Genomic DNA, 114,332 nt, shown 5'->3' with positions numbered 1-114,332 from the left:
TGCGCCGGCTCGCTCAGGACCGCGAGATACGTTTCCTCGTGGACGACGACGAGCTGGTCTGCGGCGACGCCGAGCGCGCCGGGTTCACCGTCGTCCGGGCCCGCTGGGCCGCGCGGTCCGAGGCGCTGCTGGAGGCCCAGGAGCGGGAGGGCCGCACCTGAGGCGAGAAGGGGCCGGCTGTCATCCGGTCTCGTCCTCGATGCGGAAGCCCACCTTCAGACCCACCTGGTAGTGCTCGATCCGTCCGTTCTCGATCTGTCCGCGGACCTGGGTCACTTCGAACCAGTCCAGATTGCGCAGGGTCTGGTCGGCGCGCGCGATGCCGTTCCGGATGGCCTGGTCGATGCCCTCGTGCGAGGTGCCGACGATCTCGGTCACCCGGTAGGTGTGATTCGACATGAGGTGCTCCTCTCGTGTCACGCCACCCTCCACCGTGCCCCATCCCGGTCCGGCTCGCCCCTTGACCCTCCGTATTGGTCCATACCAAAATCCAGCACACCTGTACGAGCATCCCGCTCGTCCCCCCACGTCGGCCCCCCAGCCCTGTCCGCACCCTTTGCCAGACAGAACAGGAACCACCGAGGACTTCGAGCGCACCCACCAGGGTCTGCGCCTCGCCGTCCGCATCCAGGACTGGACCGGCATCGTCGGCAAGGTCCGCAAGGCGCTCGCGGACGACTCCGGCGACGGACCCGATGTCATCGAGGTCGGCAACACCCAGGTGCCGCTGTACGCGGACGGCGGCCGGCTCGCCGACCTCACACTGGAGTCGATGCGGGACTGGGGCAAAGACCGGTGGCTGCCCGGCCTCGCCGAGCCCGGCAAGGACGGAAACGCCCCGTACGGCATCCCCTGGTACGCGGCGAACCGCGTCGTGATCTACCGCAAGGACCTGTTCGAGGCGGCCGGCATCACCCGCCCGCCGAGGACCCGCGAGGAGTGGCTGGCGGATACCGAGCGGCTCAACTCCGCAGGCAACCAGGGTATTTATCTCGCCGGCCAGTACTGGTACACCCTCTCGGGGTTCATCTGGGACGAGGGCGGCGACCTGGCCCGGCAGCAGGACTACCAGTGGACGGGCGCCCTCGACACCCCGGCCGCACCGCGCGGCATGGCCTTCTACCGGCGGCTGCAGGCGCTGGGCCGGGGCCCGGTGGGCGCCGACGAGGAACACCCGCCCCAGGCCGGGGTGTTCGCGGGCGGCAAGGTGGCGCAGATCGTGGCCGTACCGGGGCTCGCCCAGGCGATCGTGCGGCAGAATCCGGACCTGAAGGGCAAGCTGGGATTCTTTCCGGTGCCCGGGTAGACCGCCGCACGGCCCGGCACCGTGTTCACCGGCGGCTCCGACCTCGTCGTCCCGGGCCACACCAGGGACCAGTTCGCGGCGACCGCCGTCGTCGGGGCGCTCGCCGGCGCCACGTGGGACACCGAACTGGCCCACACCATGAACTACGTGCCCAACAAGACCACGCTGGCGAGCGCGGTCGCGGGTGAGGAGGGGGTCGCCGCCATGGCCGCGGGCGCGGCGCACGGCCGGGCGACCCCCAGTACCCCTCAGTGGGCGGACGTCGAGGCCGACAACCCGGTCAAGGAGTACATGACCCGGGTGCTGAACGGAGCGGATCCGCAGGCGGAGGCCCGCCGGGCCTCCGCCAAGATCACCGAGGAACTCGCGCCGGACGTCTGAGTCAGCGCACCACGCTCAGCGACAGCGCGAAGCGGCCCTCCGTGTCCGTCCACCAGTGGGTCAACTCCAGCTCTGCGGCGGCCAGTTCCGCGGTCACTCCGTCCCTGCGGAACTTTGCCGACACCTCCGTGCACAGCTCCTCGCCCGCCGCGAAGTCCACGGCGAGGTCCAGCGCGGGCACCTTCACGGTCTGCGCGACACGCGAGCGCAGCCGCATCTCGATCCACTCCCGCTCGGCGTCCCACAGTGCCACGTGGTCGAAGGCGTCCGGGTCGAAGTCGGCGCCCAGTTCGCGGTCGACGACGGCCAGTACGTTCTTGTTGAACGCGGCCGTCACCCCGGCCGCGTCGTCGTACGCCCGGACCAGCACCCGCTCGTCCTTGACGAGGTCCGTGCCGAGCAGCAGCCCGTCGCCCGGCAGGAGCAGCGAGCGCACGGAGGACAGGAACTTCGCGCGCTCGTCGGGCAGCAGGTTGCCGATCGTGCCGCCGAGGAACGCCACCAGCCGCGGCCCGGGAGTGGAGGGCAGGGTGAGCGGAGCCGTGAAGTCGGCGATCAGGGCGTGGACTTCGAGGTCCGGGTGGTCCTGGACGAGCGCCTGCCCGGCCTGGGTCAGGGCGCTCTCGCTGACGTCGACCGGGACGTACGCCGTGGGCGCGAGCGCGTCGAGGAGATGACGGGTCTTCTCCGAGGAGCCCGAGCCGAGCTCGATCAGCGTACGGGCGCCGCTCGCCGCGGCGATCTCGCCGGACCGGGTGGCCAGGATCTCCCGCTCGGCACGGGTGGGGTAGTACTCGGGCAGCTCGGTGATCTGCTCGAACAGCTCGCTGCCGCGCGCGTCGTAGAACCACTTCGGCGGCAGCCACTTGGGCTGGTCGGTGAGGCCGTTCAGGACGTCGGCGCGCAGCGCGGCGTCCGTCGCGTCCTCGGGGAGAGTGCGGGTGACAAGAAGGGGGCTCACGTACAGGGCTCCTTCGATGGTGCGGATGCCGGTTCCTCCAGCGGGGCGAGCAGCACGCCGGCGCGGCTCGCGGTGAGCAGGGTGCGGTCGGGGACCTCCTGCCAGAGCTGGTCGTCGTCGTAGGGCTCGGAGGCGACGACCGTGCTCCGGCCGGGCTCCGTGCGGTACCAGAGGCTGTCGCCCCAGGCGGTGGCGGCGATCGTGGTGCCGTCCGTCAGCAGCAGGTTGAGCCGGGAGGCCGGGGCCGCCGCCGTCAGGCGGAGAACCGTCTCGCCAAGAGCTTGCTCCAACTCGTCGCCGGCCCGCAGCCGGTGCAGGACCAGGGCCCAGACGAACGCCGAGTCGGTACGGGCCTCCAGCGACAGCAGCTCGACCGGGGGCAGCTCGGACACCAGCGGGGCCGCCGAGTCGGGCCAGCCCGCGACGGCGCCGTTGTGGCTGAACAGCCACCGCCCGGACGCGAAGGGCGCCGCGGCAGCCTCGCCGTCCGCGCCGGCGAGCGTCGCGTCCCGTACGGCGGCGAGTACGGCGCCGGAGCGCACCACCCGGGCCAGGTCGGCGAAGGACAGGTCGGCCCAGATCGGCCCGGCCCGCCGGTAGCGCGCCGGGACCGGGTCGTCAGGGACGTACCAACCGACCCCGAAACCATCGGCGTTGACGGTCCCGTAGCGCTGCCGCCGGGGCGCGTACGACTGGCGCAGCAGGCTGTGCTCGGGCTCCACGAGGAGCCGGCCGAGCGGCTCCTCGGGCCCCAGATAGGCCAGATGGCGGCACATCAGACGACCTCCGAGCGGGCGGTGCGGAACCCGGAGAAGATCTGCCGCCGGATCGGATAGTCCCAGTTGCGGAACGTACCCCGGCAGGCCACCGGGTCCACGGCGAACGAACCGCCGCGCAGCACCTTGTGGTCGGAGCCGAAGAACACCTCCGAGTACTCCTTGTACGGGAAGGCCGTGAAGCCCGGGTACGGCAGGAAGTCGCTCGCCGTCCACTCCCAGACGTCCCCGATCAACTGCCGTACACCGAGCGGGGATTCACCGGCGGGGTAGCTCCCGGCGGGGGCGGGCCCCAGGTGCCGCTGGCCCAGGTTGGCGTGTTCCGGCGCCGGGTCCGCGTCGCCCCACGGGTAGCGCGTCGAGCGGCCGGAGGCCGGGTCGTGCCGGGCGGCCTTCTCCCACTCCGTCTCGGTGGGCAGCCGGCGCCCGGCCCAGCGGGCGTAGGCGTCCGCCTCGTACCAGCACACGTGCAGCACCGGCTCGTCGGGCGGGACCGCCTCGGTGACCCCGAAGCGCCGCCGCAGCCAGCGGTCGCCGTCCCGGCGCCAGAACTGCGGCGCCGTGATCGAGTGCCGCTTGATGTGCGTCCAGCCCTCCGGCGTCCACCAGCGCTCGGTGTCGTAGCCGCCGTCCTCGATGAACGCCTGGTACGCCGCGTTCGTCACCGGAGTCGTGTCGATCCAGAACGGCGCCACCTCCCGGACGTGCGCCGGGCGTTCGTTGTCCAGCGCCCACGGCTCGGTCGAGGTGCCCATGGTGAACGGGCCGCCGGGGACCAGGACTTCGGCCGGTCCGGTGAACGGCGGGGCCGGCTCCGGATCCGGGGCGGTCAGGGCCTGCGGGCCCTTTCTCAGCTGATGGGTGATCAGCATGGTCTCGTCGTGCTGCTGTTCGTGCTGGGCGATCATCCCGAAGGCGAAGCCCGCCTCGGTCAGCCGGGTGCCGTGGAAGTCCGCGCCCGCGAGCAGGTCCATGACCCGCCCGCGCACCTCGGCCGCGTAGTGGCGGGCCTCGGCGGGCGCCAGCAGCGGCAGCGAGGGCCGCTCGGCCCGCGGATGCTCGAAGGCGTCGTACAGGGTGTCGATCTCGGGCCGCATCGCGTCCCGGCCCCCGACCGCCCGGAGCAGCCACAGCTCCTCCTGGTTGCCGATGTGCGCGAGGTCCCACACCAGCGGGGACATCAGCGGCGAGTGCTGGGCGGTGAGGTCCGGGTCCTCGACGCAGCTGGTCAGCAGCGTGGTGCGGGCACGGGCGGCGGTCAGCGACGCGAGCGCGCGCTCGCGCAGCGCCTCGGTGTCCACCTCCTTCGGCTCTGTCGGCTTTTTCGTCGCCGTCGTCGCGGTGTCGGTCTCGGGGGCGGTCATGTACGGACGTCCTTCCTCCCGTGGGCGGTGGGGGTGCCCCCGGTACGGCCGGGCCGGGCCGACGGCGGTTCGCTGCCGTGCAGCCGGTCCAGCAGGTCGTCGGCCGGGCAGCGGCCCCGGTCGACATAGCGGTCCCGGTACGCGGCCACCGCCTCGGTCACCTCGGCGGTGGCGCCGAGCCGGGGCAGAGCCTCCAGCGCCGCCGCGAAGCACACGGCGGCGACCTCGCGCAGCTCCGGGTCGGCGAGCCCGCGGCGGGCCGCGTCGGTCCACAGGGGGTTGTGCGGGGCGGGCAGGTTCAGGGCCCGCTCCGCGAGCGGTTTCACGCTCCGGTACGCGGTCTCGGCGGCCTGTGGATCGTCGAACAGTGCCGCCGTCACCGCGAGCGGCACGATCCAGCCGTCGTCGCCGGGCTGCGCGTCGATCATGCGCAGCTCCAGGTGGCCGCGCGGCCGGACCGGCGGGAACAGGGTGGTGAGGTGATACTTCAGGTCCGCGCGGGTGGGCGGCCGGGGCGACCGGGAACGGGTCCACTCCCGGAACGTGAGCCCCTCCGGCACGTCCCACGGCCCGCTGTCCCGCCGTACGCACATCACCGGCGAGTCCAGCACATGCCGGGCCCAGGCGGCCCGTGGCTCGCCGTCCAGCGGAGGAGCGCCCGCGCGGCCGGCGCCGATCTCCGTCCACATCAGCTGCCGGGTGGACTGCCAGCCCGTGGGCTCGTGCCCGAGCAGCGGGGAGTTGGCGAACGCGGCCACCAGGACCGCCCCCAGCTGATGGGCCAGCCACCAGCGGCGCGCATGTCCGAGCGGACCGGGTTCCTCGTGGCCCGCGTCCACGCACACCTGCACGGACGCGGAGGCGCACATCATGTGCCGGCCCGCCGGACCGGTGCGGTCCAGGCACGTCTCCATCGCGTCGTAGCGCGGCTCGTGCAGGAATCTGCGGGGCGTGTGCCAGGGGTCCTGGCCGAAGCCGACCAGACCGAGACCCTCCGCGGCGACGATGGCGCGGACGGTGTCCAGGTCGGCGGAGATCGTGCCTATGCACTCCATCAGGGAGGCGGAAGGCGGCGAACTCAGCTCCAGCTGGCCGCCGGGCTCGACGGTGAGCGGCGAGCGCAGGGGCACGGCCCGCAGTGCCGCGTAGACCGTCTCGAGTCGTTCGGGTGTCACGGGGAGCTGCGGAGTCTGCAGCTCATGGATGAGCCACTCCAGTTCGACACCGAGCGCGCGGGGCGGCCCCGTCTTGAAGCAGATGCCCCGGACCAGGGCCTCCACCTCGGCTTCGGTGACGGCGGTGCGGTGGTCCGTACAGTCGCCACCGTCACTCTGTGAATCGGACATGTCGGGATCCTCCTGAGATTCCACCATGCCGGCGGCCCGGATCGATCGTCGGGCCGGCCAGACATCCGTTACACCCAAGACCCTCGAGCCGATTCGCACAAGGGTGCCCCGGCGGACGTTCCGCTTCGGTCACCTCCGTTTCCGTACGTGTTCGCGGACCGTTCCGGGTGCGGGAAACTCCGTTGCGCCGTCTCACCAGCATCGCCCAGGATGCCTGCATGAGCACGACGGGGGAGACCGCGCCGGCCGCGGGTACGGAGCCGACGGGGGTGGCGCCGTGAGCGCGCGCCTGCGCGGGATCGCCGCGGAGACGGAACGGATCGTGGCGGCGGGCCGCTACCGCACGCCGGACGGCCGGGAGGTGTCCCTCGCGGCACGGATCGAGGCCGCCCTCGCCGGTACGCGGATGTTCGGCCCCGAGCCGGTGCCAGTACCGGTGCCGGTGTCCACGGACGCGGAAGCGGAGCCGTTCTTCGAGGTCACCGGCGAGAGCAGTCTGGAGGCCGCCCGCCGGCTGGCCGGCACCCCGGTCGCCGTCCTGAACTTCGCCTCGGCCCGGAATCCGGGCGGTGGTTACCTCAACGGCGCGCAGGCCCAGGAGGAGGCCCTGTGCCGCGCCTCCGCGCTGTACACCTGCCTGCTGACGGCCCGCTCCTTCTACGACCACCACCGCGCCCACCGCGACCCGTGCTACACGGACCGGGTGATCCACTCCCCGGCCGTCCCGGTCTTCCGCGACGACCGGGGCCGGCTGCTGGCCGAGCCGTACTGCGTGGGCTTCCTGACCGCGGCCGCCCCCAACGCGGGCGTCCTGCGGCGGACCGACCCGGCCCGCGCCGCCCGACTGCCGGGCGCCCTCGCAGTACGGGCCGAGCGGGTGCTGGAGACGGCCGCCGCCCTCGGCTACCGCCGGCTGGTGCTGGGCGCCTGGGGCTGCGGCGTGTTCCAGAACGACCCGGCGCAGGTGGCGGGCGCGTTCCGGACGGTGCTCGGCCCCGGCGGCCGGTTCGCCCGCACCTTCGAGCACGTGGTGTTCGGCATCCTGGACCGTACGCCCGGGGCGACGGTCCGGGAGGCCTTCCTGCGGGCGTTTCCGGAGGGTGTCCGCACGGCAGCGCCGTGACGCGCGTCAGGTCCAGCCGTAGCGCTCGTGCAGCCGCTGCCGGACGAGGTTGAACCGCCCCCGGTCCAGCGCGCACGCCTCGCGGCGCATGCCCTCCTCGTGCAGCCGCAGCACCCGGTCCACGTCCACCCACGAGTCCCGGTCGGACCGGTCCCACGGCCCGCTGCCGATCGCCACGTAGTCCCGGTCGCCGTCGTGCCGTTTGCTGGTCAGCTGTACGGCGAGGAAAGTGCCGGCCGCCTCCCGGGCGACGACCAGCACCGGGCGGTCCTTGCCCCGGCCGTCGTTCTCCTCGAACGGCACCCAGGTCCACACGATCTCGCCGGGGTCCGGGTCGCCGTCGTGGGCCGGGGAGTACTCGGTGCGCACCCGTCCGACCTCGCGCGGGTCGGCCTCGGTGGTCGCGTGGCGGCCGTACCGGCCGGGGACGATCTCATCGGTATACGTGGTCACGCAGGCACCTTAGGCGAGAGCCGACGGGGCGCGAGCCCAAGGGTCCTGGGTACGGGTGAAACGGCCGTCAAGGTACGGGCGAAAGGCCGTCAGGCGGCCCGTGTTGTCGAGGCGGGCTCCGGTGGCCACCGTTCGTGCCAGCGCAGCTCCGCCTCCAACTGGGCGGCAACGGACACCAGCAGCGGTTCGCTGTCGGCGGGTCCGAGCAGTTGTGCGCCCACCGGGAGACCGTCGCCGACGCATCCGGCGGGCACGTTCACCCCCGGCCAGCCCAGCACGTTCCATGGCCAGGCGTACGGGCAGGCGGCGATCATCGCGCGGTCCGTGGCGAGCCCGCGCAGCCGGTACAGGGCGCCGATCCGGGGCGGGGGAGCGGCCGTCGTGGGCGCGAGGATCACGTCGTAACGCCCGAAGAACGCGCCGATCCGCCGGTGCAGCACCGCCTCCGCGCGCCGGGCCGCGCGCAGCGGGACCCCGCCCAGGAACCGGCCGAGCCGGGCCGCGTCCCGGGTGCGTGGATCGAGCAGCGCCCGATCGGGGGCCTCGCGGACCCGCTCGGCGATGCCGGCGGTGGCGCGCGGCACGAAGGTCAGCCCGATCTGCCCGTACGGCGGATCGGCCTCCTCCACCTCGTGCCCCAACGCGGCCAGTCTGTCCGCGAGTTGGACGACCCGGGTGCGGATCTCCGGGTGCAGCCGGGCCGGTACGGCGGTGAACGGCGGCTTGAGGGAGAGGGCGATGCGCAGCCGGCCCGGGTCGCGGCCGACCGCGTCCGCGACCGTCAGCGCGGGCGGCCGGTGCGGATCCCGGGCGTGGTTGCCGCTCGCCGCGTCCAGCAGCAGGGCCGCGTCGGCGACCGTACGGGCCAGCGTGCCGTTGACCGTGATGCCCTGGAACGACTCGCCGTGCGGCCAGGTCGAGATACGGCCGCGCTGCGGCTTGATGCCGATCAGGCCGGTCCACGACGCCGGTATGCGCACCGAGCCGGCGCCGTCGGAGCCCAGCGCGGCGGGGACCAGCCCGGCGGCGACGGCGGCGGCCGAACCCCCGGACGAACCCCCGGGTGTGTGCCCGGTGTGCCACGGATTGCGGGTGTCCCCGAACGCCGGGCCCTCGGTGAACGGCCACTGCCCCAGCTCGCACGTGTTCGTCTTGCCGACGATCACGGCCCCGGCCGCGCGCAGCCGTCGTACCGCCTCTCCGTCCACGGCGACCGGCGGGAACGCGCCTGCGCAGCCGAACGCGGTCGGCTCCCCGGCCACGTCCATGTCGTCCTTCACCGCCACCGGCACCCCGAGCAGCGGGCGCCGCGCACCGCTTGCCAACTCCCGGTCGGCGGCGTCCGCTTCGGCGAGCGCGGCCTCGGCCCGCACGATCCGGAAGGCGTTCAGCGTCCCCTGCGTGGCCTCGATGCGGGCCAGCGCCCGCTCCACCAGCGCACGGGAGGTCACCTCCCCGTCGGCGAGCGCGCGCCGCGTCTCCACGAGACCGGCGGCACGGTCGGTCGTCATGGGCGAGTACCTCCGGGCGGCTCGGGGAGCACTGTCTACCGAACGGTAACGTCCGCGGGGGTGCGGCCATAGGGGTTTCGCCCGGAAGTCTTCAGCAGCGGTGCCTCATGGCTTGACCGCGACGATGACATGCAGGCCGCGCGGCCCCTCCGCACTGTGCCGGACGTCCAGCCCCAGGCCGGCGCTGCACTTGGCGAGCCACGCCGCGCCGATGCGGAGCTTCGGATGGGCGCTGATGCGGAGTCCCCAGGTCGCACCGGTACGGGTGTGGATCAGGTCGTGCACCATGACCGTCTCGTCGTCGACGTACTCCAGGGCGCAGGTCATGATCCGGTCGTCGGTGGCGCGCACCGGAAGGAAACGGTCGGTGCCGGTGCGCGGTGGGGTCAGATCCCGGTGGCTGAGGACCAGTTGGCCTCCGGGGGCGAGGCACCCGGCCGCGTCGGCCGGCAGTGCCGTCACGTCCGCCGTGCTCGGCAGATGGGTCGGGGTGTCGCCCATGCACACCACCGCGGCCAGGCTCGACGGCTCGGCGTGTTCCCCCAGCGCCGTACGGATGTCGGCGTGGAGGGGGCGGATGACCGAGGAGTGCCCTGTGTGTGCGGCGAGTTCGGCGAGCAGCGGTTCGCCGGTGTCGACGGCGAGGACGGGCGAGAAGCCCAGCGAGGCCAGGGCCAGGCTCTGCGGTCCGGGCCCGCAGCCGAGGTCGACGGCGAGCGTCCCGGCCGCCCCGGGGCGGCCGGGACGCTCGCTCAGGAGGCGCGCCTGGCCTTCGGCGACAGCGGCGATGTCGCCGCCGGGCATCCAGGTGTAGTGCTCGGCGAGGAGCCGCGCGTAGTGGCCGATGGCGGTGGTCATGGGGTCCACGGTCCCCTAGAGCTGAGGCAGGGGCCGGCGGGAGGCGGCGCGCAGACGTCGCCGGGCCGTCCCGGCGGCGGCCCGCGCGGGCGTCAGACCCCCGCGTCGCGCGACGTCGAGCAGTTCCCCGACCGTCTGTTCGATGGTGAGGACGCGTGCGCGGGCTTCGTCGGGTCCGGCGTGGTGGAGTTCGGTGCTGATGGCGTGGACGACTCCGCCCGCGCCGGTGACGTAGTCGGGCACCCAGACGATGCCGTGACGCTGCATCAGGTCGGCGACGTCCGGCGTGGCGAGCTGGTTGTTCGCCGGTCCCGCCACGGCCCTGCAGCGCAGCCGCGGCACCACCTCCCGGGTGAGCAGTGACCCGAGAGCGGCTGGTACGACGACGTCGACGTCCTGGGTGAGGATCTCCTCCGGGCTGCGCCAGACCGCGCCGAGCGCCTCGGCCGTGGCCCGCCTGCCCGGCTCGATGTCGGTGACCGCCAGCTCCGCCCCCTCGGCCGCCAGCAGCCGCGCGAGGTGCTCGCCGACCCGGCCCAGGCCGATCACGGCGAGGCGGCGGCCGTCCAGGGCGGGCGTGCCGTGCAGACGCCGGCTCACGGCGCGCAGCGCGGCGAGCGTGCCCAGCGCGGTGTGCGGGGACGAGTCGCCGCTGCCGCCCGAGGCCTCGGGCCGGCAGAACACATGCGGGGTGCTCTCGCCGATGACGGCCATGTCGGCAGGCCCGGTCCCGACGTCCGGCCCGGTCGCATACGCCCCGTCCAGCGAGGCGATGACGTCGGCGACGTCCTGGAGCACGGCCCGCCGCCGGCCCGGGTCCAGGGTCGTGCCCTCCTGCAGGGCGACGACCGTCTTCCCGCCGCCGCTGGACAGCCCGGCCACGGCCATCTTCAGGGTCATGCCCGCCGACAGGCGCAGCGCGTCGGTGAGACCGTCGCGCCAGTCCGGGTAGTGCCAGATCCGGAGCCCACCGGCCGCCGGGCCCAGCGCCGTGGAGTGAACGGCCAGGATCACCGGCAGACCGGACCGGCGCCCCACTCGGATGACAACCTCTTCGTGATCGAGCACCGGCTCGACCTCCTTCCGTTCGTACGGGACACGACGGAGACTCTCGCGCAAACGAATCGTCTGTGGGTGGTGTGCCGAACGAATGAATGAAAGAGGGTACGGTTCGCGTCCATGGACGAACTTGATTCGGAGATCGTGCGGCTTCTGCAGTCGGATGCGCGGCAGTCGAACCGTGAACTTGCCCGGAAACTCGGTGTGGCGCCCTCGACCTGTCTGGAACGGGTCCGGGCGCTCACCCGACGGGGAGTGATCCGCGGCTACCACGCCGACATCGATCCCGCCGCCCTCAACCGTGGCGTCCAGGCGCTGGTCTCGGTGCAGGTGCGCCCGCTCAACCGCACCGTGATCGACACGTTCAAGGGCTTCGCCAGCTCGCTGCCGGAGGTCCTCCATGTCTTCGTGCTCTCCGGCGGCGACGACTTCCTGCTCCATGTCGCCGTACAGGATCTCGACCGGCTGCACGCCTTCCTCGTCGACCGTCTCAGCAAGCGCGCCGAGATCACCGGCTTCCGCACTTCGATGATCTTCCAGCAGGTCAGCAACACCACGCCGCCGTCTCTGCCGTCCTGAACCACTCAGAAGGGAGTCCGGGGTGCCGGTCGGCGGCCGGACCGTGCTCCGAGGTGCCGTGCCAGGCCCAGCGCCGTCAGCAGCGCGACCAGAGCGCACACCCCGGACCAGCCTGCCCACGTGTACGCGCGGGCGGCGAGCCAGGAACCGAGGCTGCCGCCCAGGTAGGCGCAGGTCATGTAGGCGGTGTTGAGGCGGCTGCGGATGTCCGCGGCGAGGGCGTAGACACGCACCTGGTTGGCGACCATGCCGGACTGCATGCCGACGTCCAGCAGCAGCGTGCCGATCACCAGGGACAGCAGACCGGGGGTGCCGCCCAGGCCGCCGAGGGCGAGGAACGCCGCGGACGCGAGGACCACGAGGAAGCAGACCAGGTTCACCGCGTCCGGCCCCCGCCGGTCCACCAGCCGCCCCGCGACCGGCGTCACGACCATGGTCACCGCGTTGACCAGCGCGAGCAGCCCGACTGCGGCTGCGCCGAGCCCGTACCCCGGACCCGTCAGCAGCAGCGCCACCCCGGTCCAGGCGGCGGAGAAGCCGGCGAACACCGTCGCCTGGTAGAAGGAGGAGCGGCGCAGGGCCGGTTCGGTGCACAGGAGGCGGACGGGCTCGGCCAGCAGGCGGGCGTAACGCTGCCGGGACGGCGGGGCGGCGGACGGGAGCGTGCGGGCCAGGAGCAGCGCGACCAGGAAGGTCAGCAGGGCCGCCAGGACGTATGGAGCCCGCCAGCCCATGCGGTCGCCCAGGGCGCCGCCGGCCGTGCGGGAGAGCAGCATGCCGGCGAGGGAACCGCTCAGCAGCGTGCCGCCGACCACGCCCCGCCGCTCGGCCGGGACCAGCCCGGCGGCCAGCGGGCCGGCCAGCGGGGCGGCCACCGTGGCCACGCCGACCAGCGCGCTCGCCACGAGCAGCGGTGGCAACGCGGGCGCGGCGGCAGCGGCGCACAGGCCGGCGCCGGTCACGGTGAGCAGGGTGACCAGCAGCGGGCGGGGCGGGAGCCGGTCGCCGAGCGGGACGAGCAGGAAGATACCCGCCGCATAGCCGAACTGGGTCGCCGTCACGACCCCGGCCGCCGTACCGGGGGAGACGCCGAGGCCCGCCGCCACGAGCGGGGCGACGGCCTGCGGGAAGTACACGTTGCCGACCGCGACCCCGCAGGCCAGCGTCAGCAGCGCGACGAGCCGGGAGGATCCGGGCGCAGGCGGGGTACGCTGCCCGGTGTGGTGATCCGTCATGTGCCGAAGTCCACGCCCTGCGCGAACAGTTGGCGAAGGATGTAGACGGGGGCTCAATGATCAGCTTCCGGCTCGGGGTCGACGACCTCGCCGACACCCGGTTCGCCATCTCCCCGCTCGGCGAGCTGATGGAGAGCCTGCGCGTCCTGCGTGCCCCGGCCCTGCACCCCCTGCACCGCGGCTGGCGCGGTACCGTGCTCGCCGCCCTCGCCCCCGCCGACCTGCCCCTGCTGTCGGCCCTGGTCGGCCCGGCCCTCGCCCTGCCCGACTTCCTGACACCCCGGCCCCTCGCCTACGCCCCCACGCTCGACGAGGAGCTGACCGTCGTACGGGCCACACCCCCGGAGGTCGTACGGCGCGACCTGCGTGCCGCGCACGCACCGCGCCCGCTCCCCGGCGCGCTGCGGCGGGCCGACGCGCCCGGTGACGGCCCGGTCGCTGAACTCCTCGACGCCCTCTGTGCGTTGCTGCACCGCTACTGGCAGACGGCGCTGCTGCCGTACTGGCCGCGGATCCGGCTCGTCCTGGAGGCCGACATCACGCACCGCGCGGGACAGCTGGCCAGCGGCGGGGCGCGCTCGCTCTTCCCCGGTCTGCATCCGAACCTCGGCTGGCGGGACGGGGTGCTGACGGTCCAGAAGATGATCGGCCGGCACGCGGTGGACGGCGCCGGGCGGGGCCTGCGGCTGGTCCCGTCGGTGTTCGCGCACAAGCCGGCACCGCCGATCAGCGCCGAGGCACCGCCCATGCTCGCCTATCCGGGCCGGGGCACGGCGACCCTGTGGGAACCGGAACCCGCGCCGGACGCCTCCGCACTCACCGCCCTGCTCGGCGCCCCCCGGACCACCCTCCTGCGGATGCTCGCGGAACCCCTGCCCACGGTGGAACTCGCCCGTCGGCTCGCCGTGACCCCGAGCGCCGTCTCCCAGCACCTGCGCGTGCTGGCCGCCACAGGCCTGGTGACCCGCGCCCGGGACGGCCGCCGGGTCCTGTACCGACGCAGCGCGCTGGCCGAGCGACTGGTATCGGGCTGACGCCCGGCTGTTGGGGACGGACCACTACGTCCGGTACTTCCGGATCGAGTTCTTCGACGGAGTCACCCGAGCGCGGGAACTGGCCTCGGCTCGGTCACCCGACTGCGGGGAGCCGGACTGCGTGAACCGGACTGCGAGAACCCGACTGCCTCATGCGCCTGCGACAAGGGGCCGGACGGATCCGGCCCCTTGCGCGGTGCGTACGGCTCAGGCGGCCGCGACCTCGCCGATGGTGCCGTGCAGCCGGGCGACGACCTCGGTCAGCTGCGCGGCGACCTCGGCGTCGTCGACCGGGTGGGTCTCGGCGAAGCGGGTCACCGAACCCGGGATGGACAGCTTGATGTCCTCGATCACCTTGCCACCGGCGATGCCCACGGCCTTGCGGGTCTCGTCCTGCGCCCACACGCCGCCGTACTGGCCGAAGGCGGTGCCGATCACGGCGACGGGCTTGCCGCCGAAGGCGCCGGCACCGTACGGACGGGACAGCCAGTCGATGGCGTTCTTCAGGACGGCCGGGATGGTGCCGTTGTACTCCGGGGAGAAGAGCAGGAAGGCGTCGGCGGCCTGCGCGGCCTCACGCAGCTTCGTGGCGGCGGCCGGCACGCTGCCCTCGACGTCGATGTCCTCGTTGTAGAAGGGGACGTCGGCCAGGCCCTCGTACAGCACGACCTCGGCGCCCTCGGGAGCGAGCTTGACGGCCGCCTCGGCGAGCTGACGGTTGTGCGAACCGGCGCGGAGGCTGCCGACGAGCGCGAGGATGCGAACAGACATGGGAACTCCAAAGGGGCTGAAACATCGCTGTTACGATCCGGACCGAGGTCCGTTTAACTTTCTAGCACCTTAAACGGACCGCGGTCCAGTTCTGTTCCCCATGCTTTACGCTGTCTTCATGTCCCGCGCCCTGCCGCCCTTCCCGCCGCACCAAGAGCCCTTCGGCGAGCCCGAGTTGCTCGAAGTGGGCGTGGCGGCCGAGGAGCCGTGCCTGCGTGCCGACGCGGCGCGCAACCGGGCCCGGCTGCTGGAGGCCGCCGCACGGCTGATCGCGGAACACGGGGTGGCCGGAGTCACCATGGAGGCGGTCGCGGCGGCGGCCAAGGTCGGCAAGGGGACGGTCTTCCGCCGCTTCGGCGACCGTACCGGACTGCTGATGGCCCTGCTCGACCACTCGGACCGCACGCTGCAGGCCGACTTCATGGGCGGGCCGCCGCCGCTGGGGCCCGGTGCGCCGCCCCTGGACCGGCTGCGGGCGTTCGGCGTGGCCGTGCTGTACCGCTACGCCGAGCAGCTCGACCTCCTGCTGGCCGCCCAGACGGAGCCCACCCGCAGGCTCTCCCACCCGGCGGTCACCGCGCTGCGGACGCACGTGTCGATGCTGCTGCGGCAGATCGTGCCGGACGCCGACTGCGAACTGCTCTCCCAGACCCTGCTCGCCTCCCTCGACCCGGCGGTGATCCACCACCAGACCAGGCAGTGCGGGATGCCCATGGAGCGGCTGGAGGCGGGCTGGATCGACCTGGTCGCCCGGGTGACCGGAACCGAGCCGCCCCGACCGGCTGAGCCGTCCCGGTGATCGCCGGCCGGCCGCCGCGATCCCACTGAGCTGTCGCGCATGCCGGTGCACTGGAAGCCGGAGACGCCGGTGCCCCGGATTTCGTCGAACGGTGAACCACATTGCCCCGGCGCCGCCCGGTCCCCGCACCTCTGCCAAGATGCGGTCTGTCATGGTGCAGATACCGAACACGCCCACGAGTGCCGATGTGGCCCGCCTGGCCGGCGTCTCGCGCGCGACCGTGTCCTACGTCCTCAACAACACCAGCGCCGTACGGATCAGCGAACCGACGCGCCGACGCGTGCACGAGGCCGCGCGGGAACTGGGGTACGTCCCGCACGCCGCCGCCCGCAGCCTGCGCGCCGGACACAGTCGCATGGTCCTCATGCCCGCCCCGGCGATCCCGGTGGGCTCCCTCTACAGCGGTTTCATCAACGAGCTCCAGTGGGCGCTCGGCCGCCTCGACTACACCGTCGTGCAGTACGGCACCGTAGGCCTCCAGGGCGACGAAGCCGCCCGCGCCTGGGCGGAGCTGCGGCCGGTCGCCGTCCTGGTGCCCGGCGCGGAGCTCGGGCCGCAGGGCGTCGGCGTCCTCAAGCGCTCCGGCGCCCGGGCCGTGGTCACCCTCGGCCCCGAACGCGTCGAGGGCGCCCACGCCCTGCTCATGGACCACGACGCCGTCGGCCAGTGCGCGGGCGCCCATCTGTACGCCCGGGGTCGGCGCCGGATCGGTGTCGTGGTGCCCGAGGAGTCAGGGCTGGAGGCCTACTCCCGGCCCCGGCTCGCCGGCGTGCGCCAGGCCCTGCACGGCACCGACGCCGCCGTGACCGAGCTGCCGCTCGCGTACACCGAGGAATCCGCCGCCCAACTCGCCGCGCACTGGTGGGAGTCGGGGCTGGACGCGGTGTTCGCCTACAACGACGAATACGCGATGCTGCTGATGCGCGCCCTGCAGGACGAAGGGGTGCGCGTCCCCGAGGACGTCGCCGTGATCGGCGCCGACGACCTCATGCTCGGCCGACTGCTGCGGCCCCGCCTCAGCACGGTGCACATCGAGCTGCCCTCGGGCCGCGACCTGGCCGAACTGGTCGACCGAGCGGTCCGCGACCCGGGCGGCGAACCGGAGCTGCACAAGGTGCTGGGCGCGTCCGTGGTGCACCGCGAGTCCAGCTGACGGCCGCACCTGCGTGACGGCGCGCCCCCGGACCCGCCGCACGGCTTACTGGGCGCTGCCCTCCTGGGCCTCCTGGGCCGCGATGCTCCTGCGGACCTCGTCCATGTCCAGCTTCCGGGCCTGCCCGATGACGTCGGCCAGCGCGGCCTCGGGCAGGGCGCCCGGCTGGGCGAAGACGGCGACCTTGTCGCGGACGATCATCAGCGTCGGGATCGACTGGATGCCGAAGGCCGCGGCCAGCTCCGGCTGGGCCTCGGTGTCCACCTTGCCGAAGACCAGGTCGGGGTTGTCCGCGGCGGCCTTCTCGTACACCGGTGCGAACTGCCGGCACGGCCCGCACCAGGAAGCCCAGAAATCGATGAGAACGAACTCGTTCTCGCTGACCGTCTCGTCGAAGTTGTCCTTGGTCAGCTCCATGGTGCTGCTCATGGCGTGGGTCCCTCTTCCTGGTGTGGGGTGTGCCGAGGGCGGAAACACGGCCTTCGGACCGCCTATTCCACTCGTGCACGTCTGTCGTTCGGCGCGCGTACCCATGTGGCCGTCGCGCACACCACCCACCAGACTGACCCCATGACGGAAACGGAATCCATCGCGTACGACGTCGTGGTGCTCGGGGCCGGACCCGTGGGGGAGAACGTCGCCGACCGCACCCGCGCGGCCGGTCTCCGCACCGCGATCGTGGAGAGCGAACTGGTCGGCGGCGAGTGCTCCTACTGGGCGTGCATGCCCAGCAAGGCCCTGCTCCGGCCGGTGATCGCCCAGGCGGACGCCCGCCGGCTGCCCGGCCTCGCCCAGGCCGTCCAGGGCCCGCTCGACACCCCCGCAGTCCTCGCCCGCCGGGACGAGTACACCTCGCACTGGAAGGACGACGGCCAGGTCGCCTGGTTGCACGGCATCGGCGCCGACCTGTACCGCGGCCACGGGCGGCTCGCCGGCCCCGGCACGGTCACCGTGACCGCCCCCGACGGCACGGTCACGGCCCTCACCGCCCGGCACGCCGTCGCCGTCGCCACCGGCACCCGCGCCCAGCTGCCCGATCTGCCCGGCCTCGCCGAGGTGAGGCCCTGGACCAGCCGCGAGGCCACCAGCGGCAAGGCCGCCCCGGGCCGGCTGATCGTCGTCGGCGGTGGTGTCGTCGCCACCGAGATGGCCACCGCCTGGCAGGCCCTGGGCTCCCGGGTCACCCTCCTGGTCCGCGGCAAGGGCCTGCTGAACCGGATGGAGCCGTTCGCCGGGGAACTGGTCGCCGAGGCGCTCACCGAGGCGGGCGCCGACGTCCGCACCGGCACCTCCGTGGAGTCCGTCACCCGCGAGAACGGCACCGTCGTGGTGACCACCACGGCAGGCGACCGGCTGGAGGCCGACGAGATCCTCTTCGCCACCGGCCGTGTCCCGCACACCGACGACATCGGCCTCGACACCGTCGGCCTGGCACCCGGCTCCTGGCTGGACGTCGACGACACCCTGCGCGTCACCGGCACCGACTGGCTGTACGCGGTCGGCGACGTCAACCACCGCGCCCTCCTCACCCACCAGGGCAAGTACCAGGCCCGGGTCGCGGGCGCCGCCATCGCCGCCCGCGCGGCCGGCGACCCCGTGCTGGACGAGTCCTGGGGCGCGCACGTGGCCACCGCCGACCACCATGCCGTACCCCAGGTCGTCTTCACCGACCCCGAGGCCGCCGCCGTCGGCCTCTCCCTCGCCGAGGCCGAACAGGCCGGCCACCGGGTCCGCGCCGTCGACGTCGCGTTCTCCTCCGTCGCGGGCGCCGGTCTGTACGCAGACGGCTACCAGGGCCGCGCCCGCATGGTGGTCGACCTGGAGGACGAGATCCTGCGCGGCGTCACCTTCGTCGGCCCCGGCGTCGGCGAACTCATCCACTCCGCCACCGTCGCCGTCGCCGGCCGGGTCCCGGTCAGCCGGCTGTGGCACGCGGTCCCGTCGTATCCGACGCTGAGCGAGGTGTGGCTGCGGCTGCTGGAGGCCTACCGCGACAACTGACCGTTGATGAAAGGAAGTTACGGCAATTCGAAGCCGAGGGCGTCGGCCGCCGCCTGCGGGGTCGGCTGGTTCCAGAGCGCGGTGACCGCCTCGTTCGTGGACAGGGAGCGCGGTTCGGCGCGGTCCAGATAGAGCGTGCCGTCCAGGTGGTCCGTCTCGTGCTGGACGATCCGGGCGGGCCACCCGGTGAACAGCTCGTCCAGTACGCGGCCGTGCTCGTCCGCGCCGCGCAGCCGCACCTCGGCGTGCCGGGCGACCACGGCCTGCCAGCCCGGCACGCTCAGGCAGCCCTCGAAGAACGCGGCACGGGCGGTGCCCACCGGCTCGTACACCGGGTTGACCAGGACACGGAACGGCTGCGGGACCCGGCCCCGGACCACCGCGACCTCCTCGGGCACCGGCGCCGGGTCCTCGATGACCGCGATCCGCAGGGGTACGCCGACCTGCGGTGCGGCGAGGCCGACGCCGGGCGCGGCGTGCATGGTCTCGCGCAGGGCGTCGACGAAGCGGGCGAGCAGGGCGGGACCGAGCTGGCCCTCGTACGGCTCGGTGGCGCGCCGCAGTACCGGCTGCCCGGCGGCGACGATGGGCAGGGGGCCGCCGGCGGCGAGGAGTTCCTCGACCCGCTCGGCGAGCGGTGCGTGATCACGGGGAGGTGCCATCGCGTCAGGATGCCATGCCACCCCCTCCGCCCCTGTGGCACAGCTCACCAACACCCCGGGGAACTCAGCCCCTTCGCGGTCCGACCACTGGACCGCCAGCTCTTCCGCACCGAGCCCCCGGAGCAGCCTCTCCATGACCACCGCTCCCTCCACCGCCCCGGCCGAGGCGTCCCCACCCGCGGCCCGCGGCCGCTGGGCACCCCTGCGCCCGCTCGTCCTGCGCCTGCACTTCTACGCCGGCGTGTTCGTCGCCCCCTTCCTGCTGGTCGCCGCCGTCACCGGACTGCTGTACGCGGGCTCGTTCCAGGCCGAGAAACTCCTCTACGGCCATGAGCTGACCGTCCCCGTCGAGCGGACCGAACTGCCCCTGTCCACCCAGGTCGCGGCCGCCCGCAAGGCCCATCCCGAGGGCACCGTCGCGGCCGTACGCCCCGCACCCGAGGCCGGCGCCACCACCCGCGTGCTGCTCTCCGGCGTCAAAGGCGTCGACCCCGAACGCACCCTCGCCGTATTCGTCGACCCCTACACCGGCCGGGTGCGCGGCGCGCTCGAACAGTACGGCTCGACCGGTGCGCTGCCCCTGCGCACCTGGATCGACGGACTCCACCGCGATCTGCACCTCGGCGACACCGGCCGCCTCTACAGCGAACTCGCCGCCAGCTGGCTGTGGGTGATCACCGTCGGCGGGCTGGTGCTCTGGTTCTCCCGCCGCCGCGCCCTGCGCAGGGTCCGCGGGACCCGCGGACGGCGCCGCACCCTCGGCCTGCACGGCGCCGTCGGGGTGTGGACCGCCGCCGGCTTCCTCTTCCTGTCCGCGACCGGCCTTACCTGGTCGACGTACGCGGGCGCGAACATCGACGCACTGCGCACCTCCCTGGGCCAGGCCACCCCGTCCGTCTCGGCGTCCGTGGCCGGCGGCGCACACGAGGGCCACGGTACGGCGGCCGGCTCCGGCGGCGGCGCCGAGCACGGCGTGGGCCTGGACCGGGTGCTCGCCGCGGCCCGCGCCAAGGGCCTGAGCGACCCTGTCGAGATCGTGCCGCCCGCCGACGAGCACAGCGCCTACGTGGTACGGCAGATCCAGCGCACCTGGCCCGAGAAACAGGACTCCGTCGCCGTCGACCCCGCCACCGGCAAGGTCACCGACGAACTGCGCTTCGCCGACTTCCCGGTCCTCGCCAAGCTCACCCGCTGGGGCATCGACCTGCACAGCGGCGTCCTCTTCGGGCTCGTCAACCAGATCGCCCTCGCCCTGCTGGCCCTCGCGCTGATCCTGCTGATCATGTGGGGCTACCGCATGTGGTGGCAGCGCGGACGCGGCTCCGCCTTCGGCCGGCCCGTCCCACGCGGAGCCTGGGCCGAGGTGCCGCCGTACCTCCTCGTACCGGCGCTCGCGGCCATCGCCGTACTCGGCTATTTCGTACCGCTGCTCGGCATTCCGCTGGCCGCGTTCCTCACTGTCGACGTGGTCCTCGGCGAGATCGCTCACCGGCGGGGCCGTCGTACGTACGGGAGGGCCACCGCAGCTCAGGAGCATGGTGGCGACGCGGTGAAGTAGCGTGGTCGGACACGCGGATGCCGAAGGGACACGGGAGACATGGCGCGGGAAGGCGGCCGGGCCCGGCGGCGCGGTCAGGGTGAGCTGGAGGGCCAGGTCCTCGGCGCGCTGCGCGAGGCCGACGGACCGGTCAGCGCGGCCTGGGTGCGGCAACGCCTCGGTGGCGACCTCGCCCACACCACCGTCGTCACCATCCTGACCCGGCTGCTCGCCAAGGACGTCGTCGCCCGCGAACGCCGGGGCCGTGCCTTCCTGTGGACGCCGACCGCCGACGTGTCCCGGCTCGCAGCCCTGCGCATGCGCCGCCTGCTGGACGGCGAACGGGACCGCGAGGCGGTCCTGGCCAGCTTCGTCACCGCCCTGCCACCCGGCGACGAGCAGGTCCTGCGCGCCCTTCTCGACACGGCGGACACCGAAGCGCCGGACTCCACGGACACGAGGGACGGCCGTACGACGGACAGGAGGCGCGGCGGTACGGAAGACTGACCGGCCATGGGGGTCTTCGTCTTCCTGCCACCGCCGCCACCGCCGCCACCGCTCGTCCCGTCACCCGGACGGTACGACCGTCGCAGTGAGGCTCACTCCTGCGGGAAGTCCCCGGCGAGCGCCGAGGCGATCCGCAGCTGCCGCTCCGCCTCCTCGTGCCGGGCCTGCCGCTGGAGCGTACGGCCCAGCAACAGCCGGGCGTAGTGCTCCACCGGGTCACGCTCCACGATGACCCGCAACTCGGCTTCCGCGCGGTGCAGTTGGGCCGAGTGATAGTAGGCGCGGGCCAGCAGCAGCCGGGGTCCGGTCTGTTCCGGCACCTCCGCGACCAGCCCGGCCAGCACCCGCGCCGCGCCCGCGTAGTCCTTGGCGTCGAAGAACTGCCGCGCACGCTCCCAGCGTTCGGCCGGTGTGCCGTGGTCGTAGTACGTGGGTTCCGGCTGGTACATGGACTCCCCTCGCGTCTCCACTCGTGACCTCCTTCGAAGCCCACAACGGAACCGAATCGTTTAATATTCCACTAACTCGGAGCTAAGGGGTGTCAGGGGCCGCCGGCTGCGGCTGGCGGTCGGTATCGGTGGTGGGATCCTTCGGGCGGTCGGGGCGTGTCAAGAAGCCGCGTTCGTGCAGTGCGGGCAGACGGAGGCGCGCGCCGGTGTCCTCGTCGAAGTCGTCGAGGAAGCCGTGGAGGAGATCCGCCAGGCGGGACAGCGGGTCGATGGCGTACAGGACCGGTTGGTAGCCGGCGATCTGGACGGGCATGCGCAGCAGTTCGGGGATGTCGAAGGGCCGGATGCGGGCGCGTCGGAAGCGGCCGAGCTCGCCGTAGGACGACAGCAGCGCGGCTCCGTACGCCTTGGGACGGCCGCCCTCCCAGGCCACACCGTATTCGAGGGTGAACCAGTACAGGCGGCTGATCAGATCAAGGGCGTCGCGCGATTCCACCCGGGCGGCGGCGCGGCCGACCGTGCGGTACAGGTCGGCGAACCAGGGGTCGCACAGATGGGTGCCGTGGCCGAACACGTCGTGCAGGACGTCCGGTTCGGGGGTGTACAAGGGCATCGCCGGGTGGCGGACGTACTGCACCGCGTGGAAGTACCCGTCGGCCATGGATCCCAGGAACCGCTTGTTCGGCACGATCCCGCCGGCCAGTGTGAACCGGAAGCCGGTCAGCACCTGGAGGTGGTCGGAGATCTCCTCGTGCTGCGGAATCCGGTCCCCCGGGATCCGGGCCCTCTCCCGGGCCCGCAGGACGGCCCGGCAGGCGCGCTCCCGATGCGCCTCGATCAGCGCCGCGTGGACGGTGCGCCAGGTGGCGTGCTCGGCCTCGGTGTACTCCACGGTCGGTGACGGGGCGCCGACGCGGTGTCCCTCGGCGGCGGCCACCAGGTGATCCCGGCGGCGCAGATAGGCGGCATCGGCGAAGGCGGGGTGCCTCTCGGCCGGGCCCAGCCGTCTGCCGTGCGCGTCCAGTGGCGTGCGGCTCAGCCAGTCGGTCACAGGTCTCCTCCGTGCGCTCGGCCATCCTGACAGTGGTGCCGCAGGGCACGGCGCGTCACCTGCGGCTTCACCCAGATCTACCCAGTCGAAGGCCGCGTCCGTACCTGGAGCGCCGCCGGGTTCTCCCGAACGCCGCGGGGTGGGGGGGATGCGGACAGGGTCGGCCGGATCATCGCCGCGCGGAAATTCGCTCAAAAGTGGATGAAAGCTTTCAGGCGGTGGTGAACTGCTTACTATCTGTCGCATGCCGCAGGAATCGGTGGCCGGGCGCGCTGGGAGGCGTAGGCCGGCCCTCGCCCTCCTCGTGGGCCTGACGCTGTTGATCGTGGCCCACGTCATCTCCTGCGCGCTGCACCACGCCGACGGCCACGCGCACACCGCGGCGCGGGCCGAGTCGACGAGGAGTGGGGCCCACGGCGTCGACGCCCCGGTGCTCGCCTCCGGCTCCGCGGGCCGGCCGGCGGGGCATGACGCGGACGACCACCCCGATCACGACCCCACCTGCTGCGACCCGGCCGACCGGCCCGCGGACCTTCGCGCGTCCACGGCGGCCCTGGTCCTGGCGCTGCTCGTGCTGGTTCTCGCACGTAGAGACCTGGCGGGCCCGTCGGCGCCCGGCGCGCCGGGGCGCGCCGGGCCGGAGCCTCCGTCGGCCTGTGCCGGGGTTCCTCTCCTGCGTTTCGTCTGCGTCAGCCGTACCTGACGGGCCACGCCCGGCTCGCGCACCTCCGGGTGTTCCCGGAGGAGAACCGGCGCGCCGGGCTCCGCGCACGTTCCCCACGGCACCCGCACGGCGGCCCACGACAGCCACCGGGCCGCAGAAAGACGACTTCATGAGCACAGCTCTGCGCAGCATCTCCTCGCGCGACATCAGCTCCTTCCTCGCCGCGCACGAACTCCCGGAGCCGGCCGGAGCCCCGCGCCGCTCAGCGGCCGGCCTGGTCGGCAACACGCCCGTCCTGTGGGTGGGGGAGCCCTTCAACCCGCCGGGGCGCGGCTTCTGGGCCAAGCTGGAGGGCGCCAACCCCGGCGGCCTCAAGGACCGCCCGGGCCTGTACATGGTCGCCGCCGCCCGCAAGCGCGGCGCACTCGCACCGGGCGCCCCCGTCATCGAGTCCACCAGCGGCACCCTCGGCCTCGGTCTCGCCCTGGCCGGCATCACCTACGGCCATCCGGTCACGCTCGTCACCGACCCCGGCATGGAGCCGCTGATGGTGCATCAGCTGCGCGCACTCGGGGCGCGCGTGGATGTGGTCACCGAGCCGGCCCCGGTGGGAGGCTGGCAGGAGGCGCGCAGGCAGCGGGTGCGCGCACTGCTCGCCCGTACGCCGTCGGCCTGGTGCCCCGACCAGTACAACAACCCCGACAACGTCGCCGCCTACGCACCGCTCGCCCTGGAACTGACCGTCCAGCTCGGCCGGATCGACGTCCTGGTCGCCGCCGTCGGCACCGGCGGGCACTCGGCGGGCATCGCGGGCACCCTGCGCGCCTTCAACCCCGAGCTGAGACTCGTCGGCGTCGACTCGGTGCACTCCACCGTCTTCGGCCAGCCGGCGGGCCCGCGTCTCATGCGCGGCCTGGGCAGCAGCATCCACCCGGGAAACGTCGACCATGCGGCCTTCGACGAGGTGCACTGGGTGGCTCCCGGCGAGGCCGTGCGGGCCTGCCGGGAGCTGGCCCGGGGCCACTGTGCCGGCGGTGGCTGGAGCGTGGGTGCCGTCGCCCTCGTGGCCAACTGGCTAGCCCGTACACAACCGGAACCGACCCGTATCGTGGCGATCTTCCCGGACGGCCCGCACCGCTACTGGAACACCGTCTACAGCGACGACTACTGCCGCGCCCACGACCTGCTGGGCAGCGCGCCGGCCGCCGACCCGGACGAGATCGCACGGCCCGATGAGCGGGTGGTCGAGCGATGGACCCGCTGCACCGACGTCACCGTGCCGCCCGACCGCGCCGAGGAGGTGACGGTGCGATGAAGTCCCTTACCGCACAGTTCCGTTCGTTCAACGGATGCGTCCGGCTGCTGATGGTCCAGCAGTTCACCATCAACACCGCCTTCTACATGCTCATGCCCTATCTGGCCGTACACCTGTCGGACGACCTGGGCCTGGCCGCATGGGCGGTCGGCCTGGTGCTGGGCGTGCGCAACTTCACCCAGCAGGGCATGTTCCTGGTCGGCGGAACACTCGCCGACCGGCTCGGCTACAAACCCGTGATCGTGGCGGGCTGTGTGCTGCGCACCGTCGGCTTCGGCCTCCTCGGATGCGTCGAGAACCTGCCCGCTCTCGTGGCGGCGTCCGCGGCGACCGGGTTCGCGGGGGCGATGTTCAACCCGGCCGTGCGCGCGTATCTGGCCCAGGAGGCAGGGGAGCGGCGGGTGGCGGCCTTCGCCGCCTTCAACGTCTTCTACCAGGCCGGCATGTTCGTCGGCCCGCTGGTCGGACTCGCGCTGCTGGCCGCCGACTTCCGCCTGGTCTGCTCCGTGGCGGCCCTGCTGTTCCTCGCCCTGACGCTCCTTCAGCTGCGGCTGCTGCCGGCCCGCAGCGGTACGCCCTCGGCCGAGCCGGGCGGCGTCCTGGCCGACTGGCGGACCGTCGTCCGCAACCGCCCCTTCGTGCTGTTCTCCCTCGCGATGATCGGCTCGTACGTACTGTCCTTCCAGGTCTATCTGGCGCTGCCGCTCGAGGCCCGCCGCGTGGCGCCGGGCAGCGGTGACGCGGTGACCACGGCACTGTTCGCGATCTCCGCCGCGGTGGCGGTGGCCGGGCAGCTGAGAATCACCGCATGGGCGCGGGCCCGCTGGTCCCCGCAGCGCGCCATGGTCTACGGCATCTCCCTGATGGGCGCGGCCTTCCTGCCCCTGCTGACGGCCGGCTCGACGGTCGACGGGAGGTCGGGCTTCCTCGACTGGGCCGTGACGCTCGGCCCCCTGCTCCTCTCGGTGGCCCTGCTCGGGCTGGGCACGGCCGCGGTGTACCCCTTCGAGATGGACACCGTCGTCCGCCTCGCCGGCGGCCGGCTCGTCGCCACGCACTACGGGCTCTACAACACCGTCTCCGGCCTCGGCATCACCCTGGGCAACCTCACCACGGGCGCCGTCTGGGACGCCACCGACCGCCTGGGCCACCCGGAACTGACCTGGTGGCTGCTCGCCGTGACGGGCACGCTCTGCGCCGGATGCGTCGCGCTGCTCGCCCGCTCCGGCCGCTTGCCTGCCGAGCCGGAGCCTGAACCGATGCCGGTGGCCTCATGATGAAGGGCAGGCCGGCGCGGCGCGCCGTGTCGCCGACGGCGAACAGGCCGGGGACGGTGGTCTGCTGGAAGTCGTCGACCGCCACGGCACCGTCGTCGACGTGGTCGCAGCCCGAGCTGCTCGGTGATGTCGCCGTCGCATGTCGCCGAACGTCGCCGGCCCGTCGGTGCACACCACCAGGTCGACAAGGTCCCGACCGCCCGCCGAGAGTACGGAAGCACGTCGCGGACGAGGTGGCCGCACACATGTCCCGCTGCCGCACGGCGTTCCGGGCCGGCGGCTGACTGTGCGCGGATTTGTTCGGTCAGCCGACTTGTGCGGTCGTTCGGGGCAGCCCTGTGATCAAGATGGCCGTCCTTCTACGTCTCGTAGTAGCTTGAACGGTCGAAGACGGCCTGGCCGAGCAGTGAGGGAGGTGCCAGGTGACAGTCGGCAAGGACGGCCGGCAGGAGGCCCGCAGACGTGCGCGGGGAGAGCTGGAGGGCGAGGTGCTGGCCGCTCTGTGGGCGGCCGGCGCCCCGGTGGCCGCGGCGGTGGTCCAGGAGCAGGTGCCCGGTGCCGCGTACACGACGGTCCTGACGATCCTGACGCGGCTGTGTGACAAGGGGTTGGTGACGCGGCAGCGCGAGGGGCGCAGTCATGTCTACGCGCCCGTGGACGACCAGGCCGGGCACGCGGCGGCGGGCATGCACTCGCTGCTCGACGAGGGCGGGGACCGCGCGGCGGTGCTGGCCCGGTTCGTGTCGGAGCTGTCGGCTGAGGACGAGCAACTGCTGGAACAGCTGCTGCACGGTGACTTCCCCGACCGGGGGTGAGGCGTGTTCTGGCCGGTGCCGATGTATCTGCCGCTGCTGGTGAGCGCGGTGCTGGCGCTTGTCGCCCCGAGGGTGGGGCGCCGGATGCCGCCGAGTGCCGGGGCGTGGGCGATGGTGTGCGCGGCGGTCGTGGCGGCCGGTACGTGGGTGACCGAGATGGCGATTCTGGCGTTCACCGCGATAGGCCAGGTGCCGCTGGTGGCCGAGCAAGGACCGTGGTCGGTGAGCGTGCTGGCGGCGGAGGATCCGGTGAGCCGGAAGATCGCCGCGGTGTGCGCCGGGGTGGTCCTGGTCGTGGTGGTGAGTCTGACCGTGGCGTCCTGGCGCCGGGGGCGGGCGCTGGTCGATGCCTGGCGGGAGTGCCGGGAGGTCGCCGCGGGCGGGGATCTGGCGGTGGTCGATGACCCGGTGCCGGCGGCGTTCGCCGTGCTGGGCATGCCGGGACGGGTGGTCGTTTCCTCCGGGATGCTGCGGGTGCTGGACGAGCCGGAGCGGCGGGCTCTGCTCGCCCATGAACGGGCGCATCTGCGCCATCGCCACCACCTGTTCTCGCTGCTGCTCCATCTGGCGGCGGCGGTGGATCCGCTGGTCCGGCCCGTGGAGCGGGCCGGAGCGTTTGCCGTGGAGCGGTGGGCGGACGAGGAGGCCGCGGCCATGGTCGGGGACCGGCCGCTGGTGGCGCGGGCGATCGCGCGGGCGGCCCTGGCGTCGAGCCGGGCCAGGAAGGCGGCGCTGGCCGCCACCGGGGGGCCGGTGCCCCAACGTGTCCGAGCGCTGCTGGCTCCGCCGGTGCGCCGCCGCAACGGTGTGACGGCGGCGTTCGCGGCACTGATGGCGGCGTGCTGTGCGAGCCTGGCGGTCACCGCGCACGACACGGAGCGACTGTTCGAGGCCGCGATGCACGCCCACGCCGCCGGGGCGCACCTGCGTACGCGGTGACGGGTTCGACGGAGAGGGGGGCCCACAGTGGTCCGAGTGTGTGCCATGCGGGCGGGGCCGGTCTTCGGTCCCGCCCTCGGCGAGGAGTGTGTTCGGCGCGTTGCTGATTACCGGGCGTGCGGGGCGGTGGCGGGTTCGGCGGTCAGCACCGGGCGCAGCGCGCCGCGGGTCAGGGCCGCGACCAGTGGGGTGGCCCAGCGGCGCAGGGCCAGGCTGGTGAGGTAGGCGACCGGAAGGGCGAGGATCGCGGAGCCGAGGACGTCGTGCGGGTAGTGGGCGCCGACGTAGACCCGGGAGAAGCCTTCTACGACGGCGAACACGGCGGCGATGGCGCTCAGGCGGCGGTCCAGCAGGAAGAGGGCGGCCACGGTCGCGGCGGCGACCGTGGAGTGGCCGCTGGGGAAGGCGTAGTCCGACGGCGCCGGGCAGGAGTCGACCAGGTAGGCGTGGGGCATCGACCGGCAGGGCCGCACCTCGCCCACGATCTTCTTGACCACCTCGGCGGCGGCGAAGGCGGTCAGGACGGCGACCGGTGCGGCCAGGGCGACGGTCATCGCACGGTCGCCGCGGTGGCGAGCCTTCCACCAGCCCATGACCATGAGGACCGCGAACACACCCAGGCCGAGGTTGGTCCACAGCTCCATCGGTGTGTTGAGCCACTTGGTGTCGCGGGCGAAGCCGGTGACGGAGGTGAACAACGAGCCGTCGATACCGGATCCGTCGAAGGCCAGTTGAGCGGTGGCGGCCGCGGTCATGGACACGTCCTTCCAGGTGAGCACGAGGCGACGCGGAACGGCCCGGCGCCGCCGGTCAATCCCCACGCCCGCGATGGCATGCTGGTGTCATCACGGTGAACAGGTGGTGGCCGTCAGCCCAATCTACTACATGTTGTAGAAGTGATGCTCACGAGGCGGAGGCCGGTGACGTCGCTGCGGTCCTGCGGCGCGGGCGACTCGCCTATCCGCTTCACTCGGCGAGCGGCAGGGCGTTCACCTTCGAGACGGGCGGCGCCGTACGGCAGTGAGTGCGGGGCCGAGTGCGAGGATGATGCCGAGAACGGCGTAGCCGTGGGCGAGGGTGGTGAGGGTGGCGACAGTCGCGACGAGCAACGGGCCGCCCGCGTCGCCGAGTTCGCGGCCGAGTTCGGCGGCGCCCATGGTCTGGCCCAGGCGTTCCTGCGGTGTCGACGAGGCCAGGGCGGCGAAGCCGAGCGGGGTGATCAGACCGGTTCCGGCGCCGATCAGGGCGGCGCCGGTGAGGATGCCGGTCAGGCCGGGCAGCATCGCGCAGCCCAGCCCGGCGGCGGTGAGCAGCAGTCCCGCCGTGATGCCGGACCGGGTCGTGAGGCGTCCGTCGTCCAGGGCTCGCCCGGCCCGCGGCTGGACCACGGCCGCGCAGGCGGCCAGCAGCGACACGGCCGCGCCCGTGGCCACCGTGCCGAGTCCGGCCACCCGGCCCGAGACCGGCAGGAACCCCACCCCGACCGACAGGGCGGCGGTCGCCGCCGCCAGCGCGGACGTCGGGACGAGGAAGGCCGGGTCGGCCAGCCGCCGGGCCAGGTCCAGCACCGTCTGCCGGGCCCTGGGCAGCGGTGGTACGACCGGGACGGCGAGCGCCGCCCACACGGCGACCGCCGCACCGAGCACCGCCAGGACCAGGAACAGCAGCCGCAGCCCGCCGGCCCACACCACCACCCCGCCCAGCAGCGGACCGAGGGTGTAGCCGATCGACTTGTAGAAGCCGTAACTGCCGAAGGCCCGCCCGTGCTTGGCCGCCGGGTTGAGGCGGGCCACCAGCGCGGATGCCGCCGGGGAGAAGGCGGAGGCTGCGGCGCCCTGGCCGAGGCGGGCGGCCCACAGCCAGCCGGGGCTGTCCGCGACGGCGTACACGGCGGAGGCGGCAGCGAAGGCGATCAGTCCGCCGAGCAGGACCGGGCGTGCGCCGATCCGGTCGGCGAGCGTGCCGAACACCGGCTTGAGCAGCACCTCGGCACCGTCGTACAGCGCGAGCAGGCCGCCGAGTACGAGCAGCGAGGTGACCGCGCCCTCGGCGTGTGCGCCGAGGCTGGCGGCGATCCCGTGCGCGCCGAAGGCGGTGGTGAAGCCGGCCGCGTACAGCGGCCACATCTGCCGGGCCGGAGCGGAGGTGGCGGTCGTGGGCGCGCTCACCGCTCGGTCTCCGTCGACCGGTGCAAGGCCGCGAAGACCCTCTCCGCATAGTCGTCGCAGGTCGCGGCGCACTGCTTGAGCCGCAGTCCGGCCTCGGTCGCCTCCGGGGCGCCGAACACGTCGCGCGCCGTCAGGTCGCGGTGCCAGCGCCGCAGCCGTTCCAGCGACTGTTCCTCTTCCTCCAGCTCGGCCAGCGTGAACTTGGCGATGCGGATCTCCTTGGCGATCTCCGCCTCGAACTTGCCGCAGTCGGCCAGGAATTCCGTCCAGTCCGCGGACCGGGCAGCGGTGAACAGTGCCTGGAAGCGGGCGGCGTCCCCGGCGCTGCGACCCGCGGCGTTCAGGGTGACCACCTGGCCCGCGGCCGCGTTCGTCAGTTCCACCGCCCGGGCGACGCCCTCGGCGAAGACCAGCACGTCCGGTACGGCCCACACGCCCTGACCGAGCGAGAGGGCGCCGATCCTGCGCAGCTCACGCCAGACGGCCACCCGGTGCCTGGACGGCTCGGCGGGCAGTTTGATCACGAGGACGAGCCAGTTGCCCGCCGGTTCCGTGTGCGCCACACTCAAAAATGTATCAGGCGTTACATCTCACACCGTGTGCTTGTGGTCCGACTCTGCCGCGCGGCTCTCGCGGCGGGCGCGCAGGAGTTCCAGGGCCAGCGGCAGCAGCGAGGCGACGACGATCAGTCCGACCAGGGGCAGCAGATAGCGGTCGACGTTCGGGATGCTGGACCCGAGGGCGTACCCGCCCAGGACCAGGCCGGCCGTCCATGCCAGCCCGCCGGTGACCTGCCAGAGCGCGAAGGTGCGGGTGGGCACGCCCACGATCCCGGCGAGTGGATTGAGCACGGTGCGCACCACGGGGATGAACCGGGCCAGCACGATCGCCTTGCCGTGGCCGTACCGGGCCAGCAGCTCCTCGGCCCGGGTCACCCCGTTCGCCAGATGCCGGTTGGTGGTACGGGCCACGAACGCCCGGCCGGCGCGGCGCCCGAGCAGGTGACCGACCTGGGCGCCGAGCAGCGCTCCGGCCGCGGATGCGGCCAGCACGGCGGGCAGCGAGAGATGCACACCGTCGCGGGTGGTCGTGCACAGCAGCCCTGCCGTGAACAGCAGCGAGTCACCGGGCAGGAAGAAGCCGATCAGCAGGCCGGTCTCGGCGAACAGCACCAGGAACACGCCCGCGGTGCCGAGCGTCGTCAGCAACGAGGTGGCATCCAGCGGATTGAGGGCCTGGAACACCCGGGGTCCTTTCCTGCCACGCGCCGCCGCGGGGTTACCCGGTGCGGGAGCGCATGGCACGTCTCAGGAGAGAGCGAATCTCGGAGCGGCTCGGCCGAGTGGCCGCCGGTCAGCCGATGGTGAAGTAGACCAGGCTGCCGAGCCCGGCCAGGGTGCAGTAGACGGCGAACGGGATGAGGGTCCGGTTCTCGAAGTAGCGGACCAGGAACTTGGTGGCGAGGTAGGCCGCGATGAAGGCGGCGACGCTGCCCGCCAGGAGCGGCCCGCGCAGGCCGTTGCCCTCGGGGCCGAGCAGCGGGGGCAGTTTGAGCAGTGCGGCTCCGCCGATGACCGGTGTGGCGAGGAGGAACGCGAAGCGGGCGGAGTCCTCGTGGTTGAGGCCCTTGAAGATGCCCGCGCTGATGGTCGATCCGGAGCGGCTGATACCCGGCAGCAGGGCGAGGATCTGGGCGGCGCCGATGGTGAGGGCCTGGCGGATGGTCATCCGGGTGATCCGCAGGTCCGACAGCTCGTCCGGGCTCAGGTGTTCCTCGCCCGGCGCGACGGCGTCCCCGGCCCGCCTGCGGCCCGTGCCGCCGCGGCGCAGCTTTTCGGTGACGAAGAGGACGATGCCGTTGAGGGCCAGGAAGATCGCGGTCGGCACGGGCCGCCCGAGCGTCGTGCGAAAGACCTTGTCGAGTGCGATGCCGGCGACGCCCACGGGGATGCAGGCCGTGATGATCAGCCAGGCGAGCCGCTGGTCCACGGTCTGGATGCGGCGTTGGGTGATCGAGGTCCACAGTCCGCGGGTCACCCTGACCCAGTCGCGCCAGAAGAAGACCACCAGCGCCAGAGCGGTGGCCAGGTGGAGGCCGACCAGCTCATTGAGGTACAGGGAATCCGCGGCGGAAACGTCCAGGTCGTGTTTCCAGTGCCCGCCCAGGAGGGCGGGGATGAGGATGCTGTGCCCGAGGCTGGACACGGGGAACAGCTCGGTGACGCCTTGCAGCAGGCCGACGCCTATGGCTTCGGGGTAGGTCAGGACGGACATCGATGGCCTTCGACTCGGAATCCAGGCAGGGTGAGGCTTCGGGGAACGCTCGCAGCGGCTCCGGCCAGTCAGAAAACTACTACATCTTGTAAAACCTGGGGGGCCGGCGCGAGGTGTTCATCTCGACGACGCGCAAGGTTCACCGTGCACCGGCCCCCCTCTACTGATGTCTACGGATGCCGCCCGGGGCGGGAGGGGCTGGGCGTGGGCGAGGTGCCGCCTCCGGCGGTGCCGCCGTTGGTTGTACCACCGCCGGTGGTACCGCCGTTCGTGCCGCCGCCGATCAGCCCGCCGTCGCCCGCGCCGCCGGTCAAGCCGCCGCCGGTGGTGGCGCCCGAGGTGTCGGTCGGGCTCGGATCGGGGCAGTTCTTCTTCCGGTGGTGGCACGGGCCGGCGGAGGGGCTCGGCGTGGCCGATGCGGACGAGGTGGCGTGCGGGGTGCTCGCGGTGGGGGAGGGAGTGGGCGACGGGGCGCCGTACTCGTTGGTGCTCTGGCCCAGTTGCGGTGCGGGCGGGAACTGCTGGACGGGCTGGCCCTGGAGAGCAGCGGTCATGTAGCCGGTCCACACCTCGGTGGGCATGTCGGCGCCGAAGACCTTGGAGAAGCCGCCGACGCCCTGCATCGACTGCAGGCCGGAGTTCTTCGGGTCCTCCTTGAACATGCTGACCGCGGTGGTCAGTTGGGGGGTGTAGCCGATGAACCAGGCCGACTTGTAGTCGTCGGTGGTTCCGGTCTTGCCCGCCGCCGGGCGGCCGAGGGCCTGGGCGTTGGTGCCCGTGCCGTTCTTGACGACGTCCTGAAGGACGTCGGTGACGGTGTCGGCGGTCGAGGCGGGCATGGCCGTGGTGCCCTTGGGTTTGCCGAAACCGGGCAGCTGCCGGCCCTCGGTGACGACCTTGGTCACCGAGTACGGCTCGTGCTGGACGCCGCTGTCGTCGAAGGTGGCGTACGCGTCGGCCATGCGGATCGCCGAGGGGGTGGAGGTGCCGATGTAGAAGCCGGGGGTGTCGTACTGCAGGCTCTTGCGCAGCAGGCCCGCCTTGAGGGCTTCGCCCTCCACGTTGTCGTAGCCGACGTACTCGCCGAGCTGGACGTAGGGGGTGTTGACCGACTGCTCCATCGCCTTGCGCAGGGGGATGTAACCCCATTTCGTGGGAACGTCGTTGCGCTGGTGGAGGAGCCCCGTGGGGTCGTTCGAGTCCGGCAGTTCCTGGCCCTGCTGGTTCTTGATGGTGATGCCGTCGTTGCCGTTGAACTTGGATGCCGGGGTGATCGGTGAGGCCGGCTGGCCCGGGGAGAGCACGGCCCCGTGGTCGAGGGAGGCGGCCAGGTCGATCGGCTTGAAGGTGGAGCCGACCGGCACACCGGTGGCGTCCGCGTTGTCGGTCCAGTGGCCCTTGTCCCAGCCCGCCCCGCCATACAGGGCCACGACCGCGCCGGTCGACGGGTCGATGGACGCCGCGCCGACCTGGACGTTCTTGTCGGCCGACCGGTGCTTCGGATCGAGGTGCTTCCGCTCCATCGCCGCGACGGACGCCGAAAGGGCCTTCACCTTCTTCTTGTCGAAGGTGGTGTAGATCTGGTAGCCGCCGTGGCCGAGCTGCTGGTCGGTGAGGGACGAGTGGGCCTCGACGTACTTCTCCGCGGTCTGCACCAGGTAGCCGGTCTGTCCGGACATCCCGGCCGACGGCGTGTAGGGCTTGGGCGTGGGGAACCCGGCGGCGAGATACTGCTGTTCCTGCGCCTGGCTGATGTTGTGGGTGGTGACCATGCGGTCCAGCACGTACTTCCAGCGCGCCGTGGCCTGGGCCTTGGCCTGCGGGTCGGTGTCGGCGAGCATCATCACGCTCGGCTCGTTGACCGTGGCCGCGAGGAACGCGCCCTGGCTGACGGTCAGCTGGGAGGCGTGCACGTGGTAATAGATGTTGGCGGCCGCTTCGATGCCGTAGGCGTCGCGCCCGTAGTAGCAGCTGTTGAGATAGCCCTGCAGGATCTGCTGCTTGGACAGCTGGTTGCCGATCTTCAAGGAGATCAGGATCTCCCTGAGCTTGCGGGTGACCGACTGGTCCTGGGTGAGGTAGGTGTTCTTCACGAACTGCTGGGTGATGGTGGACCCGGACTGCACCTCACCGCCCGTGGCCATGTGATAGACGGCGCGCAGCATGCCCTGTGTGTCGATGCCGGGGTCGCTGTAGAAGGTGGCGTTCTCCGCGGCGAGGAAGTCCCACTGCACCAGCTTCGGGACCTGGGCGAGGTCGACGTTCTGCCGGTTGGTCGACCCCTGCGTGGTCATCACCGAGCCGTCGGACCAGTAGTAGGTGTTGCTCTGCTGCTGGGTGCTGGGATTCGGACTCGGGATGGTCGTGGTGGCGTAGGCGTACGAGAACAAGGCCAGTATGCCGCCGATGAACAGCAGGAAGGTGCCGAGCACCTGCTTCCACGAGGGCAGCCACCGGCGAAGGCCCCGCCTGCCCGCCCGCGGGTAGTCGATGAAGCGGCGCGGGGCTCCGCGCCCGGCGCCCGCGGTGCCCGGGTCCGCCGCGCGCCTGCCGGGGCGTCCGGCGTCCGCACGCCGTGCGCCCTGCGCACGGCGGCCTCGTCCGCCGTCGCCCCGGGCGGCCCTGCGCGCCTCGGCCCTGCCGCCGTGCGGTATGCCGTCCGTGCCGGACGGCCCGGTCCGCCCCGATGTCCGGCGCCGGTGTTCACTCATACTCGCCACTCCTCAGCCAGGCACAGACCCGCCCGCCGCTGCGAAGTCGGCCGGCCCCGCCGTGCTGCGCGAGGGGGGCCTGGCCTGGGGGGACTGACGCTCCCGGAACCTACTACAAGCTGTAAGACTAAGCGGTGCCCGGCGTGCGAAGGCAACCGGCCCCGAGCAAAGTCCGACGGCCCGCTGGTTCCGCCGTTCCAGAACCGGCGCGATGCCACCGGCGCCGCAGGACTCCTCGCCGGTCGCTACGACGCGACGGTCTGGGTCCTGGCCGGGCGGTCCTCGGTGTGGAGGGGATGGGCGGGGCCCTGGGCCCGAAGATGGACCTGGCTGCCGACCGCCGGCGGCGGGGCGTCCAGGTAGACGACGAGACGCTCGGGCAGGTCCAGGCCGGACTCCGGGGCGCACTCGACGCGGTGGTCGTGCCCCCGGAACAGGCAGGCGGTGACCTGGGCCCGGACCGTGTGCGGGCCGGGTTCGGACGTCATCCGGAGCTGGTGGGGACGGAGCATGACGACACCGTCCTGCTGCGTGTCGGTGGTGAGGGGCAGGGGTCCGAAGGCGGTGGTGGCGTATCCGTCGGCGGGTTTGGCGGGCAGCAGGTTGGCCTCGCCCAGGGCTCTGGCGGTGCCCGCGTCCGCCGGCTGGTGGTAGAGGGTGTGGGGAGTGCCGGTCTGCACGATGCGGCCGTCCCGCATCACGGCGATGGTGTCGGCGAAGGCGAGTGCCTCGTCCACATCGTGGGTGACCAGGATCGCGGTGGCGCCCGCCCGGCGCAGGGTGGCGGCGACCTCCGTGCGCAGTTCGGTGCGCAGCGCGGCGTCGAGGGCGGCGAACGGTTCGTCCAGCAGGAGGAGTTGGGGACGGGGCGCCAGGGCCCGGGCCAGCGCCACGCGTTGCTGCTGGCCACCGGAGAGCTGATGCGGATGGCGGTCGGCGAGGCCGTCGAGCCCGACGAGGCCGAGCATCTCCGCCACGCGCTCGCGGCGGGCGGCGCGGGGGAGGCCGAAGCCGATGTTGGCGGCGACGGTCAGGTGCGGGAAGAGCGCCCCGTCCTGCGGTACGTACCCGATGCGCCGGCGCTCGGCCGGGACCCTGGTGCGGCCGTCGTCGAGGCTGCGGCCGTGCAGGGTGACCTGGCCCCGGGTGGCGGGGTGGAAGCCGGCGACGATACGCAGCAGGGTGCTCTTGCCGCAGCCGGAGGGGCCCAGGACACAGGCGAGCGCCCGGTCCTCGACGGTGAGGTCGAGCCCGGTGAGCACCGTGCTGCGGCCGTGTGCGGCCGTCAATTGCCTGATCCACAGGCCCGGCTGGCCGGTCATCTCAGTTCTCCCTTGGGGCGGTTGCGCGAGTGCCGAGCGTGCGGCGGGTGAGGATCAGGACGGCGGGCACGGACAGGGCGACCATCACGGCGGCGTACGGCGCCGCCGCCCCGTAGGAGAGCCCGGTGGTGTAGACCCAGAACTGGGTGGCGAGGGTCTCGGTACCGGTCGGGCGCAGCAGCAGCGTGGCGGTGAGTTCGGTGCTCGCGGTGAGGGTGACCATCGCGAAGGCCGCGCCGAGGCCGGGCAGGATCAGCGGCAGGGTGACCCGGCCCAGAACGAGGATGCGGCGCACACCCAGCGAGCGCGCCACGTCCTCGACGCCGTGCGGCACATGGGCCAGCGAGGCCCGTACGGAGGTCAGGGCGAGCGGGAAGAACAGCACCACATACCCGGCCACCAGCAACGACGGCTGCTGGTAGAGGGGTTGGGCGTAGCGGATCGCGAAGTACACCACCGACAGGGCGACGGCGATGCCGGGCAGTGCCCTGGTCAGGTAGGCGGCGCGTTCCACGGTGCGGGCCAGGCGGGTGGGGCGGCGCCAGGAATAGAGCGCCACCGGCACCGCGGCGGCGGTGGCGAGGGCCGCCGCCGTCAGCGCGTACCCCAGGGTCGTCGCCGTCTCGGTCACGATGGAGGCGGACGGCAGGGTGGTGGAGCTGCCGCGCACCAGCCAGTGGACGAGCGCGAAGACCGGCACCCCGAGAGTCACCCCCACCACCGCCGCCAACGCGCCTGCGGCGACCGGCTTCCAGTGGCCCAGGGCCACCGGAGCGCAGCCCCGCCCGGTGGTGCCCTCACGCACCACCCGGCCGCGCCGCGCCGCACGCGCGTCGAGCGTCACGAGGAGCAGGGCGAGACCGACCAGGGTGAGGGTGAGCAGGCTGGCGGAGGCCATGTCGAAGCTGGTCTGGAACTCGTTGTAGATCGCGGTGGCGAACGTGGTGTAGCGCAGCATTGCGAACGCGCCGTATTCGCCCAGGAGATAGAGCGACACGAGCAGCGCGCCGCCCGCCAGGGCGGGGCGGGTGAGAGGCAGCGTGACCCGCCACAGGGTCGCGAGCCGGCCGCGGCCCAGGCTGCGCGCGACCTCCTCGGCCGCGGCGTCGGCGTGCCGCAGTGTGGCGGCCACCGGCAGGAACACCAGCGGATAGAGCGAGGACGTCATCACCAGCACCGCACCCCAGTACCCCTGTACCCAGGGGAACAACGAGACCCAGGAGTAGCCGTGGACGAACTCCGGCACGGCGAGCGGCATCGCCAGCGCCACGGTCCACGCCCGGCGCGCCGGAAGGTCGGTGCGTTCCACCAGGTAGGCGGCAGTGAAGCCGAGCACGAGCGTGCCGGCGGTGACGACCGTGGTGAGGGCGACGGTGTGCCACAGCAGCGTGCCCACCACAGGCCGGGCCAGCAGGCGGTGTGCGGTGTCCCCGCCCGCCTGTGCGGCCTGCAGCCCGACGAACACCAGCGGCGAGGCGACGAGCAGCGCGACCAGACCCGCCACCAGCGGCAGCGGGCCCGGCGCCGTACGCAGCGTCCTCACAGCAGGCCGACGGTCTGGAGGAGCTGCAGCGCGTCCTTGCCGTCACCGAGGTCACCGGCCCGCACGACCGGCCCGGAAGCCGTCAGCGCCCGGCTCACCTTGCTGTTCTTCACCCCGGCGGCGAGCGGATACTCGTAGCTCTCGGAGGTGGCGATGATCTGCTGGGCGGGCTTGCCGGTCAGATAGGCGAGGAACGCCTGAGCTGCCGCCTGGTGCTTGCCGTGGGAGAGGACGGCCGCTCCGGAGACGTCCACCAGCGCGCCGGGGTCGCCCTGTGCGAAGTAGCCGAGTGCGCTGTGGATGTGGGCGGCACCCTGTTCGTCGCGCAGCCGGTACCAGTAGTAGTGGTCGATGACGCCGCCCTCGACCTCGCCCCGGTTCACCGCGGCGACCAGGTCCTCGTTGCTGCCGTAGACCTTGCTGTTGGCCTTCAGCCCCGCCAGCCAGCTCTTCGCGCCGGCCTCGCCCGCTGTCCTGATCATCCTGGTGACGATCGGGGTGAAGTCCGTCTCGCTCGGCGCGATGCCGAGCTTCCCCTTCCAGGCCGGGCCGGCCAGGTCCTTGACGCCGGCGGGCAGTTGGGCCGCCTTGAGCTTGCCGGTGTCGTAGACGAACGCGGCCTCGCGGGCGGAGACGCCCACCCAGTCGCCCTTGGCCGAGCTGTCGGCCGACGGCACGGTGGCCAGGGTGGCGGCGTTCACCTTGGCCAACAGGCCCTTGTTCTCCAGGGTGGTGAGCGCGGGCGGGTTCTCCGCGAAGAACACGTCCGCCGGGGAGGCAGGCCCCTCGGTGAGAATCTGGTTGGCCAGCTCCGCCTCGTCACCCGAGCGGACATTGGCCTTGATGCCGGTCCGCGCCTGGAAGTCCTTCACCAACGCGCTGACCGTCTGCTCGTGCTGACCGCTGTAGACGGTGATCGTCTGCCCCTTCAGCGAACCACCCGACGCCGTGTCCGACGCACCCCCGGAGTCGTTCGAACCGCTGCACCCCGCCAGTGCCAGGGCCGACAGCGACACCGCCGTCGCCAGCACGGCGGACCGGCGCGCGGACCGCAGGACGACACGAGACATGGGACCTCCGAAGTGAGACACACGGGCCGCCGACACCGCCCCCACGGCACCCGCCCGTCAGCAACAAAGCACGGCTACCGTACTTAGGTAAGCCTTGCCTGAAAACACGCCCTCGGGGCGTCGACAAGTCATCATTCGGCCACTCTCGGATCCTGAAAGTGATATTTTGACCGGCTTTCAAGGTGCATTTTTGACCACCTCATAGCCTGCTCATAGCGTCCTCATGACAGCCTCATCACCGTCGGCCGCACCAACGGTTACCAAAGCGTGACAGCGGGTGCTCGAAGGGGAGGCCGTGACCGACGGAGTACGGTGAAGGTGCCGAGGGCTCTTCGCGCGTCTGTCCCACACGGCGCCGTTCTCGGCGGACGACGACTCCGGGCCGGCTCCGTCCGGACCCGGGACAGGATGCGGCTCATGACCGTGCACGGGCCCGACCGGAGAGGTCGGCAGGGGCCGTCCCCCCTGGAAGGGGAGCGCATCCGCCCGCTGTCGCGATGGCAGATCGAAGACCGGCTGGAGGAACTCGGCGACCTGTACGCGGAGACCTCCGGAGGCGATCCAGGGGCCCGTGACCAGGACCGCGAGCTGTTCTTGAGGCGCCTTGCCGCCGAGGTACAGCGGCCGGGCTTCACCCTGCTGGTCGCGGAGCGGATTGTGCTGGAGGAACTGCCGGAGGCGGCCGGCACCACGGGGGCCGAGGACACCGCCCGCCACGGGGAAGGCGCCGTGGTGACGGGATGCGCCTACGGCTTTCCGGTACGCGCGTCCGGGCCCTGGTGGCGAGGTCTGGACGAGCGTCTCCCGCGGGAGTTGCTCCGGTTCGCCGCGTCCGGGAGGCTCTTCGCCATCTCCGGTCTCGTGGTCCAGTCCCGGGTGCGCACCCAGGACCAGGGCCGCGACTGGAACCTCGCCCGGCGTCTGCAGCGGAGGCTGCTCGCCGATCACACGGCCGTGCTCGACGGCCACCCCGCCGTGCTCGGTGTCACGGTGGTGGACCGCGGCGACGCCGCGGCCCTTCGGACACTGCGGTCCTGGGGGTGGTGCCTCGTCACACCCCGCTCGGCGCCGTGGTGCGCCCTGACCATCGGGCAGTGACGGACTCAAAATCCCTCCAGGACCCCGGCATTGAGCTGCCATCATGGCGTCGTCGCAGATCGGGACCCGGGGGGAACGCCACCATGACAGCTGCCGACGTCTACGACCGGCCGCCCTACCGCGCCGACGCGCCGCCCCAGTCAGGTGGACCTGCCGCATGGGTGCTCGACGTCTTCCTCCCGTGGCGACTGGCCCGCCGCATCTACGGGCCGTTCCGCCTCTTCCGGTTCACCGCCGCTGACATCGTGAGCCTCGCCGGAGCGGGAGCACTGCCCGGGAGGTACGGCCGGCCGGTCGCGTCCGCCGTCGCCGAGCAGGCGATCGATCCCGTCATCGAACGACTGCTCCTGCCGCGCGTGCTGCTGGGCCTCGGCCTCCTCGTGTTCGTCATCCGGCTGGCGACCGGCACCGGCATGAACGGCGTGATCGACGACGCGTTCGGTGACAGTCTCCTGATGCTGGGCACCGGGCCGGTGTCACTGCTGCTGGCCTGTGTGCCGCTCGTCGCCCTGGCCCGCCCCGGCACGAGAGGGACGGTCGCCCGGATGACCACGCGCCCCCTGGCCACCGCGTTCATCACAGCGGCGTTCTGCGGCCTCTTCGTGTACTGGGCCAGTCACGGCGGGGCCAACTACCACCCGGATTCGGTCACCACGCTGCTCGTCTCACTGATCCTCGGCCCCTGGCTCGCGGCGTTCTTCGGCTCCGTCCTCTACCTGATCCACCGCAACGCCTTCAGCGTGGGCGGCCACCCCCTCGTCCGCCCCCTGGCCTGCGTCCCGCTCGCCTGGCTGACCGCGGCGGGCCACGCCCTCTTCATCGACCTCGCCTACGCCTACCCCCACGCCGACCCGCCCCCGGCCTACTTCGTGGCCCTGTTCGCCGGTCCCGTCGGCGTGACCGTCACCGCCGTGATCGAGGTGATCCTGCTCCGCCGCCGGCACGGGGTCGGTTTCCGGGGGCCGCTTCCGGGCTGGACCCCACCGCGTCCCCGGATCACCCCGGTCCCCGGCGACCTGGTGGCACGCCTGCGCGCCGACGTGGCTCGCGGCCACGCGTACGGCTGGCCGCACGTCACGGACCGGAACGGCGTCGTATGGGCCGTCACCCCCGCGACCTGGGCCCGGCAAACGGTCATGTGGCCCTACGTGCCCTCCTTCACCGGCGAGACACTCCCCATGCTGCACTCGGACCTCGAAGCCACGGCCGGGCCCCTGACCCCGACTGGTTACGGAACTCGGGGCTGAGCGCGGACAGTTCGCCGACGCGGGGCTGTCGCCTCAGTTCCGGGGGTTGCAGTCGTAGAGGGCGAAGCTGCCGTCGGTGTGGCGGCCGTAGGCGGTCGGCCGGATGCGGGTGCAGTGGGACTTCACCCACTTGGTGGCGGCAGTGGTGGGGCGCTGGGTGGTGAGCAGGGCGTAGCGGAGCTGGTGCGTGGCGACGAGAGTGCCGAGCTGCTGGGCGGTGGGGAAGGGGGTGTTGCCGGTGAAGCCTCCCATGACGAGGAGGGGCTCGGACTTCGCGCGCAGCAGGGGCTCGGCGGTGTAGGCGGCCTGGGTGGCGAGCAGGTACTTCTCGCCGTGGCGGTGCGTGGTGAGGTAGTCGAGCAGGGCGGTGTCGCGGGCGCTGGGCCGGTCGAGTCCGGTCCGCCGCGGAGCGTGGCGGTGATGGGTGCCGTCGCGGAACGCGCTGCCGACCGGACCGGTCACCGGCGAGGTGGCGGGGCCCGCGTAGAGCGGGTTGAGGCTGGACGCGGCCCAGCCGGCCGGTACGACCAGGGTGGCCGCGATCCCGGCGGCGAGGGCGCCGTGGACCATCCGCGGGGAGGTGCGCGGCCCGCGGCTCCACAGGCCCGCCACACCACACAGCGCGAGCATCACAGCGACCGGCAGCAGCCAGGAGACGAATCGGGTCGGCCAGTCCAGCACCAGCGCCCACACCACCGTCAGCACGATCGCAGCCGGCAGCGCCAGGTGCCGCCGGCCGCCCGCCTCGTGCTCCGCCTTCTGCCCCGACTCGTACCCCGACTCGTACCCCGACTCGTACTCCGATCGGAAGAGTGCGAGCCCGCCGCCGGTGAGCGCGGCGAGTGCCGGGGCGATGACGGCCGTGTAGTAGGCGTGGTTGCCGTTGGAGGAGCTGAACACCAGGGCGTGCACGGCCAGCCAGCCCCCCCACATCAGAAATCCCGCGCGCAGCAGGTCGGTTCGAGGCCGGCTGGTGCGCCAGACGACGCCCAGGACCGCGGCGAGCACCGCGAGCGGCAGGAACCAGGCGATCTGCGGGCCGATCGTGTGGTTGATCAGCATGTCCCAGCCGGTGTTGCCGGTGGTGCGGCTGGCGGCGGTGCCCGCGACGGCGCCGAACGCGGTGGAATCGCTGCTGAAGCGGCTCAGGCCGTTGTAGCCGAAGACCAGGGCGAACGGATCGTTGCCGGACGTCCCGTCGAGGTACGGGCGGTCGGCGGCCGGTGTCACCCAGGCGATCAGCACCCAGGAGCAGGAGACCGCCAGGGCGACCGCACCGGCCAGCAGGACGCGCAGGGCGCGGTTCAACCGGGTTCCGGGCGCGGCGAGTTGGTAGACCGCGGCGAAGACCGGGAGCACCAGCCACGCCTGCAGCATCTTCGTCTGGAAGGCGAGCCCGACCCAGATCCCGCAGGTGATCAGCGGCAGCAGCCGCTCGGTGCGCACCGCCTTCTGCAGCGCTCCGGCGGCCGCCACCAGGAGCAGAGTGAGCGCGGTGTCCGGGATGGTGGCCCGGTTGAGGACCACGGTGACCGGGGTGAGGGTGAGCGTCAGCGCGGCGATGAGCGCGGCGAACGGCCCTGCCCAGGCCCGTACGATCCGGTGGAGCAGCCAGACGGTGAGCACGCCCTCGACGACCTGCGGCAGCGCGGCCGCCCAGGTGTGCGGGCCGAAGAGCCAGACGGAGACGGCGTCGGGCCAGAAGGCGCCGGGCAGTTTGTCGATGCTGATCGAACCGCTGGCGTCGAGCCCGCCGAAGAAGAAGGCCTGCCAACTGCTCGCCATCGACCGTATCGCCGCACCGTAGTAGGGGTGGAGCGCGGCTTGCCCGATGCCCCAGCCGTACAGCAAGGTCGCGACGACCAGCACTGTGGCGAGCGCGGGGCGCTCCCAGCGCGGGGCGTCTTCCGGCATGCCGAAGCGGCGGGTCGCCGCCCGGCGGCCTCGGTGCGCGCCGGTGGGCTGGACGGCGGGTATGGCGGTCATGGCAGTGGTCCTCGGATCAGCAGGTCAGGTGAAGCGGCGGTGCACAGGCGGCGGGATCATCGGGCGGCGGGTTCACAGGCGGCGGGCCGCCCGGAAGCCGCGGGCGTAGAAGTCGGTGCCGTCCAGCAGCGAGCGGCCCGACAGGTCGCCCAGGGTAGGGCCGTCGGCGGCGGACCGGCTGGAGTAGAACCGGTGCCGGCCCTGGTCGTCGAGGCCCATGTACATGCCACAGTGGTCGATGAAGTTCGGCCGGTCCTTGATGATGGCGAAGAAGACCAGATCACCGGGTTGCAGGCTCCCCAGACCGGTGGGCTGCTCGCCGGTGTCGGGAATCACCAGGCGGCCGGGACCGTAGGCGGCGATGGCGAAGGCGCGGCGCGGCAGGCCGGTGCCCCGGGCGTTGGTGTTGTGGAGGGGGATGCCCATGCGGTAGCCCCACACCAGACGCTGGAAGCCGGAGCAGTCGACGTCGCCGTAGCGGGCCTTCTCCGGCTGCACGCGCGTGCCGTCCGGGAAGGTCCAGTCGATGCCCAGATAGTCGTAGAAGTCGGACTGTTCGTCGTGGTAGGCGAAGTCCAGCGGGTTGTTGACCTTGGCGTTGCGCGGGCCGAAGTGCGCGGTGCCCGCGTAGCGCACGCCGGCGTTGTTGTGCTTATTGGGCGCTCCGGCGCTGCTGTACTGGAACGCCACCGCGAAGACGTCGGGGCTGGTGTCGCCGAGAGCCTTGCGGAACCAGCCCTTGAACCAGGCGGACTTCTCCATGCCCCGCTGCCACTCGTGCGGCAGCACCCGCACCCAGGCGTCCGTGGTCACGCTGGCCTCCGTGGTCCGCGGCTCGCTGAAGCTGCGGGTGGGCCCGGTGAGTACGGCCGTACGGGCGCCGTCGGTGAAGGTGGCGAGCGTGCCGCCGTCGGCGGCGCGGACCACGGTGCGGTCGGGGGCGGACAGCCGCTCGAAGGTCTGGCCCGCGGTGGAACGGGCGCCCACACCGGTGCCCGTGCCGTCGGCTGCCGTACCGCCGCGGTCGTCGCTGCCTGCGCTGCCGTGCCCGAAGCGGTCCCAGGCGTACCCGCCCGCAACCCCGGCGGCCGCCACGCCCGCGATCGTCCCGAGCAGGGCGCGGCGAGTCGGGCGGCTGCGTCTGCCGACGGGTTGGGAGTACATGGCCGGTCCTCCTGGAAGTGCGAGGTGAGAGTGCGGTGGGCAGGTCAGCCGGTGGGCAGGACACCGATCAGCAGACCGGAGACCAGCACCACGTACGTGGCCAGCGTCACCGCCGTGGTCGAGATGAGCGTGGCCGCCATCGGCTGGCGGACCATCTGGTAGGAGACCAGGCCGGGGACGATGAAGCCAAGAGTCTGTGACGTGTACAGCAACGGAAACTCATGGCTGAGGGCGAGCATCACGGTGGTCTGCATCAGCACCGCGCACAGCACCACCGCGGCGAACAGCCGCTTGCCGTAGAGAATCACCGTGCGCTGCACGAGCTTCGTCGCGAAGTACGTGAGCGCCGCCACACCGACCATCAGCGCGGCCATCTGTACGTCGGTGACGAGCGTGAGGGCGATCCAGCCCGGGGTGATCATCCCGCCGGGGGAGAGGTTGGTGGTCAGATAGCAGACGAGCGAGAAGATCAGCCCGAGGGCGATCCCGAGTGCGGCGGTCTGTGCGGTGAGGTTGGCGGGGATCACGGGTTCCTCGTGGACTGGGACGGATCGTGGGACTGGTACGGGTCGCCCTTGGCGTTCTCGCCATCGGGCCGGCCCTGGCGGGCGGCGAACCGGCGGGCGAGTTCGCGCTGCTCCGGGATGTGGAAGCCGTACGCCGGTGTCTCCAGCGGTGCCACCCAGCTGTACGGCTCCGGCTCGGGCGGCCGGGCCACCGCGATCCGCGGCCGGGGCAGCGCGATCTGCATGGTCTCCTGGTCCAGGCCGTCGCCGTCGGGTACGGCGTCCAGCGGGTCCTCGGATTCGTCCAGCGGCAGTTCGGCGAGGCATTCCAGGAACAGTTCGCCCTGGCCGTGGATGTTGCCGATCGCCACCAGCGAGGAGGCCGGGCCGAGTTCCGCGAGGATCGCCTCGGTCAGCTCCGCGGCGTCCCGGCGGTCGCCGCCCAGATCCACCACCCGCCCGGTGAAGCCGGCCGGAATGGCGTCGCGGGCGCTCTTGGTCGGGTGGCCGATCAGGAACACCGTCTCGGCGGCGAGGTCGGGGACGATCGCGCCCATCTGGCCGTTGCGCTCCACCCGGTCCGGGCGGCAGTTGATGACCACGTTGAGCGGCCGTCTGATCGCGCCCAGATCCTCCAGCTGCTGGACGTTCATCAGCGTCGACTCGGGATCGTTGGCCGCGAAGACGTTGGCGAACCGCAGCCGCTTGCCCTCGGGGGTGACGTAGCGCTCCACCGACAGCACGCCCGGGTCGGGCGGCGCGTCCCACATGCCCTGCATCGCGGTCTGCCGGTCCACGCCGAGCAGTTCGGCGACGGTGAGCGCGATCGCCACGTTCTCCTTGAAGGTGAACCAGCTGAAGCCGCGCAGCTCCTCGTCGGTGACCGTCTCCGGATCGGCGTAGACGAGCTTGCAGTTACGGGCGTCGGCCTCCTCCTGGAGGATGTGGAAGCGGTCCTTCTCCGCCGTCACGCACACCCCGCCCACCGGCATCGAGCGGGAGAGCGAGCGGGCGACGTCGTCCAGCGTCGGCCCCATCTCCTCCAGATGGTCCTCGCGGACATTGCACAGCACGCCGATCGTGGAGCGGATCAGCTTCTCCTGATTGATCTCCTGCAGCGCGGGCATCACCGCCATGCACTCGATCACCAGCGCGTCCGGCCGGTAGGTCGCCGCCCGCCGCACGATGCCGATCTGCTCGACGATGTTGGACAGCCCGAACTTGCGGTACACCGGCTCCTCGGTGGCATCCGGGTGGATGAACCGGGCCGCGGTGCCGGTGGTCTTGGCCACCGTGACCAGGCCGCCGCCGCGCAGGGCGCCCGCGCACAGCCGGGTGATCGAACTCTTGCCGCGGATGCCGTTGACCAGCACCCGCGTGGGTATCTGCTCCAGCGAGGCGAAGTGCCGCTGCTGCTCCATGATTCCGGCGATCCACAGCGCGGCGCAGCACAGCAGGACTATGACATAGAGGAAAAGCACGCGATTCCGTCCTTCTACCGCTGGAGGGTGGTCTCACGCAGGGACCGGGAGAGCCCGGCGGCATGGCCGGATCTGGCCGCCCGGTCGCGTTCCGCCAGGGCCTGGCGCATCAGCTCCAGGCCGCGGGTGACCGAGCCGACCTCGTCGTGGTTGACAGGGTGCAGCACGGTACGGCGGTCTCCGCCGGCGAGCCGTTCGATGAGCACGGCGACCGCACGCAGCGGCCGGATCACCACGACATGCAGCCAGCCCAGGCAAGCCGCCCCCAGGGCGAGGCCCAGGATCCCGGCGAGCACGGTGCGCTGCTCGGCCTGCACCGCGGGGATCTGCAGCGCCGCCGCGGGCTCCGTGGTCACCACGTGCCAGCCGAGGCGTGCCGTCGGGCCGCTCTGCGCCAGCGGCGCGGCGGCGTCCACCGACGGGCCGGAGGACGAGCGGAGCACCGCCGAGGTCGCGGTGCCCGCGGTCCCCGGGGCGCCCTGGGTGGCGCGGGCGAGCCGGGTCAGACCGGAGTCGGGCAGCGACTGGAAGGCGCGGTAGCCCACGCTCGCCGCCAGCACCTTGTTGTCGCCGTCCGTCACCCAGACGCTGCCCAGCTTCGGCCTGGGCAGAATGGAGTTGAGCGCCTTCACGTCGATCTCGCCGAACAGGACCACCCCGGCCGCCGGGGCCTTGCCCTTGACGGCCCGGACCTGGGAGTAGGCGGCGATCGCCGGGATCCGGCCCGAGGTGTTGACTTTGGTGATCCCCCCGCCGTCGGGCACGTGGACGAGAGTGCGCAGCGGTGTGTCGCCCACCCTCAGTGCGATGCCGCCGGAGCGGTCCAGGAGATACAGCGAGCGGTACTGCTTGTGGTCGGCGAGGGTGCGCCGCAGCACCTCGGTCTGGGCGGCCCGGCTCCTGCCCGGCAGCCCCGCTGCCACGTTGCTCAGGTCGGTGTACGACTGGTCGAGGGACTGCCGGATCCGGTTGGCCGCGCTCTCGGTGCGCGCCTGCTGATTGGCGAGGACCGGAGCCGGCACCGCGGTCGCGGTGTCCGCCCGGTTCAGCAGGAAGATCATCGGCACTGCCCAGCAGGCCACCACCAGCACGCAGGCCACGGCCAGTGCCCGGTAGCCCGGTCCGCGCCGGGCCGGGAACTCCTCCGGGCCGCTCTCGCCGAGCAGTTGCCGGCGCAGTGACTCCAGTGCCCGCCCGATCCGGGTCAGTTCCCCGAAGCCATGCACCGGAACCGGCCGGGACAGCTCCCCCCACGCGGCCGGACCGTCCTCGGTCGCACCCCGGGCCAGGCGGCCGGCGGACAGGTACAGCCGCAGCAGAGGCCGCTGTACCAGGAAATGCAGTGCCAGCCCGAGCAGCAGCGCGAGCCCGGCCAGCGCCCCGGCGGCCTCAAGCGCGAAGCGCGAGTAGTCGGCGGCGGCGGTCGTGGTGGGCACCGCACGGGAGGTGAGCACCACCAGACCGAGGTTGTTGGTGTCGCCCGGACCGGTCGTCGAGGCGACCTGGGCCCAGCCGACCACCGTGCGCCGGCTGCCCGTGGCGGCGCCCAGCAGGCTTCCCGAGGCGTCGGTGTCCCGCCCCGATTCCCTCGCCGCGCGGGACGCCGCGGCGGGCAGACCGCTGTCGGCGGCGGCCGGCGATGCCATACCGCTGGCCGTGGTGGCGAGCGCCGTGCCGTTCGCGTCCAGCACTGCGGCGCCGCGTCCGTCGCCGTACGTCGTGAGGACGGGGAGCGTCTCGGAGACCACGAGCAGCCACTGCCGGTCGGGCCGGCCCGGGACCTGGTTCTGGTCCTGGTTGGCGTCCTCCTGCTGCGCGGGCAGCGTGACCCTGGCGAAGTACAGCAGTTGCCGCGTGCCGCCGGACGTCACCAGCCGGGGCGGAATCGCCCCGTGCCCGGACGCCGTGCCGGGGACGTCCACCCCGGCCAGCGGCACCGGCTTGCCGCCGGCTGCCAGCAGTCTGCCGGTGTGCGGGTCGAGCAGCGCACTGCCGAGGACCGCCTTCCTGGCGGAGGTCAGCGCCTTGAGCGCGGTCGCGGGGGTCGATGTGCTCGTCGCCGGGTACGCGGCCGCCGTACGGCGTACCGTGCTCGACTCGACGTCGATGGCGGTGCGCACCGACAGTGCGGTGTCCGCGGCGATCTGCTGCTCGCCGTTCAGTACGGCCTGCGGTATGGGCTCGGACTGGATGCCGTCGAGGCCGATCACGGTCAGGGCGGCGACCACCAGCAGGAGTACGACGAGGGAGGCTATCGGCGGGCGCACCCCGCCAAGCATCGGCATGTCGGCGCGGCGGCGGATGCGGTGTCGGCGCGGCGCCCGGGGTGCGGAGGGCAGGGCAGCGGATCCTTTCTCAATTTGCGGCGAACGCCGGAATGTTCGACAGGACGAACACTCTAGCCTCATTCGATCACATAACCATCACACTTTCGTCCCTGTGTCGTACGTGCGCACGGGATATTGGGTGACGGTCGACGTATGCGGGAGCGGCCCCCGGGCAGGCCGAAGGGCGGACCCGGGGACAGGACCCGCCCTTCGGGCGTCCGGTCAGCGGACGAAAGAGATCTCCGGGTACTGCTCGGCGGGCCCGTCGAGCAGGGAGCTGTGCCGCTTGCGCAGCTCCTGGTCGAAGAAGGCGGCGAGGTACTCGCGCTGGATCTGGACCGCCCGGTCCGGGTCGATCGTGCCGAACATCTGCTGGAGCTGATCCTGGGAGAGCCCGAGGAGGCCCGCCTCCTGTGGCACCATCCACTCGTTGTCGCTGAACGACAGGTGGGCCGCGCCGTGGAGCTGGATGTCGACCCGGTATCCCTTCAGATGCGACCACAGCGTGCGCCACGAACCGTCGTTGTTGCGGTTGTGGGTGCCGGAGCTGAAGAGCATGAAGGGGCGGTCCAGGTCCTTGCTCGGCGCCGAGCCGAAGAACTGGCCGTCCAGGTCGGCACCGGCGGCGATGCGATGGTCGAGCTGCATGGCGGTGTCGACCGCCGCGCCGCCCAGCGACCAGCCGAACATCCCGATGCGGGACATGTCCACGGACTGCGACAGCCCGGAGGGGAGCGTGGCGTGGCCGGCGTCCGGGTCGCCGCCCTTGCTGATCGTGCCGAGCTGGTTGATGACGAACCGGATGTCGGCCGCGCGCACCTTGAGCGTGTCGGAGGAGTGGGCGCCCGGCGGCATGGCGTCGACCTCGAGCCGGTTGCCGGGGAACTGCACCTCGTTGGCGTCGTGGGTGTGGTCGACGGTGACGACGAGATAGCCGCGGCTGGCGAGGTCCTGGGCGAGCGCGGTGCCCATCGCGCGGTCCGAGTGCAGCCCGGTCGAGTACAGCAGGACGGGCAGCTTGCCGAGCTTGGTGTTCACCGGTGCGAGGACATGGCCCGCGGTCGTCGGCAGGGTCACCTGCTGCGGCGACAGCCCGCGCGAGGCGAGGAAGTGGGCGCCGGAGATCGACGGCATCCACGGAGCCTGATAGTGCCCGGACGTGGCGGTGGCCGGATACCAGAGCGAGACCATCAACTCGCGAGAACTGCTGCCGGGTATGTACGGATCCGTACGGGACTTGTCGACGAGGTGCAGGCCGACCATACCCACGCTGTACGGCCCCGTCGGCGCGGGCATGTTGAGCTGGAGACCGGACGCGTCCGCGCGGCCCGACGCGAGGGCATCGGGGTGTACGGCCTTGTGGTGCAGCGGCGCCTCGTCGTTCTCGGGCGCCCAGGGCGTGTTCTGGCCGGGCTGGTTGGGCTGCTCGGGCTGCTCGGGCTGGTCGGGCGAGAACCCGGTGGCCGAGGGCTTGTTGGACGTCTTACCGGCGGCCATCGCCGGCGTCATCCCCGCACCCAGAGCGACGGCCAGCGCGCCCGCCGTACCGACCGCTCTGGCGATCGCTCTGCGGCGGGGGCGCGGGCGGCGGTGTTTCATGTGATCCCCTTGGTGGTCAGCGATCGCAGAACGGGCGATCGACTGCCGCACACCGTACCGCCGCGGCGGCCACCGGACTGACGCTGCCGGGATGCCACGGTGGCGACTTTACGTACTCCATGCCGAGTGCTGTCACGGCCCGATCACCCGCCGGCGCTTCATGGCACCGGCAGAGCCCCTGAGATGCGGCTTGCCGAGGCGCTCGGTGACTACACAGCGCGGATATTCAGCAGCTTTGGTTCCGACCGGCCTTTTGCTGGGTGAACTTACCTGTTTCCAGGGCTTGTTTTCGCCGACCGGACAGGATTTCCCGGCAGGGCCGCCTGCAGCGAAAAGCCCAGGCGATCCGAGCTCACAGCGGCGTCGTCTCCTCGATCTGCCACGGCGCCTGCGCGCTCATCAACTCCCGCGACGCCGACGTGAATCCGCTCGCACAGAACCGCACCGGCACAGGCTTCGCGGCGGTCGAAGAAGGGCTGCCTGGCGTGAAATAAGCGTGCCAATTCTCCCGGAGGGCGAATTACGCGCGAGGGGTGCCCTTGCTGGTCGCTGTCGGCGCGCGCGCCGAGGCTCCAGGCGGTCTCCGAACCGCCGGCCGTACCTGCGCGCAGGTCGACGTAGTGCCGGCAAAGGTATCTCCAAGCCCACAACCTTTCGGGCCGTCCGAGCCACTTGGGGATGTCACTCATCCCTGGAGGAAGCAATCCCCCTGGTGTCCTCTCAGTCCCATCGGCGCTCCCGCGCCACCCGCCGTACGGTGTTGGCGGCCGGCGGGGGTCCTGGTCGTTGTCGGCGGTCTTGCCTGCATTCCTCTGTTCGCGCAGGCCAGCTCTACGCACTCCGCCCGCACGCTGACCGTTGCCGCGGACGGCAGCGCCCCTTACCGGACGGTCCAGACGGCGATCGACGCGGCCTCGCCCGGGGACACGATCTCCATCGGCAACGAGGTCTACCACGAGGTCGTCACCGTGCCCGCCACGAAGAGCGGGCTGACCGTCGTGGGCGCCACGGCGACCTTCGCCGCCAAGGACCTCACGGTCAGGAACGTCACCATCGCCAACTCCTTCAGCAAGGCGGCGCATCCCGGGATCAGCGGCCAGGCCGTCGCCCTGAACGCGCAGGGCGACCGGCAGGTCTACGAGAACGACCGCTTCCTCGGCCACCAGGACACCCTGCTGGCCTGGGCGCCCCGCGCCACCGCGCTGACCCGGCAGTAGTTCAAGTACGGCTTCCTCGTCGCCAACAGCACGGTGAGCAGCACCGCCAGGGCCAACACCTACTACCTGGGCCGTCCGTGGCACCCCAACGCCGCCTCGGTGGCCCAGGTCCTGTTCCGCAACACCGTGCTGCCCACCGCCGTCAAGCAGGCGACCCCGTGGACGGACATGAGCGGCTTCTCCTGGCAGTCCGCCCGGTTCGTCTCCTACGCCAATACAAGGCCGGGCGCGGCAGCCAACGCCAACACGCCGCAGCTCACCGCCGCGCAGGCCGCCGAGCACACCGTGCAAGCGCTGTAGACGACGCGGCACCCCCGAGGGCAGGAACCCGTGGCCCGGGAACAGCCGGATTCCCGGGCCACCGCGCGCCTCCGCCCACCTCGACCCGCATTCCTTTAAGAGTTGCGCAATCAGGTAACTAAACTCCACTCTTCGGCTGTACGTCGATGTGGTCGATCCGCACGGGCTGTGGACGCTGACACTGGGATGCGCGAGGGACAGATGCAGGGGCCAGAACCTTCTGAGACAGAGATCGACATGACGTTCGGGCGGGTCCTGGACCAGGCCCTGAACTCGCAGCAGGTCCTGGACGCCCTGGAGCGCTCCGGCGGGGTTCTCAACCGGGAGCAGTTGCGCACTCGGGCACTCCAGGCGCGTGCCGAGATCGCCGGCGCCGCGGGCGTCGAGTACCGGGCGTTCCTCGAAGCCAGGGCGGCGGCCGCGAGGAGCGAGCCGCAGGATGCGAGCGGCGCCCAGGCGGCCGAGGCACGAGGCGGTGGCGGGCTGCTTCCGGTGCTGGCGGTGCTCGTGCCCAGCCTGGCGGCCGTCTCGACGGCTGTCTTCCTCGTGGCCGGGTACGGCCTGCGCGCCTTCGGGGCGCGCCCCTACGTCGGGGAGGGGCTGATCACTGCCGGGCTGATCGCCGCGGCGGTGACCGCCGGAGGACTGATCGCGGACTTCGCCTACGTGCTGGTGGCGGCGGTGCGCAACCGAACGGACGGCGCGGCACACGCGCCGGCCGGCTCGGCGCCGGAGCCGGCAAAGGTGCGCGAGGAGTGGGAACTGGCACTGCTCGAACGCGGTGTCGTGCCGTTCCTGCTGGGGCGCCTGGAGGAAGCGGCTGACGCACAACGGCGCGGTCGCCGCGCCCGCTGATCCGGGCACGCCGTCCTGCAGGCGGTCTACGTGCCGCTCTGGACCCGCGAGATGATCCGGTCCGGGTCGAAGAGGACCCATCGCGGAGTCGCCACGCCCGACAGCCTGAGCCGGCAGGCGGTGACGCCGTCGGGGCCTGTCCACCATCCGGTGGCGGATCCCGGCCATGGCCACCCGGTCTCGTCGTACACCTCGACCGGCTGATACGCGTCCCGTACCTCGTCCTCCGGTGGCAGCGGACATCCTTGTGCCAGCTGGTCGAGCACGCCTTCCGCGGTGGTCGTCTCCCGCATGGCCAGACCCATCCCCTTCGCCTCTGTCGACGGTTCCATCATTGCGCAACTGACGCTGTCTTTCGCCGCGATGTGTGCTTCAGGCGTCGGAGTCGGGTTGGTCGCGAGCAGCGGCGTACGCCTGGGCCGGGGTCATGCCGACACCGTCGAGGGAGACGGTCTTGTAGGGGCTGACCTGGGCGCAGCTCTTGGACTGGTCCGCCGTCCGGGCGTGGGCGTAGGAAACCGCGGCGTGGGTGTCGGTGGGGGAGGAGGTGTCGGCGCCGCCGTTGTCGCTGGGGTAGCTGGTGCCGCTGGGCCAGTCGCCGCCGACGACCAGAGTCAGGCCGTCGGCGCTGCCCTGCCTGAGGTGCGAGGAGGGCAGGCCGAGGGCGTCGGCCACCGCCTGGGCCTCGGGCTTCTGCCCGGCGCCGTAGGTGAGTGTGGTGGTGGCTGCGGCGGCGGGGGCGTTGGCCGTGGCGGTGCCCTGGCTGAAGCCCTTGTCGGTCAGGGCGGTGCCCAGCTCGGAGGCTCGGCCCCGAACGGTGCTGCCGTTCTCGATGGTCACGGCGATCCGGGACGGATCGACGGCCTGGGTGGTGGGGGTGGCGGAGGGGGCTGCGGACTTCTTGCCCGAACCGGTGGTCAGCGACTGGTCGTTGGCGATGCTCGCGAACAGCGCCTTCGCGCCGGCACCCGGGAGGACGCGGTCGCTGTTGTGGGGGTCGGGGGCGGTAGGCATGGTGGCGAAGGAGATCCGCTTGGCGGGACCCTTGTCCAGGTCGGAGGCCAGGGCCACCAGCTTGCCGATGCTGCCCAGGCCGTCGTCGACGGTGAGGGCCTTCGTCGCGGCATCGGCGAGGTCGTAGACCTTCGTGGGGTCGGTCAGGGTGCCGGCGCTCTTGAACGTGCGGATCATCGCGCCGAGGAAGAGGTGCTGGGAGACGGTACGACCGAGGTCGCTGCCGTCGCCGAAGCCGTGCCGGGAGCGGACCAACGCCAGGGCCCCGTCGCCCTTGAGGGTGTGGGTGCCCTTGGAGAGCTTCAGGTGCGAGTAGGTGTCGTAGACGTTGTCGCTGACACACACGGAGACACCGCCGACCGCGTCGGACATCTGCACGACGCCGGAGAAGTCGAGCTTGACGAAGTGGTCGATGGGGATGCCGGTGAGCTGGTGGATGGTGGCCACCTGGCAGTCCGGGCCATAGGAGAGGGCGCTGTTGATCTGGCCGTAGTAGCCGGACGTGGAGGTGCCACCCGCGCTGTCCTTGCAGGCCGGGACGTTGGTCATGGTGTCGCGGGGGATGCTCATCACGGTGGCGTTGGAGCGGTCCGCGGCGATGTGGACCACCATCTCCACGTCCGCGTTCCCGTTGCCGGACTGCACACCGGTCTGCGAACAGCCGCCGCCCAGCTTGCAGTCCTCCGCGCTCGTACGGCCGTCCGAGCCGATCACCAGGATGTTGATCGGGGTGCGGCCGAAGGCGTCCGGCTTCTCGCTGCCGCCCCTGCCGTCGATGTTGCCGTTCAGGTGCTCGTAGAACCACCACCCGGCGCCGGCCGTCACCAGGACCAGGACGGCCAGGCAGGTCCCGGCGATCCGCAGGGCCCGCCTGCCCCGGCGCGTCAGCCGGAGGCGGCGGCGCGAGTTCCCGCGCCGGGAGGAGCGGGACGCCGCCCGTGCTCCCGCCCGGCCACCGGGCGGGAGCCCGTCGGCCGGCTTGTCCGTGCGCTGGCGGGGCACCTGGGCGCCGCGGCGGCGTGTGGCCCGGCCGGCGGAGCCGTCCCTCAGGTCACTCATCTCCCACTCCCACGAACGGTCGGGCCCAGCAGGCCTTCGGGTGTGCGGCCGGCGGCCTGTGGCCGGTCCGTCGGGCGAAGTAGGGCGGGCGCATCGCGTCGCCGCAGCGGCCGCCCGGCCTCGCGTATCACGTCGGTGACTTCCGACAGCTCCGCCCTCGGATCCAGCGCGCGACGGATCTCGTCGATCCCGAAGTCCTTGAATTCCGGGCCCCGTTCGGATCGGGCCTCGCCAGGGTCAGTAGATCGATTCGCTGCGGTCGGCCCGCCCGGTGCGGTGCCTGCGCCGGAAATACTTTAGATATTGCGCAAACATTGGAACCATGGTGGGGCGGTCGGCGTTGAACCGGATGACCGTAAGGGCAGTTCAGAGATGAGAGGACGAGTCGTGGGTATTTCCCTCGCCAAGGGCGGCAACGTATCGCTGAGCAAGGAAGCGCCGGGCCTGACCGCAGTGGAGATCGGTCTGGGGTGGGACGTACGCACCACCACGGGCGCGGACTACGACCTCGATGCGTCCGCGCTGCTGCTGAACGCGTCCGGCAAGGTGATCTCCGACCAGCACTTCGTCTTCTACAACAACCTCCGCAGCCCGGACGGCTCGGTCGAGCACACCGGCGACAACCTCACCGGTGAGGGAGAGGGCGACGACGAGGTGATCAAGGTCAACCTCGCCGTCGTACCCGCCGATGTGGACAGGATCGTCTTCCCGGTCTCCATCCACGAGGCGGACATGCGCGGGCAGAGCTTCGGCCAGGTGGGCAACGCCTACATCAGGGTGGTGAACCAGGCGGGCGGCCAGGAGATCGCTCGCTACGACCTGTCCGAGGACGCCTCCACCGAAACGGCGATGGTCTTCGGCGAGCTGTACCGGTATGGCGGTGAATGGAAGTTCCGCGCGGTCGGCCAGGGTTACGCCTCGGGCCTGCGCGGGATCGCGGCCGACTTCGGGGTCAACGTCTGAGGGGACGGAACCGCCGGGGTCGCTCTGACCCCGTAGCTCTGATTCCGTAGCTCTGGAGGCCGCGGTCGGGCAGGCCCTCACCGGGTGGCAGCCGGCCTCGTGGTGACATCGACGGCGCAGCCCGCCGCCCCGACCGCGGCCATCGGAGCACCGGCCAGGTGGGACCGTGCCTGCCGGCAGAGCACGGCGACCGGCAGAAAGTGCCGGCCGACGATGCGGGCGCCCCGCCTGACCTTCGACGGCGAGCCAGGGCGCCCCACCGTGTTGCCGGACCAGTCGCGTGGCTTCGGGTTCCCCTGCTCTTTTGCTCCCCCGCGCCCCTGTTTCCCTTGTTTCCCTCAAGTTTCCCTCCGTGCCCTGGACACTTGTCTACCCGTCAGTAAGGTTGCCGCGGCGGACGCGCCCGAGCCCTCGGGCGCACACTCAAGTGCCGCCGTGGACAGGGGGATTCATGAGCGGGATGAGTCGACGCCGGTTCGTGTCGGGAGCATCTGCGGCAGCCGCGGGAGCAGCCCTGTGGCCGTTGCTGACGCCGGGCCGCGCGCTGGCCCGGGACCGGGCTCTGGCGGCCACGGCCGCGCGTGCGCTGCGGATCGACGGGACCACACTCGAACAGGTGGCCACGCCGGTCGGTGACGGGGCGTACAAGCGGCTGGTGGCGGGTCCCGGCTGGCCGCTGGCGGTGCGCGCCGAGTTGGCCGGTGCCGGGTCCGGGCGGGACGACCGCCGTACCGGGCTGGCCTCCTTCGTGCAGTTCACCGATCTGCATCTGACGGACACCGAGTCGCCGGTGCGGTTCGAGTACCTGGCACGGTTCAACGACAGCGCACACCGGCCACAGGAGACGCTGACCGTGCGCGGTGCCTCATCACTGGTCGAGCGGGTCAACCAGGTACGCCAAGGTCCTTACACGGGGCTGCCGTTCAGTCTGGTCATGGCCACCGGTGACAACACCGACAACCACGAGCGGATCGAGCTCGACTGGTACCTGACGGTCATGAGCGGTGGCCGGATCACCCCCGACAGCGGCGATCTCACGCGCTACGAGGGTGTGCAGAACTCCGGCAGTGCCCAGTACTGGAATCCCGAGTCGTCTCTCCAGGACGCCTACAAGGCCAAGGGCTTGCCGCAGATACCCGGCCTGCTGACCGGTGCCATCCGCCCCTTCGACGCGCCCGGCCTGAGCGTCCCGTGGTACACGACGGTCGGCAACCACGACGACAGCATCGAGGGCAGCCTGCCCGACCTCGGTCTGCTGAACGACCTCTACACCGGCTCCCGCAAGCTGGAGGGCTGCGACGACGCCACGGCGGCGAAGCTGGCGGACGCCGTGCTGCACGACCCGGCCGAGGCCGTGCTCCTGCTGAGCAAGCTGCTGACCAGCGGCGGCGCGATCCGTACGGTCACTCCCGACGAGCGGCGCCACCCGTTCGCCCCCGCAGAGTTCGCCCAGGCGCACCTGAACCCCGCGTACACCGGTGCCGGACCCGTCGGTCACGGCTTCACCAAGGACTCGGTCAGCAGTGGGCACCTCTACTACACCTTCGACCTCGCCGACGGTGTCCTCGGCATCAGCCTCGACACCACCAACCGCGCAGGTTTCGCGGACGGTTCACTCGGCACCGCGCAGCTGAACTGGCTGGAGTCGGTCCTCAAGGCGCACAGCGGCCACTGGTACGACACCAACGGCAATGCGGTGCGGGGCGGATCCGACAGCCGTCTCGTCGTCGTCTTCAGCCACCACACCAGCGGCACGATGGGCAACCTGCTGCCCGACCCGTACCACCCCTTCGAAGCCCGCCACGGCGGCGACGAACTCGTCACGCTCCTCCAGCGGTTCCCGAACGTCGTTGCCTGGGTCAACGGGCACACCCACACCAACCAGATCATCCCGCACGGTCACACCGTCCCGGAGCGCGCCTTCTGGGAGATCAACACCGCCTCCCACGTCGACTATCCGCACCACGCCCGGATCATCGAGATCGCCGACAACCAGGACGGCACCCTGTCGCTGTTCACCACGCTCATCGAGTCCGCCGCACCGTACCGGACCGATTTCAGCGACACCTCCGACCCCGGCCTGGCCGCCCTGTACCGGGAACTCGCCTACAACGACCCCTACGCCACCCCCGCCACCCGCATCGGCACCGCTGCGGACCACAACACCGAACTGCTGCTGACCAGGCCCGCGAGGTAGCCGCATCGCGGTTCTCCGGGGCGACCCGCTGTGCGACCGCGGGCCCGTTGTGTCCGACCCCCGACCGAGCGAGCGTGACGGTCGCCGTGCCCCGCCGCGCGGTCCGGCGTGCGGCGGGGCACGGAGTGGAAACCGTGGGGTCAGCTCAGGCCGACCGTCGCCAGGGCGGTGGTCCAGTCGGTCGCGATGGCGTTCTGCGCGGGCGCCAGCTCGATCGTTCCTGCACAGACCGCCTTGTACAGCTTGTACTCGACGGTGTCCTTGTCGGTGGCGCTGGAGCCGCCCGCGTCATAGCGGGGCTCGGGCCACAGGTTCTGCTCGCTCGTCGGGTTGCCGCCCAGCGACAGCGGTATGAGGTGGTCTTCCTCGTAGTCCGCGGTGTTGGTGTCGCTGTAGCCGTACTCCGCGATCTGCTTCACCTTCAGCGCGTTGGTGTAGCTCGTGGACGGGCGGATCGAGGAGCTGTAGCCGGGGACGCAGATCGTGGAGTCGATCGTGGACTGCGTGACGTCCGGGTTGAGCGCGCCGGGCTGGCAGGCGGGGTCCTGCAGCGGCAGGTAGGACTGCGAGCAGCCGGCGGCGTGGGCGCTGCCGGTGGTGAGGACCAGTCCACCGGCCGCCAGGGCCAACGAGGAAGTGAGCACAGCGAGCTGGCGCATACGGGACATGGGGTCTCCCGGGTTCGACGGCGCACTCCAGCGGAGTTGCTGGAGTGTCGCTGACATGACAACACCAGCTCATCTATGCGGGTAGATGCTTGAAGTGAAAACTTCATTGCCGACAGGTAAAGCTCCGGTCGGGCGGGCGGGAGATGTCGCCCCGGAAGACGTCACTTAGTTGCGGCATTGCGCAAGTGTGAAGCTACTATCTCAGCAGCCGCACTTCCCATCTCCGAAGTATGGGCGGACGTATTGCCGCTGATCGTCCGTGCGCAACATCTGTGGGCACACTGCCCAGCTGGCCGGAGGGTGCCGACATGACCGGCGTGAAGAGCTTCTCCGTCTCGGGCTACGGCTCCGAGCGTTCCAGATGGGCGCGGCTGTTCGCCCGCGACTCCCTGGTCCGCCGGCTGGACTGGCAGATACTGCTGTCGGCGCTGGCCCTGTCGCTCATCGGCTCGCTCCTGGTCTACTCCGCGACCCGCAACCGCACCGCGATCAACCAGGGCGACCCGCACTACTTCCTCGTCCGGCACCTGATGAACCTCGGCATCGGGTTCGTCCTGATGATCGGCACGCTCTGGCTGGGCCACCGCGCCCTGCGCAACGCCGTGCCGATCCTCTACGGCCTGTCGCTCCTCGGCGTGCTGCTGGTGCTCACCCCGCTCGGCGCGACCATCAACGGCAACCGCAACTGGATCGTGCTGGGCGGCGGATTCTCGCTCCAGCCCTCGGAGTTCGTGAAGGTCTCGATCGTCCTGGGCATGGCGATGCTGCTCTCGGCCCAGGTCGACGCCGGTGACCGGACCTACCCCGACAACCGCACCGTGCTCCAGGCGCTGGGCCTGGCCGCCGTACCGATCATGGTCGTCATGACGATGCCCGACCTGGGCTCGACGATGGTCATGACGGTCACGATCCTGGGCGTGCTGCTCGCCTCGGGTGCGTCCAACCGCTGGATCTTCGGTCTGCTCGCCGTCGGTGTCCTCGGAGCCGTCGCCGTATGGCAGATGCATCTGCTGGACCAGTACCAGATCAACCGTTTCGCGGCCTTCGCCGACCCGAGCCTGGATCCCGCCGGAGTCGGCTACAACACCAACCAGGCCCGCATCGCCATCGGCTCCGGCGGCCTGACCGGCGAGGGGCTCTTCCACGGTGCGCAGACCACCGGGCAGTTCGTGCCGGAACAGCAGACGGACTTCGTGTTCACCGTCGCGGGGGAGGAGCTGGGCTTCGTCGGCGGCGGCCTGATCATCGCCCTGATCGGGGTCATCCTGTGGCGCGCCTGCCGCATCGCCCGCGAATCGACCGAGCTGTACAGCACGATCGTCGCCGCCGGGATCGTCGCCTGGCTGGCCTTCCAGTCCTTCGAGAACATCGGCATGGCGCTCGGCATCATGCCGGTGGCGGGCATTCCGCTCCCGTTCGTGTCGTACGGAGGGTCGTCGATGTTCGCGGTATGGGTGGCGGTGGGACTGCTGCAGTCGATTAAGGTCCAGCGGCCCATGTCGGCGTAGTCCCCGGTCAAAGGGCGCCGCCGGAGGTGCTCTGCCTGCTCCACGACAACGTGGTGGACGCCACGGCGATCGCTTGTGCCCCCGTGATCGAGGAGGGCAACCGCGAGGCCCTGTCCACCGTCCTGCCAGAGGGCACACATCCATCGGAAGGCGTTCATGCAAGGACAAAACGGCGGCGCGCGGACTCCTGAGGCCGGGAGCGACGTGGAGCGCACCATGACGTTCGAGGCTCTTGCGCACGCTCCGAACCGGCGCCGTATCGAAGCCTGGCTCCTCGGCTTCGCCGTACTCATCACGCTCTTCGGGTACGTGTACACGGAGTACTCGATGCACGGCACACTGCCCAGCGGGCTGGCCGGCTTCACCGCGGCCGTGGTCGCGCTCGCGCTGGTGCCGCACCTGGCGGTGCGCAGGTTCGCCCCACGGGCCGACCCGCTGATCCTGCCGCTCGCGACCGTGCTGACCGGCCTCGGCCTGGTGCTGCTGCACCGGCTGGACATCACCTACGCCGCCCGGCGCCACGCGCCTCCGCAGGCCGCGACGGGCCAGCTCATCTGGACGGTGATCGGTGTGACGGTCTGCGCCCTCACGCTGATCGTCCTCAGGGACCACCGGGTTCTGCAGCGCTACCTCTATGTGCTGATGGCCGTGTCCCTGCTGCTCCTCATGGCCCCGGCGTTCTTCCCCGGCGACACCTACGGCGCCAAGCGGTGGATCTTCCTCGGCCCGCTGTCCCTGCAGCCGGGCGAGTTCGTCAGGATCATGATCGCGGTCTTCTTCGCCGGCTATCTGTCGGTGAACCGGGAGGCCCTGGCGCTGACGGGCAGACAGGTGCTGGGGATACGCCTGCCCCCGGGCCGCCAGTTCGCACCCATAGTCACCATCTGGGTCGTCAGCCTGCTGGTGCTGGTCTTCGAACGGGACCTCGGCACTTCGCTGATCTTCTTCGGCCTCTTCGTGATCGTGCTCTACGTGGCCACGGAACGCTCCAGCTGGGTGTGGTCCGGCCTGCTCATGGCCGGCGTGGGCGCCGGCGTGGTCGGGTCGATCGAACCCCATGTCAAGGGACGCGTGGTGGCCTGGCTGCACCCCATGGACATCTTCCTGCCCCCGGACAAGCGTCCGCCCGGCCTCATCTCCGACCAGTCCGCGCAGGCCCTCTTCAGCTTCGGCAGCGGAGGCGTCACCGGAAGCGGCCTCGGCCAGGGCCACCCCGAACTGGTCGGCTTCGCCGCCAACAGCGACTTCATCCTCACCTCCGTCGGAGAGGAACTCGGACTCGCCGGCGTCATGGCCGTCCTGCTCTGCTACGCGCTGCTCACCGAGCGCGGCCTGCGCACCGCGCTGGTCGCCCGCGACCCGTTCGGCAAGCTCCTGGCCACCGGCCTCGCCGGGGCCCTGCTCCTCCAGGTGTTCGTCGTCGCCGGAGGCGTCACCGGCCTGATCCCGCTGACCGGCAAGGCCCTGCCGTTCCTCGCCAAGGGCGGCTCCTCGCTCGTCGCCAACTGGCTGATGGTGGCCCTGCTCATCCGCATCAGCGACGGCGCCCAACGCCGCCGCGAACCCGTGCGTGGCGGAAAGGCCCGGCAGGGACAGCCGTAACGGCCGTAGGCGACCGGCGTTACGGAGTTCACGATCACGGGCCGTGCGTCAGACCGGGGTGCCGCGGTTCCAGGAATAGATGTGTTCGGGCCGTCCCGCGGCGCCGTACCGGAGTTCGACACGGACCATTCCGTCCGCGGCGAGATCGGCGAGGTAGCGCTGGGCGGTCGGCCGGGAGATGCCCAGCCGCTCGGCGAGGGCGCTGGCGGTGGTCGAGCCGTCGAGGGAGCGGACCGTGTCCGCGACGAGCTTGCCGGTGGGGGTGGTGCGCGACCGGCGGGTGCGGTCGGCCCGGTCCGCGCCGTGCAGGGTGCGCAGTGCCCGGTCCACTTGGTGCTGGGCGAGGGCGCGGTCGGTGGCCAGTTGGGCGCGGAACTGGGCGTACGCGGTCAGACGGTCCCTCAGATCCTGCTCGTCGAACGGCTTGATCAGGTAACCGACGGCCCCGCGGCCGAGCGCGGCGCGCACCTGCGCGGCCTCCGAGGCGGCCGTCACCATCAGCACATCGCCCGTCAGCTCCGGCAGTACCTCGATGCCCAGGCGGTCGGGCAGGTACAGGTCGAGCAGGATCAGATCGGGCTGGAGCGCCCGGCTCAGCTCCACCGCCTCGGCCGCGGAGCGGGCCGTGCCCGCGACCGTGAAACCGGTCACCGATGTCACGTAGCGGGCGTGCAGTTGGGCGACGCGGAAGTCGTCGTCCACCACCAGGACCCTGATCACTGTGCACCTCCGGCTGTCGGCGTCCGTTCCCCGTCCGTGGCGGCCGGGGCCGGCCGCTCCAGCGCGCCGGGGACACGGGCGAGGAAGACGGCGCCGTGCCCGTCTCCGCCGCCCTGGCCGAGGTACAGCTCCCCGCCGTGCTTGGCCACGAGTTGGCGGGCCAGGGCCAGACCGATGCCGTGCCCCGGTTGTTCCTCGGCGGGGCGGGTGGTGAAGCCCCGCTGGAACAGCCGCTCGGCGTCCTCGGCCCGCACCCCGTCCCCGCTGTCGGCCACGGCCACGTGCAGGGTATCGCCCTCGGCCAGCACGCTCAGCTCCGCCCAGGCCGGCCGCCTCAGGCCGCTTTCGGCCGCTCGTACGGCGTTGTCCAGCAGATTGCCGACGACGCTGACGACATCGAGCGGCTCGGTCAGCCGGACCGGCAGGTGGGAGTCCTCGTCCAGGCGCAGCTCCACGCCGTGTTCGGAGGCGGTCGCCGTCTTGGCGGCCAGCAGTCCGCGCAGGTACGGGTCGGCGATCCGGGCCCCGGCGCGGGCCTCGCCCGCCAGCGGAGCGGCGGCGAGCTCGCGCAGGTACGCCTGCGCGTCCGCGGCGTCGCCGCCGGCGAGCATGCCGGAGAGCGTGTGCAGCCGGTTGGTGTACTCGTGCGCCTGGGCGCGCAGCGCGTCGGACAGCGCCCGCAGCGCCGAGCGCTCGCGTTCGAGTTCGTCCACCTCGGTGCGGTCCCGCAAGGTCAGCACATGGCCGAGGTCCTGCCCATCGCGGCGGACCGGCTGGGCGGTCACCACGAGCACCCGCCGGCCGACCACGGCCACGCTCTGGCGCAGTTCCCGCCGTTCGGCCAGGACGCGGTGCAGTGGCAGCGGCAGACCGGCCCCGGCGAGCAGGGTGCCCCGCGGCACCGCACCGCCGAGCAGCCGGGCCGCCTCCTCGTTGCACACCGTGATCCGGCCGGCCGGGTCGCTCGCGAGCACGCCGTCGCCGACCCCGTGCAGCACGGCCTGCTGCTCGCGCAGCAGATCGGTGAGTTCGGCCGGTTCCAGACCGAGGGTCTGCCGCTTGAGGCGGCGGGTCAGCAGGCCGGCAGCGCCGATACCGACGAGGAGCGCCGCGGCCGAGAACAGGCCCTCCTGGCGGATCAGCGGCGCGGCGGCCCCCAGCGCCGTACTGACCCGGACACCCGTGCTGACCTCCCCGACGACCGTGCCGTCCGCGGCGCGCAGCGGGACCTTGGCGCGGGCCGAGTCGCCGAGCGTGCCGCGTTGGACGGCCACCGACTCGCGGCCGGACAACGCGGTGGGCAGCGTGCTGACCTCCTTGCCCACCTCCGCCGGGTCCGGGTGCGAGTAGCGGATCCCTCGCCGGTCGGTGACCACGACGAAGAGCATGCCGGTGCGCTGCCGTACCGCCTCCGCGAGGTGCTCCACCTCGCCGCCGGGATCCGATCCGGCACCGATGCGGGTGGCCACGGCGGGGTTCTCGGCGACCGTCCGGGCCACCGCCAGGGCACGCTGCTCGTACTGCCGCTCGGAGGACTGCCGCAGCAGATGCACCGTCAGTGCCAACCCGGCGCCGAGCACGACGAGCAGCACCAGCACCTGGGCGAACAGCGCCTGAGTGGCAATTCGGGGACCTCGGAACATGGCGCCAGGGTAACCCCGCGCACACAACGCACAGAAAGCACGGAAAGATTTCCGGATTTCTTATTCAACGCAACCGTTACACCCCTGGTACTACCTTCCAACCCCCGCATACGGTGCCCGGCAAGCACGCGCGGAAGAGCGCGTGAACGACGGAAAGCTGTAGGCGCATGAGGGCAGCGTTGGCATCACAATCAGCGAAAGCGGCCGGTACGGCCGTGGCCTGGACCGGCCATGACACCTGGCTGCTGGCCCTGGTGGGCCTGTCGATCGCGGTGGTGGTCCTCCTCATCAGCTGGGCCAAGCTGCATGCTTTCCTGGCGCTGATGGTGGGTGCCTTCACCGTCTCCATATTCTCCGGCGAAGGCGTCGGAAAGGCAGCGGACTCCTTCACCACCGGCCTTGGCAACACCACTGGAAAAGTCGGCATTCTCATCGTCCTCGGCGCGGTCCTCGGCCGCCTGATGGCCGATTCCGGCGGCATCGACCAGATCGTGGCCACGCTCACCCGGGTCGCGGGGCCCGAACGGCTTCCGTGGGCCGTCACCCTCATCGCCTGTATCGTCGGCCTGCCGATGTTCTTCGAAGTCGGCTTCGTCATGCTGGTGCCGCTGGTCCTGCAGATCGCCCAGCGCGCCGACTACCCGGTGCTGCGGGTCGGCATCCCCGCCATGGCCGGCCTGGCCACCGTCCACGCCCTGGTGCCCCCGCACCCCGGCGTGCTGGTCGCCATCGGCGCGGTGCACGCCGACATCGGCCTCACCCTCGTCTACGGCCTGCTCGTCGCCGTCCCCTGTGCCATCGTCGTCGGCCCGCTGTTCACCGCGTACATCTGGCCGCGGGTCACCGCCCGCATCCCGGATTCCGCGCTGGCGGCCTTCACCACGGGGGCTCCGGCGCGTGACATCGCCGCCCCGGCGCGTGCGAAGGCGACCGTCACGGTGGGTGCGGCCGGAGCGGACAGCGCACTCCTGGGCGACGGCACCGCCGAATCCCCGACGGCGGCCGCGTCGCGCACCACCGTGTCCGCTTCCGCACAACTACCCGCCCCAGGCCACGAGTTGGGCCCGGACGAGCCGGAGGGGACGCGCCGCATGCCGCGGTTCTCGGTGACGATCGGCACCGTGCTGCTGCCGATCGCGCTGATGATGCTCAAGGCCGGCTGTGACACCTTCGACTGGGCTCATGGCATCACCCTCACCACCATCGAATTCCTCGGCACCCCCGTGGTCGCCCTGCTCGTCGCGGTCCTGGTGGCGCTGTTCACCTTCGGCTGGACCACCGGCGCCTCGCGCCGCCAGGTGCAGGAGATCCTGTCCCGGTCCTTCCCGCCGATCGCCGCAGTTCTGGTGATCGTGGGGGCAGGCGGCGGCTACTCCCAGGCCCTGCGCGACTCCGGCATCAACGCCGCGATCGGCCAAGCCGCCCAGCACCTGCACATCCCGCTGCTCCTACTGGCCTGGCTGGTGGCCGCCCTCATGCGCACCGCAACCGGATCCGGGACCGTGGCCACCGTGGCCGCGGCCGGCATCGTCGGCCCGATGGCACAGGGCCTGGACGGCAGCCACGCAGCCCTGCTCGCCCTGGCACTCGGCTCCGGCGCCGCCTTCCTCGGCCACGTCAACGACGCCTCGTTCTGGATGTTCAAGGAGTACTTCGGGCTCTCCGTCGGCGGCACCCTCCGTACCTGGACCGTCTCCCACACCCTGCTGTCCCTGACCTCGCTGGCCTGCATCACCGCGCTCGGTGCCGTGGCGTCCTGACCGTCCTGACTCCGCTCCGTCCAGGGAGTGCGGCGCTCCCGCGTCCGGCTCCGGGCGGCTCGGCTCAGGTGCCGACGGCCCGGCCCGCCTTGGCCCAGCCGGTGTGGAGCTTGTCGAGGTAGGAGCGGGCCTGGCTGCCCGGGGTGGCGCCGTGGGCGAAGGCGAGCATGTTGCCCGCGCCGGTGTTGTAGCCCAGGGCCAGCAGGTCGTTCCTGCTGTACGGGGCCGACCAGGCGGCAGGCAGTTGGGCGGCGAGGTCGTGCAGGTACCAGGCTTCCGCCTCGATGGCCAGGTCACGGTCGTCGGGCAGCTCCGTCCAGCTCCGGCCGGCGAAGTCCCGGCCCTTCCTGACCTCGTCGAAGGTCGCGCGATGCATGTTGGCGATCCCGAAGGCGGCGTCGGGCTTGTACTTCTGCCAGGCCCGCTCGAAGGCGGGGTCGTGCGGTTTGTACGCCTCGTTGTAGAGGACCGCCATGACCAGCTGGGCGCTGACACCGGTCTGCCGAGCCCGCGCGCGGACCTGGGTGGCGTAGTCGGCGGGGTCGTACGACGAGGCGGTCGCCGACGCGGAGGGAGCCGGCCCTCGGGTGGCCGGAGCCGACGCGCCTGTCCGAGGCGGAGAGTCGCCCCGCGGGGTGCCCGCCGCACGGATGACGACGTACAGAGCGAGGGCGAACACCACCACGGCCACCCACCGCCGCCCTGACCGGTCACCGGCCATGCTCCCGCCTTCCCACCCGTCCGAGTCCGGCCAACTCCTTGTATCGCACGCTGGTTAAGGCCGGTGTGAGGCGTAGCGCGTGCTTCACCGGCCCGGCTCGGCAGGGCCGCTGCCACCGCGCCGGACGACGGCGTCCGCCCGCCGGTGGTGGTCGCCGCGCGGGACACCGGCCTGAGGGTGGCCCGCGGAGTGCGTCGCACACGGCCGCGTCCCGTGGTGGGCGAGCCTCCGCTCATAGCGCGTGCGCGCCAGTGCGAGCCCGGCGGCGTAGAGGGCGAGGACGGCGGTGAGCAGCACGTAGTAGTCGAGGGGGAGTGCGGTCAGGCCGAGCAGCGAGCCGAGCGGTGACGGCGGCAGCACCACTCCGATGACGGCGAGGGCGGCTGCGCTCCAGCCGACCGGGCCGGGCCCGCGGTCCTCGGCCACGCGCCGGCCGGTGCGCAGGAGCACCATCACCAGGCCCTGGGTGAGCAGGTTCTCGGTGAACCAGCCCGAATGGAAGACCGCCTCGTCGTCACCGGCCCCGAGGCCGTGCAGGGCGAGCGCGAGGACGCCGAACGTGGCGAGGTCGGCGATGGCGTTGAGGACGCCGAAGCCGGTGATGAAACGCAGGACCTCGCGGGGGTCCAGCACGATCGGACGGCGCAGCACGGACGGGTGGGGGCGCTCGTGGGCGAAGGCGAGCTGGACGGTGTCGAAGCACAGGTTCTGCACGAGTACCTGAGCGGGCAGCATCGGCAGGTACGGCAGCAACAGGCCCGCGGCGAGCATCGCGATGACGTTGCCGACGTTCGACGACAGGGTGATGCGCAGATACGTGGCGATGTTGGCTCCGCTGCGCCGGCCCGCGGTGATGGCGTGGCCGACCGCCGTGAGGTCCTTGGCGGCGAGGACCACGTCGGCGCTCTCCCGGGCCACGTCGGCCGCGTCACGGGGGGCGATACCGACGTCGGCGGCGCGCAGCGCGGGCAGGTCGTTGACCCCGTCCCCGAGGAAGCCCACGGTGTGCCCGCCGGCCCGCAGGGCGGCGGTGATCCGTGCCTTGTGCTCGGGGGTGCAGCGGGCGAAGACCGTCGTCCGGCGGGCCAGGTCGGTGAGTTCCGCGTCGCTGAGCGTGTCGGTGCGGTCGGCGGTGCGGACGTCGTCCGGGCCGAGGGGGACACCCAGATCGCGGCAGGCGCGGGCGGCGGTGCCGGGATGGTCACCGGTGAGGATCTTGACGCTGACGCCTCGTTCGGCGAGCGTGGCGAGGGCGTCGGCCGCGCTGGGCGTGAGGGCGTCGTGCAGGGTGACCAGGCCGCGGAAGGCCAGGGCGCGTTCGTCGGCCGGTGTGTAGCCGCGGGTGCGGGCGGGGCGTTCGGCGGTGGCGACCGCGAGCACGCGCAGTCCGTCCTCCGCCGCTCTGGCGGCGAGCTCCGAGAGCGGTGCACGCTCGTCGTCGTCCAGCGCGCAGCGGTCCAGGACGGCTTCGACGGCTCCCTTGACGACGAGCGTGTGCGTGCCGAGCCGGCCGGGTGTGCGGACGACGGCGGTGGACAGGCGGCGGACGGCATCGAAGGGGATCGCCGCCACCCCGTCGTACGCCATCAGGTCGTCCTCGTCGGCCGTGTCCAGGATCGCCTCGTCGAGGGCATCCGGCTCGGGCAGATCGGCCAGCTGCAGGGTCCACCAGGCGTTGACCGCCGCCCAGCGCAGGACGTCGGGATCGGCTCGCCCGCCGGCGTCCAGACCCTGTTCGACCACCGGCCGGTCCTGGGTGAGGGTACGGGTCTTGTCCAGGCACAGCACGTCGACGGCGCCCAGGTCGTGCAGTGCCGGGAGCCGTTTGACGATCACCCCGTGGGCGCGGGCGAGCAGCGAGGCGCCCCGGGCCAGACAGGTGGTGACGATGACCGGCAGCATCTCCGGCGTCAGCCCCACCGCCACCGCCACCGCGAACGGCAACGTCTCCAGGCCCCGGTCGCGGAGCGCCGCATCGGCCATCAGCACCAGCGGCGGCGTGATCAGCATGAACCGGATCAGGATCCACGAGATGCCATGCACCGACCGGTCGAAGGCGCTCGACTGCCGCTGCCGGGCCGTACGCCCTTCAGCGGCTGCGAACCGCGTACGCCCTCCCGTCTCGACGACGACGGCAGTGGCACTGCCGGACACGACGCTGCTGCCCTGGAAGCAGAGCTGCGGCTGCTCGAACAGGGTGGCCCCGTCCCGTGGGGAGAGCTCCGCCGCGTCCTTCGCCACCGGTGCCGACTCGCCGGTCAGGACCGCCTCGTGCACGGTCAGGCCGCTCGCGCGCAGCAGCCGTACGTCCGCCGGGACCAGGTCTCCGGCGCCGAGCTTGATGACGTCCCCGGGGACCAGCTCCGCCACGGGGATCTCCCGGGCCGCCGGTGCCGCGTCGTCGTCCGCGCGCCGCAGCACCGTGGACGTGGTGGCCACCAGGGTGCGCAGCCCGGCCATGGACCGGTCGGCCCGGTACTCCCCGGAGGCCCGCAGCACACAGCTGACCACGACCAGGGCGAGGATCACACAGGCCGTGGACCAGGCGAAGACGGCTGCGGACACCAGACCGAGGCAGAGCAGCACAGCGGTGAACGGATCACGCAGCCCGCGGGCGACCAGCCAGGGCCAGGAGGCGTTCGGCCGGGACGGAAGCGTGTTCTCCCCGACCTGGGCCAGGCGGACCGCCGCTTCGTCGTCCGTCAGCCCGCGCGGTCCGGTGTCCAGCCGCCGCAGGACCTGCAGCGTGCTCGCCACGCCGGACTCCGAGGCGGCCGCCTCGACCGCGCGCACCGCCCGTGGGCCTGGCCCGGCCCCGGGACCCGGCGCCGCGTCGCTCTGTCCCGACGCCGGGACGATGCTAGGCATCGGCCAGCCGGCGCACCGGCACCGACGGCTCTCCGGCCCGCGCGGACAGCTGGCCCACCATCAGCCGGACAACCGTGACCACGTCGGCGTCTCCGACGTAGTAGACCTGCCGCCGACCCTCGCGGCGGGCCCGGACGAGTCCGGCGAGCCTCAGCTTCGACAGGTGCTGGCTGACCGCGGGCAAGGCCCCACCCACGCGGTCCGCGAGGTGGGTGACATCGCTCTCGCCCTGGGACAGCGCCCACATGATGTGCAACCGGGCCGGCGAGGCCAGCAGCCCGAACGCGGCGGCTGCCGCCGAGAGCACCTCGGCGGACGGATCCTCGAAGCCACCGCCGTTCCGCGCCACAGCCGTCTCCCGTCCGCCCTATCACCACCAACGCACACGCGCCCACACAGTGTAGGCGCCAGTAGCCGGACACCACGCTGTACCGGGACACCCGGACGCACTTTCACCGCCTCGTCGCGCCGTGGCGCACGGCGCTGACCAGGTCATCGGGGCCACGTACGACGCCGGTCGGCTCATGCGGCTCGGCGGGGCCCCGGCGTCGGGACCGAAGGCGGCCGATCCGGTCGTAGTGGTCGAGCAGGGCGTGCAGGGGGGAGGAGGGAGGGGGGAGTCCGGAGCGACCGCGCCGACCAGAATCGGGGCACTGTCGGGACCGGGGCGGACATACCCGGCCACCGTGCGCCGCTCGGCGGGGTCGCCGCGACGAGACGCCGAGGCGGAGACGGACGCCGTGGTCGTGGTGCAGGTCCCCGAGCGACCGCGCCGAGCGCGGGGCCGAGGGAGCGGTGGAGCAGGGTGGGGCTGACGTCGGTGATCGTGACGTCGAGGGCGCGGGTGCGGGCGGTGCGGCCGATCTCGCAGCCGATGAAGCCGCCGCCGATCACCGCGACGTGCCGTGCCCCGGCGAGGGCGGCGTCGATGGTGCGGGCATCGGTCGGGGTGCGCAGCATCCACACCCGCTCCGAGTGCAGCGGGGTGCCGGGGAGGTGGCGGGCCTCGACACCGGAGGCGATGACCAGTCCGTCGAAGGGGAGCTGTTCGCCGCCGGGCAACAGCAGTTCGCGTCGGTTGATGTCGAGGCCGGTACCGACGGCGGCGATCCGGAATTGACGTGTCCTTGACCGATTCCTCCAACCCCGTCCCCGCGGCGCATGGCTAGGCTCGCCGGGCGACTCAGGTCCCGGCGACCCCGGGACCGTACCTGCGCCAGCACAGCCCAAGACGAACCGTCGTTCGCGGAGTTGGGGGAATCGCCATGCGTACACGTACAAGAGCGTCTCTCGTGGCCACTGCTGCTGCTTTCCTGTTCGTCGCCGCCGCGGGCAGTTCCACAGCCTCGGGAGGCGGCTCGCCGGTTCACCTGGTCTCACCCGGTGACCCTTACGCCGCCTGTGACATCAGTGGTGACGGGACCGGCACCAACTACCCGTCCGCCGAGGATGAACCGTACGTCACCGCCTCTCCGCGCGACCCGCGCGCAGCGGTCGGCGTCTTCCAGCAGGACCGCTGGTCCAACGGCGGCGCCCGGGGCCTGACCGCCACGTACACCCGCGACGGGCGGCACTTCACCGAGACCCCGCTGCCGTTCTCGCACTGTGCGCCGGGTGGATTGAACTACCAGCGGGCGTCCGACGGTTGGGTGAGCACCGGTCCCGACGGGATCGTGTACGCCAGCGGCCTGGTGTTCGACGCGACCGACGCACGCAACGGCGTGGCCGCCTCGACGTCGTACGACGGCGGACGCAGCTGGACCCACACGACGCCCCTGATCGACGACACACAGGCTCAGTTCAGCAACGACAAGAACTCCGTCACCGCCGACCCCGTCCACCCCGGTGTCGCCTACCAGGTCTGGGACCGCATCGACGAGGACGACTCCGCCAAGGTCTACGACGGACCCGCCTACATCTCGATCACCCGCGACGGCGGCCGGCACTGGTCCAAAGCACGCCCGTTCGTGGACACCTCCGTCGTCCCGCACGCGCAGACCATCGGCAACGTCATCGTCGTCGACCCGCGCACCGACACCCTCTACGACGTGTTCGACTGGCAGACGTACGCCATCGACTACGCGACCGGTACCTTCACGCCCACCGACCTGCACTTCGCCGTCGTCAAGTCGAGCGACCAGGGCCGTACATGGAGCAAGCCGATCACCATCGCCAAGGACACGGCCGCACCCGAGGTCGACCCCAACGCCCCCAGTGACACCACCAAGGCTCTGCGGGCGGGCGGCGACCTGCCGACCGTGGCCGTCGACCCGCACACCGGAGAGCTGTACGTCGCCTACGAGGGCTCGGACTTCAGCGGTGGCGCCCACAACTCCGTGGAGCTGATCCACTCCACCGACGGCGGCCGCACCTGGTCGGCCCCGAAGCGGGTCAACTCCGTCGCCTCCGCGCCCGCCTTCACGCCCTCGATCGGCGTCGACGCACATGGCACGGTCGCGATCACCTACTACGACCTGCGCTACCTCAGCGCCGGGAACACCAGCACGCTGCCTACCGCCGCCTGGCTGCTCACCTTCTCCCGCGGCGCGGAGAACCGTGCCACCGAGCGCCGCATCTCCCGCGTCTTCGACTGGCTCCAGGCCCCTTACGCCGGAGGCCACTTCCTCGGTGACTACGAGGGCCTCACCACTGACGGCCGCTTCGGAGTACGGCCGCTGTTCGTCGAGACCAATTCCAACGCGCCCGAGGACTCCACGGACGCCTACAGCGGCTGGTTCCCCACCGGCACGCACTACGGTCCCTTCGCGGCACTCACGGCCGCCACACGCACGACCGCCTTCCAGGCAGCCCACCCGCACCGGATCGTCCGATGATCCTGGGCTGCTGACGGCCGGCTCCCGGTGCGGGGAGGAGTGGCACGTTGCCCCGAAGCACCAGCAACGGTTCATTACCTGCGCCGTCGTGGCGGCCGCGTTGGGACTGGTAAGCACCCAGTCGTGCGCCGCCTCGAACGGCACGAGACCGACCCCGGCCCTGGCAGGCGCGCTACCAGGCGGCCACGGGCTGACAGTTCCGTATGACGGAACGGCTCGGAGGATGCCCGTGTCGCTGTCCCTATTGTCCCTGCCGCGACGCGCAGCATGCGTGTCGCGGCAGAGCGTGGACGGAATACACATGGATCGCTGGTGGTTGGCCCGGCGTGGCTACATTAGGACTCATCGGCAGTGGGCGGATCGGCAGCACTCTCGCGCGACTGGCCGTGAAGGGCGGACTCGACGTCGTGCTCAGCAACTCGCGCGGGCCGCAGACGCTGGCGGACCTGGTCGCGGAACTCGGCCCCCGGGCCCGGGCGGCGACCGCGGCAGAGGCCGCGGCAGCAGGAGACTGGGTGGTCGTGACCGTGCCGTTCAAGGCGCATGACACTGTGCCGCGCGAGCCTCTCGCGGGCAAGACGGTCATCGACACCAGTAACTACTCTCCGCAGCGCGACGGCAGGGTCGAGGCGCTGGACAACGGATCGACCACGAGCAGCGAGCTGCTCCAGCGGTACCTCGGTGAATCGGCGTACGTCGTCAAGGCGTTCAACAACATCCACCACGCACACCTCGCCGTATTGCACAGGCCGACAGGAGCCGAGGACCGCACCGCACTCCCCATCGCCGGAGACAACGCCGAGGCGAAGCGGCACGCGACCGAACTGCTCGACACCCTCGGGTACGACACCGTCGACGCGGGACCACTCGCGCAGGGCAGGACGTTCGCACCGGGCACGCCCACATACGGCGCTCCCTACACGGAGCTGCCCAGCGCGGCGTTCGGCTCCCTGGCGGCCGGTCCCGCCCCCGCGGAGTTCCTCGCGCTGAAGGCAGGCCCGGCTTCGGCTGCCGAGGTGCGAGCGCTCCTGGCGAAGGCGTAAAACCGACGCGGGCGGCGCGATGGAGTCTTGTTCGGGGGATCCTGGCGTCACCGGCGCATGCGTGCGGGCCTCCTGAACAGCTCGTCGGTGTCGCATCAGCGAGGAACAACGGGAGGCCCCGGTGCCGTAGTCGTCCGTGCCGACGACCGGACGGTCCAGTTCGAACGAACCAGGCCCGAGTCGTTCCGCGGCGACGACCGACACGCGAGACCCGTCCCCTCGGTCATCCAATGCTTGGCGTCCCAGGCTTTCGGGCGGGTGGCTGAAGCCGTGCCGGTGCAGCATCTGCGCGATCGCCGACAGCGTCATGCTCATGTGGAATCGCTCGGCGGGCAGCCCGAGCAGTGTCGACGACGGGTTGGGCTGCGGGGTGCCGTCGCGGCGGCAGACGAGCGCGTCGAGGTCCCACGTGTACCCGGCCGCCGGGCACGTCTGCCCGTCGTGGCCGTCAGCGCCGTACTTCCCGTTGGCCTCGTCCTTGCCCCGCAGCCTCGTCCTTGCCCGGCGGACCCGCGGGACCCGTCGGACCGGGCGAGCCCGTGACCGTCGTGCCAGGCTTGCCGGGCGCACCCGACGGACCGGCCGTGCCGGGCGACTTCACATCCTGTCGCCCCGACTCTGCTTTCAGCAGGTCGGAGGCCGGTCTCTCATCCGTGAGACGGAGGCCTTCCGTGCGTCCGGGGCTGCTGCAGTCGGGCCGCGAGCTCCCCTGGCAGGACGTCCCGGTTTTCCGGGGTGAGGTGGACGACCTCGATGTCGGCGCGCTGCTTGAGGGCGTCGGTGAACGGATCGCGGTGCGTGTGGACCGTGGCGACGACGTCGACCTCTGCGACGAACAGCGCGTCGACCGCGTGCCGGAACGCCGGGCACGCCAGTTCCATCCGCCCCAGCTCGTCGATGAGCACCAGCCGCCCCGTTGCCTCCTCGGTTGCTGCCGGCCGAAGCGACGGCAGCGCCAGTCGTTCCATGACGCCCGGGTCGACGCCGTATTTCCCTACCCGTGGGGGACCGGGCAGGTCGACATGGGCGAGCACTTCCCGTCGGCCTGCCAGGGTCTCCAGGACGAAACCGACGCGGGCGCCGGATTGCCGGATCTCCTCCGTGGTGAAGCCGGTGGCGGCGTGGGTGGGCACCAGCGCGGCGAGCCGACGCAGGGCGGTCGTCTTGCCCGCGCCAGGGCGGCCCTCGAGCAGGATCCTTGTCGGCACACTGCCATCTTCACCCCCGCTGACGGAGGTGGCCCGGGTGGGCTCGGCCGAGCGGGGGTTTTAGGGTGCGGACCGGTGGCCGGTGCCGCCGTTGCGGGTATGGCGGCGCGCATGAGCGGAATTGAACTCAGCAGCACCGCGTTCGACGACAAAGCGGTGATCCCTCGTCGGTACAGCGGGGAGGGTGAGAACATCTCACCGCCCCTGACCTGGTCGGGGGTGCCCCACGAGGCCACGGAGCTGGTGCTCCTGTGCGAGGACCCGGACGCGCCGGGGACGACCTTCCTGCACTGGCTGGTGACCGGCATCGATCCGGGGACCACCGGGGCGGCGGAGGGCCAGAAGCCCCAAGGGGGCCTGCCGTGGCCCAACGGCTTCGGCCGCGTGGGCTGGGGAGGGCCGATGCCTCCACCGGGGCACGGGCCGCACCGCTACTTCTTCCGCCTGTACGCCCTGTCCGAGCCGCTGCCGCTGCACGACCACCCGGGCGCCGAGGACGTGCACCGTGCCCTGAAGGGCAGGGAGCTGGCCTCCGGCACCCTGGTCGGGACCTATCAGCGCTGAGCGCGTCACAGCTGGTCATAGCCATGGTCGCCGTACAGCAGGACGAACCAGCGGGCCGCGGTGACCGCCCTGCGGTGCGCACCAGGGTCTGGGTGGGCCCGCCGCTCAGGCAGCTCGACGCGCTCCTGCCCGCCTGTCGGCCGGCCGCAGGCGGGCCTCGTCGACCAGGTCGGGCCGGCGCTCGACGCTGACGACGTACGCGGCCAAGCGGGGCCGGCAGCGCGGTCTGCCGGCCGTCTCCGGTCCCGACCTCCGGGGTATGTTTCGCCTCGCCCGGCTAGGTGTTCGCCGACTGGAAAATCCCAGCTCAGCGCACTCGGCCACGTGCCTTCAGTGGCACCGACGGCAGCTCCGGCGCAGACAGCGGATTCCCGTCGTAGCCCTTCACTTCCCCAAATCTCGACCCGCTCATCCAGTCCTCGCGAGCATGTTCGATCTCCGTTTGCGTGCGGGCCACGAAATTCCACCACATGATCAGTTCTTCCGCGAACGGCTCCCCGCCGAGCAGCATGATCCCGGCGTCCGACTCGGCGCGCAGCGGGAGTTCGGAGCGGCCGCAGCCGAGGTAGAGCATCGAGCCGGGCAGCACCGGTACGCCGTCCACGTGGACCTCGCCGGACATGGCCAGCACGCCGTACTCGAAGTCGGGCTCCAGCGGCAGTCGTACGTCGGTGCCCCGGGTGAGGGCGAGGTCGGCGCCGACGATCGGGGTGTATGTCGTACCGGGGGAGGCGGAGCCGTCGAGGTTGCCCAGGATTACCGTGGCGGTCAGGCCGGGCGCGGTGACCGTGGGCAGTACCGGGTGGTATTCGAACTTCGGCTCGGTGTGGCGGTGTTCGTCGGGCAGCGCGACCCACAGTTGGGCGCCGTGCAGGAAGCGGGCGTGCGGGCGTGGGCTCTCCTCGGAGTGGCTGATCGCACGACCCGAGGTCATCAGGCCCAACTGCTTGGGCCGGATCGTCTGCAGGCTGCCTGTCGAGTCCCGGTGCAGCACCTCGCCCTCGTGCAGCCAGCTGACCGTCTGCAGCCCGATGTGCGGATGCGGCGGGACCTGCATGCCGGGCTCGTCGGCGATGTCGTCCGGGCCGTAGTGGTCGACGAAGGCCCACGCGCCGATCATGCGACGGCCGAGGTTGGGCAGCAGCCGGCGAACCTCGGTCGATTCGCCCAGCTTCACACGACGGGGGCTCAGCAGTTCACGGACGGGCTCGGCGACGACGAATCCGCGGCCGCCGCACACACTGGGCACGGGCGCGCGGTCAAGGTTGCTCATGCCGCCCAACTTAGCGGGGCGGAAGCCGGACCGGTGAGCACGGAAACCCGCATTTTCTTGGCTAAGTCAATCAACTGACTTGCGTGTGGGTGAGTGTGCCGACCGAGTCCCCCGATGGAGGCCCGGCCATGCCCCCGGCGCAGCCCCGGCCCGCCGGGGAGTCTGCCCTAGCGCGCGAACGCCGTCGTCGCGGTGCCGGACCGCGGCGGGATCGTGGTCTCGCCGATGCAGATCCAGGTGATGACGGGTGCGGGGGACCCGTTCGAGACGGCCGCGAACGGCTTGGGTTGGGGCGGTGTTGCCGGGCACCGACGTGGCCGAGGCGGAAGCAGCGGTGGGTGCCGTGCCGGTACCGACGGGAGACGAAGGCGCGGCGGCAGCAGTCGCGGGCATCGTCGTACCGGCGCCGATGCCGACGGCCGCAGGCCACCAGTGTCGTCGTCCGCGCCCACCCCGTCTCGTACGGCCTGCTGCTCGACGGCACCGGCCAATTGGCCGGCGTGGTGCGGGCCGCGGACGACGGTCGCCGGGGCCATGGTCGCAGTCACCGATGTACGCGGGGAGGTGCCGGCGACCGTACGGACCGACGGACTCGGCGAGTTCGGCCTCACCGGACCCGCGCCGGGCACGGTCACCTTCGCTGGCAGCTCGCCGGAGCACCGGCCGCTGCGCCCTGCCTGTGGAGATCAGCGGCCCCTTCACGCTCACCGTGGCCGGTTACCTGCCCCGGGCCACCGGGGTGACCGTTCCGGCTGGACGTCGAGCATGACGCCAGCGAACTCGGCCAGTCGGCACGGTAGTTGGCGCAGTCCGCACCGGTCTGCCGGCTCAGGGGTGCGGCGCGCTCGGGGAGGGCTCCGCCGTCGACGGGGTGGCCGTGCTCGGTACCGGGGACGGTGTGCCGGCCGTCGGGTGCGGAGGGCGGGCCGGTTCGGCCGGGCGGGACGAGCCGCCGCGCACGGAGAAGAACACCAGCGCAGCCACGGCGGCCAGCGCCGGCACACCCACCACGGCCCGGCGCGCGCCACTCGGCGGGGCCGCACCAGCGCCGTCGGCGGGCGCAGGGGCCGCAGGTCGGCGGGGCCGACGGAGTGCGCGGGTTCCTTCGGTGGTTCGGGGTCGGACATCTGGTCGAAGTGGAGGCCTCCACCCCGACAGACGTCCGACCCCGCCCGAGGTTGCAGGCGGCGACCGAAGAATTTCCCGCGCCCGCCGAGCCCTTCAGCGCCCTTCAGCCCAGCCGCTTCAGCAGTTCCTCGGCGACCGGGCCCGCGGAGGACGGGTTCTGGCCGGTGATCAGGTTGCGGTCGGTCACCACGTGCGGCGCCCACGGCTCGCCCGCCCGGATGTCCACGCCCGCCTCGGTCAGCCGGTCCTCGAGCAGCCACTTGGCCCGCTCGGCGAAGCCGGCCAGGTTCTCCTCCACATTGGTGAAGGCCGTCGCCCGGTAACCGGCGAAGGCGTTGCCGCCGTCGGCGCGGACCGCGGCGAGCAGTGCGGCCGGGCCGTGGCAGACGATGGCCAGCGGCCTGCCCGTGTCGAGCGCCGCCACGAGCAGCCGGCCCGAGTCGGCGTCCACGGCCAGGTCCTCCATCGGGCCGTGCCCGCCGGGGTAGAACACTGCGGCGAAGTCGTCGAGGTCCACCTCGGTGAGCTTGACCGGCGTGCGCAGCTCGGTCATCTCCTCCAGACCGCGCTTGACCGCGTCGGCGTTCTCCTGACCGCCGTTTGACTCGGGGGCCAGGCTCGCCTGGTCGACCTGGGGCACCACACCGCCCGGCGTGGCGACCACGATCTCGTGACCGGCGGCCTTCAGGGTGCGGTAGGGGACCACGGCCTCGTCGGCCCAGAAGCCGGTCGGGTGCAGGGTGCCGTCGGCGAGCGTCCAGTGGTCGGCGCCGGTCAGTACGAACAGGATCTTCGACATGGGTTCCTTCTCCCGAAACTGGGGTTTCCGCCATCGAACGTAGGCGAAGCGCCCATAGGCAGCCAATGAAACACCGAATCCCTGGCATAGGATCTCCTATGGGTACCGGGGGAATACCGGCCGGTGAATTCCCGGAATACTCGGACGCGTGGAGACCGCTTCCCTCGACCTGAACCTGCTGCGCACCTTCCTCGCGGTGTACCGCTCCGGCTCCTTCACCGGCGCCTCCCGTCGGCTGGGCCTGTCCCAGCCGACGGTGACGACGCAGATGCGCGCGCTGGAACGGCAGACCGGCCGGGAACTGTTCGAGCGGCTGCCGCGCGGCGTCGCGCCGACCGCGGTCGCCGACGAACTCGCGGCCCGGATCGCTGCACCCCTGGACGAGCTGGCCGCCGTCGCCGGACCGACGGCGTCACCCGGCGCGCGCCGCGACCCCGTCCATCTGGCGGGCCCTGCCGAAGTGCTGTGCACCACCTTCCTGCCGGCCCTCGCGCCCTTGGTCGCCGAGGGCGTACGGCTGCGTGTGGTCACCGGGCTGACGGACCGGCTGTTGGAAGAGCTGCGCGCGGGCCGCCACGACCTGGTGATCGCCACCACCCGCCCCCGCGGCCGTACCCTGCAGGCCGTTCCGCTCTCCGACGAGGAGTTCGTACTGGTCGCCGCGCCGGTGTGGGCCGAGCGGCTGGCGGACCGCCCGGCCGTGGAGGGACCGGCCGCCCTGCACGAGGTCCCGCTGATCACCTACGCCGAGGACCTGCCGATCGCCCGCCGCTACTGGCGTCATGTCTTCGGCCGGCGGCTGTCCCGCAGCGCCGCCCTCACCGTGCCCGACCTGCGCGGTGTGCTCGCGGTGGTGGCCGCCGGCGCGGGGTTCAGCGTGCTGCCCCGCTATCTGTGCCAGGACCTGCTGGACTCCGGCGCGCTCGTGGCACTGCTGGAGCCGGAGGACCCGCCGATCAACACCGGCTTCCTGGTCCAGCGCCCCGGCGCCCCGGACAACCCGGACGTGGAGCGCGTCCACGCCCTCCTGCTCCGGGCGGCGCGCACCTGGTAGCCGCGACGGCATCCGGTCACTCGTGGGGCGCGGCCCGGGGCGCCAAACCCCGGCCCGCGAAGCCCCGTTCCAGACGGCGGCCCGCGCCCGGACATCGTCGCCTCCCGTCGAATGGCGGTGCGCGCAGGCCCGGCCGACGATGGAGACGTGGGGTACGGCCGCCGCCGCAGCGCCGGTGCCGTCCGAGGTCGCCGGGGGACGGTGGCCGGCCCCGGCCGCGGTCAGCGGCCGGAAGGAGGACACCGTCATGCTGGAAGTGAAGACGGTCGAGAAGCCGGACGAACGGCGCGACTTCCCCCGCGGCCACATCGAAGCCCTGCATCTGACAGGTCTCGACTTCGCGGTGGGCACCTTCGAACCCGGATGGCGCTGGTCGGAGTCCGTGGCTCCGATCGCGGGCACGGCGAGCTGCATGGTCCCGCACAACGGTTATGTGGTGCGGGGCCGCATGCACCTCCGCATGGACGACGGCGGCGAGGCGGAGATAGGTCCCGGCGATGTCTTCGTCTGCCCGCCGGGCCATGACGCCTGGGTCGTGGGGGACGAGCAGGTCGTGGTCCACGACTTCGCCGGGACCATGGCGAACGAGTACGCAAAGGGCTGAAGCGGGTTCCCCCGCAGCACCGGGTCGCACACCCCGTGCGACCCGGTCGTCTGCGCACGCCCGTCCCGCCCGCTGCCGCCGTCACTCCTCGAAGGCGACCGCCCTCTCCTCCGCGAACGCGACCGCGTCCGGGTGCCCGAACAGGCCGGGCAGGCCGCCGGTGTGGACGAACACCGTCTTCTCGCCCGGCCGGACCTCGCCGTCGCGGACGGCCGCCTGCAGGCCGGCGAGGGCCCGGCCGGTGTAGATCGGGTCGAGCACGAGGCCCTCGGTGCGGGCGGCGAGCCGCAGCGCCTGCGCCACCGGGCCGGTCAGCGTCGCGTACCCGGCGCCCACTTGGTCCCGGCGGACCCGCAGTCCCTCGGCCGTGACCTTCTCCGTCGTCAGCGGTGCCGCGAACTCCGCCACGGCGGCCGCCGGATCGGCCAGGGCGCCCACGTCGACGCCGAGCACCGCACCGGCACCCAGGGCGGCGACCAGTCCGGCCATGGTGCCGCCCGAGCCGAGCGCGACCACCACCGTCCGCAGTTGGGGCACCTGCTCGTCCAGCTCCTCGCCGCAGCGCACATAGCCCCGGGCGCCCAGCACGCCCGACCCGCCGAACGGGATCAGCGCGGGCCGGGCACCACGAGCCCGCAGCCGGGCGCACACCTCGGCCGCCGCCACGTCCAGCCCCGCCCGGTCCACGTCGCCCGCCCAGGCGAGCCGTGCACCGAACAGCCCGTCCAGCGCGAGGTTCCCGGACCGGGAGATGCCCGGCGCGCCACGCAGCACGAGCACGGCGTCCAGGCCCAGCCGGGCGGCCGCGGCGGCGGTCAGCCGGGCGTGGTTGCTCTGCGGGGCACCCGTGGTCACGAGCGTGTCCGCGCCCTCGGCGAGGGCCGCACCCACCGTCCACTCCAGCTTGCGGATCTTGTTGCCGCCGCCGCCCGGACCGGTCAGGTCGTCCCGCTTGATCCACAGATCCTCGGCCCCGAGCCCGAGCGCGGCGGCCAGCCGCGGCGCCGGTTCGAGGGGGGTGGGGAAGGTGCCGAGCGGTACGGGGGAGTGGCGCATGGCGTACGTCCTTCAGTGCGGATCAGGTGCGAATACAGGTGCGGATCAGGTGCGGACCGGGTGCGGATCAGCGCGGATCGGCTGCGGTCCGCGGTCGTTCTCCGCGGTCGTTCGGACCAGTCGATCACACCGGCAGCAGCCGGGCGATCAGCGCGCTGAGCTGACGGGCCGTACGGCACTCGTGCATCTCGACCAGTTCGGCGTAGGCGGGCGCGGCCGAGTCACCGGTGCCCCACTGGGCGCGCGGCTCGGGGTTCAGCCAGTACACGCGGCGGGCCCGCCGGGCGACGTCGCGTACGGCGGCCAGGTTCGGGTCGCTCATGTTCGTCCGGGCGTCCCCGAGGACGAACACCGTCGTACGCGGACCCACCGCGTCGCCGTACCGCTCGGCGAACTCGCCCAGGGCGACGCCGTAGTCGCTGCTGCCGTGCCAGCCGGTGAGCACGGCCTCGGCGCGGATCCGGGCGCTGAGCCCGTCGGGGTCGGCGCGCCCGTGGCCGAGCAGGCCGGTGACCTCGTCGAGCCGGTTGACGAAGGCGAACACGCGGACCTTGCTGAACTGGTCGTGCAGCGCCTGCACCAGCAGCATCGTGAAGTCCGAGAAGCCGGAGACCGAACCGGACACATCGCAGAGCAGCACCAGCTCGGGGCGGACCGGGCGGCGTCGGCGCAGCACCGGCCGCATCGGCACCCCGCCGGTGGACAGCGAGGAACGCAACGTGCGCCGCAGGTCGACCGTGCCGCGCGCGGCACGGCGCCGGCGTGCCGCCAGCCGGGTGGCCAGCTTGCGCGCGAGCGGCGATACGGCCCTGCGCAGCTCGGCCAGTTGGTCCCGGCCGGCGAACAGGAAGTCCACCCGGTCCGCGGTGGGCACGACGCCGCGCCGGGCGATCTCGTCGCGTCCGCGCCGCTCGGCGACCCGGCGCCGCGCCTCCGTCCCGACCAGCCGCCGGAACTCCTCGATACGGCGCCGGATCTCGTCGTCCAGCAACCGGTCCGCGAACCCGGCACCGCTGCCGTCCCGGCCCCGGACATCCGCCCGCACCCGGGCCAACAGGGTCTGCGGGCGCAGCCGTTCGAGGGTCTGGTACGCCGAGAAGCCGTCGGAGCCCGGTGAACTGCCGTATCCGCCCATGCCGTCGACCGCCTCGGCCGCCAACTGGGCCATCAGGACCTGGTCGTTGGCGGCCAGGGCCTCGGCCAGCCGGTCGCGCAGCTCGTCCCGGTCCGCGCCGGAGTCCTTGAGGTCCCCGACCGCGCGCGGAAAGTACAGGTCGAAGACGGGGTCGAACACCGCCCGCTGCCCCGGGCCGTGCAACAGAGTCGCGGCCAGCCCCTCGCGCAGCCGCTCCCGGTCCGCGAGCCCCAGCGCCTCCACCGCGCGAGCCGCGTCCACGCTCTCGCCGGTGCCGATCCGCACGCCATGCGCGCGCAGCGCCCCGACGAGGCCGGTGATCCGGTCGGCGACCTCGGTCACAGCGCGTCCAGATCGAGCTTCGCCGCCGCCTTCTGGATGTCGTCCTGATGCTTGAGGATCACCCCGAGGCTGTCCCGTACGACCGTCTCGTCCAGGGTGTCGGCGCCCAGGGCCAGCAGGGTGCGCGCCCAGTCGATGGTCTCGGCGACGGACGGCACCTTGCGCAGGTCCATCGCGCGCAGCGCCCCGACCACCCGCACCACCGACTCGGTCAGCGCGGCGCCGAGGCCCGGCACCTTCAGCCGTACGATCCGCCGCTCCAGCTCCTCCTCCGGGAAGCCGATGTGCAGGAACAGACAGCGGCGGCGCAGTGCCTCGGACAGCTCCCGGCCGGCGTTGGAGGTGAGGACCACGAAGGGGCGGCGGGTCGCGGTGACGGTGCCCAGCTCCGGGACCGTGATCTGGAAGTCGCTGAGCACCTCCAGGAGCAGCCCCTCCATCTCGACGTCGGCCTTGTCGGTCTCGTCGATCAGCAGCACCGTGGGCTCGTCGCCGCGGATGGCGGTGAGCAGCGGGCGGGGGAGCAGGAACTCCTCGCTGAAGATGTCGGTGCGGGTGTCGTCCCAGTTCTCGTCGCGGCCGGCGCTGATCCGCAGCAGTTGCTTGGCGTGGTTCCACTCGTACAGCGCCCGGGACTCGTCCACGCCCTCGTAGCACTGCAGCCGCACCAGCCGGGCCCCGGCCACCTGGGCGACGGCCTTGGCCAGCTCGGTCTTGCCGACCCCGGCGGGGCCCTCCACCAGCAGCGGCTTGCCCAGCCGGCCGGCGAGGAACACGGTCGTGGCGACGGCGGGCGAGGCCAGGTAGCCGGTCTCGGCGAGGCGGGCGGAGACGTCGTCGACGGACGTGAACAACGGGGCCTCCGGCGGGTCGGGAACGGTGTCCGGGCTCCTATCTAAGCGCTTGTTCAGTCCCTGTGTCACGCGGATCAGCGTCTCTCCGTCCCCGGGACGCGGCGGAACCGGCCGGGACGCCGAGCGATATACACCGATCGGTTTCCTTTCGTCCCCGCTCCGGTTAACCTCGCTGCATGGCCTCCACAGACAAGGTGTCCCCGCGCGACCGGCTGCTCGACGCGGCGGCCCGTCTCTCCTACCGCGACGGCGTCTCCGTCGGCATCGAGGCGCTGTGCCGGGAGGCGGGCGTCTCCAAGCGGTCCATGTACCAGTTCTTCGACAGCAAGGACGCGATGCTCGCCGCGAGCCTGGAACAGCGCATCCCGCGGTACGACGCCCAGCTCGCGCACCCCGACCCGCAGAGCGCGACCCCGCGCGAGCGCATCCTGTACGTCTTCGCACGCCTGGAGCAGGCCTCCGTGGCAGCCGACTACCACGGCTGCCCCTACCTGGCCGTGCTGGTGGAGCTGAAGAACCCGGGGCACCCGGCGAGCGTGGTCGCCCGCACGGTCAAGGACCGGTTGGCCGAGACCTTCCGCGCCGAGGCCGAGCGCGGCGGCGCCCGCGACCCCGAGCTGCTCGCCCGCCAGCTGGTGCTGGTCTTCGACGGCGCCAGCGCCCGGGCCGGCGCCGGAGTGGAACGCCTGGACGACGGACTCGCCACGAAGACGGTGACCGCGCTGCTGGACGCGGCGGGGATGCACTAGGCCCTGACTCTGTCGGGGATCTTGAGGATCCCTGGCGGGGCAGCGTGATCAACGGGCATGCTCGGCTCTGTTCAAGGACCGATGCAGTTGTCGAGGTGCTCGTTGTCGCTCCATGCCCGTTCTGGTGAGCAAGTCCCGTCTCTGACCGCGCAGATGGCGCGGGCGAGCAATCCGGGCGGTACAACGGCGATGTGGGTGAGAGACCACCTGGGCGGGCTGTGGGGTGACGAGGGCTTCGCCGACTGGTACCCGCGTGACGGCCGCCCCAGCCTCTCGCCCGCCCAGCTGGCCACCGTCTGCGTGCTCCAGTTCCTCCTCGGTCTGTCGGACCGGCAGGCGGCCGAAGCGGTTCGCTGCCGCATCGATTTCAAGTACGCGCTGGCCATGGACCTGGACGATCCCGGCTTCCACCACAGCGTGCTGGCCGACTTCCGCGACCGTCTCACCGAGGACGGCCGAGCCGACCGTCTCCTCGACCTCGCGCTCGCGCGCCTGAAGGAGGCCGGTCTCGTCCGCGAGCGCACCACCCAGCGCACGGACTCCACCCACGTCCTGGCCGCGGTCCGCGACCTGACCCGGCTGGAACTGGTCACCGAGGCCGTCCGCGCCGCGCTGGAAGAACTGGCCGGCACAGCTTCGCACCTGCTGGCCGGCCTGGTCGACGAGGAGTGGGGGCGCCGCTACGGCCGCCCGGTCCGTCTGGGCAAGAACCCCACCCGCCCCAAGACCAGAATCCTCGCCACCGGAGGCGACGCCGTCCGGCTGATCGAGCACCTCGGGCAGCACGGGCCGGAACGCCTGTCCGGTCCCCGCGTCCAAGCCCTGCGGCAGATCATGGTGCAGAACTACTACCGCGACGGGGCCGGCCGCCTGCGCTGGCGCACCGCCGAGGACGGCGGGCTGCCGCCCTCTGCCGTCGCAGTCGTCTCGCCCTACGACCCGACGGCCCGCTACGCGCGCCGCGGACACATCACCCGCTGGAAGGGGTTCGTCGCACACCTCACCGAAACCTGTGATCCCGACGGCGTCAACGTGATCACAGATGTGGCCACCACCGACGCCACCGGGTACGACGCGAAGGCTCTGCCCGGCATCCACACCCGGCTCAAGCATCGCGGGCTGCTGCCCGCCGAGCATCTGGTCGACGGCGGCTACACCTCCCTGGTCCATCTGGAACAGGCAGCCCGCGAACACCAGGTCAGGGTCACCGGACCACTGCCGGTCAACACCACCCGCCAGAACCGCAGGAACAACGGCTTCGGCCGCGACGACTTCCACATCGACTTCGACCGCCGCCAGGTCACCTGCCCGCAGGGCGAGACCAGCGCGGGATGGCACGGCCCCTACCCGACCTCCTCACCCACCGCGGCACCTCTGATCGTGGCACGGTTCACCAAGAGCCAGTGCCGTCCCTGCCCGGTCCGCACCCGCTGCACGACCACCACCGACAACGCCCGGAGCGTGGGCTTTCCCCCGCGAGAACTCCGTGACCTGCAACTCCGCGTCCGCGCCGAGCAGCAGACACCCGAATGGCAGGCCCGCTACGCGGTCCGCTCCGGAGTGGAAGGCACCATCAACGAACTCGCCCACGGACACGGCATGCGCCGCTGCCGCTACCGGGGACAGCACAAAGCCCACTTACAGCACGTGTTCACAGCCATCGCCGCAAACATCGAGCGCCTCAGCCGACGGCCGCCGACCGGAGAAACACCCCCGTCACGGCCGCCGACCGCCTTCCAGAACTACCTGGACCAGCACGGGATCCCCCGGCCGAGGTCTTGGCGGTCCGCCAGAGACTGAGCAGACCGCCAAGATCCCCGACAGAGTCAGGACCTAGCACCCGCGCCTGCCCCCGTACGGGCCAGCACAACGCGCCGACCCGCTCGCCCGGCCGGTCCAATGAAAACGTGACCGCGCCCCCGGACGACTGCCTCGCGCGCAACGAATGGATCTGCGGCGCCTATCTGCGCACCCGCCGCCATATCCTCCTGGACGCGGTCCTCCAGCACCTCCAGCTGACCGCGGTGTCGATCCTCATCGGCCTCGCCATCGCCGTGCCGCTCGCGGTGCTGGCCCGCCGCTGGGGCTGGGCCGCCGGTCCGGTGCTCGCCGTGACGACGATCCTCTACACCATCCCGTCCCTGGCGATGTTCTCCCTGCTCCTGCCGGTGTACGGCCTCTCGGCCACGCTCGTCGTCGCCGGGCTCGTGCTGTACTCGCTGACCCTGCTCGTCCGGAACATCCTCGCCGGCCTGCGCGCGGTCCCCGAGGAGACCCGGCAGGCCGCGCGCGGCCTCGGCTACGGCCCGATCCGGCTGCTGCTCGCCGTGGAACTCCCCCTCGCCCTGCCCGCCGCGATGGCCGGCCTGCGCATCGCCACCGTCTCGGCGGTCTCCCTGGTCACGGTCGGCGCGATCGTCGGCTTCGGGGGTCTCGGCAACCTCATCTACGCGGGCATGAACACCTACTTCAAGGCCCAGGTGCTCACCGCTTCCGTCCTGTGCGTGCTGATCGCCGTCGTCGCCGACCTGCTCCTGCTGGCTGTGCAGTGGCTGATCACACCGTGGACACGGGCGGGACGCACCCGCGTGCCTCCCCGGCGGGTGCGGGCGCGCACGACGGCGAGTCGCGTATGAGCACGCTCACCGCGGCCTGGCACTGGCTCACCGACCCCGCGCACTGGTCCGGCGACGACGGCATCGGGCACCGGCTGCTCCAGCACCTCGTCCTCACCGCCGTCTGTCTCGTCATCAGCTGCGTGCTCGCGCTCCCGGTCGCCCTGGTCCTCGGCCACCTCGGCAAGGGCGGCGCGCTCGCCGTCAACATCTCCAACGTCGGCCGGGCCGTCCCCACCTTCGCCGTCCTCGTGCTGCTGCTCCTCACCCCGGTCGGCAAGTGGGGCGAGGGACCCACGGTGGCGGCCCTGGTGCTGTTCGCCGTGCCCCCGCTGCTCACCAACGCCTACGTCGGCATGCGCGAGGTCGATCGCGGCGTCGTCCGGGCGGCCCGGGGCATGGGGATGACCGGACGGCAGATGCTGCTGCGCGTGGAACTGCCCCTCGCCCTGCCGATGATCATGAACGGGGTGCGGATCGCCGCCGTCCAGCTCGTCGCCACCGCCACCATCGCCGCGCTCGCGGGCGGCGGCGGGCTCGGCCGGATCATCACCGCAGGCTTCAACCTCGCCAGCACGCCCCAGGTGGTCGCGGGCGCCCTGCTCGTCGCCGTGTTCGCGCTCGTCGTGGAGGCCGTCTTCGAGATCGCGGAGCGACTGGCACCCGTGTGGGCGCGGGGCGGCCGATGAGGACCGGCACCGACGGCGGCGTGGGGCGGCCGACGACCGGCACCGATGGGGGCGCGGGCCGGCTGGTGACCGGCACCCGTGCGGGCGGGGCGCGGGCCGTGAGGAGAGTCCTTGCGGCCCTCCTGCTCCTCGCCCTCGCCGCCTGCTCCACCGGTCCCTCCCTGGAGAACCGCGGCCAGGTCACCGCGCCGCCCGGTGACAGCCACCAGCTGACCATCGGCTCGGCCGGCTTCACCGAGAGCGACCTGCTCGCCCAGATGTACGCCCAGCTGCTGAACCAGGCCGGCTACAAGACGTCCATCCTCACCGTCGCCAACCGCGAGCTGTACGAACCGGCACTGGAGTCCGGCCAGATCGACGTCGTGCCCGAATACGCGGCCACCTTCGCCGACTGGCTGAACGCCAAGGCCCACGGCACCGCCGCCGAGCCCGTCGGCTCACCCGACCTCGACGCGACGATGAAGGCCCTGCGCGCGCTCGCCACACCCCGCGGCCTCACCGTCCTGCCGCCCGGCCGGGCCGTCGACCAGAACGCCTTCGCGGTCACCGCCGCCTACGCCCGCGAACACCACCTCAGGACCCTCGGCGACCTCGGCGCCGCGCGGCTGAGGGTACGGCTCGCGGCCGGCGACGAATGCGTGCAACGGCCGTACTGCGCACCGGGGTTGAAGAAGGTCTACGGCATCGACGTCACCGGCGTCGACCCCAAGGGCGTCGGCACCACCCAGGCCAAGCGAGCCGTGCAGAACGGGCAGGACCAGATGGTGCTGACCACGACCACGGACGCCACACTGGACCAGTTCGGACTGGTGCTCCTCGCCGACGACAGGCATCTGCAGAACGCCGACTACATCGTCCCGGTCGTCAACCGCGCCCGCGCGGGCAGCGAGGGCGTGACGAAGGCGCTCGGCACACTCAACGACGTACTGACGACGGCCGACCTGGCCACCATGAACGAGCAGGTCGACAGCTGGCGACGGCTCGCCTCCGACGTCGCCCGCACCTACCTGAAGGACAAAGGCCTGCTGAAGTGACCAGGGCCACCGGGTCGACGCGGGCTCAGGCGTCCGACACCGAGTCGAACGACACCTGCCCCCGCGCCACACCCCGCGCGTCCGCGTCCACCGAGCGGCGCAGCGCCTCGTGCAGCTTCGCCGGGGTCAGCACGCCGAGGAAGCGCGCGCCGTCCACCACCGCGACCCACCCGGCGTCGTACTGCAGCATCACCCCGAACGCCTGCTTCAGCGGCGTGCCCACCGGCACCCACGCGGTCATCCGGTGGGTCAGCTCCCCGACCGTGCCGCCCGCCGCCAGCTCGTCGATGCCGACCCAGCCGCGCAGATCGCCGTCCGCGTCGAGGACGACCGCCCACCGGGCGCGCTCGGCCCGCAGCCGCTCGACGGCCCGTTCGGCGGGCTCGTCCAGCCGGGCCACCGGCGGCTGTTCCAGGTCGTCCGGCTCGATCTCGGTGACCGACAGCCGCTTCAGTCCCCGGTCGGCGCCCACGAACGAGGCGACGTACGGGGTCGCCGGTGCCCCGAGCACCGTGCCCGGGGTGTCGAACTGCTCGATGCGACCCTGCCCGTACACGGCGATGCGGTCGCCGAGCCGGACGGCCTCCTCGATGTCGTGCGTGACCAGCAGCACGGTCTTGCGCACCGCGGCCTGCATCCGCAGGAACTCGTCCTGCAGCTGCTCGCGCACCACCGGGTCGACCGCGCCGAACGGCTCGTCCATCAGCAGCACCGGCGGGTCCGCCGCGAGCGCCCGTGCCACCCCGACCCGCTGCCGCTGCCCGCCGGACAGCTGCTCCGGATAGCGCGGCCCGTACGTCGCCGGGTCGAGCCCCACCAGGTCCAGCAGCTCGGCGGCCCGCGCCCGTGCCTTCGCCCGCTTCCAGCCGAGCAGCGCGGGCACGGTCGCGGTGTTGTCCAGGACGGTGCGGTGCGGGAAGAGGCCCACCTGCTGGATGACGTAGCCGATGCGGCGGCGCAGCCGCACCGGGTCGACGGCGGCGATGTCCGCACCCTCGACGTAGATCCGGCCGGAGGTCGGCTCGATCAGCCGGTTGACCATCATCATGGTCGTCGTCTTGCCGCAGCCGGACGGGCCGACGAGCGTGACCAGCTCGCCCTCGGCCACCTCGAAGGAGAGGTCGTCCACGGCCGTCGTACCGTCCGGATACCGCTTGGTGACCTGCTCGAACCGGATCATTCCCTCACGCTAACGGGGCCCACCGGAGCACGCTCGGCGACGAGGCGGAACGAGAGGGAACGAGAGGGCGCGAGGAGCCATGGCCAGAACCGGCTTGGATCAACGCGCCTGAGTGTGATTCCGTTGCAACCCGACATCATCACTCATCACGGACTTGACGGAGGTCGGCTCTTGAGCCTGACGGGAACGACGTTTTTCGTCCTGCTGATCGTGGCCACGGCAGTGTGCGTGATCGGGACGATGGCGCTGTGGTCGCTGGTCAGGGGACCCCAGCCGGTGCGCTGGCTGTCGCGGTTCATGATGATCGGCCTGTGCCAGCTCACCGCCATCTCGGTGGTCGCGACCTGGATCAACAACGACTACGGTCTCTACGCCTCCTGGGACGACCTCCTCGGCCGCAACAACGGGGCCGTGGCCATGCCCGGACCCCCGGCGGACCGCGCCAAGTTCACCCACACCGAGACCGGGATGCTGGACACGTACTTCCGCGGCCGGCATTCGGCCCTGTCCGGGCAGGTCATCGTCTGGACACCGCCGCAGTACAACGAACCCCGGTACCGCCACACCCGCTTCCCGGTGGTGCTGCTCCTGCACGGCGTCCCCGGCGGCCCCGCCTCCTGGCTGGAGCACGGCGGCATGCCCGGGGAATTCGAGCAGCTCATGAAAGCGGGCACCAGCCATCCCTTCATCCTGGCCATGCCCACGGTCGACCCGGGCGGCATCGACACCGACTGCACCGACCAACGCAACCGGAAAGTGGCCACCTGGATGGCGGTCGACGTGCCGGAGCTGCTCGGCAAGAAGTTCCGCACCCAGAGCGGAGCCAAGGGCTGGGGCGTGATGGGCTTCTCCACCGGGGGCTTCTGCGCGGCCCGGCTCCCGCTGGCCTACCCGAAGGTCTTCGCGGCCGGCGCCGCACTGGATCCCGATCCGCTCACCGGCGACGAGGGCGTGATCGGCGACCCGGAGTTCCGCAAGCGCACCAGCCCCACGGACATGGTGCGGCACACCACCGCCCCGGTCGGCCTGTTCCTGGCCACGTCCGCCCAGGACCGGCTCAGCCCGCCGCACTACATCGAGCAGTTCACCCAGGCCGCGGCCGGCACCCCGGTCCGGACCCAGACCCTGGTGCTGCCCACGGGCGGCCACAACTACAACACCTGGACACGCCTGTACCCGGCCGCCTTCAGCTTCCTCAGCCGCGAGACATCCGCCCCGAAGGGGTGAGGTCACCATCTCCGCCGGGGCGCGCCGCACGGTCCGTCAGCCGAGCAGGATCACTTCCAGCTTCCGCGGGCCGTGCACGCCCTCCACCCGGTCCAGCTCGATGTCGCTGGTGGCCGACGGACCCGAGATCCAGGTCAACGGACGGGCCGGATCGAGGCGTTCAAGAGCCTGCGGGACCGCGGAGACCACCTGGTCCGGGACGCGGACGACACAGATGTGATGGTCGGGGATGAGCGAGATACGGCGCCGGCCCTGGTCGGGGGAGCCGTCCAGGACGATCGTGCCGGTCTCGGCGATCGCCACGGCACAGCCCGTCACGACGCTGTCCACCTGGTCGAGTCGCTGCGGTGTGCTCACCGCCCGGTCGTGGATCCGCACCGGGTCCGCGGCGGACATCCACTCCGGCGGCAGCCCGGGCGGCACCAGCACCTCCCGCGAGCCGTGCGCGGCCAGCAGCCGCATGACGAGATACGGCATCTCCTCGGCACCACTGCGGTGCACGATCGCCCGGTAGTCCGCCAGGTTGTCGGCCAGCAGCTCCACCGTCTGCTCGGTCGTGCGCCGCCCGTGCTCGCGCAGATAGTCCCGGCCGACGGCCTCCTCGTACGGCCGCTCGTCCGGTGTCACATCGGCGAGCGCCCGCCGCACCCGGCCCAGGACCCTGTCCCTGCTGCTCACTTGGCGCCGTCCTCTCCGCCGTGGGTGCGCTGCCACCAGTCCCGGAACGGCTCCGCCGGCACGGCCGGCAGATCCCGGGTGCCGCTCCAGGCCCGGCCCGGACCCGGCAGCGTACGGGGGTGCAGCCGGCGGGTGCGGGAGGCGAGCCGCTGGCCGGTGCGCAGGGCGCCGGGGCGGGCGAAGGCCCAGCGTGCCGCACGCATGGCCGCCCGCTCGGCCGCATGCCCCTTGGCCGGCTTCAGCATCACCTTGTTGCCCTGGCGCACCGCGGGGCCCCCTTCGACGACCCGCTCCCGCAGATGCACCAGCACCTCGGGGATGTCGATGGCGACCGGGCACACCTCGTAGCAGGCGCCGCACAGACTCGACGCATACGGCAGCGAGGCGTCGATCTCGCTTGCCGTGCCCCGGAGTTGGGGGCTGAGGATCGCGCCGATCGGGCCCGGGTACACCGAGCCGTAGGCGTGCCCGCCGGCCCGTTCGTAGACGGGACAGACGTTGAGGCAGGCCGAGCAGCGGATGCAGCGCAGGGCCTGGCGGCCGACCTGGTCGGCGAGGGTGTCGGTGCGGCCGTTGTCGAGCAGCACCAGATGGAAGGTCCGCGGCGCGTCGTCGTCCGTCGTACCGGTCCACATGCTCGTGTACGGGTTCATGCGCTCGGCGGTGGAGGAGCGGGGCAGCGTCTGCAGGAACACCTCCAGGTCCCGCCAGGTCGGCACCACCTTCTCGATGCCCACAACCGAGATCAGCGTCTGAGGCAGCGTCAGACACATCCGGCCGTTGCCCTCGGACTCCACCACCACCAGCGTGCCCGTCTCGGCGACCATGAAGTTGGCGCCGGAGATACCAACCTTGGCGCGCAGGAACTTCTCCCGCAGATGCAGCCGCGCGGCCTCGGCGAGTTCGGCTGGCGTGTCGGTGAGCCCCTCGGGAGCCGGCCGGCCCCACGCGCCCATCTCCGCACGGAAGATGTCCCGGATCTCCCCCCGGTTGCGATGGATCGCCGGCACCAGGATGTGCGAGGGCCGGTCCTTGCCCAACTGCACGATCAGCTCGGCGAGATCGGTCTCGTAGGCGCGGATGCCCTCCTCCAGAAGGGCCTCGTTGAGCCCGATCTCCTGCGTGGCCATCGACTTGACCTTGACGACCTCGGACTCGCCCGTCTCCTTGACCAGCCGGGTGACGATTCGGTTGGCCTCGTCCGCGTCGGCGGCCCAGTGGACCGTGCCGCCCGCCGCCGTCATCGACTCCTCCAACTGCACCAGATAGCGGTCGAGATGGCGCAGCGTGTGGTCCTTGATCCGGCGGCCCGCCTCGCGCAACGCCGACCAGTCGTCCAACTCCGCCACCGCGCGGGCCCGTTTGGCGCGGATGGTGTGGGTGGCGTGCCGCAGATTTCCGCGCAGGGTGGGATTGCCGAGGGCCTCGTGCGCGGCCTTCGGAAAGGCCGGCATACCGACGAACGTTCCGCTCATACGGCAGGTTCCTCCTCCGTGCTCGCCAGGATCTCCGCGATGTGCACCGGCCGCATGGCGGTGCGCAGCCGGCTCATCGTGCCGCCGATGTGCATCAGGCACGAGTTGTCGGCCGCGCACAGCACCTGAGCGCCCGTCGACTCGGCGCTGCGCACCTTGTCCGCGCCCATCGCCGCCGACACCTCCGCGTTCTTGACCGCGAACGTGCCCCCGAACCCACAGCACTCCTCGGCACCCGGCAACTCGACCAGCTCCAGCCCCTTGACCGCCTGCAGAAGCCGGCGCGGCCGGTCGCCCAGACCGAGGGAGCGCAGGCCGTGACAGGTCGGATGGTAGGTGACCCTGTGCGGGTAGGAGGCGCCGACGTCCGTCACCCCGAGCACGTCCACCAGGAACTCCGTCAGCTCGTACGTCTTCGGTACCACCGGCGCCAGCGCCCGCGCCAGCGAGTCCCCGCGTCCCTCGGCACGCGCCCGCTCACCCAGCCGTGGATACAGCTCCCGCACCATAGCCCCGCACGACCCGGACGGGGTCACGATCGCGTCGTAGCCGCCGAAGACATCGGAGAAGTGCCGGGCCAGCGGCTCCGCTTCATGCCGGTATCCGGTGTTGTAGTGTGCCTGCCCGCAGCAGCTCTGGCCCATCGGGAAGTCGATGTCGACACCCAGTCTGGTCAGCAGTTTCACCACAGCACGGCCGGTGTCCGGATAGAGCGTGTCGTTGACACAGGTCAGGAACAGGGCGACACGCATCGCGGCTCCTCGGGATCGGTCATCGGACGAGTGCAGGGTAGTCGGCGGACATCGCCCAGGGGAGACCGCCGCTCACCGCCGGGCGAGCCGCGCCTCGGCCGCCCGCCAGCGTCCTGGCCGCCCGGACCACGGTCGCGCTGGCCTCGGGACAGATCACCGGCAAGGAGGGCGAGACCTTCACGGCGGGCGGGACGACGTACACCATCGACAGGGACGGTGTGATCAACCTCGGCAAGCCGACCGTGTTCGACGCGAAGAACATCGATCAGTTCAACTTCTAGGTGTGGAAGGGGTGTTGATGCAGCGCGTTGTCATGACCGCCGCCGGAAGCGGGCCCGCGGACCCGGGCATCACCTGGCTCGGCCGTACCCTCCTCGATGCCCGGGCCCTGTACTTCGTGTCGTACGACGGTCTCGTCAACAACAACTCGTTCCAGAAGAACGGCCTGTTCACCCACCGGGGCCTGCAGTACGCCGCCTGGTACTCCGCCGACCGCGGCGCGACCGTCGCCCGCCGCACCGCGGGCGCTGCGCACTGGTCGACGGTGACCCTCGAACACCGGCTCAAGAGCGACGACTCCCACAATGTGATCTCGATGGGTGTCTCGCGGGCCGACGGCCGGTTGCATGTCGTCATGGACGCGCACAGCGACGGCTTCTTCTACGTGAAGTCCGTCGCCGGACTCCTCGACACCGAACCGCCGTGGACCGCGGCCTGTTTCGGGCCCGTCCGCACCACGCTCGACGGACTCACGCTCACCCCGCGGTTCACGTATCCGCAGTTCCTCGCCACCCCCGAGGGCGGACTGCAGCTCAGTTACCGCGCGGGCGTCTCCGGCGACGGCCGCAACGCCCTTGCGGAGTACGACGGTTCGCGGTGGACGGCGCTGGGGGAGTGGAGCGGCTCGACGGGCACGTACACCAGCGCGCACGGGTCCAGCACCGCCCGGAACATGTATCTGCACGGCATCGACTACGACGCCCGGGGCCGGCTGCACGCCTTCTTCACCTGGCGCGAGCAGAGCGCCTCCGTGGCGTGCAGCGCCGGCGGTCTGACCAATCACGACACCGGATACGTCCACTCCGCCGACCGCGGGCGGACCTGGCGCAACGACGCGGGCGCGGTCGTGGGCAGCACCGGCGGCCCGAACCTGGTCGCCGTGACCGGCCCGGGGCTGGTGGTGGACCCGCTCGGGCCCGACCACGCCCTGATGAACCAGGAGAGCCAGGCCGTCGACTCGGCCGGCCGACCGCACGCGATCATCAGCTACGTACCCGGCCGCTTCGGCCCGTGCACCACGGACTACGTCGCCGACCGCATCGCCCACGGACGCGCCTTCCACCTCCGCAAGAACGCCGCCGGTAGCTGGCAGAAGACCGAGATCCCCGTCCCGCTCCGCTCCAGCCAGCGCACCGGACTCGTCCTGGACCGGTACGACAACGCCTACGCCGTCCTTCCGTTCGGCCGTATCGCCGCCGCCTCCCGGGCCTCCGGACACACCGACTGGAACCTGCTGTACGACGGCGCCGGCCTGAACGCCTTCGGTGAGGTGGTGATCGACGAGACGCGGGTCCGGGCGGACGGCGTGCTGTCCTTCATGTACCAGGAGAAGTCGACCGGTACGAGGCCCTCGCCCCTGTACGTGGCCGACTTCGCCCTGCCCCCGTGACGGTAATGTGAAGGTCGTCCCCGCCGCCCCTCGTCCCCTGGCGGTCTCCGCCCGATGGCCCAGTCGGTGGGTATCAAGGACGTCGCCCGCGCCGCCGGAGTGTCGGTGGGCACGGTCTCGAACGTCATCAACCGCCCGGACACCGTCGCCAGTGAGACCCGGGCGCGGGTGCTGTCCGCGATCGACCGGCTCGGCTGTGTCCGCAGCGAGTCGGCGCGGCAACTGCGCGCGGGCCGCAGCCGGATCATGGGCCTGCTCGTGCTCGACATGGGCAACCCGTTCTTCGTGGACGTGGCGCGCGGCGCGGAGCGGGCGGCCCACGAGGCGGGACTCGGCGTGATGGTGTGCAACAGGGCCCAGAACGCCGCCGAGGAGGCCGAGTACCTGTCCCTGTTCGCCGAGCAGAGGGTGCGGGGCGTGCTGCTGCCCCCGGCCGACGCCACCGGCCGGAACATCGAGTCCTTCCGCCGGCACAACATCCCGTTCGTGCTGGTCGACCGGGTCGCCGAGGGCACCACCGAATGCTCGGTGTCCGTCGACGACGTGGCCGGAGGCGCCCTCGCGGTCCGCCACCTGGTCGACGCCGGGCACCGCTCCCTCGCCCACGTCAGCGGACCGCCCGGCCTCAACCAGGTCCGCGACCGCCGCACCGGTGCGCTGAACGCCCCACCGGTGTGTTCTGCACCAACGACCTGCTCTCCCTCGGCGTGCTGCAGGCCATGTACGCGGCCGGCGTCACCGTGCCGGCCGACCTGGCCATCGTCGGCTACGACGACATCGAGTTCGCGGCAGCCGCCGCCGTACCGCTGACCTCCATACGGCAGCCCGCCGTCACCATGGGCGCCCTCGCCGCCGAACTGCTGCTGGAGGAGACCGAGCAGGCCGCGGGCGAGCGGACCCACGAGCACCGCCGGGTGGTGCTCCAGCCGGAGCTGGTGGTGCGCCGCTCCAGCCTGGTCGCACGCTGCGCCGGACGTCGACGGAGTCCGGGCGCCGACCGAAGTCCGGGAGCCGACCGAAGTCCGGGCACCGGCCGGAAGCCCAGGAACTGACCGGAAGTTCAGTAACAATCCATGATCCCTGGGGTCGGCGCGCCCCGGGACCTGTGCTGAACTGGGACCGGCCACCGCGGCCATGCCACCCGTCCCATCCGCCCCGGGAGACCCGTTGAGCCTCAGCTACCGCCAGCCCGGCGTCATCCTCACCGACCGCCGCTTCACCGTGCCACTCGACCACGCCGCCCCGGACGGCGAGACGATCGAGCTGTACGCCCGCGAGGCGGTCGCGAGCGACAAGGCCGGGCAGGACCTGCCGTGGCTGCTGTATCTCCAGGGCGGGCCCGGCTTCGGGGCGAATCGTTTCGTCGGACGTCAGGCCTGGCTCGACCGGGCGCTGAAGGACTACCGCGTCCTGCTGCTCGACCAGCGCGGCACCGGCAGCTCCACCCCCGCCACCCGGCAGACCCTCCCACTGCGCGGCGACTGTGTCGCTCAGGCCGACTACCTCGGCCACTTCCGCGCCGACTCGATCGTCCGGGACTGCGAGGCCATCCGCCCCGAGCTCACCGGCGGAGCCCCGTGGACCGTGCTCGGCCAGAGCTTCGGCGGCTTCTGCACGGTGTCGTACCTCTCCCTCGCCCCCGAGGGCCTGGACACCGCCGTCATCACCGGAGGCCTGCCCTCCCTGCACGCCCACGCCGACGACGTCTACCGCGCGGCCTACCCGCGCATCGAACGCAAGGTCACCGCGCACTACGCCCGCTACCCACAGGACGTCGAGCGGGCCCGCCGTATCGCCGACCACCTGCTGACCCACGACGTGATCCTGCCGAACGGCTACCGTCTCACCGTCGAGGCCTTCCAGTCCCTGGGCCTGATGCTGGGCACGACCGACGGCAGCCACCTGCTGCACCACCTGCTGGAGGACGCCTTCGTGCGCACACTGGGCGGCCCGGAACTGTCCGACGCCTTCCAGGAACAGGCCCAGTCCCTGCTGTCGCACGCCGGGCACCCCCTCTACGCACTCGTCCACGAGTCGATCTACGGCCAGGACGCCCGCCCCACCGCCTGGGCCGCCGAGCGGGTCCGCACCGAGTTCGCCCAGTTCGACGCGGCGAAGGCCCTCACGGGCGACGGCCCGGTGCTCTTCACCGGGGAGACGATCCACCCCTGGATGTTCGACACCGACCCGGCGCTGCGCCCGCTGCGCGAGACGGCCGCCCTGTTCGCCGCCCGCACCGACTGGCAGCCCCTGTACGACCCCGCCCGTCTCGCCGCCAACGAGGTCCCGGTCGCCGCCGCGATCTACCACGACGACATGTACGTCGACGCCGCACACTCCCTGGAGACCGCCCGCGCGATCCGGGGCCTGCGCACTTGGGTCACGGACGAGTTCGAACACGACGGCCTGCGCGCAGGGGCGCCGCGCGTCCTGGACCGTTTGCTCGCCTTGGCACGCGACGAGGTGTGAGAGGGCGCGCACTCGCCAGACGGCAGATGGCAGGCGAAGGCAGACAATGGGCGCCCCATCAGACCCACCCCCGATCCCGCCGCGATCCGCCGCCACCGGCCCGAACTCGTCCTCACCCTCAACCACCGCGACCCCTGGAGCGCGAACACCGCAGCTATCTCAAGGCGCTGACTGGCCAGGATCCCGAGGCCTACGTCCGCGCGTTCCTGAGCTCTTCGGCCGCTGACGCCCCTGACCTGCGCGATCCTGCTGAATGCGGGACGAGGGAGCCCAGTAGGCTGTCCCCTGTGCCAGATCAGACAGAGGGCGCTCCCGGGGCCGCTTCGGAGCTGCGCGGGGACTGTGCGAGCTGCTTCGGGCTGTGCTGTGTCGCCCTGCCCTTCGCCGCGTCCGCCGACTTCGCGCTGAACAAGCCCGCCGGAAAGCCGTGCCCGAACCTCCAGGGCGACCACCGCTGCGGGATCCACACCGACCTGCGGCAGAAGGGTTTCACCGGCTGCACGGTCTACGACTGCTTCGGCGCCGGACAGAAGGTCTCGCAGCTCACCTTCGGCGGGCAGGACTGGCGTACGGGGTCCAAGGAGCAGGCACGCCGGATGTTCGACGTGTTCCCGGTCGTGCGGCAGCTGCACGAGCTGCTGTGGTACCTGACCGAGGCGCTCGGTCTGCCCGCCGCCGGCCCCGTCCATGCCGATCTGCGGCGGGTGCTGGAGGAGACCGAGCAGCTGACCCGGCAGAGCCCCGAGGAGCTGGCCGCGCTGGACGTGGCCGCGCATCGGCAGCAGGTCAACGTCCTGCTGCTGCGGACCAGCGAGCTGGCCCGGGCGGGTGCCTTCGAAGGGAAGGGCGGCAAGAAGGGCAAGGGCAAGGGCAAGGACCGCCGGGGAGCGGATCTCATCGGGGCCAGGCTGCGGGGCGCCGAGCTGCGCGGGGCGAGTCTGCGGGGCGCGTATCTCATCGCCGCCGACCTCACCGGCGCCGATCTGCGCGACGCGGACATGATCGGTGCGGATCTGCGGGACGCCGACCTGACCGACGCGGACCTCACCGGTGCCTTCTTCCTCACCCAGCCCCAGCTGAACGCTGCGCGGGGCAGCGCCGGGACCCGGTTGCCGGGGTCAGTCGGCCGACCGGCGCACTGGACAGCGGGCCGCTGACACGACGGGTTCCGCCGGGGGTGCGGCCATGTCCGAGTTCGGGCGTTGTTCCTCAGCCCTGCTCGGCGGCACCGCCCGCCGGTCCAGCTCCAGCCGCAGTCCTTCCGGCATCACCGTGAGCCGTTCGGTCACGGTCAGCCGGTAGGCGGGGTCGACCGAGAGGTCGTAGCGGCGCAGGAGCAGGCCGAGGACCAGGGTCGCTTCGTGCAGGGCGAACTGGCGGCCGATGCAGGCCCGTGCGCCGGTGCCGAACGGCTTGAAGGTGTGCGGGGGCCGCGAGCGTACGGCCTTCGCGTCGAAGCGGTCCGGGTCGAACCGCTCGGCGTCCTCGCCCCAGACCTCGGGGTCGCGGTGCAGCATCGGTGTCAGCACCAGCGCCCACGCGCCCCGGAGCATCGGGTGGTCGTCGGCGAGGACGGTGTCGTGCCGGGCCTCGCGGGCGAAGGCCGGGGCGGTCGGCCACAGGCGCAGCGACTCGTCCAGCACCCGGCGGACGTAGCGCAGCTTGGCGACCTGGTCGTAGCCGGGCTGTGCGGTGTCGCCCCAGACGTGGTCCACCTCTGCGCGGGCCCGGGCGGCGATCCCGGGGTGCCGGGCGAGGTAGTACAGGGCGAAGGAGAGCGCGCCCGAGGTGGTCTCGTGGCCCGCGACCAGGAACGTGATCACCTGCCTGCGGACGTTTTCCGCCGACAGCTTCTCGCCCGTCGCCGGGTGGGCCGTCTCCAGCATCCGGTCCAGCAGGTCGCCGTCCCCGCGGCCCGACCGGCGCCGGTCCGCGACCAGGTCGTCGACCGTGCGGTTGAGATGGGCCATGTCGGCCGCGTTGCGCCGCGCGGCGGCGCGCAGCATCAGCGGGGCCAGCGGCGCGGGCACGCTGTTCAGGCGCTGGGCGTAGGTGAGCGTGCCGATCATCGCGGTGACGAAGGGGTGCGGCCGGTCCCGTTCGAAGGAGCCGAAGTCGTGCCCGAAGCCGGTCCGCGCGATCGTCTCCAGCGTCAGCTTGGTCATGTCCCCGGGCACGTCCACGGTGCGCCCGGCCGCCGCCTCGCGGTCCCAGTGATCGGTCAGCCGCCCGGCGACCGCCAGCATCATCCCGTGATAGCCCGCCATGGCCTCCCGGCTGAAGCCGGGCGCCAGGACGTCGTGCGCCAGCTGCCAGTTGGGCTCGTGGTTGTACGCGGTGAACAGGCCGTCCCCGGCGACCGGCCGCAGATTGGCCACGCCGAGACCCACGTGCTTGGCGAACCGGGATTCGTCGGCCAGGTCGGCGGCCATCCGCGCGCCCCACACGAACACGAACTCCTTGCCGAAGGCCCGCCGCCGGAAGATCGGTCCCAGGTCGCGCGCGAGGCGCATCGAGTCCTGCACGGGCGTGCGCCGGTCGACGCCGAGCACATCGCCGAGCAGCGGCAGCCGGCGCGGCGGATGCGGGATGCGGCGCAGCTCGGGCCAGCCCTGCTCGGCGCTCCGGAAACCCTTCGGCAGGCCGGTGTCCGTGGTCGCGGTGGTCTTCGTGGTCTCCGTCGTCTCCGCCATGACGCCGATCTCCCTTGATCCAGCGGACCGTTGAAACAGTGACGCGCGTGTTGTACGTGGGTTCAATAGCCGGTTTCAGTCTGGGCCGGTTGTTGAACCCACGTCAAGTAAAGTGAGGCCATGCCCGCGAACCAGGGGGAGCGAGCCCGGCGCAGACTCAGCACCGGGGAACGCCGTGAGCAGCTGCTGTCGGTCGGGGCGAAGCTGTTCTCCGAGAGCCCGTACGACGACGTGTGGATAGAGCAGGTCGCCGAGATCGCCGGGGTCTCCCGCGGGCTGCTGTACCACTACTTCCCGACCAAGCGGGACTTCTTCGCGGCGGTCGTCGAGCGCGAGAGCGAGCGGATGCTGCGCATGACGGCGGCCGTGCCCGGCGTGCCGGTGCGCGAGCAGCTCACCGCAGGCCTGGACACCTACCTCGGCTACGTCCAGGCGCATGCCCACGGCTTCCGCGCCTTCCATCGCGCCGACGCGGCCGGCGACCAGGCCGTACGCCGGGTCTATCAGCGGGCCCTGGCCGCGCAGGAGCGGCAGATCCTCGCCGCGCTCGCCGCCGACCCCGAGTTCGGGCCGGTCTTCGAGGGTGCCCCGCAGGTGCGGCTGGCCGTGCGCGGCTGGCTCGCCTTCACCACCGCCGTGTGCCTGGAGTGGCTGCGCGACGGCGAGTTGACCCGCGAGCAGGTGCGCGACCTGTGTGCGCGGGCGCTGTTGGGTGTCATCGGCTGATCCCGCCCGCCGGTGGGACATGGTTGGCGTGCGCCCCGATCTCCGATAGGTTAGGCAAGGCTTACCTAAGGAGGTCTCGGGATGGGTGACACGCAGGACTGGACGGCCGCACCCGGAGCGGCTGAACGGGCGCGGTCGGTGCTGGCCACCGCCTGGTCGTGTGCGGTGACCGCGGACGGTGCCCGCGAGGAGTACGTCGGCGCGCACACCGTGACCGACGACGGCGCCGTACGGCTGGAAGTGCCCGACGACAGCACCCTGTTCACGGCGGCCGTCTGCGCTCCGCGCCAAGAGCCTTCCGCCGTGCTGGAGTTCGCCGACGTGGCCCCCGTACCGGTACGCGGCCGGATCCGCGCCCGGCTCTATCTCGCCGGCTGGTTCGCCCCGGACCGCGGCACCCTGCTGTTCCGGCCCACGCGGGTGGTGCTGCGGCAGTCCTCCGGAGCCGTCGTCATCGACCTCGACGACTTCGCCGCCGCGCGGCCCGACCCGCTCGCCGGCGCCGAGGCCCGGCTCCTCACCCACCTCGCCGACGCCCACCCGGACGCCGTCGAGCGGCTGACCCGCCTCGTGCGGCCGGAGAGCCTGCACGCCGCGACCCGTGTGCTGCCCCTCGCCGTCGACCGGCACGGACTGACCCTGCGCATCGAGCGCACCCGCGCCCACGGCGACGTGCGGCTGTCTTTCCACACGCCCGCCGACGACGTCGCCCAGCTCACCGAGCGCATGCACGCCCTGCTGGCGCAGGCCAGCGCCACGACCTGCCCGCGTGCGCTACAGCGGCAGCGCGCAGACGGCGACGGGTGAGGCGAACGGCTCGCCGGCCGGCCGGAGTTCACCGCTCGCCCGGCCCACCTGGAAGACGGTGACCGTGCCGGAGTGCTGGTTCGCCGCGAACAGCAGCCCGTCGTCCGGCGAGAGGGCGAGCTGCCGGGGAAAGTCCCCGCCGACCGGCACGGTGCCCAGCAGCCGCAGCCGGGCGCCGTCGGCCTCGATCGCGTACCGCGCGATGCTGTTGTGGCCCCGGTTGGCCAGGAACGCGTACCCGCCGTCCGCCGTCACGGCGAACTGCGCCGGATAGTTGGTGCCGCCGCCCGAGCCCGTCGCCTGCGGCTCGCCGATCGTCAGCCGCCCGGCGCCGGGGTCGTAGGCGCAGACGGCGACCGTGTCGTCCACCTCGTTGGCCAGATAGGCGTGGCGGCCGTCCGGATGGAAGGTCAGATGGCGGGGGCCCGACCCGGGCCGGGTGTGCGCCTGGGCCACCTCCGTCAGCGTGCCCTTCGCCTGGTCGAGGAGGTAGCTGTAGACGGTGTCGGTGCCGAGGTCGACCGCGAGGACATGGCCGCCGTCCGGACCGGTGATGAACTGGTGCGCATGCGGCCCGTCCTGACCCGGACCCGGTGCCGGAGTGGTGTGCGTGACCAGGTCGGTGCGCTCGCCGAGGGCGCCCGAGGCGTCGATCGGATGCACGGCGACACTGCCCGACTGGTAGTTGGCGCTCAGCAGCCAGCGTCCGGAGGGGTGCACCGACAGATGGCAGGGCCCCGCACCGCCCGTGCTCCGGGTGCCGAGGATCTCCCGGTCGGCGCGGCGTACGGCCGTCACCCCGCCGTCCTGGCGCTCGTCCACCGCGTACAGTGTGCGGCCGTCCGGGTGGACGGCGAGATACGACGGGTCGGGGACTCCGGTGAGGGTGCCGGAGCCGGTGATCCGGCCGGTCCGAGGGTCGTAGGCGGCCAGCCCGATGCCGGTGCCGCCGCCGTCGACCGAGGTGTAGGTGCCGATGCAGAGCGGCCGGGGCCCGGACTCGTCGGAGGGCGGGGCGGCGGGCCACGGCGCGTCGGCCTCGCGTGTGGTGCCGGCCGGTGGGGTCGCCGGGGAGGGCACCGTCACCACGGCCGCCGCGCCCGCCATGGCCCCGACGAACCGGCGCCTGCTCCAGCGCCGGTCCATCGCCGCTGCCTCCGTGTCCATGGCGCACCTCAGGTCGTCGTCGGCCCCCGTCGTGACAGCCACCTTGGCCCCTGCCGTCGGGCAACGGCAAGCAGGGCAACGGGAGTTGCGCACCGCGCAACGCGACGACTCACCACTCGCCGTCCTCGACCGGCTTGCCCGGCGCGTCCTTCAGCGGGGTCACCTGATCCGCGGACGGCGGCTGCCACGGGTCCAGGTCGTCCCCGAGCCACTCGCCGACCGGCTTGACCTCCTCCAGGGTGTCGGTGGGGGCCAGATCCTCGGCATCGGCGTCGTAGTAGTCGTACCAGGGCAGTCCCGCGTTCGTATACGCCGCCCGGTCCACCGGTGACGGCGGGGGTGCCTCACCGGTGATGCGCCGCCACTGCGGCGGCGTGACCAGGTGCACGAACACACGCCCGGCGGGCTGCTCGGACCAGTCCGTCAGCGGCCGTTCGTCCCGGTAGACCTCCTGGCGCATGGTGCCGCCGACACCGAGACCCATCGCGGCGCCACCGGTCTGCGGGGCGCCCGGGGCGGCCGGCGCCCCCGGTGCACCCGGCGCGCCCTGGGCGGACGCCATCATCGTCATCGGCGCGCCGAACCCGCCCGCCGGTCCGCCCGCCCGGGATCTGCGCCGCGCCTCCGCCCGCTCCCGCTCGCGGCGCCGCCACTCGGTGAGCTGCGGTTCCTTCAGCGGGAAAGACTGCAGCTGCACCCCGCCCCACACCTCCTCGCCGGTGACCTGCCCCTCCACCGTCGCACCGAGGCCCAGCGGCACGGCGACGAACTGGCGGACCGTGCCCTTTCCGGAGTTGATGCCGTCCAGCCAGGGCTGGCGGGGCAGCACCACGTAGTTCTGCGGATCCCGGGCGAGACGGTCGCTCCAGGGCCGCCCGGACACCGCGCACACCTTGCCGACCCCGACCTGCAGCGCGGCCGGCTCCGTCGTCCTGGAGAAGCTCAGCCACATCGCCTCGCGCAGATACACCGGCAGCATCACGCCACCGCGCGCCCGCCACTCCGGTGGAACCGTGTCGGCATGGTCCGCGACCCGCCGGACCGGGAACTCGCCCAGCCCCGGCGGCAGCGGATGCGTGCCCGTCTCCGGCAGCCGCAGCGTGCGCACGAAACGCACCGCCACCCCGCCGGGCAGCCGCAATGTGTTCCCGTCGATCCGCACCCCGGAACCGGCCATCCGGTCGCCCCCTTCGTCCAGCTCTCGCATCGGAACGCTCACCTCCCGTGAGTACGTTCGTCCTCACCGAGAACGCTCGCCGAACCCCGTACGGTTCCGCCACAGCTCCTCCTGCACCCCGAGCCGCTCGCGCAGCCGGGTCATCCGGGGCAGCTTCGCCCGATGCTCGCGGGAGACCCGGTCCAGTTCCTCCAGCAGGCGGCGGGCACGGTGCTCGGTGTTCAGCTCGTCGACGATCCGGGTCGTCTCGGTCAGTACGGCGCCGAGCAGCTGCCAGTTCGCCCAGTCCTCGGCGACCTCCTCGCGGAGCAGCTCGGCCAGCCGGTCCCGGGTGCCGGCCGCGGTGTGCAGCTCGGCGGTGAGGCGGGCCTCCGCCGACTCGGCGTTCTCGCTGAGATGGGTGGTGACCAGGACCGCGAAGCTGACCACCGCGTCGCCGATCTCCGACAGCAGCTGCGCCACGGTCGCCCCGACCCGGGGCGGGAACAGGTCCTCGGCCCCGCGCGCCTTCGCCAGGTCCGTGAGGGACCGGGCCAGCACCCGCAGGACCACCGTGCAGATCTCCAGCGTGTCCAGACCGGTGCGCAGCACCACCCGGTGCAGCAGCCCCTCCCTGACGCGCGGATTGAGCCGCAGGCTGTCCTCGGCCTGCCGCAGCGAGGCGTCCACATGGGCGATGTGCTGGTCCAGCAGGCGCGCCTCGTGCAGCCGCTCGGCCGCCCGCTCCCAGGGGGTCCGGCCGGCGGCCTCCTCACCCATCCGCAGCATCAACTGCCGTACCCGGCGCGCCAGGTCCTCGATCGAGCGGCCCGCCTCGTCCACCCACACCGGTGGTGCGAGCAGCAGATTGCAGGCCGTCCCGACGACCGCGCCGATCAGCGTCTCCACGATCCGCGCCCAGGCGGTGAACCCGACGGTGGTGACCCCGAGGACCAGCATGGCGCTGATCGCCACCTCGGCCACGTACTCGTCGACCCGCACCAGGTGCCCGACGGCCAGCGCGGCCACGATCAGCAGCGCGAGGCTCCACCAGGTCAGCCCCACCAGCACGCTGAAGACGATGGCGACCAGGACCCCGGCCACCACCGAGTTCACCCGGCGGATGCCGTTGGTGAGGGTGGCGTAGAAGGTCACCTGGACGACCAGCAGCGCGGTCAGGGGCGCGGTGAGCGGGGCCGGCTCGGGGCTCAGCCGGAGGGCGACGACGTAGGCGATGGTCGCCGCCGTCGCCGACCGCAGCGTCTGGACCACCACCGGCTCCCGGCGGCGCTTCAGCAGGCGCAGGAGTCCCGCGGGCCACTTGCGTACGTCGTGCATCCCTTGGCCTGTTCCCGTTCCTCGGGCGGGTCGAACGTATGGGGATACCGGATCGAGGACGGAAACCGTCCGCAAGCGTGGCCTGCGGTGATCTCGGCGGTGGAGAATCGGCCACTCAGCCGTGAGCCGGGTCGTCTCCCTCGGCAACGTGGCCCTGGAGCCGAGCATCCTCGACACCCGCGACTTCTGTCCGAAGAACGTCGCGATCCTCGGCTTCCAGCTCACCAACCGGCAGATCCACGGCTATGACCCGAACGGTCACGTATACAGCTTGTCGAGGAACCCGGACAGATTGCCCGTCGTGCGGGCGATCTGCTCCTCCGTCGTCAGGCTCTCCTCGAAGCGGGCGCCGGACTCCGGCACCTTCTTGCCCCGTACGTACAGCGAACACGCCAGGTCGGTGCACATGTACAGGCCGACCGAGTTGCCCTCGCGGCCCGCCGCGCCCGCCTTCCGCGCCGCCATCAGCGTCACCCCGCCACCGGGATGCGTGGTCAGACACAGCGAGCACATGCTGCGGTGCAGAAACCCGCGCTGGGCGGTCTGGAAGCGCAGGGCCACGCCGACGAGCCGGTCGCCCCGTTCGGTGACCAGATAGCTGCGGTCGGGTGCGCCCGGATCGCGCCAGCCCAGGAAGTCCAGGTCGTCCCACGGGCGTTCGCCGAGGTCCCGCGGGACCGTCAGCCGCTTGGCCTCCCCCTTGGAGCAGTTGATAAACGAGTTGCGGATGTCCTGCTCGGTGAGCGATTTCATGGGGGGAGTCCTTCCGGATTCGTGACCGTGAACCTAATAGATCTAGGTTCACGGCTAGCCTACGTAGCCACGGGAAGGCCGGGCCAATGGATTTCCGGCACGGGCTGCCGTCGCGTGCCCGGCAGGCGCTGTACCACGTGGCCGCCGGGCTGTCCGGCCCGCCGCTCGACCCCGGCGGCGACCGGACCCGCTGGTCCGGCTCGGCATCGGCGTCCTCTGGCACTTCCGGCTGAGCCTCGGCGCTTTCCGGCTCTGCCTGTTCCGGCTCGGCTTCGGTCGCTTCCTGCGCGTCCGGCTCGGCCCGGGTGGCTTCGGGCGTGTCCGGGCTCGGCTTCGGCGTCCTCCTGTGCTCCCGGCTGGGCCTCGGTCGCCCCCGGCACGTCCGGCTCGGCCTCGGCGAATCCCGGTGCGTGGGGGCAGGGCCTGTCCGGCGGTTGCCGCCCTGGTGCGGGACGGGCGGCGTGGTTCACCCCGTTTCGGTCGGCCTCGGTTCCGGTGGCCACACTCCGGGTGCGAGGACCCCCAAGGCGTAGGCGCGGGCGACCAGTTCCGTGCGGGTGGCCGCGTTCCAGCGGGCCGACAGGCGCCGTAGGTGGTAGGTGACGCCGTCCTTGCTCAGGCCCAGTTCGCGGGCGGCGGCCGCCGTGGTGGCGCCGCCCGCCAGCAGGGCCAGTACCCGGCCCTCCACCGACGTGACCCGTACCGGTTTCGGCTCGGGCGGCGCGGACTCGCCCCGCACCCGCAGCATCACGAGCAGGGTCGGTGTCTCGTCCACGCTGTCGCTCACCGGGTCCGCGGTCAGTTCCCCGAACCGTTCGGCGCCGCCGGGCGCCCGCCAGCGCACCGACACCTGGTAGCGCGAGCGGTGTCGCAGCCGCAGCGCCTCGGCGATCCGCTCCACCTGGCCCGTCTCCTGCGGGCGGAACAGCTCCAGCACGTCCCGGCCGCGCAGTCGCCCCGGCGTCGTACCGCACTCGGCCGCCATCGCGGGATTGGCCAGCACCACCAGGCCGTACACGTCGCATACCGCGACCGGCACCGACACCCGGTCGAAGAGGGTCAGGGCCCGGTTGCGCCACACGACCCCGTCGGCCCGCCCCGCGTCCACGGCCACCTCCCGAAGTGTCCAGCCACCCTCTTATCCAAGACCTCATCCAAGACCTCATCCAAGACGTGGATCCAGGTCAGCGGCAAACCGGACGCCCCCAGGGCGCGGCGCCGGGGCCGCGCAAGGCCCCCAACCGAGTTTTGACTGCACGATCGTGTAGTGCCGTGGCGCGGGTACGCCCCACAGGTCGACCACCCTGGATCCCAGTGCTCCGTTACCGCGAGTACTCCGTCACCGCGAAAGGCAGTTGTCGCGCCATGGCTCCCACCGCACTGCGCCCCGATCCGGCCGGAACCCTGCCCGGCGTCCCCGTCGTCGACATCACCGCCACCGGACCCGGCCGCACCCCCATGCAGCAGATCATGGAGCTGATGCGGGCCCACGGCCCGGTACTGGTGCGTCGGCTGCACGGCCGGGACGTGCTGTTCGTCGCGGACGCCGATCTGGTCGCGGACCTCGCCGACGAGGAGCGGTTCGCCAAGCACATCGGGCCCGCCCTGGAGAACGTGCGGGAATTCGCCGCCGACGGCCTGTTCACCGCCTACAACGACGAGCCCAACTGGGCCAAGGCGCACGACATCCTGATGCCCGCCTTCGCGCTCGGCTCGATGCGCACCTACCACCCGGTGATGTTCAAGGTGGCCCGCCGGCTCATCGACTCCTGGGACCGCGCGGCCCGCGACGGGCAGGCCGTGGACGTGGCCGACGACATGACCCGCATGACCCTCGACACCATCGGGCTGGCCGGATTCGACTACGACTTCGGCTCCTTCGAGCGCAGCGAGCCGCACCCCTTCGTGGAGTCGATGGTCCGCTGCCTGGAGTGGAGCATGAACCGGCTGGGCCGCACCCCCGGCCAGGACCACTCCGCCGCCGACACGGCCTTCCGCGCGGACGCCGACTACCTCGCCCAGGTCGTGGACGACGTCATCGCCTCCCGCGCCGGCACCGACCAGAGCGGCGCCGAGGACCTGCTCGGGCTGATGCTCAGCGCACCGCACCCCGCCGACGGCACCCCCCTGGACGCGGCCAACATCCGCAACCAGGTCATCACCTTCCTGATCGCCGGCCACGAGACGACCTCCGGTGCCATGTCCTTCGCCCTGTACTACCTCGCCAAGCACCCCGCCGTGCTCCGGCTGGTGCAGCGCGAGGCGGACGCGCTGTGGGGCGACGCGGCCGACCCGGAGCCGTCGTACGACGACATCGGCCGGCTCGCCTACACCCGCCAGGTCCTCAACGAGGCGCTCCGGCTGTGGCCGACCGCGGCCGCCTTCAGCCGGCACGCCCGCGAGGACACCCTGCTCGGCGGCCGCATCCCGCTCCGGGCCGGCCAGGCCGTCACCGTGGTCGCCCCGATGCTGCACCGGCAGCCCGTGTGGGGCGACAACCCGGAGCTGTTCGACCCCGAGCGGTTCACCGCCGCGGCGGAGGCGGCTCGCCCGGTGCACGCCTTCAAGCCCTTCGGCACCGGTGAACGCGCCTGCATCGGGCGGCAGTTCGCGCTGCACGAGGCGACCATGCTGCTCGCCCTGCTGGTCCACCGCTACCGGCTGCACGACCACGCCGGCTACCGGCTCACCGTGAAGGAGACCCTTACCCTCAAGCCCGAGGGCTTCACCCTCACGCTCACCCCGCGCACCCCCGCCGACCGCGCCCACGCCGCGCTGCCCGGGGCCGCCGTGACCGAGTCCGAGGCGACCGCCGCCCCGGACACACTCCCGGCCCGCGTCCGCCCCGGCACCAGCGCCCTCTTCCTGCACGGCAGCAACTACGGCACCTGCCGCGCCTTCGCCGCCCAGCTCGCCGACGAGGCCGCCGCCGTGGGCTGCGCCACCGAGGTCGCCGCCCTGGACGCCTACGCGGACGGACTGCCCAGCGACCGCCCCGTCGTCATCACCGCCGCCTCCTACAACGGCCGCCCCACCGACGATGCCGCCGCCTTCGCCGCCTGGCTGGACGGCACCTCCGACCTGACGGGCGTGACCTACGCCGTCCTCGGCGTCGGCGACCGCAACTGGGCCGCCACCTACCAGCACGTCCCCACCCGCATCGACGCCCGCCTCGCCGAGCTGGGCGCCACCCGCCTGACCGACCGCGCCGCCGCCGATGCCTCCGGCGATCTCACCGGCGCCGTACGGGAGTTCACGACCCGGCTGCGCACGGCGCTCCTGACGGAGTACGGCGACCCCGACGCCCTGCGGGACGACTCCGCCGAACCCACGCACGCCTACGAGGTCCGCACGCTGACCGGCGGCCCGCTGGACGCCGTGGCCGCCCGGCACGAACTGGTCCCGATGACCGTGACCGAGGCGTACGACCTGACCGCGCCGGGGTACCCGCGCACCAAGCGGTTCCTGCGCATCGCGCTGCCCGAGGGCGTCACCTACCGCACCGCCGACCATCTGACCGTACTGCCGGCCAACGCCCCGGAGCTGGTGGACCGCGCCGTCGCCGCGTTCGGCCTCGACCCGGATGCCGTCCTGGACATCCGGGCCGCCCGTCCGCGCCGATGGGGGTCCCCCCGCGCGAGCGGAGCCGAGCGTGGGGGAGGCCTCGCCGTGGACCGCCCGCTGTCCGTACGGCAACTCCTCACGCACCACGTCGAGTTGCAGGAGCGGCCGACGGCCCGGCAGCTGGGCCTGCTCGCCGCGGCCAACCCCTGCCCACCCGAGCGTGCCGCCCTCGCCGCCCTCGGCGACGACGATCCGCGCACCCTGCTGGAGCTGGCCGAGGACCACCCCGCGCTGCGCGGCGCGCTCGACTGGCCGGTCCTGCTCGACCTGCTGACCCCGCTCAAGCCCCGCCACTACTCGGTCTCCTCCTCCCCGGCGGCCGCCCCGGACCACATCGACCTCATGGTCTCCGTCCTGGACGCCCCCGCCCGCTCCGGCAAGGGCCGCTACCGCGGCACCGGCTCCGGCCACCTCGCCACCCGAACAGCCGGCGACGTGATCCACGCCCGGATCCAGCCCTGCCGCGAGGTCTTCCGGATCGACGGCTCGGCGCCGGTCGTGATGGTCGCCGCCGGCACCGGACTCGCCCCCTTCCGCGGCGCCGTCGCCGACCGCGCCGCGGCCCGCGCCACCGGCGCCCAACTCCCGCCCGCACTGCTGTACTTCGGCTGCGACGCCCCCGACGCCGACTTCCTGCACGCCGGGGAACTGCGGGCCGCCGAGGCGGCCGGTGCCGTCTCGCTGCGCCCGGCCTTCAGCGCCGCCCCCGAGAACGGCGCCGCCTTCGTGCAGCACCGCATCGCCGCCGAGGCCGACGAGATCTGGCAACTGCTGGACTCCGGCGCCCGGGTGTACGTCTGCGGCGACGGCGCCCGGATGGCGCCCGGCGTCCGGGAGGCGTTCCGCACGCTGTACCGGGAGCGCACCCCGGGCAGCGACGAGGCGGCGGCCGAGAGCTGGCTCAGCACGCTGGTGGCGGACGGCCGTTACGTCGAGGACGTGTACGCGGCGGGCTGAGCCGCATCGCGCACACGTCGCCCCGCGCCCCTTGTGGCGCGGGGCTGTCTCGGCCCGCTTAGCTCAGATCGTGAACTAAGGGGTGGGAGAATCTCGCGTTCCGGCCGTCCGAAGGGGTATGTTGCAGGTCGGGACGGGTTCGTGAAGGGAGCCGTATGGCGGCGCGCAACGGGCGCACGGTACGCGATCTCAGGCGGGGCAACCGCACGGCGGTGCTGCAGAAGCTGTACTTCGACGGCCCCCTGAGCCGGTTCGAGCTGGGCCCGGCCACCGGCCTGAGCTCGGGCTCGGTCAGCAACGTGGTCGCCGATCTGATCGCGGACGGCCTGGTCGAGGAGGCCGGCAGCGTCGATTCCGACGGCGGCCGGCCCCGCACGCTGCTGCGCGTCGCCCCGGACAGCGGACAGCTGATCGGCGTCGACGTCGGTGAAACCCGCGTCCGCGTCGAGCTGTTCGACCTGGCCCTGACCGAACTCGCCCGCACCGAACGCCGGCTGACCCCGCAGGGCTACGACGTCGAGGTGATCGCCGGTCACATCCGCGACGGCGTCGCCGAGGTCCTCGGCGCGGCACAGGCCGCCCCCGAGCGGCTGCTCGGCGTCGGTGTCGGGGTGCCCGGCATCGTCGAGCACACCCCGGACCAGGGCGCCGTCGTCCATGGGCAGACCATCGGCTGGGACGCGGTCCCACTGGAGCGGCTGCTCCGCTCGGCCTCCCAACTCCCCGACGAAATCCCGTACTTCATCGACAACGGCGCCAAGACCCTGGGCCAGGCCGAGATGTGGTTCGGCGCGGGGCACGGCGCCCACAACGCCGTGGTCGTGCTCTTCGGTTCGGGTGTCGGCGCCTGCGTGGTCACTCCGGAGGTGGAGCACGGACGCGCCGTCGAGTGGGGCCATCTGACGGTACGGGTGCGCGGGCGCCGCTGCCGCTGTGGCGCGCCCGGCTGCCTGGAGGCCTACGCGGGCGCCGAGTCGCTGCTGGCCCGCTGGCGCGAGTCGGGCGGCCGGCCGCCCGAGGACACCGACGAGGAGACCGCGCTCACCGCGATGCTCGCCGCCGCCTATCCGCCCGAGGGCGCCGAGCCCGACCCGGTCGCGCTGGCCGTCCTGGAGGAGACCGCCGAGTACCTCGGCGCCGGCCTGTCCGACCTGATCAACCTCTTCCAGCCCGAGCGGATCCTCATCGGCGGCTGGGCCGGGCTGCAGCTCGGCGCGCGTTTCCTGCCGGCCGTACGCCGCCACGCGACGACGTACGCGCTGCGCCATCCGGCCGAGAAGGTGACCATCGACCTCGGCCGGCTCGGCCCGGACGCGGTCACCGTCGGCGCCGCGATCCTGCCGCTGGCCGACTTCTTCGCCAGCGGCGGCCGCCGCCCGGAACCGGCCACCGAGGATCGCCTGCCCGCCTGGCGGGCGGCGCTGCGGCAGCGGGCGCCGCGCTGACCGGCACGGTGTCTCCCGCGCACGCGGCCTTACCCGGCGGGTAATCGACCCGTGCGCGCGATCCGGGGAGCATCGGGGACGTCAGCGCGACGGAGCCGCGTCGCACCTGGTCCGGACAGCCGAGGAGGCACCGCATGCCGTACTACGAGAGCCCCGTCGACGGTACCCGCCTGTACTACATCGACCACGGCCCCGCGGACGGTCCCGTGGCCGTCTTCGTCGCCGGCGCCTACCTCGGCCACGAGATGTGGGAGTACCAGACGCTGCCGCTCGCGGAGGCCGGCTACCGCTGTGTCGCCCTGGACCGGCGGGGCCACGGCCGCTCCGACGCCCCCTGGTCGGGCTTCGACCTCGACACCCTCGCCGACGATGTGCACGGCCTGCTCGACCACCTCGACCTGCGCGACGTCACCCTGATCGGACACTCCATCGGCACCGCGGAGGTGCTGCGCTGTCTGACCCGGCACGGCGCCGGCCGGGCGGCCGGCATCGCCGTCGTCGCCGGCGTCAGCCCCGGCGTGGTCCGCTCACCCGGTACCCCGGACGGCGTGGACCCGGCGGACGTGCGTGCCGACGACGAGGTGTTCCGGCGCGACCGGGCGGCCTGGTTCTGCGCCGGGGTCGACTCCTTCTTCGCCGCGCACCTGCCCGGCAACGAGGTGTCCCCGGAGTACGTCCGCCATCTGATCGACCGATGCATGTCCACGGACCCGCGCGCCGCGACGGGCATCCGGGACGTGGTCGCCGCCCTCGACATCGTCGACGAGCTGCCCGAGGTGAACGTGCCGGTGCTCGTCGTGCACGGCACCGACGACACCTCCGCACCGCTGGCCCGCACCGGGGAACGCGTGGCCCGGCTCGTCCCGGACGGCACCCTGAAGGTGTACGAGCACGGTGGCCACGGCCTGTTCGTCACCCACGCGGAACGGCTCACGGCCGACCTGCGCGCGTTCATCGACGCCGGAGCCGCCGCCCGGGACGCCACGCTCACCGCGGCGCAGGCGAACGCCTAGAGCCGCCTGCCGGGCTATCGGGCTACCGGGCAAGGAGAGAGCCCCGGCCGCGACGGGGGGAATCACGGCCGGGGCAATTGGTTTAACAGGCAACCATGCTTCGATGTTCCACACCAGTGCGTGACCTGTCTCACCCTCTGTGACGATCACCTCGGTCGGCCCGGTCACTCCGGTCGGCCCGGTCGGCTCGGCCGGCCCAGCCGCGTCAGAGATTCGCCGCGCGGGCCGGCATTCGCCCCTCCCGGGTCCAGGCCAGCAGCTCGTCCGCGGACCAGGTGGTCACCACCCGCTCGGCGGGCACCCCGCACTCCTCGGCCCGGGCGCAGCTGAGGATCTGCCAGTCCAGCTGGCCCGGCGCATGCGCGTCGGTGTCGACGGCGAACAGCACCCCCGCCGCCACGGCCCGGCGCAGCAGCCGGCGGGGCGGGTCCAGTCGCTCGGGGCGGCTGTTGATCTCCACCGCCGTACCGGACTCGGCGCAGGCGGCGAACACCGCGTCCGCGTCGAACTCGGACTCCGGCCGCCCCCGGCCCGTCACCAGGCGCCCGGTGCAGTGCCCCAGCACATCGGCGTGCGGATTGCGTACGGCGGCCACCATGCGGCGGGTCATCGAGCGGGCGTCCATCCGCAGCTTGGAGTGCACGGACACCACGACCACGTCCAGCCGCCGCAGCAGCTCCGGCTCCTGGTCCAGCGAGCCGTCCT

General features: G+C 72.2%; 99 protein-coding genes and 3 pseudogenes (2 of these 102 running past the window's edge). 46 read left to right on the top strand and 56 right to left on the bottom strand.

Annotated features, from left to right (window positions below):
* A protein-coding gene (locus AB5L52_RS05560; RefSeq protein ID WP_351022570.1) for a hypothetical protein crosses the window boundary here: on the top strand, positions 1-161 show its 3' end. 331 nt of this gene lie to the left of the window's left edge; only the last 161 of its 492 coding nucleotides appear in the window; its start codon lies off the left edge, out of view; the stop codon is at positions 159-161.
* Between the two features lie 19 nt (positions 162-180).
* On the opposite strand, the gene AB5L52_RS05555 is transcribed toward AB5L52_RS05560, so the two are convergent.
* Entirely contained in the window at positions 181-399 is a 219-nt protein-coding gene (locus tag AB5L52_RS05555; RefSeq protein WP_351022568.1) for a dodecin, read from the bottom strand.
* 178 nt (positions 400-577) lie between these two features.
* On the opposite strand from AB5L52_RS05555, the pseudogene AB5L52_RS05550 reads away from it, so the two are divergent.
* Positions 578-1,687 (top strand): annotated as a pseudogene (locus AB5L52_RS05550) (extracellular solute-binding protein); the annotation flags it as partial.
* 1 nt (position 1,688) lies between these two features.
* On the opposite strand, the gene egtD reads toward AB5L52_RS05550, so the two are convergent.
* The 4 genes from egtD to egtA are packed head-to-tail and all read right to left on the bottom strand — an operon-like array spanning position 1,689 to position 6,134.
* Positions 1,689-2,648, bottom strand: coding sequence for an L-histidine N(alpha)-methyltransferase (egtD, locus tag AB5L52_RS05545; protein ID WP_351022562.1), 960 nt, complete (start codon positions 2,646-2,648; stop codon positions 1,689-1,691).
* Positions 2,645-3,424 carry an ergothioneine biosynthesis protein EgtC gene (gene egtC, locus AB5L52_RS05540; RefSeq protein ID WP_369362812.1) on the bottom strand — a complete coding sequence of 260 codons (780 nt, stop codon included), beginning with the start codon at positions 3,422-3,424 and terminating at the stop codon, positions 2,645-2,647. The genes egtD and egtC overlap by 4 nt, the downstream gene beginning before the upstream one ends.
* Positions 3,424-4,788 (bottom strand): ergothioneine biosynthesis protein EgtB, encoded by a 1,365-nt coding sequence (egtB, locus tag AB5L52_RS05535; RefSeq protein ID WP_369362811.1) that lies wholly within the window; start codon positions 4,786-4,788, stop codon positions 3,424-3,426. The genes egtC and egtB overlap by 1 nt, the downstream gene beginning before the upstream one ends.
* Complete coding sequence (gene egtA / locus AB5L52_RS05530) at positions 4,785-6,134, bottom strand: ergothioneine biosynthesis glutamate--cysteine ligase EgtA (RefSeq protein ID WP_369362810.1); 1,350 nt, start codon at positions 6,132-6,134, stop codon at positions 4,785-4,787. Before egtA ends, egtB begins: the two co-directional genes overlap by 4 nt.
* Positions 6,135-6,411: 277 nt before the next feature.
* Here egtA and AB5L52_RS05525 point away from each other — a divergent pair, with 277 nt between their 5' ends.
* Positions 6,412-7,257: a TIGR02452 family protein gene (locus tag AB5L52_RS05525; RefSeq protein WP_351022551.1), complete on the top strand. Its 846-nt coding sequence runs from the start codon at positions 6,412-6,414 to the stop codon at positions 7,255-7,257.
* Between the two features lie 6 nt (positions 7,258-7,263).
* Here AB5L52_RS05525 and AB5L52_RS05520 read toward each other — a convergent pair whose 3' ends face one another.
* The 4 genes from AB5L52_RS05520 to AB5L52_RS05505 form a co-directional block, all read right to left on the bottom strand.
* Positions 7,264-7,710 (bottom strand): type II toxin-antitoxin system PemK/MazF family toxin, encoded by a 447-nt coding sequence (locus AB5L52_RS05520; RefSeq protein ID WP_369362809.1) that lies wholly within the window; start codon positions 7,708-7,710, stop codon positions 7,264-7,266.
* Positions 7,711-7,799: 89 nt separating this feature from the next.
* On the bottom strand, positions 7,800-9,221 hold the full coding sequence (locus tag AB5L52_RS05515) for an amidase (protein WP_351568434.1): 1,422 nt from the start codon (positions 9,219-9,221) through the stop codon (positions 7,800-7,802).
* 105 nt (positions 9,222-9,326) lie between these two features.
* Positions 9,327-10,079, bottom strand: coding sequence for a class I SAM-dependent methyltransferase (locus AB5L52_RS05510; protein WP_369362808.1), 753 nt, complete (start codon positions 10,077-10,079; stop codon positions 9,327-9,329).
* Between the two features lie 15 nt (positions 10,080-10,094).
* Positions 10,095-11,147, bottom strand: a complete 1,053-nt coding sequence (locus tag AB5L52_RS05505; RefSeq protein WP_369362807.1) for a Glu/Leu/Phe/Val dehydrogenase dimerization domain-containing protein — start codon at positions 11,145-11,147, stop codon at positions 10,095-10,097.
* A 111-nt stretch (positions 11,148-11,258) separates the two neighbouring features.
* On the opposite strand from AB5L52_RS05505, the gene AB5L52_RS05500 reads away from it, so the two are divergent.
* Positions 11,259-11,717 (top strand): Lrp/AsnC family transcriptional regulator, encoded by a 459-nt coding sequence (locus AB5L52_RS05500; protein ID WP_351022537.1) that lies wholly within the window; start codon positions 11,259-11,261, stop codon positions 11,715-11,717.
* Positions 11,718-11,722: 5 nt separating this feature from the next.
* Here AB5L52_RS05500 and AB5L52_RS05495 read toward each other — a convergent pair whose 3' ends face one another.
* Positions 11,723-12,952 carry an MFS transporter gene (locus tag AB5L52_RS05495; protein ID WP_351022534.1) on the bottom strand — a complete coding sequence of 410 codons (1,230 nt, stop codon included), beginning with the start codon at positions 12,950-12,952 and terminating at the stop codon, positions 11,723-11,725.
* Between the two features lie 56 nt (positions 12,953-13,008).
* Between AB5L52_RS05495 and AB5L52_RS05490 the strand changes: the two genes are divergently transcribed.
* Positions 13,009-13,986 (top strand): DUF5937 family protein, encoded by a 978-nt coding sequence (locus AB5L52_RS05490; RefSeq protein ID WP_351022531.1) that lies wholly within the window; start codon positions 13,009-13,011, stop codon positions 13,984-13,986.
* A 207-nt stretch (positions 13,987-14,193) separates the two neighbouring features.
* Here the strand turns inward: AB5L52_RS05490 and AB5L52_RS05485 are convergent, their stop codons facing one another.
* Positions 14,194-14,757, bottom strand: coding sequence for an NAD(P)H-dependent oxidoreductase (locus AB5L52_RS05485; RefSeq protein ID WP_351022529.1), 564 nt, complete (start codon positions 14,755-14,757; stop codon positions 14,194-14,196).
* 100 nt (positions 14,758-14,857) lie between these two features.
* On the opposite strand from AB5L52_RS05485, the gene AB5L52_RS05480 reads away from it, so the two are divergent.
* Positions 14,858-15,556, top strand: a complete 699-nt coding sequence (locus tag AB5L52_RS05480) for a TetR family transcriptional regulator (protein ID WP_351022526.1) — start codon at positions 14,858-14,860, stop codon at positions 15,554-15,556.
* Positions 15,557-15,695: 139 nt separating this feature from the next.
* Positions 15,696-16,709, top strand: a complete 1,014-nt coding sequence (locus AB5L52_RS05475) for a LacI family DNA-binding transcriptional regulator (RefSeq protein ID WP_351022524.1) — start codon at positions 15,696-15,698, stop codon at positions 16,707-16,709.
* A 45-nt stretch (positions 16,710-16,754) separates the two neighbouring features.
* Here AB5L52_RS05475 and trxA read toward each other — a convergent pair whose 3' ends face one another.
* Entirely contained in the window at positions 16,755-17,138 is a 384-nt protein-coding gene (trxA, locus tag AB5L52_RS05470) for a thioredoxin (protein WP_351022522.1), read from the bottom strand.
* A gap of 141 nt (positions 17,139-17,279) precedes the next feature.
* On the opposite strand from trxA, the gene AB5L52_RS05465 reads away from it, so the two are divergent.
* Entirely contained in the window at positions 17,280-18,710 is a 1,431-nt protein-coding gene (locus tag AB5L52_RS05465) for an NAD(P)/FAD-dependent oxidoreductase (RefSeq protein ID WP_369362806.1), read from the top strand.
* Between the two features lie 17 nt (positions 18,711-18,727).
* Here AB5L52_RS05465 and AB5L52_RS05460 read toward each other — a convergent pair whose 3' ends face one another.
* Positions 18,728-19,372: a peptide deformylase gene (locus AB5L52_RS05460; protein WP_369362805.1), complete on the bottom strand. Its 645-nt coding sequence runs from the start codon at positions 19,370-19,372 to the stop codon at positions 18,728-18,730.
* Positions 19,373-19,505: 133 nt separating this feature from the next.
* Between AB5L52_RS05460 and AB5L52_RS05455 the strand changes: the two genes are divergently transcribed.
* Both AB5L52_RS05455 and AB5L52_RS05450 read left to right on the top strand, forming a co-directional pair.
* Positions 19,506-20,930 (top strand): PepSY-associated TM helix domain-containing protein, encoded by a 1,425-nt coding sequence (locus AB5L52_RS05455; protein WP_369362804.1) that lies wholly within the window; start codon positions 19,506-19,508, stop codon positions 20,928-20,930.
* A 39-nt stretch (positions 20,931-20,969) separates the two neighbouring features.
* A complete protein-coding gene (locus AB5L52_RS05450) occupies positions 20,970-21,416 on the top strand; it encodes a BlaI/MecI/CopY family transcriptional regulator (RefSeq protein ID WP_369362803.1) in 447 nt (148 codons plus the stop codon).
* A 92-nt stretch (positions 21,417-21,508) separates the two neighbouring features.
* Here AB5L52_RS05450 and AB5L52_RS05445 read toward each other — a convergent pair whose 3' ends face one another.
* A complete protein-coding gene (locus tag AB5L52_RS05445; protein ID WP_351023032.1) occupies positions 21,509-21,865 on the bottom strand; it encodes a tetratricopeptide repeat protein in 357 nt (118 codons plus the stop codon).
* Between the two features lie 82 nt (positions 21,866-21,947).
* Positions 21,948-22,916: a phenylalanine 4-monooxygenase gene (locus AB5L52_RS05440; RefSeq protein WP_369362802.1), complete on the bottom strand. Its 969-nt coding sequence runs from the start codon at positions 22,914-22,916 to the stop codon at positions 21,948-21,950.
* A 244-nt stretch (positions 22,917-23,160) separates the two neighbouring features.
* Between AB5L52_RS05440 and AB5L52_RS05435 the strand changes: the two genes are divergently transcribed.
* The 5 genes from AB5L52_RS05435 (at position 23,161) to AB5L52_RS05415 (ending at position 27,926) form a co-directional block, all read left to right on the top strand.
* Positions 23,161-23,619: a hypothetical protein gene (locus AB5L52_RS05435; RefSeq protein ID WP_369362801.1), complete on the top strand. Its 459-nt coding sequence runs from the start codon at positions 23,161-23,163 to the stop codon at positions 23,617-23,619.
* A 130-nt stretch (positions 23,620-23,749) separates the two neighbouring features.
* On the top strand, positions 23,750-24,895 hold the full coding sequence (locus AB5L52_RS05430; RefSeq protein ID WP_369362800.1) for a PLP-dependent cysteine synthase family protein: 1,146 nt from the start codon (positions 23,750-23,752) through the stop codon (positions 24,893-24,895).
* Positions 24,892-26,172: an MFS transporter gene (locus tag AB5L52_RS05425; RefSeq protein ID WP_351022500.1), complete on the top strand. Its 1,281-nt coding sequence runs from the start codon at positions 24,892-24,894 to the stop codon at positions 26,170-26,172. The genes AB5L52_RS05430 and AB5L52_RS05425 overlap by 4 nt, the downstream gene beginning before the upstream one ends.
* Before the next feature lie 422 nt (positions 26,173-26,594).
* Positions 26,595-26,987, top strand: coding sequence for a BlaI/MecI/CopY family transcriptional regulator (locus tag AB5L52_RS05420; protein WP_351022497.1), 393 nt, complete (start codon positions 26,595-26,597; stop codon positions 26,985-26,987).
* A 3-nt stretch (positions 26,988-26,990) separates the two neighbouring features.
* Entirely contained in the window at positions 26,991-27,926 is a 936-nt protein-coding gene (locus AB5L52_RS05415; RefSeq protein ID WP_369362799.1) for a M56 family metallopeptidase, read from the top strand.
* A gap of 107 nt (positions 27,927-28,033) precedes the next feature.
* Here AB5L52_RS05415 and AB5L52_RS05410 read toward each other — a convergent pair whose 3' ends face one another.
* The 9 genes from AB5L52_RS05410 to AB5L52_RS05370 all read right to left on the bottom strand — a co-directional run bounded on the left by AB5L52_RS05410 (position 28,034) and on the right by AB5L52_RS05370 (position 39,014).
* Positions 28,034-28,681, bottom strand: coding sequence for a phosphatase PAP2 family protein (locus AB5L52_RS05410; protein ID WP_351568488.1), 648 nt, complete (start codon positions 28,679-28,681; stop codon positions 28,034-28,036).
* 234 nt (positions 28,682-28,915) lie between these two features.
* A complete protein-coding gene (locus AB5L52_RS05405) occupies positions 28,916-30,052 on the bottom strand; it encodes an MFS transporter (protein WP_369368825.1) in 1,137 nt (378 codons plus the stop codon).
* Positions 30,053-30,090: 38 nt separating this feature from the next.
* Entirely contained in the window at positions 30,091-30,663 is a 573-nt protein-coding gene (locus AB5L52_RS05400) for a Chromate resistance protein ChrB (RefSeq protein WP_369362798.1), read from the bottom strand.
* A 21-nt stretch (positions 30,664-30,684) separates the two neighbouring features.
* Entirely contained in the window at positions 30,685-31,338 is a 654-nt protein-coding gene (locus AB5L52_RS05395; protein ID WP_369362797.1) for a DedA family protein, read from the bottom strand.
* A gap of 109 nt (positions 31,339-31,447) precedes the next feature.
* Positions 31,448-32,368 carry an undecaprenyl-diphosphate phosphatase gene (locus AB5L52_RS05390; RefSeq protein ID WP_351568494.1) on the bottom strand — a complete coding sequence of 307 codons (921 nt, stop codon included), beginning with the start codon at positions 32,366-32,368 and terminating at the stop codon, positions 31,448-31,450.
* Positions 32,369-32,538: 170 nt separating this feature from the next.
* A complete protein-coding gene (locus AB5L52_RS05385; protein WP_351568497.1) occupies positions 32,539-35,079 on the bottom strand; it encodes a transglycosylase domain-containing protein in 2,541 nt (846 codons plus the stop codon).
* A 245-nt stretch (positions 35,080-35,324) separates the two neighbouring features.
* Positions 35,325-36,401 (bottom strand): ABC transporter ATP-binding protein, encoded by a 1,077-nt coding sequence (locus tag AB5L52_RS05380; RefSeq protein WP_351022477.1) that lies wholly within the window; start codon positions 36,399-36,401, stop codon positions 35,325-35,327.
* A gap of 1 nt (position 36,402) precedes the next feature.
* The gene (locus AB5L52_RS05375; protein ID WP_369362796.1) at positions 36,403-37,944 is read right to left on the bottom strand and encodes an ABC transporter permease; all 1,542 of its coding nucleotides are present in this window, start codon (positions 37,942-37,944) and stop codon (positions 36,403-36,405) included.
* On the bottom strand, positions 37,941-39,014 hold the full coding sequence (locus tag AB5L52_RS05370) for an iron ABC transporter substrate-binding protein (RefSeq protein ID WP_351568505.1): 1,074 nt from the start codon (positions 39,012-39,014) through the stop codon (positions 37,941-37,943). The genes AB5L52_RS05375 and AB5L52_RS05370 overlap by 4 nt, the downstream gene beginning before the upstream one ends.
* A 417-nt stretch (positions 39,015-39,431) precedes the next feature.
* On the opposite strand from AB5L52_RS05370, the gene AB5L52_RS05365 reads away from it, so the two are divergent.
* Complete coding sequence (locus AB5L52_RS05365; protein WP_369362795.1) at positions 39,432-40,112, top strand: hypothetical protein; 681 nt, start codon at positions 39,432-39,434, stop codon at positions 40,110-40,112.
* Positions 40,113-40,195: 83 nt separating this feature from the next.
* Complete coding sequence (locus AB5L52_RS05360) at positions 40,196-41,359, top strand: hypothetical protein (RefSeq protein ID WP_369362794.1); 1,164 nt, start codon at positions 40,196-40,198, stop codon at positions 41,357-41,359.
* Positions 41,360-41,392: 33 nt separating this feature from the next.
* Here the strand turns inward: AB5L52_RS05360 and AB5L52_RS05355 are convergent, their stop codons facing one another.
* The 6 genes from AB5L52_RS05355 to AB5L52_RS05330 form a co-directional block, all read right to left on the bottom strand.
* Positions 41,393-43,345, bottom strand: a complete 1,953-nt coding sequence (locus AB5L52_RS05355) for an ArnT family glycosyltransferase (RefSeq protein ID WP_369362793.1) — start codon at positions 43,343-43,345, stop codon at positions 41,393-41,395.
* A 72-nt stretch (positions 43,346-43,417) separates the two neighbouring features.
* Positions 43,418-44,509 (bottom strand): hypothetical protein, encoded by a 1,092-nt coding sequence (locus AB5L52_RS05350; RefSeq protein WP_369362792.1) that lies wholly within the window; start codon positions 44,507-44,509, stop codon positions 43,418-43,420.
* 44 nt (positions 44,510-44,553) lie between these two features.
* Complete coding sequence (locus AB5L52_RS05345; RefSeq protein ID WP_351022457.1) at positions 44,554-45,036, bottom strand: poly-gamma-glutamate biosynthesis protein PgsC/CapC; 483 nt, start codon at positions 45,034-45,036, stop codon at positions 44,554-44,556.
* On the bottom strand, positions 45,033-46,496 hold the full coding sequence (gene pgsB, locus AB5L52_RS05340; RefSeq protein WP_369362791.1) for a poly-gamma-glutamate synthase PgsB: 1,464 nt from the start codon (positions 46,494-46,496) through the stop codon (positions 45,033-45,035). Before pgsB ends, AB5L52_RS05345 begins: the two co-directional genes overlap by 4 nt.
* A gap of 14 nt (positions 46,497-46,510) precedes the next feature.
* Positions 46,511-48,763, bottom strand: coding sequence for a HAMP domain-containing protein (locus tag AB5L52_RS05335; RefSeq protein ID WP_369362790.1), 2,253 nt, complete (start codon positions 48,761-48,763; stop codon positions 46,511-46,513).
* A gap of 282 nt (positions 48,764-49,045) precedes the next feature.
* Positions 49,046-50,422: an alpha/beta hydrolase family protein gene (locus AB5L52_RS05330; protein ID WP_369362789.1), complete on the bottom strand. Its 1,377-nt coding sequence runs from the start codon at positions 50,420-50,422 to the stop codon at positions 49,046-49,048.
* A 968-nt stretch (positions 50,423-51,390) separates the two neighbouring features.
* On the opposite strand from AB5L52_RS05330, the gene AB5L52_RS05325 reads away from it, so the two are divergent.
* The 3 genes from AB5L52_RS05325 to AB5L52_RS05315 all read left to right on the top strand — a co-directional run bounded on the left by AB5L52_RS05325 (position 51,391) and on the right by AB5L52_RS05315 (position 52,794).
* The gene (locus AB5L52_RS05325) at positions 51,391-51,639 is read left to right on the top strand and encodes a pectinesterase family protein (protein WP_351568527.1); all 249 of its coding nucleotides are present in this window, start codon (positions 51,391-51,393) and stop codon (positions 51,637-51,639) included.
* A 33-nt stretch (positions 51,640-51,672) separates the two neighbouring features.
* A complete protein-coding gene (locus tag AB5L52_RS05320; protein WP_369362788.1) occupies positions 51,673-51,939 on the top strand; it encodes a hypothetical protein in 267 nt (88 codons plus the stop codon).
* A gap of 237 nt (positions 51,940-52,176) precedes the next feature.
* The gene (locus AB5L52_RS05315; protein WP_351022441.1) at positions 52,177-52,794 is read left to right on the top strand and encodes a hypothetical protein; all 618 of its coding nucleotides are present in this window, start codon (positions 52,177-52,179) and stop codon (positions 52,792-52,794) included.
* A gap of 26 nt (positions 52,795-52,820) precedes the next feature.
* On the opposite strand, the gene AB5L52_RS05310 is transcribed toward AB5L52_RS05315, so the two are convergent.
* Both AB5L52_RS05310 and AB5L52_RS05305 read right to left on the bottom strand, forming a co-directional pair.
* Positions 52,821-53,087 (bottom strand): hypothetical protein, encoded by a 267-nt coding sequence (locus AB5L52_RS05310; protein WP_351022438.1) that lies wholly within the window; start codon positions 53,085-53,087, stop codon positions 52,821-52,823.
* A gap of 79 nt (positions 53,088-53,166) precedes the next feature.
* Positions 53,167-54,867 (bottom strand): LCP family protein, encoded by a 1,701-nt coding sequence (locus AB5L52_RS05305; RefSeq protein ID WP_369362787.1) that lies wholly within the window; start codon positions 54,865-54,867, stop codon positions 53,167-53,169.
* A 387-nt stretch (positions 54,868-55,254) separates the two neighbouring features.
* On the opposite strand from AB5L52_RS05305, the gene AB5L52_RS05300 reads away from it, so the two are divergent.
* The gene (locus tag AB5L52_RS05300; RefSeq protein WP_351022434.1) at positions 55,255-55,830 is read left to right on the top strand and encodes a TerD family protein; all 576 of its coding nucleotides are present in this window, start codon (positions 55,255-55,257) and stop codon (positions 55,828-55,830) included.
* A 451-nt stretch (positions 55,831-56,281) separates the two neighbouring features.
* On the top strand, positions 56,282-58,027 hold the full coding sequence (locus AB5L52_RS05295) for a TIGR03767 family metallophosphoesterase (protein WP_369362786.1): 1,746 nt from the start codon (positions 56,282-56,284) through the stop codon (positions 58,025-58,027).
* Between the two features lie 140 nt (positions 58,028-58,167).
* Here the strand turns inward: AB5L52_RS05295 and AB5L52_RS05290 are convergent, their stop codons facing one another.
* Entirely contained in the window at positions 58,168-58,695 is a 528-nt protein-coding gene (locus tag AB5L52_RS05290) for a hypothetical protein (protein ID WP_351022429.1), read from the bottom strand.
* Between the two features lie 308 nt (positions 58,696-59,003).
* On the opposite strand from AB5L52_RS05290, the gene rodA reads away from it, so the two are divergent.
* Both rodA and AB5L52_RS05280 read left to right on the top strand, forming a co-directional pair.
* Positions 59,004-60,203: a rod shape-determining protein RodA gene (rodA, locus tag AB5L52_RS05285; protein ID WP_369362785.1), complete on the top strand. Its 1,200-nt coding sequence runs from the start codon at positions 59,004-59,006 to the stop codon at positions 60,201-60,203.
* A gap of 216 nt (positions 60,204-60,419) precedes the next feature.
* Complete coding sequence (locus AB5L52_RS05280; protein ID WP_351022423.1) at positions 60,420-61,805, top strand: FtsW/RodA/SpoVE family cell cycle protein; 1,386 nt, start codon at positions 60,420-60,422, stop codon at positions 61,803-61,805.
* 48 nt (positions 61,806-61,853) lie between these two features.
* Here the strand turns inward: AB5L52_RS05280 and AB5L52_RS05275 are convergent, their stop codons facing one another.
* Positions 61,854-62,525 carry a response regulator gene (locus AB5L52_RS05275; protein ID WP_351022420.1) on the bottom strand — a complete coding sequence of 224 codons (672 nt, stop codon included), beginning with the start codon at positions 62,523-62,525 and terminating at the stop codon, positions 61,854-61,856.
* Positions 62,522-64,168, bottom strand: coding sequence for an ATP-binding protein (locus tag AB5L52_RS05270; protein WP_369362784.1), 1,647 nt, complete (start codon positions 64,166-64,168; stop codon positions 62,522-62,524). The genes AB5L52_RS05275 and AB5L52_RS05270 overlap by 4 nt, the downstream gene beginning before the upstream one ends.
* Before the next feature lie 179 nt (positions 64,169-64,347).
* Between AB5L52_RS05270 and AB5L52_RS05265 the strand changes: the two genes are divergently transcribed.
* Positions 64,348-65,928 carry an SLC13 family permease gene (locus AB5L52_RS05265; RefSeq protein ID WP_369362783.1) on the top strand — a complete coding sequence of 527 codons (1,581 nt, stop codon included), beginning with the start codon at positions 64,348-64,350 and terminating at the stop codon, positions 65,926-65,928.
* 64 nt (positions 65,929-65,992) lie between these two features.
* On the opposite strand, the gene AB5L52_RS05260 is transcribed toward AB5L52_RS05265, so the two are convergent.
* The 4 genes from AB5L52_RS05260 to AB5L52_RS05245 form a co-directional block, all read right to left on the bottom strand.
* Entirely contained in the window at positions 65,993-66,649 is a 657-nt protein-coding gene (locus tag AB5L52_RS05260; protein ID WP_369362782.1) for a lytic transglycosylase domain-containing protein, read from the bottom strand.
* 84 nt (positions 66,650-66,733) lie between these two features.
* Positions 66,734-69,508, bottom strand: coding sequence for a magnesium-translocating P-type ATPase (mgtA, locus tag AB5L52_RS05255; protein WP_369368823.1), 2,775 nt, complete (start codon positions 69,506-69,508; stop codon positions 66,734-66,736).
* Between the two features lies 1 nt (position 69,509).
* Positions 69,510-69,866, bottom strand: a complete 357-nt coding sequence (locus AB5L52_RS05250; RefSeq protein WP_351022408.1) for a metalloregulator ArsR/SmtB family transcription factor — start codon at positions 69,864-69,866, stop codon at positions 69,510-69,512.
* A gap of 173 nt (positions 69,867-70,039) precedes the next feature.
* Positions 70,040-70,792, bottom strand: a complete 753-nt coding sequence (locus AB5L52_RS05245; RefSeq protein WP_369362781.1) for an FAD-dependent oxidoreductase — start codon at positions 70,790-70,792, stop codon at positions 70,040-70,042.
* A 17-nt stretch (positions 70,793-70,809) separates the two neighbouring features.
* On the opposite strand from AB5L52_RS05245, the gene AB5L52_RS05240 reads away from it, so the two are divergent.
* Both AB5L52_RS05240 and AB5L52_RS05235 read left to right on the top strand, forming a co-directional pair.
* A complete protein-coding gene (locus tag AB5L52_RS05240; RefSeq protein ID WP_369362780.1) occupies positions 70,810-72,351 on the top strand; it encodes a neuraminidase (sialidase) in 1,542 nt (513 codons plus the stop codon).
* A 203-nt stretch (positions 72,352-72,554) separates the two neighbouring features.
* A complete protein-coding gene (locus AB5L52_RS05235; protein WP_369362779.1) occupies positions 72,555-73,394 on the top strand; it encodes an NADPH-dependent F420 reductase in 840 nt (279 codons plus the stop codon).
* 647 nt (positions 73,395-74,041) lie between these two features.
* On the opposite strand, the gene AB5L52_RS05230 is transcribed toward AB5L52_RS05235, so the two are convergent.
* Positions 74,042-74,602, bottom strand: coding sequence for a nucleoside-triphosphatase (locus AB5L52_RS05230; RefSeq protein ID WP_351568560.1), 561 nt, complete (start codon positions 74,600-74,602; stop codon positions 74,042-74,044).
* A 111-nt stretch (positions 74,603-74,713) separates the two neighbouring features.
* Here AB5L52_RS05230 and AB5L52_RS05225 point away from each other — a divergent pair, with 111 nt between their 5' ends.
* Positions 74,714-75,166, top strand: a complete 453-nt coding sequence (locus AB5L52_RS05225; RefSeq protein WP_351022397.1) for a YbhB/YbcL family Raf kinase inhibitor-like protein — start codon at positions 74,714-74,716, stop codon at positions 75,164-75,166.
* Between the two features lie 307 nt (positions 75,167-75,473).
* On the opposite strand, the gene AB5L52_RS05220 is transcribed toward AB5L52_RS05225, so the two are convergent.
* Both AB5L52_RS05220 and AB5L52_RS05215 read right to left on the bottom strand, forming a co-directional pair.
* Complete coding sequence (locus tag AB5L52_RS05220; protein WP_351568564.1) at positions 75,474-76,439, bottom strand: pirin family protein; 966 nt, start codon at positions 76,437-76,439, stop codon at positions 75,474-75,476.
* Positions 76,440-77,670: 1,231 nt separating this feature from the next.
* The gene (locus AB5L52_RS05215; protein WP_351568567.1) at positions 77,671-78,366 is read right to left on the bottom strand and encodes a type 1 glutamine amidotransferase domain-containing protein; all 696 of its coding nucleotides are present in this window, start codon (positions 78,364-78,366) and stop codon (positions 77,671-77,673) included.
* Positions 78,367-78,514: 148 nt separating this feature from the next.
* Here AB5L52_RS05215 and AB5L52_RS05210 point away from each other — a divergent pair, with 148 nt between their 5' ends.
* Together AB5L52_RS05210 and AB5L52_RS05205 are read left to right on the top strand one after the other, a co-directional pair.
* A complete protein-coding gene (locus AB5L52_RS05210; RefSeq protein ID WP_369362778.1) occupies positions 78,515-79,420 on the top strand; it encodes a LysR family transcriptional regulator in 906 nt (301 codons plus the stop codon).
* Positions 79,421-79,667: 247 nt separating this feature from the next.
* Entirely contained in the window at positions 79,668-80,024 is a 357-nt protein-coding gene (locus tag AB5L52_RS05205) for a cupin domain-containing protein (protein ID WP_351022381.1), read from the top strand.
* An 81-nt stretch (positions 80,025-80,105) separates the two neighbouring features.
* Here the strand turns inward: AB5L52_RS05205 and AB5L52_RS05200 are convergent, their stop codons facing one another.
* From AB5L52_RS05200 to AB5L52_RS05190, 3 genes are all read right to left on the bottom strand, one after another.
* Complete coding sequence (locus tag AB5L52_RS05200; protein WP_369362777.1) at positions 80,106-81,080, bottom strand: pyridoxal-phosphate dependent enzyme; 975 nt, start codon at positions 81,078-81,080, stop codon at positions 80,106-80,108.
* A 124-nt stretch (positions 81,081-81,204) separates the two neighbouring features.
* On the bottom strand, positions 81,205-82,557 hold the full coding sequence (locus AB5L52_RS05195; RefSeq protein ID WP_369362776.1) for a VWA domain-containing protein: 1,353 nt from the start codon (positions 82,555-82,557) through the stop codon (positions 81,205-81,207).
* Positions 82,554-83,411: an AAA family ATPase gene (locus tag AB5L52_RS05190; protein ID WP_369368822.1), complete on the bottom strand. Its 858-nt coding sequence runs from the start codon at positions 83,409-83,411 to the stop codon at positions 82,554-82,556. The genes AB5L52_RS05195 and AB5L52_RS05190 overlap by 4 nt, the downstream gene beginning before the upstream one ends.
* Before the next feature lie 176 nt (positions 83,412-83,587).
* On the opposite strand from AB5L52_RS05190, the gene AB5L52_RS05185 reads away from it, so the two are divergent.
* The 5 genes from AB5L52_RS05185 (at position 83,588) to AB5L52_RS05165 (ending at position 88,498) form a co-directional block, all read left to right on the top strand.
* Positions 83,588-84,160, top strand: coding sequence for a TetR/AcrR family transcriptional regulator (locus AB5L52_RS05185; RefSeq protein ID WP_369362775.1), 573 nt, complete (start codon positions 83,588-83,590; stop codon positions 84,158-84,160).
* 189 nt (positions 84,161-84,349) lie between these two features.
* Positions 84,350-85,960: an IS1182 family transposase gene (locus AB5L52_RS05180; RefSeq protein WP_369362774.1), complete on the top strand. Its 1,611-nt coding sequence runs from the start codon at positions 84,350-84,352 to the stop codon at positions 85,958-85,960.
* Between the two features lie 107 nt (positions 85,961-86,067).
* A complete protein-coding gene (locus AB5L52_RS05175; protein ID WP_369362773.1) occupies positions 86,068-86,796 on the top strand; it encodes an ABC transporter permease in 729 nt (242 codons plus the stop codon).
* Entirely contained in the window at positions 86,793-87,464 is a 672-nt protein-coding gene (locus tag AB5L52_RS05170) for an ABC transporter permease (RefSeq protein ID WP_351030415.1), read from the top strand. The genes AB5L52_RS05175 and AB5L52_RS05170 overlap by 4 nt, the downstream gene beginning before the upstream one ends.
* Before the next feature lie 98 nt (positions 87,465-87,562).
* The gene (locus tag AB5L52_RS05165) at positions 87,563-88,498 is read left to right on the top strand and encodes an ABC transporter substrate-binding protein (protein ID WP_369368820.1); all 936 of its coding nucleotides are present in this window, start codon (positions 87,563-87,565) and stop codon (positions 88,496-88,498) included.
* 25 nt (positions 88,499-88,523) lie between these two features.
* Here AB5L52_RS05165 and AB5L52_RS05160 read toward each other — a convergent pair whose 3' ends face one another.
* Positions 88,524-89,678 carry a betaine/proline/choline family ABC transporter ATP-binding protein gene (locus tag AB5L52_RS05160; RefSeq protein WP_351030414.1) on the bottom strand — a complete coding sequence of 385 codons (1,155 nt, stop codon included), beginning with the start codon at positions 89,676-89,678 and terminating at the stop codon, positions 88,524-88,526.
* Between the two features lie 171 nt (positions 89,679-89,849).
* Here AB5L52_RS05160 and AB5L52_RS05155 point away from each other — a divergent pair, with 171 nt between their 5' ends.
* Positions 89,850-90,905: an alpha/beta hydrolase-fold protein gene (locus AB5L52_RS05155; RefSeq protein WP_351030412.1), complete on the top strand. Its 1,056-nt coding sequence runs from the start codon at positions 89,850-89,852 to the stop codon at positions 90,903-90,905.
* Positions 90,906-90,941: 36 nt separating this feature from the next.
* Here AB5L52_RS05155 and AB5L52_RS05150 read toward each other — a convergent pair whose 3' ends face one another.
* From AB5L52_RS05150 to AB5L52_RS05140, 3 genes are read right to left on the bottom strand one after another with little or no spacing between them, the layout of a single operon-like run.
* Positions 90,942-91,583: a lactate utilization protein C gene (locus tag AB5L52_RS05150; RefSeq protein ID WP_351573114.1), complete on the bottom strand. Its 642-nt coding sequence runs from the start codon at positions 91,581-91,583 to the stop codon at positions 90,942-90,944.
* Positions 91,580-93,058 carry a lactate utilization protein B gene (locus tag AB5L52_RS05145; protein ID WP_369362772.1) on the bottom strand — a complete coding sequence of 493 codons (1,479 nt, stop codon included), beginning with the start codon at positions 93,056-93,058 and terminating at the stop codon, positions 91,580-91,582. Before AB5L52_RS05145 ends, AB5L52_RS05150 begins: the two co-directional genes overlap by 4 nt.
* Positions 93,055-93,810 (bottom strand): (Fe-S)-binding protein, encoded by a 756-nt coding sequence (locus AB5L52_RS05140; RefSeq protein WP_369362771.1) that lies wholly within the window; start codon positions 93,808-93,810, stop codon positions 93,055-93,057. The genes AB5L52_RS05145 and AB5L52_RS05140 overlap by 4 nt, the downstream gene beginning before the upstream one ends.
* Positions 93,811-93,911: 101 nt before the next feature.
* Between AB5L52_RS05140 and AB5L52_RS05135 the strand changes: the two are divergent.
* The 5 genes and pseudogenes from AB5L52_RS05135 to AB5L52_RS05115 form a co-directional block, all read left to right on the top strand.
* Positions 93,912-94,091 (top strand): annotated as a pseudogene (locus tag AB5L52_RS05135) (rhamnose ABC transporter substrate-binding protein); the annotation flags it as partial.
* A gap of 32 nt (positions 94,092-94,123) precedes the next feature.
* Positions 94,124-95,479, top strand: a complete 1,356-nt coding sequence (locus AB5L52_RS05130; protein WP_369368819.1) for a BNR repeat-containing protein — start codon at positions 94,124-94,126, stop codon at positions 95,477-95,479.
* Between the two features lie 54 nt (positions 95,480-95,533).
* Positions 95,534-96,444: pseudogene (locus AB5L52_RS05125) on the top strand (LacI family DNA-binding transcriptional regulator); the annotation flags it as partial.
* A gap of 202 nt (positions 96,445-96,646) precedes the next feature.
* Entirely contained in the window at positions 96,647-97,948 is a 1,302-nt protein-coding gene (locus AB5L52_RS05120) for an alpha/beta fold hydrolase (RefSeq protein WP_351030404.1), read from the top strand.
* A 287-nt stretch (positions 97,949-98,235) separates the two neighbouring features.
* Complete coding sequence (locus tag AB5L52_RS05115) at positions 98,236-99,105, top strand: pentapeptide repeat-containing protein (RefSeq protein WP_369362770.1); 870 nt, start codon at positions 98,236-98,238, stop codon at positions 99,103-99,105.
* Here the strand turns inward: AB5L52_RS05115 and AB5L52_RS05110 are convergent.
* On the bottom strand, positions 99,067-100,641 hold the full coding sequence (locus tag AB5L52_RS05110) for a cytochrome P450 (RefSeq protein WP_369362769.1): 1,575 nt from the start codon (positions 100,639-100,641) through the stop codon (positions 99,067-99,069). The two genes, AB5L52_RS05115 and AB5L52_RS05110, sit on opposite strands and share 39 nt — an antisense overlap.
* 120 nt (positions 100,642-100,761) lie before the next feature.
* Between AB5L52_RS05110 and AB5L52_RS05105 the strand changes: the two genes are divergently transcribed.
* Both AB5L52_RS05105 and AB5L52_RS05100 read left to right on the top strand, forming a co-directional pair.
* Positions 100,762-101,367 carry a TetR/AcrR family transcriptional regulator gene (locus AB5L52_RS05105; protein ID WP_351030398.1) on the top strand — a complete coding sequence of 202 codons (606 nt, stop codon included), beginning with the start codon at positions 100,762-100,764 and terminating at the stop codon, positions 101,365-101,367.
* A gap of 81 nt (positions 101,368-101,448) precedes the next feature.
* The gene (locus tag AB5L52_RS05100) at positions 101,449-102,174 is read left to right on the top strand and encodes a DUF2470 domain-containing protein (RefSeq protein ID WP_369362768.1); all 726 of its coding nucleotides are present in this window, start codon (positions 101,449-101,451) and stop codon (positions 102,172-102,174) included.
* On the opposite strand, the gene AB5L52_RS05095 is transcribed toward AB5L52_RS05100, so the two are convergent.
* From AB5L52_RS05095 to AB5L52_RS05075, 5 genes are all read right to left on the bottom strand, one after another.
* Positions 102,142-103,281 carry a lactonase family protein gene (locus tag AB5L52_RS05095; RefSeq protein ID WP_369368818.1) on the bottom strand — a complete coding sequence of 380 codons (1,140 nt, stop codon included), beginning with the start codon at positions 103,279-103,281 and terminating at the stop codon, positions 102,142-102,144. The two genes, AB5L52_RS05100 and AB5L52_RS05095, sit on opposite strands and share 33 nt — an antisense overlap.
* A gap of 169 nt (positions 103,282-103,450) precedes the next feature.
* Complete coding sequence (locus AB5L52_RS05090; RefSeq protein ID WP_369368815.1) at positions 103,451-104,518, bottom strand: hypothetical protein; 1,068 nt, start codon at positions 104,516-104,518, stop codon at positions 103,451-103,453.
* Positions 104,519-104,581: 63 nt separating this feature from the next.
* Positions 104,582-105,835: an aromatic acid exporter family protein gene (locus tag AB5L52_RS05085; RefSeq protein ID WP_369362767.1), complete on the bottom strand. Its 1,254-nt coding sequence runs from the start codon at positions 105,833-105,835 to the stop codon at positions 104,582-104,584.
* A gap of 258 nt (positions 105,836-106,093) precedes the next feature.
* Entirely contained in the window at positions 106,094-106,588 is a 495-nt protein-coding gene (locus tag AB5L52_RS05080; RefSeq protein WP_351573137.1) for an FBP domain-containing protein, read from the bottom strand.
* A 466-nt stretch (positions 106,589-107,054) separates the two neighbouring features.
* On the bottom strand, positions 107,055-107,696 hold the full coding sequence (locus AB5L52_RS05075; protein ID WP_369368814.1) for a PAS domain S-box protein: 642 nt from the start codon (positions 107,694-107,696) through the stop codon (positions 107,055-107,057).
* A gap of 257 nt (positions 107,697-107,953) precedes the next feature.
* On the opposite strand from AB5L52_RS05075, the gene AB5L52_RS05070 reads away from it, so the two are divergent.
* The 3 genes from AB5L52_RS05070 (at position 107,954) to AB5L52_RS05060 (ending at position 113,627) form a co-directional block, all read left to right on the top strand.
* Positions 107,954-111,169: a cytochrome P450 gene (locus tag AB5L52_RS05070; protein ID WP_369362766.1), complete on the top strand. Its 3,216-nt coding sequence runs from the start codon at positions 107,954-107,956 to the stop codon at positions 111,167-111,169.
* A gap of 155 nt (positions 111,170-111,324) precedes the next feature.
* Complete coding sequence (locus tag AB5L52_RS05065; protein ID WP_369362765.1) at positions 111,325-112,614, top strand: ROK family protein; 1,290 nt, start codon at positions 111,325-111,327, stop codon at positions 112,612-112,614.
* A 134-nt stretch (positions 112,615-112,748) separates the two neighbouring features.
* Positions 112,749-113,627, top strand: coding sequence for an alpha/beta fold hydrolase (locus AB5L52_RS05060; protein WP_369362764.1), 879 nt, complete (start codon positions 112,749-112,751; stop codon positions 113,625-113,627).
* Positions 113,628-113,832: 205 nt separating this feature from the next.
* Here AB5L52_RS05060 and AB5L52_RS05055 read toward each other — a convergent pair whose 3' ends face one another.
* Positions 113,833-114,332, bottom strand: partial view of a PHP domain-containing protein gene (locus AB5L52_RS05055; RefSeq protein ID WP_369362763.1) — the 3' portion only. 541 nt of this gene lie beyond the right edge of the window; the window shows 500 of its 1,041 coding nt (coding positions 542-1,041); its start codon lies off the right edge, out of view — the gene reads right to left on this strand; it ends in the stop codon at positions 113,833-113,835.

This window comes from Streptomyces sp. CG4 (assembly GCF_041080655.1).
Classification (GTDB): Bacteria; Actinomycetota; Actinomycetes; order Streptomycetales; family Streptomycetaceae; genus Streptomyces.
The sequence above is the reverse complement of the archived record's forward strand: the minus strand, read 5'-3'. Positions and strand labels throughout refer to the sequence as shown.

Coding starts and splice junctions, on each gene's coding strand:
- AB5L52_RS05145 (WP_369362772.1), bottom strand. CDS start 93,058: ATGAGCGGAACGTTCGTCGGTATGCCGGCCTTTCCGAAGGCCGCGCAC.
- AB5L52_RS05360 (WP_369362794.1), top strand. CDS start 40,196: ATGACAGCTGCCGACGTCTACGACCGGCCGCCCTACCGCGCCGACGCG.
- AB5L52_RS05370 (WP_351568505.1), bottom strand. CDS start 39,014: ATGTCTCGTGTCGTCCTGCGGTCCGCGCGCCGGTCCGCCGTGCTGGCG.
- AB5L52_RS05070 (WP_369362766.1), top strand. CDS start 107,954: ATGGCTCCCACCGCACTGCGCCCCGATCCGGCCGGAACCCTGCCCGGC.
- AB5L52_RS05170 (WP_351030415.1), top strand. CDS start 86,793: ATGAGCACGCTCACCGCGGCCTGGCACTGGCTCACCGACCCCGCGCAC.
- AB5L52_RS05200 (WP_369362777.1), bottom strand. CDS start 81,080: ATGCGCCACTCCCCCGTACCGCTCGGCACCTTCCCCACCCCCCTCGAA.
- AB5L52_RS05425 (WP_351022500.1), top strand. CDS start 24,892: ATGAAGTCCCTTACCGCACAGTTCCGTTCGTTCAACGGATGCGTCCGG.
- AB5L52_RS05130 (WP_369368819.1), top strand. CDS start 94,124: ATGACCGCCGCCGGAAGCGGGCCCGCGGACCCGGGCATCACCTGGCTC.
- AB5L52_RS05110 (WP_369362769.1), bottom strand. CDS start 100,641: ATGGCGGAGACGACGGAGACCACGAAGACCACCGCGACCACGGACACC.
- AB5L52_RS05555 (WP_351022568.1), bottom strand. CDS start 399: ATGTCGAATCACACCTACCGGGTGACCGAGATCGTCGGCACCTCGCAC.
- AB5L52_RS05205 (WP_351022381.1), top strand. CDS start 79,668: ATGCTGGAAGTGAAGACGGTCGAGAAGCCGGACGAACGGCGCGACTTC.
- AB5L52_RS05410 (WP_351568488.1), bottom strand. CDS start 28,681: ATGACCGCGGCCGCCACCGCTCAACTGGCCTTCGACGGATCCGGTATC.
- AB5L52_RS05475 (WP_351022524.1), top strand. CDS start 15,696: ATGCGGTCTGTCATGGTGCAGATACCGAACACGCCCACGAGTGCCGAT.
- AB5L52_RS05305 (WP_369362787.1), bottom strand. CDS start 54,867: ATGAGTGACCTGAGGGACGGCTCCGCCGGCCGGGCCACACGCCGCCGC.
- AB5L52_RS05485 (WP_351022529.1), bottom strand. CDS start 14,757: ATGTCTGTTCGCATCCTCGCGCTCGTCGGCAGCCTCCGCGCCGGTTCG.
- rodA (WP_369362785.1), top strand. CDS start 59,004: ATGACCGGCGTGAAGAGCTTCTCCGTCTCGGGCTACGGCTCCGAGCGT.
- AB5L52_RS05355 (WP_369362793.1), bottom strand. CDS start 43,345: ATGACCGCCATACCCGCCGTCCAGCCCACCGGCGCGCACCGAGGCCGC.
- AB5L52_RS05350 (WP_369362792.1), bottom strand. CDS start 44,509: ATGTACTCCCAACCCGTCGGCAGACGCAGCCGCCCGACTCGCCGCGCC.
- AB5L52_RS05260 (WP_369362782.1), bottom strand. CDS start 66,649: ATGGCCGGTGACCGGTCAGGGCGGCGGTGGGTGGCCGTGGTGGTGTTC.
- egtB (WP_369362811.1), bottom strand. CDS start 4,788: ATGACCGCCCCCGAGACCGACACCGCGACGACGGCGACGAAAAAGCCG.
- AB5L52_RS05105 (WP_351030398.1), top strand. CDS start 100,762: ATGCCCGCGAACCAGGGGGAGCGAGCCCGGCGCAGACTCAGCACCGGG.
- AB5L52_RS05220 (WP_351568564.1), bottom strand. CDS start 76,439: ATGAGCAACCTTGACCGCGCGCCCGTGCCCAGTGTGTGCGGCGGCCGC.
- AB5L52_RS05405 (WP_369368825.1), bottom strand. CDS start 30,052: ATGTGGCCGCTGTACGCGGCCGGCTTCACCACCGCCTTCGGCGCGCAC.
- AB5L52_RS05490 (WP_351022531.1), top strand. CDS start 13,009: ATGATCAGCTTCCGGCTCGGGGTCGACGACCTCGCCGACACCCGGTTC.
- AB5L52_RS05460 (WP_369362805.1), bottom strand. CDS start 19,372: ATGGCACCTCCCCGTGATCACGCACCGCTCGCCGAGCGGGTCGAGGAA.
- AB5L52_RS05465 (WP_369362806.1), top strand. CDS start 17,280: ATGACGGAAACGGAATCCATCGCGTACGACGTCGTGGTGCTCGGGGCC.
- AB5L52_RS05060 (WP_369362764.1), top strand. CDS start 112,749: ATGCCGTACTACGAGAGCCCCGTCGACGGTACCCGCCTGTACTACATC.
- AB5L52_RS05080 (WP_351573137.1), bottom strand. CDS start 106,588: ATGAAATCGCTCACCGAGCAGGACATCCGCAACTCGTTTATCAACTGC.
- AB5L52_RS05365 (WP_369362795.1), top strand. CDS start 39,432: ATGACCGTGCACGGGCCCGACCGGAGAGGTCGGCAGGGGCCGTCCCCC.
- AB5L52_RS05065 (WP_369362765.1), top strand. CDS start 111,325: ATGGCGGCGCGCAACGGGCGCACGGTACGCGATCTCAGGCGGGGCAAC.
- AB5L52_RS05435 (WP_369362801.1), top strand. CDS start 23,161: ATGCCGCAGGAATCGGTGGCCGGGCGCGCTGGGAGGCGTAGGCCGGCC.
- AB5L52_RS05510 (WP_369362808.1), bottom strand. CDS start 10,079: ATGACCACCGCCATCGGCCACTACGCGCGGCTCCTCGCCGAGCACTAC.
- AB5L52_RS05315 (WP_351022441.1), top strand. CDS start 52,177: ATGACGTTCGGGCGGGTCCTGGACCAGGCCCTGAACTCGCAGCAGGTC.
- AB5L52_RS05310 (WP_351022438.1), bottom strand. CDS start 53,087: ATGCGGGAGACGACCACCGCGGAAGGCGTGCTCGACCAGCTGGCACAA.
- AB5L52_RS05270 (WP_369362784.1), bottom strand. CDS start 64,168: ATGTTCCGAGGTCCCCGAATTGCCACTCAGGCGCTGTTCGCCCAGGTG.
- AB5L52_RS05295 (WP_369362786.1), top strand. CDS start 56,282: ATGAGCGGGATGAGTCGACGCCGGTTCGTGTCGGGAGCATCTGCGGCA.
- AB5L52_RS05330 (WP_369362789.1), bottom strand. CDS start 50,422: ATGAAACACCGCCGCCCGCGCCCCCGCCGCAGAGCGATCGCCAGAGCG.
- AB5L52_RS05500 (WP_351022537.1), top strand. CDS start 11,259: ATGGACGAACTTGATTCGGAGATCGTGCGGCTTCTGCAGTCGGATGCG.
- AB5L52_RS05180 (WP_369362774.1), top strand. CDS start 84,350: ATGTGGGTGAGAGACCACCTGGGCGGGCTGTGGGGTGACGAGGGCTTC.
- AB5L52_RS05445 (WP_351023032.1), bottom strand. CDS start 21,865: ATGTACCAGCCGGAACCCACGTACTACGACCACGGCACACCGGCCGAA.
- AB5L52_RS05225 (WP_351022397.1), top strand. CDS start 74,714: ATGAGCGGAATTGAACTCAGCAGCACCGCGTTCGACGACAAAGCGGTG.
- AB5L52_RS05085 (WP_369362767.1), bottom strand. CDS start 105,835: ATGCACGACGTACGCAAGTGGCCCGCGGGACTCCTGCGCCTGCTGAAG.
- AB5L52_RS05160 (WP_351030414.1), bottom strand. CDS start 89,678: ATGATCCGGTTCGAGCAGGTCACCAAGCGGTATCCGGACGGTACGACG.
- AB5L52_RS05235 (WP_369362779.1), top strand. CDS start 72,555: ATGACGGAACGGCTCGGAGGATGCCCGTGTCGCTGTCCCTATTGTCCC.
- AB5L52_RS05280 (WP_351022423.1), top strand. CDS start 60,420: ATGACGTTCGAGGCTCTTGCGCACGCTCCGAACCGGCGCCGTATCGAA.
- egtA (WP_369362810.1), bottom strand. CDS start 6,134: ATGTCCGATTCACAGAGTGACGGTGGCGACTGTACGGACCACCGCACC.
- AB5L52_RS05455 (WP_369362804.1), top strand. CDS start 19,506: ATGACCACCGCTCCCTCCACCGCCCCGGCCGAGGCGTCCCCACCCGCG.
- AB5L52_RS05090 (WP_369368815.1), bottom strand. CDS start 104,518: ATGGCCGGTTCCGGGGTGCGGATCGACGGGAACACATTGCGGCTGCCC.
- AB5L52_RS05380 (WP_351022477.1), bottom strand. CDS start 36,401: ATGACCGGCCAGCCGGGCCTGTGGATCAGGCAATTGACGGCCGCACAC.
- AB5L52_RS05185 (WP_369362775.1), top strand. CDS start 83,588: ATGGCCTCCACAGACAAGGTGTCCCCGCGCGACCGGCTGCTCGACGCG.
- AB5L52_RS05450 (WP_369362803.1), top strand. CDS start 20,970: ATGGCGCGGGAAGGCGGCCGGGCCCGGCGGCGCGGTCAGGGTGAGCTG.
- AB5L52_RS05095 (WP_369368818.1), bottom strand. CDS start 103,281: ATGGCGGGCGCGGCGGCCGTGGTGACGGTGCCCTCCCCGGCGACCCCA.
- AB5L52_RS05430 (WP_369362800.1), top strand. CDS start 23,750: ATGAGCACAGCTCTGCGCAGCATCTCCTCGCGCGACATCAGCTCCTTC.
- AB5L52_RS05290 (WP_351022429.1), bottom strand. CDS start 58,695: ATGTCCCGTATGCGCCAGCTCGCTGTGCTCACTTCCTCGTTGGCCCTG.
- AB5L52_RS05515 (WP_351568434.1), bottom strand. CDS start 9,221: ATGACGACCGACCGTGCCGCCGGTCTCGTGGAGACGCGGCGCGCGCTC.
- AB5L52_RS05480 (WP_351022526.1), top strand. CDS start 14,858: ATGCTTTACGCTGTCTTCATGTCCCGCGCCCTGCCGCCCTTCCCGCCG.
- AB5L52_RS05215 (WP_351568567.1), bottom strand. CDS start 78,366: ATGTCGAAGATCCTGTTCGTACTGACCGGCGCCGACCACTGGACGCTC.
- trxA (WP_351022522.1), bottom strand. CDS start 17,138: ATGAGCAGCACCATGGAGCTGACCAAGGACAACTTCGACGAGACGGTC.
- egtC (WP_369362812.1), bottom strand. CDS start 3,424: ATGTGCCGCCATCTGGCCTATCTGGGGCCCGAGGAGCCGCTCGGCCGG.
- AB5L52_RS05390 (WP_351568494.1), bottom strand. CDS start 32,368: ATGTCCGTCCTGACCTACCCCGAAGCCATAGGCGTCGGCCTGCTGCAA.
- AB5L52_RS05100 (WP_369362768.1), top strand. CDS start 101,449: ATGGGTGACACGCAGGACTGGACGGCCGCACCCGGAGCGGCTGAACGG.
- AB5L52_RS05495 (WP_351022534.1), bottom strand. CDS start 12,952: ATGACGGATCACCACACCGGGCAGCGTACCCCGCCTGCGCCCGGATCC.
- AB5L52_RS05140 (WP_369362771.1), bottom strand. CDS start 93,810: ATGCGTGTCGCCCTGTTCCTGACCTGTGTCAACGACACGCTCTATCCG.
- AB5L52_RS05385 (WP_351568497.1), bottom strand. CDS start 35,079: ATGAGTGAACACCGGCGCCGGACATCGGGGCGGACCGGGCCGTCCGGC.